Below are 115,343 nucleotides of genomic sequence, written 5' to 3'. Positions count from 1 at the left end.
GAACGGTTTCGTCGCAGAGCCGGGCTTCAAATCCATGGCGCCGGGAAGCGGGCAAAGCAGAACCGCGCCGGTCTCCGTCTGCCAATAGGTATCGACGATCGGGCAGCGCCCGCCTCCGACGACCTCGTGATACCAGAGCCAGGCCTCCGGATTGATCGGCTCGCCCACGGAGCCCAAGACCTTCAGCGACGACAGGTCGTGCTTGCGCACCGGCCCTTCTCCGTCGCGCGTGAGCGAGCGGATCGCGGTCGGCGCGGTGTAGAAGATGCTGACCTTGTAGGTCTCGATGATCTGCCACCAGCGGGAGACGTCCGGCCAGGTGGGAACGCCCTCGAACAGCACGATGGTGGCGCCGTTCGCGAGCGGGCCGTAGATCAGGTAGGTGTGCGCCGTCACCCAGCCCACATCCGCGGTGCAGAAATGGATGTCGCCGGGATGGTAGTCGAACATCGCCCGGAAGCTTGCGGCGGCATGGACGAGATAGCCGCCCGTCGTGTGCAGCATGCCCTTCGGCTTGCCGGTCGAGCCGGACGTGTAGAGCACGAAGAGCGGATCCTCGGCGCTGACCTCGACGGGAGCGCACTCGTCCGAGACTTCGGCGAGGGCCTCGTCATACCAGCGGTCGCGGCCCGCCGTCATGGGAACGTCCCGGCCCGTGCGGCGCAGGACGAGCACGTGCTCGACGAAGGGCAGGCTCTGCAGGACCGCATCCGCGTTCTGCTTGAGGGGCACATGCCTGCCCGCCCGCAGGCCTTCATCGGCGGTGATCAGGACCCGTGAGCGGCAATCCTCGATCCGCCCGGCCAGCGCCTCCGCCGAGAAGCCGCTGAACACGACCGAGTGGACCGCACCGATCCGGGCACAGGCCAGCATGGCGGCGATGGCTTCCGGCACGACCGGCAGGTAGACGCTGACGAAATCGCCTTTCCTGACCCCGAGCGATTTCAGCACATTGGCGAGGCGGGCGACCTCCCTCTGGAGAGCGCGCCATGTGATACGCCGTGCCTCGCCTACCGAATCGCCCTCCCAGAGAATTGCGACTTCGTCGCCGCGGTCCCGGGCATGGCGGTCGAGGCAGTTGAAGGACGCATTCAGCGTTCCGTCGGCGAACCATTCGATGGTCACGTCCTCGGGCGAGTAATGCGTGTGCTTCACCCTCGTGAACGGCTTCACCCAATCCAGGATCTTGGCCTGCTCACGCCAGAACCCTTCAGGATCCTCCAGGGAGCGGTCGTAGAGGTCCCGGTAGGCCTGGAGATCCACATGCGCTGTCGACTTGAAAGCCGCGGGAACGGGAAAGACGTGCTGGGTCATGGTGCTCTGATCTTCCCGGGCAGAACGCTCTATGGCCTGCCGTTCGATGAAAGTGCCTTCTCAATCGCCCAGCGATGGCCTTTATGTCAACCATATTGTTCTTAATAAAGAACAATCCCGGCAAACGAAAAGGGCGGCCCGGAGACCGCCCTTCAACCTTCTTGCGAAGATCCGCTTATTCGATCGACAGGGCGACGAATCGCACCTCGCCCTGGGCATTCGCCACGAGAAGCAGCGCCGACTTGCGGCCCTGGGACTTCAGGTCGTCGATCTTCTTGGTCACGTCCGCCGGATTCGTGACCGGCTCCTGATTGACCTCGACGATCACCTCACCGGCCTGGATCCGCTTGTCGGACGCCGAGGAATTCGGATCGACACGGGTGATGACCACGCCCTTCAAATCGTCCTTCAGGCTGAAGCGGCGGCGCAGCTCGTCCGTCATGCCGGACATGTTGAGGCCGAGCGCCTGACGGGTCGCCGTGGGGGGTTCGGTCGAGGGCTGCTGCAGGCTCGCCTGCTTCTCCGTGTCCTCGAGGCGGCCAAGGGTGACCTGCTTGGTCATCTCCTGGCCCTTGCGGACGATCGCCACATCGACGGCCTTCCCGACCGAGGTCGAGGCCACGATGCGCGGGAGATCGCGGGAATCCTTGACCTCCTTGCCGTCGAAGCGGACGATCACGTCACCGACCTCGAGGCCGGCAGGCTTGGCGGGGCCCTTGTCGTCGATGCCGGCGATCAGGGCACCGCGCGCCGTGCCGAGATTCAAGGCCTCGGCGGTGGCATCGTCCACGTTCTGGATACGCACGCCGAGCCAGCCGCGGCGGGTCTCGCCGAACTGGCGCAGCTGGTCGATGATCGGAACGGCGGTGGAGGCCGGAACCGCGAAGCCGATGCCGACCGAGCCGCCGGTCGGCGAGAGAATGGCCGTGTTGATGCCGATGACCTCGCCATTCATGTTGAAGAGCGGACCGCCGGAATTGCCCTTGTTGATGGAGGCGTCGGTCTGAATGTAGTTGTCGTAGGGGCCTGAATCGATGTTGCGGCCGCGGGCCGACACGATGCCCGCCGTCACGGAACCGCCGAGACCGAACGGGTTGCCGATCGCCATCACCCAGTCTCCGGCGCGGATCGAATCCGAATCGCCGAATTTCACCGCTTTGAGCGGCTTGTCGGACTTCACCTTCAGTACTGCCAGATCGACCTTGGAATCCTTGCCGACGATCTCGGCCTTCAGGCGCGAGCCGTCCGGGAAGATCACGCTGATGTCATTGGCATCGCCGATCACATGATTGTTAGTGACCACGATCCCCGAGGAATCGATGACGAATCCCGAGCCGAGCGAATTCGAGCTGCGCGGACGCGAAGGGCTGTTCTCCCCGTTGCCGCCTTGGCCGCCTTGGCCGCCTTGGCCGCGACGGTTGAAGAACTCCTCGAAGAGATCCTCGAAGGGTGTGCCGGGCGGAAGCTGCGGCAGGGTCCGGTTACGGGCCTCGACCGTCGTCGAAGCCGAGATGTTGACCACGGCGGGCGTCACCTCGGCCGCCAGATCGGCGAAGGATTCGGGTGTCGAGCGGGCGTAGGCCGGCAGGGGCATAGCGGCCGTCGCGACAACCGTGAAGACGGCGAAGCAGGACGCGGCCAGCCGGCGCATGGGACGCTGGGGCAGCCCCGTCTTGGAAGGCGCCAGCGCATTCGTGGCTCTGTTCATCGAAAACCCTCTCTCGGAGAATAGGCATATAAATTGGTGTCCGGCCCCGCCATTCAAGCGGGCATTGCGGCGGAAGCTTGGCCGCTCCCCCGTGCGTCGTGCGGAACCGAACGATGCGCGGTCTAAGATAGTGGCATCGCGTGGATCCCAAAAGTGGCCTTCACTCTTGGGATCGATGCTTCAGCCGAACTGGCGCACCAGCCAGATGACCCCGATGCCGATGAGCGCGGAGATGATCCCGACGATCCGCATCTGATCGCTCGGGCTATGGGCCGCCTCATACATCGCCCTGCGCATCCCGTCGGGGAAGGCCGCAAACAAAATGCCCTCGACCGCAAGAGCGAGGCCGAGGGCTGCAATCAAGTCCAACATCAGGGCTTATTGAGCTGGAGCCGGCTGAGCCGGCGCAGGAGCGGGCTGCGGGGAACCTCCGCGGCTCCGTCGACCCGTAGGATCGTTGAAGTAGCGGAAGAAGTCGGAATCCGGGCTCAACACGAGGCGGGTATCCCCTCCCTTGAGGCCGGTTTCGTAAGCCTGCATGGAGCGGAAGAAGGAGAAGAACTCCGGATCCCGCCCGAAAGCCTCGGCGAGAATGCGGTTCCGGTCGGCATCACCTTGGCCGCGCAGTTCCTCGGCCCGCTGATTGGCCTCGGCCCGAATGATCGTGGCCTCGCGCTCGGCCTTGGCACGGATGGTCTGCGCCTGCTGCTGGCCGTTGGCGCGAAGATCCGCCGCCTCGCGCTCACGCTCGGTGCGCATGCGTTGGTAGACGGCCTGGCTGTTGGCCGCAGGCAGATCGACTCGGGTGAGCCGCACGTCGATCATCTCGATGCCCAGGCTTGCGGCCTGCCGGTTCACATCGGTCTGAATGCGGTTCATCAGATCCGCGCGCTCGGTGCGGACGATGGCATCCCGGGAGGCGCTCGCCAGGGTGTTGCGCATGGCCGAGTTGGTAAAGCTCTGCAGGCGCTGGTTGGCGAGAGCGATGTTGCCGACGGCCTGATAGAACCGCAGCGGATCGATGATGCGATAGCGGGTGAAGGCATCGACCTCCAGGTTCTGCCGGTCCGCCGACAGGATCGTCTGAACCGGCAGGTCGAGATCGAGCACGCGCTTCTCGAAATAGGTCACGGCGTCGACGAGGGGCAGCTTGAACTTGAGGCCCGGCTCCGAGATGGCGGATTGCACCGCGCCGAAGCGCAGCACCAGCGCATACTGGGTTTGCTGCACGATGAAGACCGAGCTGTAGAGAACGATGGCCGCCAGCACCAGAAAGATCAGGCCGCCCGTGCGAAGAGTCGTACCGTTCATCGCGTGGCTCCCTGCGGGTTGGCGGCATTGCCCTGCGGCTGCGGGCGCAGGCTTGGCTGGTTGAGAGGCAGGAAGGGCACGACGCCCTGTCCGTTCTGGTCGACGATGATCTTGTCGACGCCGCCGTAGACGCGCTCCATGGTCTCGAGGAAGATACGCTCGCGGCTGACGTCCGGCGCCTTGCGGTACTCCTCATAGACTTGACTGAAACGGGCCGCCTGACCGGTCGCATCGGCCACCGACTGCTCCCGGTAAGCCTCGGCCTGCTGCACCGTGCGTGCAGCCTCGCCTCGGGCTTCGGGCACCACGCGGCTGGCGAAGGCTCCGGCCTCGTTCTGGACGCGGACCGCATCCTGCTGGGCGGCGTTCACGTCGAAGAAGGCCTGCCGAACCTCGGAGGGAGGCTGGACGGCCTGGAGCTGGACCACGTTGATCAGGACGCCGGCGCCATAGGCATCGAGAGCCTCCTGCATGATCTGGCGCACCTCCTGGGCGACGCTCGCCTGCTCGGTGGTCAGGATGGCCTGGATGTTGCGACGGCCGATAACCTCGCGCATGGCGCTCTCGGCCACGGACTTGATGGTTCCGTCGGGGTTCTGCAGATTGAACACGTAATCCTGCGGACGGGCGGGATTGATCTGCCAGACCGCATCGAAATCGATATCGACGATGTTCTCGTCGGCGGTCAGCATCAGGCTTTCCTCGATCACGTCGCGGGCACGCCCCTGCCCTGTCGGCGTGGAGCGATAGCCGACCTCGACCCGCTGCTGAGCGGTGACGTTGGGCTTCAGCACCCGTCCGATCGGATATGGCAGGTTGTAGCGCAGGCCTTCGGCGGTGGTTCCGGTGTACTTGCCGAAGATCATGTTGATGCCGACCTCGTTGGGCCGGACCGTATAGAAGCCGGTCAGAAGCCAGACGGCGATCACGCCCAGGACGAGGATGATCAGGCCCCTGCCGCCCATGGAGCCGCCGGGGATGAAGTCTTTCAGGCGATCCTGGCTGCGGCGCAGAATGTCTTCGAGGTCGGGGGGAGAGCCGTTCCCTTGCGGGCCGCCGGAGCCCCATGGGCTCTTGCCGCCTCCCGATCCGCCGCGCTGTCCCCAGGGACCACCGCCGCCGCTTTGGTTACTCCAAGGCATAGGACGCCTTTCCTCACATGCAATAAAGATCGGCCGGCGGCCGATGCGAACTCGAGACGGTTGTGGGTGTTGCCTCTGCCGCCTGTCAAGCCTGCGAATTGGGGATTGCGAAGGCCTTCGTCAACCGGAGAGACGCTCAGCGACGCCTTTCGAGATCAATAAAGGTAAACGAATGCTCGTCGTCGCCCCCCTTCGGATGATCTTCCCGCCTCGTCTCGCGGAACTGTGACCGATCGAAGTCCGGAAAGACGGCATCGCCCTCGGGTTCGGCCTGAACCTTCGTCAGGAATATGCTCTGCACCTGCGGCAGGGCCAGGGCATAGATCTCTGCCCCTCCCGCAACGGCGACGGAATCGGCTTCCATTTTGGTCGCCAGCTCGGCCCCCTTGGCGACCGCTTCCTCCCAGGTATGGACCACATGCACGCCCTCAGCTGCAAACCCGGCATCGCGGGTCAGAACAATAGTCTCACGCCCTGGCAGGGGCTTGCCGATGGATTGGAAGGTCTTGCGCCCCATGATCATAGGCTTGCCCATGGTGAGCCTGCGGAAACGCCCGAGATCGGTCTTCAGCCGCCAAAGCAACTGATTGTCCCGGCCGATGACGCCGTTCTCGGCCACCGCGACGACGAGGATGAGGGGAAGGGTCATAGGGCCGGCCGTGCTTCGATGTTTGCCTGGATCCACGCCGCAAACTCCTCTTCGCTCATGGCGCCGGCTGCAAGATCGATCATCGTTCGGTACGCTTCGAGCTGAGACGCCACAAGATTGAGGCCGTTCAGCTTCAAGAAGCCGACACAGGCGATGAACGCCGCGCGCTTGTTGCCATCGATGAAGGGATGATTTTTGCTCAGGCCGAAGGCATAGGCCGCCGCCAATTGCGCGATGCCCGCCTCACCCCGATACGACCACGCGTTGACCGGCCGTGCCCGCGCCGAATCCAGCATCCCCTCGTCGCGAAGTCCGTCCGCTCCGCCGAAGAGACGAAGGGATTCGGCATGCTTGAGCAGCAAGGCCTGACGGCTGATCCATCGTGGCTCGGTCATTTGGAGAGGGCATCGAGCGTTTCGCGATACTCGACGATGACCTCGTCCATCGCCTTCAACTGTTCCTGCACCTCTGGATCGAGCGGTGTCAGAATGATTCCTGTCGCGGTCTCAACCACATGCAGATGGTCACCCTTTCCGACCTTCAGGCGGTCGAGGACGGATCTGGGAAGCACGACGCCGAGCGACGAGCCAACCTGGGTAACCTTGACTTCAACCGTCATGACGAGACCTCGAAATGAAAGCGATTATAACAAGTATAATAATCGCATGTTATGAAATCCAGTCCGCATTTCGCGGTCCCAGTTTCCCCTGGAGCGCGGTGGCGAAAGCGACGTGACGCGCGGGCCTCACTCGCCCTCCTCCCCCGAGACCCGCCTTGGCGAGCCCCATTCCTCTAGAACCCCGTTCATATCGTCGAGCACGAAGAAGCGGGCGCTCTCGGCGTCGTAGCCGTCGTCGAGAAGCTCGTCGTAATCGGTCAGCCGGTGCCGGATATAGGCCGTCAGCGACAGCCAGGCCGCCACCTCGGGAGTAGCCGTGTAGAGGCCGCGGCTGCCGAGGGCATGGTCCGTGACGGCGTCGAATTCATGGCGTGGGATACGCGGCGCGAGGATGCGCACGGCGCTTTCGATGGCCTCGCGCCGCGTCATGGAGATCAGACCGCGACAGGAGCCTTGATGGCGGGATGCGGATCGTAGTTCTCGATGGCGATGTCGTCGAAGGTGAAATCGAAGAGCGAGCGTACGGCCGGGTTGAGGCGCAGCTTCGGCAGCGGCCGCGGATCGCGCGAGAGCTGGAGGCGCGCCTGCTCGAGATGGTTCAGATAGAGATGCGCATCGCCGAAGGAGTGGACGAAATCGCCCGGCTGCAGGCCGGTCGCCTGGGCCATCATGTGGGTGAGGAGCGCATAGGACGCGATGTTGAAGGGAACGCCGAGAAAAACGTCCGCCGAGCGCTGGTAGAGCTGGCAGGACAGCCGCCCTTCCGCAACATAGAACTGAAACAGGCAATGACAGGGCGCGAGCGCCATCTTGTCGAGTTCGGCCGGGTTCCAGGCCGAGACGATGAGGCGGCGGCTGTCGGGGTTGCGGCGGATCTCCTCGAGCACCCAGCGGATCTGGTCGACGCTGCCGCCGTCGGGCTTCGCCCAGGAGCGCCATTGCTTGCCGTAGACCGGGCCGAGATCGCCGTTCTCGTCGGCCCATTCGTCCCAGATCGAAACACCGTTCTCCTTCAGGTAACGGATATTGGTGTCGCCCTTCAGGAACCACAGCAGTTCATGAATGATGGAGCGCAGGTGCAGCTTCTTCGTGGTGACGAGCGGAAAGCCCTCGCTGAGATCGAAACGCATCTGATGGCCGAAGACGGAAATCGTCCCGGTTCCGGTCCGGTCGTCCTTGCGGACGCCTTCATCCATGATGCGGCGGATCAGATCGAGATAGGCTTGCATAGGGTGCTCCTCGGCCAATCATAAGGCACCGCGCGAGGGGTGCCGAGTCGCTTTTGAGCGAAGAGTGGGGACAACCGACCTTTCAAAATCCGTCCGCGCCACCTATATTGAGCCTGTCGGTCGCGAGACCGACTATGGCGATAAACGGCTATCGGAATAAACCTATCGGACCCGGGGGCGGTACCCGGCGCCTCCACCAAAGCCCAGGCCACGTTTGGGTTTTGGCGGGGGCGAAATAGGATCGACGAGGGCGTAAAGGATAGGCTTTTGCTCGGCATGGTTCCGCCGTTATCGGGCCGAATCTATAGTTGCCAACGACAACTATGCTCCGGTTGCAGTGGCTGCGTAAGCGGTCCCTAACACCGAATCAAAGCCCTTGCGGTTAGCACCGTAAGGCGGGGTCCGGAGGCACCTGGCAACAGAAGCCTCCACTTTTGTTTCTGCAAGGGCTCGCTTATGGCCGGTGGTAAAGACCTGATCCGCTACGATCTTCTGGTGCAGGACGCCCTGAAGGGTGTCGTGCGCAAGGTGTTGATCGATGCCAAGGAAGGGCTTCCGGGCGAGCACCACTTCTACATCTCCTTCCAGACGGATTTTCCCGGCGTTCGCCTCTCGAACCGCCTGCGCGAAAAGTATCCTCAGGAGATGACCATCGTTCTCCAGCACCAGTTCTGGGATCTCAACGTCACCGAGCACACCTTCGAGGTCGGGCTGTCCTTCTCAGGCATCCCGGAGCGGCTGCTGATCCCCTTCGATGCGCTCACCGGTTTCTTCGATCCCTCGGTGCAGTTCGGCCTGAAGTTCGACAGCCAGGACGAGGATGAAGACGAGGATGCCGAAGAGGCTCCCGCCGCACCGCATCCCATTCGCGGCAGCGCTTCCGAGCCGGTGGAGCTGAAGCAGCCCCGCAAACCCGCACCCGCAGCTGACAAGAAGCCGGCCGCGGAGAAGGCTCCTGCTGCGAAGGCAGAGGCCGACGATGCCGGCGAAGGCGATGAGAAGACCGACGCGGCGGACTCCGCCGCCGGCAGCGCCGAGGTCGTCAGCCTCGACGCCTTTCGCAAGAAGAATTAAGCCCTTTCCATTCTCTCAATTCACGCCGCTGCCGGCGCCTCCTTGCGAGCGCGCTGTGTCAGGCGCATGGGCAGTCCGCCCCGTGGCCTCAAGGTGATGCGCTGCACGGGCACGACCTCGTGCCCCTCCACGAGATCGAGCCGCACGGAGCGCGCGATGGTCGCCAGGACGATCACGGCTTCCTGCAGCGAGAAGCTCGCGCCGATGCAGACCCGGGGGCCGGCTCCGAACGGCAGATAGGCGAAGCGGTCGATCCCGCCGCGGTTGTCCGGCAGGAAACGTTCGGGCCGGAAGGCGTCCGGCTCGTCCCAGAGCTTCTTGTGGCGATGGAGGACATAAGGCGCAATCACGACCATCGAGCCCGCCGGAATCTCCAGATCTCCGATCCGGTCGTCGGCGATGGCGGTCCGGCTCATGTAAGGCGCCGGCGGATAGAGCCGCACGGCCTCGTCGATGACGGCACGCGTGTAGACGAGCCGTTCCAGATGCTGCGGCTCGATCGGCCCCTCCCCGAGCACCTCGTCTACTTCCTGCTCCACCCGCTCACGGGCCCGCTCGTCCTGGGAGAGCAGGTAGAGCGACCAGGAGAGCGCGTTCGCCGTCGTCTCGTGCCCGGCACCGATGAAGGTGACGATGTTCGTCCGCACCTCGATGTCGGTCAGGCCCTTGCCGGTTTCCGGATCCGCCGCCTCGAGCAGCAGGGTCAGAAGATCGCGCGGCGCGGGCTCTCCGCTGGCGAGGAGCGCCTTTCGGGCCTCGATCAGCTCGTTGACCGTCTCCTCGAAGAAGCGGATCGAGGGACGCGCCCGCAGGCGCCCGATCCGCGGCACCCAGTCCGGGAAGCCGAAGATGTCGAGAGGATCGACTCGTCCCAGGCTGTTGAAGTAGCGGGTGATGGCGCGGCCGAGCGCATCCGGTTCCTTCGGTACGCCGTGGGTGAAGATCGTCCGCTCCAGCACGTCGAGGGTGACCCGGGTCATTTCGAGCGAGGCATCGACCACGCGGCCGCCCGGACGCCGCTGCCAGCGCCTGACGACACGATCGGCGGCCTCGACCATGGCCGGAAAGAAGCTGCCCACATGGCGCGGCGTGAAGATCGGCGCGATGGTGCGGCGCTGGAGCCGCCATTCGTCGCCCTCGGCCGTCACCAGTCCCCTGCCCAGGCCCGGCGCCAGGATCCGGATCTGCAGGTCGTCCTTCCGATAATTGGCGGCATTGTCCACGAGGATGTGGCGGATGATGGCCGGGTCGTTGACCACGGTCATCCGCCCGAGCGCCCCCTCGCCGGTCAGGACGAGATCCTCGAAATGCGCCTCCATCCAGGTGTTCAGGGGGTTCTCGCGCACGGCGCGCAGGAAAGCCACCATCCCGAGAGGCTCGGTGCGGGGCTTGGGATGGGGCGGGCGGAACAGCGGCGCTTCCAGGGTGTCGCTCATGCGATTTTCCAAGGCCTCCGATGCGCGTTCGCAGTTGCGAGCGCCACCATTTGAGATAAGAACACGCAACTCCATCGAAAGAGGTCAGGATGTCGCCCTCAACCCGCATCGAAACCGATACCTTCGGCCCCATCGAGGTCGCCGCCGACAAGCTCTGGGGTGCGCAGACGCAGCGCTCACTCCAGAATTTCCGTATCGGGACGGACCGGATGCCGCTTCCGCTGGTCCATGCTCTGGCCATCGTGAAGCAGGCCTCCGCCCTTGTGAACAAGGATCTCGGCAAGCTGGAGCCGCGCCTGGCCGATGCCATCGCCGCGGCCGCAGCCGACGTGGTGCAGGGCAAGTACGACGACGAATTCCCGCTCGTGGTCTACCAGACCGGCTCGGGCACCCAGTCCAACATGAACATGAACGAGGTGCTCTCGAACCTCGCCATCGAGCGCCTCGGCGGCGAGCGCGGCAGCAAGAAGCCGGTTCACCCGAACGACCACGTGAACATGGGCCAGTCGTCGAACGACTCGTTCCCCACCGCCATGCACATCGCGGTCGCCCGCGAGATCCATGACCGGCTCGTTCCCGCCCTCAAGCACCTGCTCAAGGCGCTGAACGACAAGGCGGAGGCCTACAAGGATATCGTGAAGATCGGCCGCACCCATCTGCAGGACGCGACCCCGGTCACCCTCGGCCAGGAATTCTCCGGCTACGCGGCGCAGATCCAGCTCGGCATCGCCCGCATCGAGGCGACGCTGCCCGGCATCTATGCCCTCGCCCAGGGCGGCACCGCCGTCGGCACGGGCCTCAATGCCCACCCAGAATTCGCGGATCGCTTCGCCGCGAAGGTGGTCGAGCTGACCGCCCTGCCCTTCACCTCGGCGCCGAACAAGTTCGAGGCCCTCGCTTCCAACGACGCTCTCGTCTTCACCCACGGCGCGCTGGCGAGCCTCGCCGCCGGTCTGTTCAAGATCGCCAACGACATCCGCCTGATGGGCTCCGGCCCGCGCTCCGGCATCGGCGAGATCTCGTTGCCCGAAAACGAGCCCGGCTCGTCGATCATGCCGGGCAAGGTCAACCCGACCCAGGCCGAGGCCATGACGATGCTGTGCTGCCAGGTGGCCGGCAACCAGACCACGGTGACCTTCGCCGGCAGCCAGGGCCATTTCGAGCTCAACGTGTTCAAGCCGGTGATCGTGAACGCGGTGCTGCAGTCGATCCGCCTGATCGCGGATGGCGCGATCAGCTTCACCGACAATTGCGTCGTCGGCATCGAGCCGAACAGGGAGCGCCTCAGCGAGCTGATGCAGCGCTCGCTGATGCTCGTGACGGCGCTCGCTCCGTCCATCGGCTACGACAAGGCGGCAGCCATTGCGAAGTCGGCGCACAAGAACGGCACGACCCTGAAGGAAGAGGCTCTCAAGGCTGGCGTCGAGGAGGATCACTTCCACGCCGTCGTGCGCCCCGAGACCATGCTGTCGCCGGGCGAGTGAGAGAAAACCGCGCCATGGCCGAGATCGTCAATCTGCGCCAGGCGCGCAAACAGAAGGCGCGGGCCGAGAAAGAGGCCCGCGCCGCCGAGAACCGCGTCAGCTTCGGCCGCACCAAGGCGGAGAAGAAGCTGACAAAAGCCGAGCAGGACCTGGCGAAAAGCCGGCTCGACTCGCATCAGCGCGACGACAACGAGAAGCCGTGAATGGGCTTCACCATCGTCAAGCGCTCCGTCTCCATCGCCGGCCACCGGACGAGCATATCGCTCGAGGAGCCCTTCTGGCAGAGCCTGCGCGAAATCGCCGAGCGGGATAAGCTCTCCATCCAGGCCCTGATCGGGCGCATCGATGCGGAACGGGGCGAGCAGAACCTCTCCTCCGCCATCCGGGTCTTCGTACTCGACGATTTGCGCCGCCGCTTGAGCACCGATCCCGCAATGTGATTTGCTCGTCAGCGTTTGGGGATATGCGCAATGGCAACAGCTCTTCTGGTGATCGACCTGCAACGCGGGATGTTCGCAGCCACCACCCCTTACGACGGCGAGGCCGTGCTGAACCGTGTCGCCGGACTGCTCGACAAGGCGCGAGCGAGCGGGATTCCCGTGTTCCATGTCCGGCATGACGGCGGATCGGGCGACGATCTGGAGCGCGGTACGCCCGGATGGGAGATCCACCCCGTCGCGGCGCCGAAGGACGGCGAGCCGATCGTCGACAAGGATCGCTGCAGCGCCTTCGACTCCACCGATCTGCATGATCGTCTCCGGACGCTCGGGATCGAAAGGCTCGTGATCGCCGGCATGCAGACCGAGTACTGCATCGACACGAACTGCCGCGCCGCGCACGGCCTCGGCTATCGCGTCGCGCTGGTCAACGACGGGCATACGACATTCGACAATCCCGCGCTGTCAGCAAAGCAGATCGTCGCCCATCACAATCTCACGCTCCGGAACGGTGGCTTCGTAGAACTGGTCGAGGCTGAGATGGTCGCCTTCTAAAGTGAGATCCAAGCCTCTCGCCTCACTGTAAGGGCATTATCCCTCCCCCTTGTGGGGAGGGATCAAGGGTGGGGGTGTCGGCGACAGCCTATGAAGGTGTGGCGCAGCTTCACCTCTCCTTGAGGGAGAGGTCGACGCGCGTCAGCGCGGCGGGTGAGGGGTTACGCCCTCTCCGGATGAACCTGTCCCCCCTCACCCTCGCTGCGCTCGACCTCTCCCCACTGGGGAGAGGTGAATGCGGTGGTAGCCTCAGTGCTGAACTCAATCAGCATGGCGCTCACACCCCCACCTCCAACTCCTCCCCACAAGGGGGAGGAGAGACCGGCACCTTACTGGTTTCACCGCCTCTACCGCGTCGGCGTCCCATAGACCGAAGGCGGCGGGGCGATCTGGAACGGTGGGGGCAAGGGCGGCGCGGAGGTCTGCGACGGCGTGGGTTCCGGCGCCGGCTCAGGCTGGTTCTGCTGCTCCGATTGCAGCCGCTCGGCATCGCGGCGGGCCCGCTCGGCTTCCGCCCGCGCCCTGGCTTGGCGCATCGCCTCTTCCTCGGCGGCCTTGACCCGCTGCCGTTCCGCCTCGCGCTGCGCATCGATCTGGCGCTGGCGCTCGGCGGCGGCCCGTTCGAAGGCCTCGATCTTCTCGAGCTCCCGCTTGAGCACGATGGCGGCAAGCCCATTGCGGAAGGGACCGGCATCGATCTGGCGCACGGGCGCGGTCAATGAGCCCTGCCAGTTCAGGCCGACCGATGGCGGCGCGCCGACCCATTCCGGCGGCGACGTCTTGGCGGTCAGCGCCCCGCGGGCGTCGAGCTGCAGGGTCTTCAGATCGAAGGTGACGGCCCCCTGCCAGGTGGCAGCGCCGCTTTCGGCCACGAAGGGCGAGAGGCGCAGAATGCCGCCGACGAGCGCCGCCGAGGTCTTGATCGGTGCAGCATTGAACGGCGCGCGACCGAGCTCCATGCCGAGGATCGCTTCCGACTTGCCCTCTACCAGCGGCTCGTTCTCCGCCAGTGCCCGCTTGAGGGCGCGCTCGAAGACGGCGGGATCGGCGGCCGGGATGCGCAGGTTCGTGACCTGCCAGTCGCCGGCACCGCCGAGATTGGCCACCAGTTCCGAAGGGCTCGATCCCACGGCACCGAACTTGAGCGGGCCTGAGAGAACGGCCTCAAACGGGGTCGAGCCGGCGAGTGTCCACAGGGGCACGCGCTCCAAGGACCCTTCGCCGACGATGGTCGCGACAGCGCCCTGACGGGTGATCGTGGTCCCGCCCGTGATCCGGCCGGAGCCCAGGGTCGCATCGAAATTGCGCAGTGAGATCCCGTCCGATTTCGCCTCGACCACGAAGGACGCGCGGCTGGCCTGCAAGCCGCGGCCAAGCTCTACGGACCCGACCCGGAAGGTGACCTGCCCGCCGGTGATGAGGCGCCCGCTCTGGCCGAAGCGGGCCGTCGACCAGATCGCCGTCGCGCCGGCATCGCCCGGCATGTTGAGCGAGAGTGCCGCAACGAGCCACGGCAGCGAGACGCGCTCGAGGGAGACCTCGCCGCCGATCTCCGAGCGCGAGGCCGCGACGAGGCGCGCCTGCACGTTGTTGTTCGCCACCTTGCCGTTGATGTCGAGGAGGGTCGCGCCGCGTTCGCGCCCCAGGGTCACGCGCCCATTGGCGGGAACGGGCGAAGCGACGCCTGCGCCGTCTCCCAGCAATTGCAGAAAGGGCGCGATATCCGCGGTCGAGATCTCGGCCTCGCCGCTATCCACCACGTCGTCGCCCTCGCTCAGGGAGAAGGGCCGCCTTGTCGCGATCCTCACGCCTGCAACGTCGCCAGCGATGGTGAGATTGAACTGGCCAGATCCGACCCGGGTGCCGCGAAGATCGATCTGGGATGGGCGGTTCAGGCCGGCGAGATTCGCCCGATTGACCCAGCGCCCGGTACTGTCGGTCGAAAGGCCGATGGTCAGGCTCTCGGTCCGCCCATCCACCGACTCGACCCGTCCCTCGAACGGCCCGCCAGAGACACGACCCTTTGCCGTCGTGCGCAGTCGCAGTTCCGTCGAGCCCGGCACCGGCGCCACCCGCTCGGAGGTGACGTCGAGATCGAGCGCCCCCTCGCGCACGAAATGCGGCACGAGCTTCGAAATCCCCCCGACCCACACGCTGCCGAGAAGGTCGACCAGCGGATCGGCGCGCTGCGCCGTGACCTTGCCCGTGATCTGTCCCGATCCGTCCGGCGCGATGCGGCCGCGGACGCGGGCATTGGCTCCCGCGAGATCGACGATGTCGAGGGTCTCGACCAGCAGCGCCGGGCCGTCGGACAGGATGCGGGCGGAAATCCGCCCCGTCGGCGGGCTCTTGCCCGCGCTGACGCCGCGCGCATCCAGGATGAAGCCGACATCGACCTTCTCGGTCGCCTGGAAGACACTGGACAATTGCGGCAGGTCGTCGAGATTCAGGCTCTGGATCGCGACCTGCGCCTCGACCTTGCCGCGCTCATCGGCTTCCGGCGCCGTGTAGCGGACATTGCCGGTCAGGGTCGACTCGCCGGTCTTCAGCCGCAGGCGGTTGAAGGATAGGACGGGGTTCGAAAAGGCGATTTCCGAGGAGGCCTCGACGGGACGCCCGTCGAGCACCCTCAGGAGAGGCGAGTTGATGCCGATGCGGGCGAGATAGCGGGCAAGCCGGTCGGATGCATTGGAGGCGAGAGCGACCTTGCCGTTGATTCCGCCCCGTGTGGTCAGGCCGAGCTGACCCTCCAGCGCCACACGGGTTTCACCCGGCGCTGTGAACTCGATCCGATCGAGCCGCGCGCGTCCGGTGTCGAGGGACAGCCGCAGATTGGCATTCGACAGGTCCTCTTGGGCCAGCCCGATGCTGTCGATCTTGAGATCGAGATCGATGGGGATATGGACCACCGGCAGCGACCATTGCTGCAGCCGGCTTTTGAAATCTTGTCCGTTGCCCGAGAGGATGAAGCTGTCCGCATCGAGCCGGCGCCCTTCGAGCTTCAGGGAAATGCGCGGCTCATTGAGTCCGATCCGGCCCTCGCCGGTCATGCGCAGGCTCGCGCCGCCCTCCCCGGCTTCGAGGCTGACGGGATTGAGCTCGACGGCGCCGGGCACCGTCTTGAACTCGGTCTCGACGGCGATGGGAATCGGGATGCCGGCGGCCGCAATCTGCGCGGGAGGGCCGAACAGGACCTTGGCCTTGCCCGACACGTTCGGAGTCGCCGCATCGCCCATCCCCTCGTTCAGGCCGAGGCGGGCATCGAGATCGAAGCGGGGATAGATGTCGCCGCCGCCGGAGAGCTTGACCTGGATGGTCTTGTCCTCGGCCAACTCGCCCGTGACCAGCCGGAACGGCACGCCGGAAGTCGTGCCCTCCACACGCCACGGCCCGATCAGCCTTTGCCCCTCAATGGAGACGTTTTCGGCAAAAGCCTGATTCGTCCGGCCAGTGCTCGCGCTCTGGGTCGTCACGAGAAGCTGGGCGACGCTGAGATTCTCGATCGCCCAGCGACGGGCGCGGCCGCTGCCCGACACCAGATCCGGCGGCAGGCGCCATTCGCCGTCACCCGCGACCGGGATCCGGATATCGGCCCGCCCCACCCGCGTTTCCGTGAAGCGCACATCCCCCTGCAGCAGCGGCATCAAGGCCACTTCGGCGCGGACGTAATCGGCGTTGAGAACCGGAGAATCCGGCGTCTTGCCGCCGAGACGCAATCGCCCGAGGGTGATCCTGGGCGCGGGCAGCAGGCGGATGCCGATAGAGCCCTCGGTCTTGGCCTCGGTGCCGGATGCGCGCGCAATCAGGTGATCGATCGTGTCGCGATGCGCCTCCCAGGTGATGAAGGGAGGAGCTGCCACGGCAACCGCCAGGATCAGGATCACGATGGATGCGATGATCGTCAGGATATCGCGCAAGAGGCTGCCTTTTCTCCGTTACGGTGAGACGTCCTTATCTCATGACGACCAGGACCGGGAGCTTTGTTCCATGTGTTCCACTGTCAAAGCGCAACGATCTTGCCGGGATTCATGATGTTGTCGGGATCGATGGCCTGTTTCAAGACGCGCATCATGCCGAGAGCCACCGCCCCGTGCTCGATCTCCAGATATTTCATCTTCTTCTGGCCGACCCCATGCTCGCCGGTGCAGGTGCCCTCCATGGCCACCGCCCTCCGCACCAGGCGGTCCACGAAGGCTTCGCAGGCTTCGATTTCCGCCGGATCATCCGTGTTCACGAGGGGCTGGACATGGAAATTGCCGTCGCCCACATGGCCGACGATCGGCGCGACGAGGCCGGTTTCCAGGATGTCCTGCTTGGTGGCGTCGACGCATTCAGCCAGGCGGGAAATCGGCACGCAGACGTCGGTCGCCACCGATTGCGCTCCCGGCCGCAGGCCCTTGGCGGCCCAATAGGCATCGTGCCGGGCCTGCCAGAGGCGCGAGCGCTCCTCGGGCTTCGTCGCCCATTCGAACGGCCCACCTTCGAACTCAGCAGCGATCTCGCCGAACCGCTCCGACTGCTCCTGCACGCCGGCTTCGGAGCCGTGGAACTCCAGGAGCAGCAGGGGGCTCTCCGGCAGGGAAAGCTTGGAATGGAGATTGACCGCCTTCACCTGCACCTCGTCGAGCAGCTCGATGCGCGCCACCGGGATGCCGGACTGGATGGTCATGATCACCGCATCACAGGCCGCCTTGACCGACGGGAACGGGCAGATGCCGGCCGAAATCGCTTCCGGGATGCCATGAAGCTTCAGGGTAATCTCGGTGATGATCCCCAGCGTTCCCTCCGAGCCGATCAGCAGGCGGGTGAGATCATAGCCGGCGGAGCTCTTCTTGGCGCGGCTCGCGGTCTTCACGATCTCGCCATCCGGCAGCACGGCCTTGAGCGCCAGCACGACATCCTTCATGGTGCCGTAGCGGACGGCATTGGTGCCGGAGGCGCGGGTGGCGGCCATGCCGCCGATGGAGGCATCGGCGCCCGGATCGATGGGGAAGAACAGCCCCTTGTCGCGTAGATGCTCGTTGAGCTCCTTGCGGGTCACGCCCGCCTCGACCACGCAGTCCAGGTCCTCGTCATGGACGGCGATGATGCGCTTCATCAGGCTGAGATCGATGGAAACGCCGCCATAGGGGGCATTGATATGTCCTTCCAGCGATGTGCCGGTGCCATAGGGGATGACCGGAACCCCATGCGCGGCGCAGAGTTTCACGATCTCCGACACCTCCTCCGTCGTCCGCGGATAGACCACGGCGTCCGGCGGCTGGTTCTTCACCCAGGTCAGAGTATGCCCATGCTGCTCGCGCACGGCAGCCGAGGTCGCGACGCGATCGCCGAAACGCTGCGACAGCTCGGCCAAGAGGGAAGCCACACTGGCTTCGGTGGCTTTCTGACGGGCTGGAACTTGGGTGGCATTCATGGAGGCTTCAGATCCGGTTGCGATGCTCGTTGCCCTTCATAGCTACCAAAACCGTTGCAAAGGCAACACTCGGGTTGAGAAAGATGCCGCACCCCTCATGCATAGGTCCAATGAACGTGCTAACATTCTTTTCCTATTGTGATCGGAACGATCTTCCGGAGGGCATCGAGGGACGCGATTGACTATGGAGAAGCGGACACCCGTCTTTTACTTCGCGCCCTTCGTGTCGTCCACGATGCGGGTCGAGCCCGCTTGGATCGACTATAACGGCCATATGAACATGGCCTATTACCATGTGCTCTTCGACAGGGCGGTGGAGGAAGGCTTCAGCCTCGTCGGCCTGGGCCACGATTATCTGGAAAAGCGCAAAGCCTCGTTCTTCGCGGCCGAGGTCCACACCGTCTACAAGCGCGAGCTCAAGATGAACGACCGGGTGCGCGTGACGCTCCAGCTCGTCGATTTCGACGAGAAGCGCATCCACTACTACATGGAAATCCGCCATGCCACCGAGGGCTGGGTCGCCGCGACCATGGAGGGACTGTCCCTCCATGTGGACATGGAGACCCGGAAGGTGTGCCCGTTCCCGGACGACGTCGCCGCCAATCTCGCCGTGATGAAGACGACCCACTCCCGTCTGTCCAAGCCGTCGGCGCTGGGGCGCTCCGTCGGCATTCCCTCCAAGACCGAGACGGGGTTTCTCGCTTCGAGCACGCGGCACTGAGATTTGCTTCGAAGCAGGCGCTGCTCAGGCGAGTTGCAGCCTCGCGGGCTCCAGTCGCTGGCGGATCCATTCGGTCACCGGCCGCTCGTACCAGCGGAACACCAGCAGCGATGCGAGAACGGCCCCGGTCACGGCGAGCACGATGTAAGCCCACGGTCCGATCGCGGAAGCCAAACCGCTTTCGACAAGGACCTCGCGCCCGGCCCGAATGACGAAAGGATGAGTGAGGTAAAGGGCATAGGAGGCATCGCCCAGAGCACTGCCCGTTCGCGTGAGCCATGTCGTCGCCCTGACGCGATCCGGACCAAGCGCGGCGGCAGCAACGAAGAGCGCAGCCGGAATGCCGAAGGCGATCATTCGCGGCCAATCGGCCGCCGCTCCGCCGACGAGCAGAACGAGGCCACCCGTGACGAGAGCGGCGCGCACGGGGCGCGACAGGACGAGTCCTTCCGCCTTGAGAAGTGCCAGTCCCATGCCGAGGGCAAATTCCAGAACGATCGGATCGGTCCAGAAGGCGAGCGGCTGCGGAAGGGCAACGAGACCGCCCACGACCACCGTCGCTGCCAGGGCGGCCGCCAGCCCGATCACGGCTCTGCGCATCGGCCAGAAGAGGACAAGGGCGAAGAGCAGGTAGAAATACATCTCGTAGTTCAGCGTCCATCCGAGGGAGTAGAGCGGCTGGACGAGGCCGTCGGGGCGCGCCAGCGGGATGAACAGATACGAGGCGAGGACGAAGCCGGGCTCCAGGATGCTCCGGTTGAGGACTTCAGGCGAGATCAGCGCGACAGCGAGATAGAGCGTCGTCGCGGTCCAATAGAGCGGAGCGACGCGGGCGACGCGGCGCGCGAGGAAGACCTTACCAGCGCCGGGAGCTTCGAAAAGGTTTCGCGACGCATGAACGATGATGAAGCCGGAGATGACGAAGAACACGTCGACCCCGGCGGCCCATGGAACAGCTTGAAAGGGCTCGAACTGCCAGCCGAGCTGGGCCGCCATGAGGCCGGCATCGTATTGGGCGTGCAGGATCGCGATCGACAGGGCCGCACAGGCTCGCAACACCTGGATATATGGGAGCTTTGTCATTCCCCGCGCTCGACCTCAACACCCTTGAGCTTCTGCATAGCCGGGGGGAGCGGCCGCAGCAAGGCATGCAAAGCGGCGAGAAGGTCACAGGAGAGATGAGGTCAGGGCCCCTCGCCTCCGGTCTAGGCGCCTAGAAGCAGCTGACCGATCCCGCCGGGCATGTGCCTCGTCGCGAAGGCAGCGGGACCGGAGGCGGGTTGGCGAACATGCGATCCCGCTCGATATTCTGCCGGATCCGGTTGCTCTGGCTCCGGACATCCTGCTCGACGCCGAGAATTCGCTGATCCTGCTGGATCCGCCGGTTGATATCGTCCGTGGTCCGCTCCGCAGGGCTGGTGCGGGGCAGCCGTGTCTGTGCCTCGGCCGATACGGCCATGGGAAGTGCGAGGCTTGAGACGATGGCAGCAACCACCATGATGCGCATGGGACATTCCTCTTCGGGCCTGCCATAACCATATGGCGAGGGAGCCTTTTACGGACAATGGCGCTCAAGCCGGGAAGTTCAGCCTGCGGCAGGATCGACAGGCATTCCGGGCTCGACGCCGTTCGCCTTTTGATCCATGGTCCCGCCAATGAATCAGTCCGATCCTAGACACGATCCGCAGGACAACCTTGCCCATGAGCCGGCGTCCGGATCCCTGAGCGCCCGCGCCCGAGCGGCGGTTGCGCCGCAATCGCCCTACCTGAACGGCCTGAACCCGGAGCAGCGCGCCGCCGTGGAGGCCACCGAAGGGCCGGTTCTCGTGCTCGCCGGCGCCGGGACCGGCAAGACCCGCGTGCTCACGACCCGGATCGCTCACCTGATCGCCACCGGCAAGGCCTATCCGTCGCAGATCCTCGCCGTCACCTTCACCAACAAGGCAGCCCGGGAGATGCGCGAGCGCATCACCTCCGTCATCGGCCCCGTCGCCGAAGGCATGCAGTGGCTCGGCACCTTCCACTCCATCGGCACAAAGATCCTCCGCCGCCATGCGGAGCTGGTGGGCCTGCGCTCCGATTTCACGATCCTCGGCACCGACGACCAGCTGCGCCTGATGAAGCAGGTGATCGAGGTCGAGGGCATCGACGAGAAACGCTGGCCCGCGCGCCAGCTCGCCGCCCATATCGACGGCTGGAAGAACCGTGGCCTCGGCCCCGATCAGGTGCCCGCCGGCGAGGCCGGAGCCTTCGCCAACGGCAAGGGCGGCCGGCTCTATCGCGCCTATCAGGAGCGGCTGAAGGTTCTCAACGCCGCCGATTTCGGCGATCTCCTGCTCGAATGCCTGCGCCTGTGGCGCGAACACCCCGACATTTTGGAGCAGTACCAGAACCGCTTCCGATACATGCTGGTGGACGAGTACCAGGACACCAACGTCGCCCAGTACCTCTGGCTGAGGCTTCTGGCTCAGGCGCGTAAGAACCTGTGCTGCGTCGGCGACGACGACCAGTCGATCTATGGCTGGCGCGGCGCCGAGGTCGACAACATCCTCCGCTTTGAGCACGATTTTCCCGGCGCGACGGTGATCCGGCTCGAGCGCAACTACCGCTCCACCGGCCATATCCTCTCGGCGGCCTCCGGCCTCATCGCCAAGAACCAGGGCCGCCTCGGCAAGACGCTTCGGACGGAAGACGAGCCGGGCGAAAAAGTCACGATCACCGGCGCCTGGGATTCCGAGGAGGAGGCCCGCCTCATCGGCGAGGAGATCGAGGCGCTGCACGCCAAGAAGCATTCGCTCTCCGAGATCGCGATCCTGGTGCGCATCTCCGCCCAGATGCGCGAAATCGAAGACCGGCTCGTGACGCTCGGCGTGCCCTATCGCGTCATCGGCGGCCCGCGCTTCTACGAGCGCGCTGAAATCCGCGATGCGCTGGCCTATCTGCGCGTCGTCAATCAGCCTGCCGACGATCTCGCCTTCGAGCGCATCGTGAACGTGCCTAAGCGCGGCCTTGGCGATGCCACGATCCAGGTGCTGCACAACCACGCCCGCGCCGCCCGCGTGCCGCTGATGGAAGCCGCGCGCTTCATCGTCGAGACCGACGAGCTGAAGCCGAAGCCGCGCGCCACCTTGCGCGATCTTCTGATCTCCTTCGGACGCTGGGCGAAACTCTCCGAGACCCTATCGCAATCCGATGTCGCCCAGACGGTGCTGGAGGAATCCGGCTACACCGATATGTGGCAAAAGGACAAATCGGCGGATGCGGCGGGGCGGCTCGAAAACCTCAAGGAGCTCGTGCGCTCTATGGAGGAATTCCCGGATCTGCAGAGCTTCCTCGAGCATGTCTCCCTCGTGATGGAGGCCAATGAGAGCGACACTGCCGAGCGGGTCAGTCTCATGACGCTCCATGCGGCGAAGGGCCTGGAATTCGACACCGTCTTCCTGCCCGGCTGGGAGGAAGGCCTCTTTCCCAACCAGCGCGCCCTCGACGAGAGCGGCCGCGCGGGCCTTGAGGAGGAGCGGCGCCTCGCCCATGTGGGCCTGACCCGCGCCCGGCGCCGGGCGAAGATCTACTTCGCCTCCAACCGGCGCATCCACGGCCTGTGGAACTCGACCGTTCCGAGCCGCTTCGTCGACGATCTGCCGGAACCGAATGTGGAGATCGTCGAGGCGCCCGCCAATTTCTCCTATGGCGGTTCGCGCTTCGACCGGATGCAGCCCTTTGCCGGCTCGTCCTACCAGACCCCCGGCTGGCAGCGCGCCCAGGCACACCGTGCCTCGACCGAGGATGGCGGCTATTCCGGGCGCCGGTCCGGCGAACGACGCGGGCCGATGATGATCGAGGGCGAATTGGTGGCAAAGTCCACCGGCAGCTCCGGCTTCACGGTCGGCGGGCGCGTGCTCCACACCAAGTTCGGCCCTGGCACCGTCGAGGCCATCGACGGCAACAAGCTGACGGTCGAGTTCGACAAGGCCGGGCGCAAGATGGTGCTGGACAGCTTCGTCGAGGCGCTGGGCTAGCCTATCGGATTTCTCCCTCTAGCCACACGCCCGAGACTGTGGAACCATCCCGCCCCCGTCAAAGCGATCAGAGGTGGTGATGTTTCCCCTGTCTCACATGCTCAAATCCTTCATTCGTGCCGGCACCCTGAAGGTGATCGACGCTGAGGGCAACGTGCATGTCTTCGGCGGTGAGAAGCCGGGGCCCAGCGTCACCATGCGGCTGACGGATCGCTCGCTCTATCACAAGCTCTTCCTGAACCCGGAACTTCATGCCGGCGAGGCCTATATGGACGGGCGCATGAGCTTCGAGGACGGCTCGTCCCTGCGCGACTTCCTGAACCTGTTCTCGATGAACCGCTCGACGCTGGCCAATTATCCGCTTCAGAATGTGCTGAAACGTCTCTCGCGCACGGTGAAACGGTTCCAGCAGGCGAACCCGGTCGGCAAGGCGCAACAGAACGTGGCGCATCACTACGACCTCGGGAACGACTTCTACAAGCTCTTCCTCGACAAGGGCATGCAGTATTCCTGCGCCTATTTCATCAACGACGACGACACGCTGGAGGAGGCGCAGCAGAACAAGCTTCGCCTGATCGCATCGAAGCTGCGGCTGAAGCCCGGCCTGAAGATCCTCGACATCGGCAGCGGCTGGGGCGACCTCGCGCTGTATCTCGCGGCGATGGAAGACGTGGACGTCACCGGCGTCACGCTCTCGAAGGAGCAGTACGAACTCTCCAACGAGAAGGCGCGGCGCGCAGGACTGTCGGATCGCGTGCGCTTCGAGCTCCTCGATTATCGCAAGGTGGACAGAAAGTTCGACCGGATCGTGTCTGTCGGCATGTTCGAGCATGTGGGCGTGCAGCATTACGGTGAGTTCTTCAAAAAGATCAACGCGCTGCTCGACGACGACGGGCTGATGGTGCTGCATTCCATCGGCAAGATGAGCCCACCCGGCACCGCGAGCCCGTGGCTGCGCAAGTACATCTTCCCCGGCGCCTATTCCCCTGCCCTGTCGGAGGTCTTCCCTGTCGTCGAGCAGAACCAGCTGTGGGTGACCGATCTCGAGTTCCTGCGCCTGCATTATGCCAAGACGCTCAATCACTGGCACCGGCGCTTCGAGGCCAACCGCGAGAAGATCGCGGCCATGTACGACGAGCGCTTCTGCCGGATGTTCGAGTTCTATCTGATCAGTGCGGAGACCATGTTCACCACCGGAAGTCAGCTGGTGTTTCACATGCAATTGGCGCGCAAGCGCGACGCGGTCCCCATCGTGCGCGACTACGTCACGGATGTGCAGCGCGAATACAAGGCGAAAGAGGCCGAGCGCCTCAAGGTGCTGGAGCCTGCGCGGGAGATGATGCCAACATGACGGCCGGCACCTCTCGCTCCTGAAACCTGCGCGTCAGGTGATCGTCTCGTAGTCCTTGTTCTTCAGGCCGTCATGGGAATGCCGGGTCGGCAGCCTGCCGGCCGGTTGCTTCTTGAAATGCGAAGACGCTGCTGAGCCGACCGATCCTTTCGCGATGGTGACGCCGCCATCGACCGCATAGAGCGCGCCGGTGACGTAGCTCGCCTCATCGGAAGCGAGGAAGCAGAAGACATTCGCGACCTCTTCCGGCGTGCCGCGACGACCCATGGGCGTCGCGTCGATCATCGTGGATTCCATTTCCCTGTTCATCGGGCCGCTCGACTTGTGCGTCCAGGCCGTATCGATCGGGCCCGGGCAGACGCAATTGGCGCGCACCCCATGGGCCGCCTGCTCGACGGCCACGCCGCGCATGAAGGAATGGATGAAGGCCTTGGTGCCGCCATACATCGTGTTCTTGGCGATGCCGATCATGCCGGCCTCGGAGCCGGTGGAGATGATGTTGCCGTAAGTCTTCTGCAGGTGAGGCAGGGCGAACTTGGTCATCAGGAAGACCGAGCGCACATTCGCGCGCAGGGTCTCGTCGAACTTGTCGATCGGATAATCCTGCGTTTCGGCAGCGGCCAGGAATACGCCGGCATTGTTGACGAGCACGTCGATGCGCCCATAGGCGCTCACGCAGGCCTCGATCGCGGCCTCGGCATGGCGCTCTTCCGCGATATCGCCAAGGTAGGTTTCCGCAAAGCCTCCCGCTCCGTTGATCATCCGGGCGACATCCTCCACTGGATCGTCCGGCAGTCCGACGAGGAGAAGGCGCGCGCCTTCCTGAGCGAATTTGAGGGCGATGGCTTCGCCAATGCCTGTGCCGGCACCGGTCACGACGGCAACCTTGTCGAAAAGACGTCCTGACATGAGGATCTCCTTGAGGGAAAGCGCAGCCGTCGGGCGCACGCCACGGCGGAGCGTTGGATGAGGGCAAAACGGGTCGCTTTCCCGGCGGTTCCCTCGATGCCCGATCCCGATCGGACCGTCGAAAGGCACATCGGGTGGTTTCACTTTAGGGTGCGATGCTCTAAAGCGGGGTCATGCTCGAAGGTCTGCACCCAAACCGCCCCACCCACGTCTTCCGCATCACCACGGACGGGCGCTCCGCGCGCGCCATGACCGACATGATCGGCGAGATCTTCGATCCGGCCGAGACGGCCGTCGCATCCTTCGAAACCGAGGATGGCGGCCCCTGGCTGCTGGAGGCCTATTTCGCCAGCCAGCCGGACGAGACGGCGATCCGCAACCTGCTGCGGCCCATCGTCGGCGAGGAGGCGGACAAGGGGGTCTTCTTGCCCCTCGATCAGAAGGATTGGGTGAAGGCGTCGCTGGAAGGCCTCAAGCCCGTGAGGGCGGGCCGCATCTTCGTGCATGGCTCGCACGACCGGGATCAGCGCCGCCCGAGCGACATCGCCATCGAAATCGAGGCCGGCCTCGCCTTCGGCACCGGCCATCACGGCACGACCCTGAGCTGCCTGCTCGCCTTCGTCGACGAGTTGAAGATGCGCACGCCCCGCCACGTGCTCGATGTCGGCACCGGTACGGGCATCCTGGCCTTTGCGGCGGCGAAGATTCTGAAGCGCCCCGTCGTTGCGGGCGATATCGATCCGGAAGCAGTCAGGGTGGCGCGCGAGAATGCGCGGCTCAATGGCATCGCGCCTTGGATGAGGCTTTACGTCGGACCTGGCACCCGGCACGCGGACGCCGACCGTCCGGGCCATTTCGATCTGGTCTTTGCCAATATTCTCGCCAAGCCCCTGCGGGTGCTGGCGCCGTCGCTGGCGCGGGTGGCGAGCCGGGATGGGACGCTCATTCTATCGGGCCTTCTCGCCCGCGACGTCCCCGGTGTGCTCTCGGCCTATGCCCATCAGGGCTTCTACCTGCAGCGCCGCTACGACCTCGAGGGCTGGGCGGCGCTGGTTTTGACGCGGGGCAGCGTTCGTCCGCTCCCCCGCATCTAAAACTTCTTACTCGGACAGAATGCCCGGATAGCGCTTGGCGAGTTCGCGACGGAGCTGGAGAGTTTCGATCCAGACTTCGCGGACGGCCTTCATGGCGGTGACGATGATCATGACGTTATCTTTCTCTGAGAATGGATTTGGTTAAACCGCGTCTATTTTGGGAACCGTAGTTCTTCCTCCTTGGGGTCGAGCTGATCCTTGACCCAGAGGCGATCGGCCAGGGCGCATGGATCCGTGTTGATGCGGGTTTCGAAAGCGGCGACGCGTCGGGTGAGATCTTCAGGGCTGCTGTGGCAGTGGTGATAGGTGACGTCCTCGCGCAGCCAGCGCCAGAGCGCCTCCACGGGCATCAGGTCAGGGCTGTAGCTGGGTAAGGGCACAAGCGCGATGTTCAGATCGGAGGCCTCCGCCCGGACCGCCTGGGCGCGATGGTAGGGCGCTCCATCCCACAGCAGAATGATCTTGCGGTCGGACACCTCGGCCCGCAGCCGACGCAGCACCTCGATCGTGTGCTCTCCGTTGGCGCGGGCATAGGGCCACAGCCGGACCTCGCCCTCGTTGTAGAGATAGAGACCATAGAACGACACCTTGGCCGAGAGCCCGGGCGAGCAGGAGGCCACCCACAGCCGCTGGCCGCGGGCGCACCAGCCATAACCAAGATCGGTGTCTTGGTGAAGGTGAGCCTCATCAAGATAGACTAGGAGGTGGCGGTCGCGTTGGGCGCCGGCCAGCAGGTCCGGGAGGCGATCGATGAAAGCCCGTCGTTGCTCCGGATCCGCGCGGCCGAGCAGCTTTTTGGCCTTCTTCCACGACAGCGCGAGGCGGTGCAGGGCCGCCCGGATGGTCTCGCGACAGACGCTGAGACCAAAGCGCTCGCGCACGAACGCCACCAGGCGCTTGAGGGTGAAGCGAGGCGGCGGATCGGCGCCGTCTACGGGCGGCGCGGCCGCCGCACCCTGGGCCGCGCGCACGACCTCGCCGAGACTGGCGGCGGTTCGGGCACAAAGGGGGGACGGCCGCCGGTGCGGCCATAGGCCAGGGCCGCGGGGCCCTGTGTGTGGTAGGCATGCAGCCAACCCATTACGGTCTGCGGGTGGCGCCCGGTGCGTGCCGCCACCTGGGTGGCGCAGCTTCCTTGAGCCATGTCGTAGAGGGCGAGCGCGCGCTCGCGGGTGCGCGCATGAGGTGCGTTTAGCGCCAGCCGCCGCAGGTCATCCGGTGTTTGACCCCAGCGTGCACAATCAACCCGTAGCATGACGCCACCCATATCTGAGGAAAGTGCCTCAGATGGGAACGCCCGCCGCTAATCCAAGCCCAAAACCATGGTTCTCAAACTGGATGCAGTTTAGATCTTGAAGGGCAAGGGTTCGGATTGCTCGAGGAACAGCGTCGAGTGGTCCTGCCGGCGGTCGAGGTCGGCCATCAGCGCCTCGTGGCGACGCAGTTCACGGGCGGCGCTCTTGGCGCGGCTCTCGATCAGTGCGGTCATGAAGCGCGAGAACTTCGAAGGGGCTTTTGCGGTGCCGAGAAGGGCGGAAGAAAAAACAGCTGCGATCATGGGCTCATCTCCAACAGTTTGGCGCTGAGACCCTTCAGCGTTCCTCTGTTATCGTTGAGGGGAAGATAGGCTCGGTCCGACTTTAGTTGAAGTCACAGGATCACATGCACGTCATGCGTCCTTCGCAGAGCAGCGTCACAAAAGATTAACCATTAGGCACCAGGCGCATATTTCATGAGCCGGCTGCATCAAGCAGAAGCGATGCCTGCCCGGTTCCTTCGCACTCCCAAAAGCGGTTTATACTTTGAGGGTCGATGCTTCTTTTTATGCGGACGCGTCGGTCGGGGCGGGCCCAGAGCGCCACGTCAGTGAAAACCGGGTCCACTTTTCCGCACGATGCGCTAGCGTGTCCGCCTCTTCAGTCCCGATTCCGGTGATGCTTTCCATGGCCCAGTTCCAGTTTTTCGACGACACCACCTCTCCCGCTCAAGGCCCCGAGCACATCGCCAAGCTTCGCGCCGATATGGCCCGCCGCGGCTTCGATGGCCTCGTGGTGCCGCGCGCCGACGAGCATCAGGGAGAATATGTGCCGAAGAGCGCCGAGCGCCTGGCCTGGCTCACCGGCTTCACCGGCTCGGCCGGCACCGCCGTCGTGCTGCAAGGCGAGGCCGCCCTCGTGGTCGATGGGCGCTACACGGTGCAAGCGGCCGAGCAGGTGGACACCTCCGTCATCACGCCGGTCCAGCTCGCCGATTCCACGCCCGAGGACTGGATCGCGGAACACCTGCCGCCCGGCGGTGTGCTCGCCTACGATCCGTGGCTTCATACCGGCGACGGCCTGAAGAAGCTGGAGGAGGCCGTGAAGCGTGCCGGCGGAAAGCTTGCGCCCGTCGATATCAATCTCGTCGATGTGATCTGGATCGACCGCCCGGCCCCGCCGCAGGCTCCCGTACGGCCGCATCCGCTCGCCTATGCCGGCGAGGCGGCGCCTGCAAAGCTCGAGCGCATCCGCAAGAAGATGGCGGAGGCGAAGCTCGACGCGCTCGTCATCTCCGATCCGCACAACCTCGCCTGGGCCTTCAACCTGCGCGGCGGCGATGTGGGGCACACCCCCCTGCCGCTCGGCTATGCGATCCTGCCCAGGGAGGGCCCGGCGAGCCTGTTCTTCGATCCGGCGAAGGTGACGAACGAGGCGGGCGATGCCGTGGGCGAACTTGCGGAATTCGCGCCGATCAGCACCTTTCAGGGCGCGCTCGACGAGCTCGGCCAGACCGGCGGTAAGATCCGCATCGATTCGGCCACCGGCGCCGTCGCCCTGATCCGGCGCATCGAGGCGGCCGGCGGCAAGGTCGATGTCGGCGCCGATCCGATCGCCCTCATGAAGGCGGTCAAGAACGAGGCCGAGATCGCGGGATCGCACGCGGCCCATCTGCGCGACGGCGTGGCGGTCGCCCGCTTCCTCGCATGGCTCGACCGCGAGGCGCCCTCCGGCAAGCTGACGGAGATCGATGCAGTCGAGGCGCTGGAGGCCTTCCGCGTCGAGACGGGCGCCTTGAGGAACGTCTCGTTTCCAAGCATCTCGGGCGCCGGCCCCAATGCCGCCCTGCCCCATTACCGCGTGACGAGCTCGAGCAATCGCCCCATCGAGCTGAACCAGATCTTCCTCATCGATTCCGGCGCGCAATACGAGGACGGCACCACGGACATCACCCGCACGATCGTCGTGGGCGAGCCGAATGCGGAGATGAAGGATCGCTTCACGCGGGTGCTGAAAGGTCATATCGCCATCGCGCAGACCGTGTTCCCGAAAGGCACGACGGGCGCGCAGATCGATGCCTTTGCCCGCAGGCCTCTCTGGGAGGCCGGCCTCGATTTCGATCACGGCACCGGCCACGGCATCGGCAGCTATCTCTCCGTGCACGAAGGCCCGCAGCGCATCGCCAAGACCGGCCACACGCCGCTGGAAGTCGGCATGATGCTGTCCAACGAGCCGGGTTTCTACAAGCCCGGCGCCTACGGCATCCGGATCGAGAACCTGATCCTCGTCGAGAAGCGCACGATTCCGGGCGGCGACCGCGAGATGATGGGCTTCGAGACGCTGACCTTCACGCCCATCGACCTGCGCCTCGTGGAGCCTGCGATCATGACGGCGGATGAGATCGCCTGGCTCAACGCCTATCACGCCAGCGTCCGCGACAAGATCGGTCCGAAGCTCGATGCCGAGACGCGGGCGTGGCTGGAAAACGCGACGCAGCCGATCAGTTAGAAACCCATCGCTGTCATTCCGGGGTGGCTCGTCAGAGCCGGGTCCGGAATCCATAACCGCTAACAGCGCAGAAAGAGCGCAACGTCGCTCGCACTTTTCTGAGACGCCGTGTTTATGGATTCCGGGCTCCGCTGACGCGGCCCCGGAATGACAGTGGATAGCGTCCGTTTAGATGAGGTTCCGCAGCACCACGACCGAAATCACTCCAACCGCTATCGTGCCGAGCAGCGGAAGCCGGAAGGCTGCGACGGCCGTGATTCCTGCTGCGATGGCTTCCGCCCAGCCGGTGGTGAGCGCAGTCGGCGCGATCACGGCCACAAGCACCGCAGGCGGAATGGCATCGAAGGCGGCCTTGGCGCGGCCCGTGAGCACGAGGCGGTCGGCCACGAAGAGGCCTGCGATGCGCGTGAAATAGGTCACGACCGCCATGGCGAGGATGGCGAGCAGCGTCGTCGTATCGAGGCTCATGAGCGCGCCTCCCGAGGAGCGGCGATGTAAGCGGCGGCGATGCCGGCGAGAGCGCCCGACGCCACATGCCAGGGCGCGCCGATGAAGTGATGGACCAGGGCCGCGACGCCGGCGCTGACAGCGACCGTGACCAGCGTCACGCGGCTGCGGCCGAAGCCGGCGACGAGGCCGATGAACAGGGCCGTGAAGGCGAAATCCGCGCCGATCCGCTCGGGATCGCCGAGGAACGAGCCGAGGAAGGCACCCAGCCCCGAGAACAACGTCCAGTTCGCCCACAGCACGATGCCCATGACGGCCCAATAGGCGCCTGTCACCGGGCGATCCATCGCGCGGCGCTCGGACAAGGCCCAGGCCTCGTCGGTGAGGAAGAAGAAGGCGAGGAACTTCTGGATCCGCGACATCCTGACCTTCGGCGACAGCGAAGCCCCCATGAGCACGTGGCGCGCATTGATCAAGAGCGTCGCGAAGGCCAGCGTCAGGATCGGCGCCGGATGGATCCAGGTCTCGATGGCGGCGAACTGCGCCCCACCGGCGAACACGAGGGCCGACATCACCGTGACCTCGAATGGCGTCAGCCCCTTCGCAGCAGCCACGGCGCCGAAGAGAAGGCTGATCGGGACAGCCGCCACGACGATGGGTGCGATGTCGCGAAGGCCGGCCCGGACTTCGCGGCGATAGTCGATGGTGAAGGGACTTGCTCGATCCATGGCCCTGCTCTCTTCCCGGCCTTATGCAGGAGGAACAGCGGGCCGTCTTGGATGAAAGTGCTGTTCTGAGGATGGAGCATCGGATCGATCCCAAAAGTGCAATCCACTTTTGGGATCGATGCTCTAGGCCGCCCGATAGGCGCCGGGCGTCACGCCCATGCGGGCCTTGAAGACCCGGTTGAGGTGGCTCTGGTCGAAGAAGCCGCAGGCGGCGGCGACATCGCCGGGCGCCTCGCCCTGCCCCAGGAGCCGGGTCGCGGCGCGGAAGCGCCGGTCGAGGAGATAGGCATGCGGGGTCAGGCCGGTTTCCTTGGCGAACGCGCGGATGAAGTGGCTGCGCGACAGGCCGGCGAGATTCGCAAGATCGGCAAGGTCCGCCTCCTCGTCGAGATGGGCGTCGAGATGATCGCGCACCCGCAGGATGCTCTTCGAGCCGTAGCGGATGGTCGGCAAGGCATCGAGATCGGCCCAGCGGGCGATCAGGCGGCTTAAAAAGTCGATCAGCCGGGTGTCCTGCTCCATCTCGGAAGTCCAGCTTTCGTCCTGGCAGAGACAGGCGTGGAGCCTGACCTGGGCCTGGAACAGCGCGGGATCCCTGATCACGGAATGCGGGAACCAGGGGGCACGGGAGAGCGGGCGCCCGGCCACATCCTCCGCGATTTCCTGCATCAGCTCGGCGGACGGATAGAAGGTGCGGTATTCGAACCCGCCGCCATAGGGCTCGCCATCGTGGATCTCGTCAGGGCAGACGACGGCCACCGAGCCCGCCGGCGCGTAATGCTGCTCGCCGCGATGGAAGAAGGTCTCGCAGCCGGCCAGCACCGCCGCGATGGCATAGGTGTCGTGGCTGTGTCGGGCATAGGCGTGACGGCGGAAGGTCGCGCGCAGGCAGTCGAGGCCGCGAAAGCGCGGCACCCGCCAGAAATGCGTCACGTCGCCCGCTCCGACCTGATCAGGATCGAGCGAGACCTCGGGGGCGATCACCGTCATGGGTGCACCATGCCACATCGAGGCTTGTGTGTCTTGGACAGGAATCTCACCCCCGCCCGACGAGGGCGAACCAGCCGTCCTCGTCCATGACCTGAAGCCCGAGCTCGGCCGCCTTGGCGAGCTTGGAGCCGGCTCCGGGGCCGGCCACCACGATATCGGTCTTCTTGGACACGGAGCCCGCCACCTTGGCCCCCAGCCGCTCGGCCATGGCCTTGGCCTCTTCCCGGGTCATCTGCTCGAGGGAGCCGGTGAACACCACGGTTTTGCCGGCAACCGGCGAGCTCGCGGTAGCCGGCGCCTCCATCGGCTCGGTGGCGACTTCCGCAAGCAGTGCGTCGAGCATCTCCTCGTTGTGGCCTTCCTTGAAGAACTCGACGATGGCATCGGCCACCACAGGCCCGATGCCGCCGATGGCGGTCAGCTCCGCATGCGCCTCCGACGCGGGATCGGCCGCGGCCTTCGCGGTCTCACGCAAGTGCTCGAAGGTGCCGAAATGGCGCGCCAGCAGACGCGCCGAGGTCTCGCCCACATGCGGGATGCCCAACGCGAAGATGAAACGGTTCAACGCAATCGAGCGGCGCGCCTGAATCGCGGCGAACAGGTTCTTCGCGCTCGTCTCGCCCCAGCCCTCGCGGTTCTCGAGCCGCTTGAGGCTCTTCGCATTGCGCACTTCCAGCGTGAAGATGTCCTGCGGACGCTGGATCAGGCCTTCCTCATAGAACTCGTCGATGCGCTGCATGCCCAAGCCTTCGATGTCGAAGGCGTTGCGCGACACGAAGTGCTTCAGGCGCTCGCGAGCCTGCGCCGGGCAGATGAGGCCGCCGGTGCAGCGGCGCACCGCATCCTCCTTGCCCGTGCGCGGATTGACCTCGCGCACCGCATGGCTGCCACAGGCCGGGCAGGTGGCCGGAAATTCATACGGCTTCGCATCACGCGGGCGCTTCTCCAGCACCACGTCGAGCACCTTCGGGATCACGTCGCCGGCGCGGTTGATGACGACCGTGTCGCCGATGCGGATGTCGACGCCGCCCCGGATCTTCTCGCCGTTGCCGCCGATGCCCTTGATGTAATCCTCGTTGTGCAGCGTCGCGTTCGACACGACGACGCCGCCGACGGTAACGGGCTTCAGCCGCGCGATGGGATTGAGCGAGCCGGTGCGTCCCACATTGATCTCGATGCCTTCGAGCACCGTCACGGCCTTCTGCGCCGGGAACTTGTGCGCCAGCGCCCAGCGCGGCGAGCGCGAAACGAAGCCGAGGCGCTGCTGCAGGCTTAAGGAATCGACCTTGTAGACGACGCCGTCGATGTCGTAGCCGAGATTGGCGCGGTCGGTCTCGATGGCGTGGTAATGCTCGAGCAGTTCGGCAACGCTCGTGCAGAGGCGGGTCAACGGATTGACCTTGAGGCCGAAGCTCTTGAAGCATTCCATCATGCCGTGTTGCGTCGTCGCCGGCATCTTGCTGACCTCGCCCCAGGCATAGGCGAAGAAGCGCAACGGACGCGATGCGGTGATCGATGCATCGAGCTGGCGCAGGCTGCCGGCCGCGGCGTTGCGCGGATTGGCGAAGAGCGCCTTTCCGGCCGCCTCCTGGCGCGCATTGATGGCGGCAAAATCCTCGTGCGAGAGATAGACCTCGCCGCGCACCTCGAAGATGTCGGGAACACCCGAACCCTTGAGCCGATGCGGGATGTCGGCAACCGTGCGGGCATTGTTGGTCACGTCCTCGCCGACCGCGCCGTCGCCGCGGGTGGCGGCGGAGACGAGCTTTCCGTTCTCGTAGCGCAGGCTGAGCGACAGGCCGTCGATCTTCGGCTCGGCGGTGAAGGCGAGCGGCTCCTCGGCCTTCCATTGCAGGAAGCGGCGGATGCGTTCGACGAATTCTTCCACCTCCTCGTCCGCGAAGGCATTGCCGAGCGAGAGCATCGGCACCTTGTGACGGATCTTGCCGAATTTCTCCGACACCTTGGAGCCGACCTTTTCGGTCAGGCTCTCGGGCGATTTCAGCTCGGGAAACTGGTCCTCCAGCGCCTCGTAGCGTTGGCGCAGGGCATCGTATTCGGCATCCGAGACGCTGGGCGCATCCTCTTCGTAATAGCGCCTGTCATGGTCCTTGATCTCGGCGCCGATCGCCTCGTGCTCGAGTCGCGCCTCATCGGGCGTCAGGTGATCGACAGGAGTTTCGCTGGAGGATTTGCGTGGGGGCATGATCGAATCGTCTTTGAGGTCGCTTGAACCATAGCGCTCCGCCGGAGAGTCTCCAGGGGCGAGACGCGACGGTGCACGCAATTCACCGTCATCCCGGACGCCGTTGGCGATCCGGGATCGCGTGCAGGATAGCGCGCTATTCCCCTCCCCCCTTGTGGGGGAGGGCCAGGGAGGGGGGTGTGAGCGATAGCCTATCAAGGTATGGCGCCAGCACCCCCCTCTCCAGCTCTCCCCCACAAGGGGGGAGAGGGCTTCCTGCGCTCTTCTCGTCGAGCGCTCGCAAGCCCAATTCCTCGCCGTCATCCCCGGACTTGATCCGGGGATCCCCGTCTTGGCAGCGCGGCGGGTCGCAAGACGTCATGGCCGGACCCAGTCCGGCCATGACGTCGCGGGTATGGCCCTGACGCGGAGAGGTATTGTTCAGGCGATGTCAAACAGCCAGCACCTGTGGGCCCGGAGCTTTGGGCTCCGAGCCTGTGGTGAGATCGAGGGTGGCGCGATCGGCAGCCCGGCTCGAGGATGCATGCGTTTGATGGAAGAGCCGGGAGGCCGCTTCGCGCACGGCTTTTTTAGGCGGACAGGCGGTGCCGGCTCAGTGACTGCGCCAGGCGGGAACCGCAACGTCAGCGGCGGCCTCGACCCAATCCCTATTCAGCAGCACACAGCCTGGGCCTCCCGTCGACAGGGGTGCGAGACCTGTCACGGGACCGTGCCTGCTCCCACACTGCGACGCCTCGCGAGCGCGCCCCTCGTGCAGGAGCAGATCTTAGGCAAGTGTATAGCCGAGGTTGCCATCCCTGTCAAGAACAAAGTGTGAACATAACGTTGCCCGCGCTCTTCCGCTCACCCCCTCTCGTCCCCTCGACGTCATGGCCGGCCTTGTGCCCGCCATCCCGATACGGACAAGCGCCGCGCCTCAAACAATCGAGATCCCCGGGACAAGCCCGGGGATGACGTGAGTGGGTGTGTTATGAAGGACAGTGTCATTCCCGGCCGGAGCGCAGCGGAGGGGAAGGGAATCCACTCGCGAGCGCAACACCATGGGTCCCCTTCCCTCGCTTCGCTCGCCGGGGACGACACGCGGGTCTCCTCTTTCCGAGGCGGGACGGGGGCATGGGTGAAGGCGTGTTGTTTCGGGATGAGCCGCTCCCCCGCCTCCGCCGTCGAAGGCGTCAAGCGCAGCACCCCATCCGGCACCTGGCCTCCCCTCACCCCTCCCTCCACCGACCGGGAGAGCGAGAGGCAGTCTCCCTGCCCGGCGTTCCCGATCGACTGCCGCATTGGAGAGCGCATGCTCAGACGGCGGTGTTCGTCCGGGAAAGCCCCGTCAGCGCGCCGCGCAGGTTGTCGGGGTCGAGGCCGGAAAGCCCGGCCTCGATGGCAGCGTGGAGCTGGCGCCAGATCGGCACGGCGGAGGCCAGCACCTGCAGGCCCCTGTCGGTCAGGTGGAGGCGGCGGTTGCGGCGATCAGTGGGGTCCTTCTCGATCAGGACCAAGCCGTTTCGCTCCAGGGGCTTCAGGGCTGCGGTGAGCGTGGTCCGGTCCATCGCCAGAAGCCGGGCCACCGGTGCGATGGATGGAGGATCGGGCCAGTTCAGGGCGTTCAGCAGCGAGAACTGGCCGGAGGTCAGGCCGACCGGGCGCAAGGCGTCGTCGAACAGCCGGGAGAGCGTGCGGGCGGCGCGCTGGGCGTGCAGGCAAAGGCAGGTATCGCGCACCTGCAGGGTCGTCTCGAAGGGAACGTGGCGGCCGTTTGACATGCTCGAATTATGTTGATATCAACTTATTTGTCAAGGAAGACAGGCGCGAAAGCGCCGCAAAGTCGAGCTTTACTGCCGAAAAATCCCAGGGAGATACGCGATGAAGTATGTCGATGGTTTCGTCATTGCCGTGCCGGCGGACAAGCAGGAGGTGTACCGCAAGCACGCTGCAGAGGCGGCTCCCCTGTTCAAGGAATTCGGCGCCACCCGCATGGTCGAGTGCTGGGGCGACGACGTGCCGGACGGCAAGATCACCGATTTCCGCCGGGCCGTGCAGGCCAAGGACGATGAAGTCGTGGTGTTCAGCTGGATCGAGTATCCGTCCAAGGAAGTCCGCGACGCCGCAAACGAAAAGATCATGACGGATCCGCGCATGAAGGCCATGGGCGAGCAGATGCCCTTCGACGGCAAGCGCATGATCTTCGGCGGCTTCCTGCCGATCCTCGACGTCTAAAGCATCGGACCCGAAGGGTCGCGTCAGCGAAAAACCGACTCTACTTTTCCGCACGATGCACTAGCCTCTCACGAACCAAGCTCCGCGAAAGCCAGCTCCACCTTTCAGCTTAGGAGATGCCCCATGGCCAACCGGCACGGCGATTTCATCTGGTATGAGCTCCTGACCACCGACGCCGACGCGGCGGCCCGCTTCTACGAGGCCGTCATCGGCTGGAACGCCCGGGCTTTCGAAGGCTCCGACATCGGCTACAGGCTTTTCTCGATCGGCGGCACGGACGTGGCCGGCTTCATGCCGATCCCGGCGGATGCCAAGGGCATGCGGCCGGGATGGCTTGGCTATGTCGGCGTCGACGACGTCGACAAGATCGCAGCCGAGATCGTCCAGGTCGGCGGCACACAGCACATGCCGCCGACCGATATCCCCGGCGTCGGCCGCTTCGCGATGGTCGCGGATCCGCAGGGCGTCCGGTTCTACGTGATGCGCGGCGCGTCGGAGGGCACGAGCGCCTCCTTCTCGCCGAAGCAGACCGGGCATTGCCAGTGGAACGAGCTTTCCACCACCGATCAGGAAGCGGCGCTCGCCTTCTACAAGGCCCGCTTCGGCTGGGATAAGGGCGACGCCATGCCCATGGGCGAGATGGGCGACTATCAGTTCATCACCCATCACGGCGAGACGATCGGCGCCGTGATGCGGCGCACGTCCGACGGGCCGCCGCCGGCGTGGACTTTCTATTTCGGCATCGGCGACATCGATGTCGCCGCGACGGCCATCTCCGGCAATGGCGGCACGATCCATTACGGACCTGCCGAAGTGCCGGGCGACTTCTTCATCATCGTCGCCAGCGATCCGCAGGGAGCCCTGTTCGGCCTCGTCGGTCCGCGGAAGAAGTGAAGACTTCCAGGAGCAACCCATGGCTGACAACCTCACCCCCGCCGCAGAGCTCGCGCGGCGTTCTCCAGTGCGCTTTCCGAACGAGAGCGCGGAATATCGCGCGGCGCGCACGGCGCTGCTCGCGGAGGAGATCGAGCTGCGCCGCCACCTGGAGCGCGTCGCCGCCCAGCGCCGCACCCTGCCGCCCGGCGGCGAGGTGACGGGCGACTACCGCTTCGAAGGAGAGCGCGGTCCCGTGAGCTTCGCCGATCTCTTCGGCGACAAGCAGAACCTCGCAATCTACAGCTACATGTTCGGTCCGCAGCGCGAACGCCCCTGCCCCATGTGCACCAACCTGCTCGGCGCCATCGAAGGCAACGGCGCCGACATCCAGCAGCGCATGGCGTTCGCCGTCGTCGCGCGCTCGCCCATCGAGCGGCTGAAGGCCTGGAAACGGGAGCGCGGCTGGACGAACCTGCAGCTCTACACCGATCTCAACGGCAACTATTCCCGCGATTATCACGGGGTGCTGGAGGACGGCTCGGAGATCCCGAGCTTCAACGTCTTCACGCGCCACGACGGGACCATCCGCCATTTCTGGAGCGGCGAGATGACCGGCGATTCCGCCGATCCCGGCCAGGTTCCCCGCGGCGCCCCGGACTTCGCACCTCTCTGGAACGTGCTCGACACCACCCCGGACGGGCGCGGCACGGATTGGTATCCGAAGCTGAATTACGGGACGTGAGGGGCCAACCATTGATGTCCTTCCCGGCCTGCGGCCGCCGGGGATGACACCCTCCCGCGTCATAGCCGGCCTACCAGGTCCCAGGAACCTCCAGCCTCATCCTGAAAGTCTGGCTCATCAATCTCTCGCCTCATCCTGAGGAGCAGCCATAGGCTGCATCTCGAAGGAGGGTCCAGAGAGCACTGGAGATGCCCTCGTCCTTCGAGACGGCCTGACGGCCTCCTCAGGATGAGGGCTAGAGCATCGGACGGTTAAACGGACGCATATCCGGCAGCCTTAAGGTAGTTCCAGCACTCTTGTGGTTCGAACAGGTTGCAGATCTCACCGAGCGCTCGCCAGAGCGCGTCGAACGTTCGGGCCTCGGCCTTGCGCAAGTGCGCTTTGATCTTGGCAAAGGCCTGTTCAATTGGATTAAGATCAGGCGAATAAGCAGGTAAAAACAGGAACCAGGCTCCGCGTTGCTTCAGACACTGAGCGGCCTTCTCGCTCTTGTGGACAGCCAGGTTGTCGAGGATCACCACATCGCCTTTGCGCAGCGTCGGCGCGAGCTGCGTCTCAATGTAAGCCTCGAACGCCAACCGGGTGATCGGGCCATCGATGATCCACGGCGCGCACAACTCGTTGCACCGTAGCCCAGCCAGAAAGGTATGGGTTTTCCAGTGTCCAAAGGGAGCTTTCATGCGTAGGCGCTGGCCCCTGCGGCTCCGCCCGCGCAGGCGCGTCATCTTGGTGTTGACATACGTCTCGTCCAGGAACACCAGCCGGTGCGTCTCCTGGCGCATGCGCGGCTGGCGCTGGGCATGCCAGACCCGGCGCTCATCCCGCACATCGGCGCGTGCGCACTCCGCCGCCATCAGGCATTTTTTTATATGAGAAGCCGTGCCGGCACAGGAAGCGCGAGAGCATCGCGGGAGCCGCAACGATCCCATGCTCAGTCAGCAGCCTTGCGGCCAGCTCGGGCATGGTGATGGCCGGCTCGGCCTCGACCGTCTGGATCAAGAAGCTCTCATAGGGCACCAGCTTGCTGCGTCCGGGCGGACGGCCTTGCCGGGCCGGTGCCGGCGAGCCGAACCGCCGCTTCCGCTGCACCAGCTTGATGGCGAAACTCTCGCTGACGTCAAAGTGCTGGGCTGCCGCCCGGCAGGAATGACCTGCATCGACAAAGTCGGCGACGCGCACCCGCAGATCCAGGGAATAGCAATGACCCATAATCCACCTCCCAGTCCAGGCAGTGAATCACAGCTCGGCCTCGCACAGAAGCCAGGAGTCTCATTTCCGGTCCGAGGCTCTAGATGTTTGATCCCAGGGTTTGATGGTGCATTCTTATCGCCGGAATGGAGGGATGCGCTTCTCTATTCGGCCCCTCCAAGTCAAGCGCTTTTAAGGCATCGGCCATCCCACCTCCAGGCAGTCGTCTCTCGCAGGGCCTTGCTTCTCTCCGGGATCGGCACATTTGCCCTCCCACCATGGGATTCGTAGGATGAGGTGGCTCAATCTATGGGGCGTTCTGGCCGCGGCAGCGCGGCCGATACAAGCGCATCCACGAGCTCGCCTGATCCATCGTCCTGCGAAGGACGTCTTTCTTCCGCCTTCTGGCGGAATTCGAGTTATCTCATTGCCCGTTCCGGTATGGCATCTTAGACAGCTGCGGGTATGCTTTCCCTCGTCCAGCGGAATACGGTGCCATCGCTCCAGATGCGGTGCATGATCACGCCCAGACGCCGGGCCAGCGCAACAATGGCTTTTCGCCCACCACGCCGTTTGGCGATATTCATCGCCCATGCTTTCAACCACGACCACTTCACGTGAACATTCGTCAGCATGACTTGAGCGGCTTCGTACAACAGCGTTCGCATCATGCCATCCCCGCAGAGGGAGACGCGGCCGATCCGGTTGCTCTCACCCGACTGATGAAGCACCGGCGTTAACCCCAGGGAGGCACCCACGGCTTTGGAGTTCCGGAAGCGAGCCGGAACGTCGATAGTACTGGCATAGGCTAAAGCGACAACGGGACCGACCCCTGGAATGGTCATCAGGCGTCGACAAACACCGTCGTCGCGGACAATCGATAGCAGCTTTCGATGAAGACGCTCGAACTCCTCTCGAAGCTTTCGCCGGCTGGCCAGCAGCGGCTCTATGATCTCTGCCAGGTCAGGCAGACAGTCAAGGAGTTCGCGAATGCGGATGTCGAATTTGGCTGCGCCAACGATGCCGACTTTGAGGCCGAAGTTGCGCAGCAGGCCGCGAATATCATTCTCAAATGCAATCGCCTTCTCCTGCAGCAACTTGCGGGCGGTCAGGAGGGCGCGCCGCTTTTGGCTGGTCAGGGTTTTTACATGAACCGGTCGGAACAGATTCACCCGCATCATCTGCGCAATGCCACGTGCGTCGTTGCGGTCACTCTTGTTCACCTGTGCCTTGAGGAATGCCTTCGTATGGCGGGTCTCGATGCAGACGATAGGCAGACCGGCTTCTGCAAGCCCACTGAACAGCCATTGCGACAAAGGGCCAGCCTCAAGGCCGATCCGCTCGAGCCGCCAAGCAGGATCGTGGAGGACTTGCGCGAGATCGTCTGGGTGGCTCGGCACCTTTGTCTCGCGACAGATCCTACCCGTTTCATCCACAACGCACACCGACGTCTCTTTCACCGAGACGTCCAGTCCAGCATAGTGCTTCATGCTAGGCTTCCTTTCCTGATGCTTGTGCTTGATCCAACAGACCAGGTTTCATCATCGTCCCGCGGCGCGCGCCTTTCTAGCCCAAGCCATGGGATGGCAGGCCGAATACTCCATCTATGGGCCAGGTTCTCCATGGGAGCGCCACAACGCTCGATCCAGTCCGTCGAGCAATACAAAATAGTCAAGCGAGCCTGAGGGCCCTGGCCGAGCGCCATGGCATCAACCCGAAGACGGTCGCCAAATGGAAGAAGCGGGATACCACCGCAGATCGCCCGACGGGGCCGAGAGCACCGCATTCCACGGTGCTCTCGGTTTCGGAAGAGGCGATCGTCGTCGCCTTCCGCAAGCACACCCTGCTGCCGTTGGACGATTGCCTTTACGCCCTTCAGCCCACCATCCCGCACCTGACGCGCTCATCCCTGCATCGCTGTCTGCAGCGGCATGGTATCAGCCGCTTGCCAGAGGTGACCGGTGACAAGCCCGCCAAGAAGAAGTTCAAGAGCTACCCGATCGGCTACTTCCACATCGACATCGCCGAGGTGCATACGGAAGAGGGCCGGCTTTATCTGTTCGTGGCCATTGATCGCACGTCTAAATTCGCCTTTGCCCAACTGCATGAGAAAGCCACAAGGCGCGTGGCGGGTGACTTCCTGCGGGCGCTGATCGCGGCCGTGCCTTACAAGATCCACACGGTTCTCACCGACAACGGCACTCACTTCACCACACCCGGCAACACCAGTTCGGCTGCCCCTCTGATCAAAGAGGCGATGGCCCACGGCGAGATCTTCCGGGCCCATTCGTTCGAGCTCGCCTGTGCGCAGAACGACATCGAGCACCGCCTGACCAAACCACGCCATCCCTGGACGAACGGACAGGTTGAGCGCATGAACCGGACCCTCAAGGACGCGACCGTCAGGCGCTACTACTACGACACCCACGACCAGCTGCAGGGGCACCTGGGCGACTTCCTCGCCGCCTACAACTTCGCCCGAAGGCTCAAGACCCTGCGCGGCCTCACCCCCTACGAGTACATCTGCAAGATCTGGACAAGCGAGCCTCAACGCTTCAGGCTCGACCCGCTCCACCAAATGCCGGGACTAAACATCTAGGGGGCGGAAACCCTTTATGAGCCAGACTCTGAGGCCGGAGTCTGTAAGCAGATTCTGAAAAAGCAGCCGTCAATGCGCCGCCGCTTCCAGCAGCCGTGCGGCAGCCGCGCGCGCTTCCTCGGTGATCGTCGCGCCGGCGAGCATGCGGGCGATCTCCTCGCGGCGCGGCGTGGCTTCGAGCGGGATGACGCGGGTGGCGACCCGGTCTTCCTTCCCGCGCACGCCTTCCTTCGCGATGAGGAAGTGGCTTCCGGCCTTGGCGGCGACCTGCGGCGCGTGGGTGACGGCCATGACCTGGACCTTGCGCGCCAGGCGCGCCAGGCGCTGCCCGATGGCATCCGCCACCGCGCCGCCGACGCCGGTGTCGATTTCGTCGAAGACGAGGGTCGGCGCCGAGCCCTTGTCCGCCAGCACCACCTTCAGGGCCAGCATGAAGCGCGAGAGCTCGCCGCCCGACGCCACCTTCATCAGCGGCCCCGGCCGAGTGCCGGGGTTGGTCTGGGCCCAGAACTCGACGCGCTCGAAGCCGCTGGGATCGCGGCTGTCCTCGTCGGTGGAAATCTCGGTGATGAAGCGCGCCCGCTCGAGCTTGAGCGGCGGCAGCTCGGCCTGCACCGCGGCATCGAGCGCCTGCGCGGCCTTCCTGCGGCCGGCCGACAGGGTCTTGGCGGCCTTCACGTAAGCCTTGTCGGCGTCCTTGAGCGCGCTCTCCAGGCCGACGAGCTTCTCCTCGCCGGCATCGATGGCGGCCACATCCTCCTCGAAGCGCTGGCGCAGGGCGGCGAGGTCGTCGGCGGGCACGTCGTATTTGCGGGCGGCGGCACGAAGCGCGAAGAGGCGCTCCTCGGTCTGCTCCAGCTCGCGCGGATCGTATTCGGTGGCGCGGATCGCCTCTTCGAGCACGGCGCGGGCCTCGTCGATGGCGACGAGGGCGGCGTCGAGAGCCTTCACGCTGGGATCGACCAGAGCCGGCGCCTGGGCGCCGCGGCGCTCCAGCTTGCGCAACGCGGCCGAAAGCTCGGTCACGGGAGAGGTGTTGCCGGCGACCACCTCGTAGGCCTCGTTGAGGTCCTGCGCCACCTTCTCCGACTGCATCATGACGACCCGCCGCTCGGCGAGAGCCTGCTCCTCCCCGGCCAGCGGGTTGAGCTTCGTCAGCTCCTCGACCGCATGGCGCAGGAAATCGGCCTCCTTGCGGGCCTTCTCAATGCGGTTGCGATGCTCCTGCAAGGCGGTACGCGCCTCGCGGACCTTCCGCGCGGCCTCGGTGACGGCCTGGACCTCGGCGGAAAGGCCGCCGAAGGCGTCGAGGATGGTCCGGTGCGAGACGGGATCGACCAGGGCGCGGTCGTCGTGCTGGCCATGGATCTCGACCAGGGTCGTGCCGATGGCCTTGAGCACCTGGACGCTCACCGGCTGGTCGTTGACGAAGGCGCGGGTGCGCCCGTCCGCCACCTGAACACGGCGGAGGATCAGGTCTCCGTCGACGTCGATATCGGCCTCCGCCGCGATCCGGCGGGCCGGATGGTCGAGGGGACAGTCGAACACGGCGGTGACCTGGCCCTGGTTCTCGCCATGACGCACGAGGCTGCCGTCGCCGCGCCCGCCGAGGGTCAGGGCAAAGGCATCGAGCAGGATCGACTTGCCAGCGCCCGTTTCACCCGTGAGGACGCTTAAGCCCTCATGGAAATGAAGCTCAAGCCTGTCGATGAGGACGATATCGCGGATCGCCAGCTGGATGAGCATGGATGGTGAGGCTTAGCCCGTGCGCTGACTGACCTGGGGAACGCCGCGGAAGGCCTTGCTGATCCAGGACTGGGAATCCTCGCGCGGCTCGACGCCGCCCTTGGTCAGCAGGGCATGGGCATCCTTATACCAGGGAGAGTCGGGGAAGTTGTGGCCGAGAACCGCGGCGGCGGTCTGCGCCTCGCCGACGATGCCCATGGCCATATAGGCCTCGGTGAGACGCTGGAGCGCCTCTTCCACGTGGCGGGTCGTCTGGTAGCGCGAAACCACCGTGCGGAAGCGGTTGATGGCGCCGGCATAATTGCGCTTCTGCAGGTAGAAGCGGCCGACTTCCAGCTCCTTGCCGGCGAGCTGGTCGCTGGCGACCTGGAGCTTCTTGCGGGCATCCGCGGTGTATTCGGAGTTCGGATAGCGCTGGACCAGCTCCTGCAGCGCCAGGATGGCGCGCTCGGACTTCTCCTGATCGCGGGTGATGTCCGGGATCTGGTCGTAATAGGACGACGCCATCAGGTAATAGGCATAGGCCGCGTCGGTGGTGTTGGGATAGCTCTGCAGGTAGCGCTTGGACGCGGTGACGGATTCCTCATAGAAGCCGCCCTCGTAATTGGCGTAGGCCTCCATGATCAGCCCTTTGCGGGACCATTCGGAATAGGGATATTGCTTGTCGAGGGCGCTGAACTTCTTCACCGCGCCGCTGAAGTCGCCCTTCTGCACCCGGGCGAGACCGTCGTTGTAGATCTCCTCCGCAGGGGCGTTCGCCACGATCTCGGGCTTGTAGGTTTCGCTCTTGTCGAACGGGTTCAGCGACGAAAGGGACTCGCAGCCGGCGAGCCCCAGGGCGCAGACGCCGAGGATCAGAGCGCGCCCGGCGGCGCCTTTCATACCCGAATAAGCCTTCGCGAACGACATGCCTCGCGGTCCTCCAAAAACCGTGCCCGATGTTTCAACGATGCACTACGGGGTTCTTTAGCCCAAGCATAGGGGCAGAGCCAAGCCCATACGAGAGCGCATCGTGCGGAAAAGTGGATCCGGTCTTCCGCGCCGGACGATGCGCCAGTCGAGCCTGAAGGGCACCGGAACGATTCCAAAGGTGGACACCCTTTGGATCCGATGCCCTGGTTTTACCCGATAGGAATTAAAAAAGCCTGCATGCCGTCATGCGGCCAATGGGCGCTCGCCCCTCTCCGGCCGGGAGCCGGAGCGACCGGAAGCGGCCTCAGTGCATTTCCGGCGCGAGAACCGAAGCCGCCACGCTGCCGAGATCGGCATAGCTGGGCTCGCGGCGCGGCACGGCATCGACGATGGCGTAGTTGGAGCGGCTCGAGAACAGGGCCTCGAGAACCGAGAAGTTCATGCGATGACCGCCGCAATAGGAGCGGTAGGTGCTGAGCAGCGGCAGGCCGGCGAGCGAGAGGTCGCCGACCGCATCGAGAAGCTTGTGGCGGACGAACTCGTCCCCATAGCGCAAGCCCTCGGGGTTCATGATGCCATCGTCGCCGATGGCGACGGTGTTCTCCAGGGAGGCGCCCAGCGCGAAGCCGGCGCTCCAGAGCTTCTCCACGTCGCGCATGAACCCGAAGGTGCGGGCGCGGGAGATCTCGCGGCGGAAGACCGACGGGGACAGGTCGACGGCCTTGCGCTGACGGCCGATCACCGGGGTCGGGAAATCGATCTCCACGTCGAGGCGGAAGCCGCGCTCGTTGGGAAGAAGCTCGGCGAAGGCCTTGCCCTGCGTGACGCGGACGGGATTGAGAACCTTCAGGTAGCGGCGGGTCACGCCCTGCATGGCGATGCCGACCTGGTCGATGGCATCGATGAAGGGAGCCGAGCTGCCGTCGAGGATCGGAACCTCGGGCCCGTCGATCTCGACGAGCACGTTGTCGATGCCGAGGCCTGTAAGGGCCGCCATGAGATGTTCGATGGTGGCGACCGCGCCCGTATCGCGGTCGCCGATGACCGTGCACAGCTCCGTGGCGGTGACCGCCAGGTGCCGTGCGTCGATCAGCCGGTCCAGGCCGCCCGGGAGACCCGTGCGGAGAAAAGCAATGCCATGGTTCGCTTCTGCCGGATGAAGGATCATCTTCACTTCATCCCCGGAATGAACTCCGGTTCCTACGAGGGTCACGGCGGCGCGAAGCGTGGTTTGCTGGCTTTGCTTCATTATTCCTGAACCTCAACTACCCTTGTCGCCTCTAGAGCCTGTTTGCGCCGGGAAAGCCGCATTTGCTGCTTTGTGCTTCCGTCCGGCAGGCTTCTCTTAGCGCTGCCCCTTTTGATGTGTAGGCACCATAGTCCCGCTGTCAGGCTAGGCCAAATCACGCTTTCTTACCGTGTGTTACAATTTGAATAACGCGCAAGGCCTTGAAATTAATAGATTTTTAACAAACGAAGACCCCCAGCCGTTGCGAGCTGGGGGTCATTTGTAACAATCGTGACGGGACGTGGCGCCCGGTCAGTTGGCCTGGCGGCGCAGGAAGGCCGGAATCTCGAGCTGATCGTCTTCCGACGATGCCCGGGGCGCCGGAGCCATCTGGCCCTGGGGCGGACGCTGGGCCTGAGGCGGAGCCGGCCGGCGGGCGTACTCGGCGTGAACCGAGGACATCTGCTGACGGGGGGCCTCCTGGCGGGGCTCGGCGGGAGCCTGCTGCGGCTCCTCGCGGCGGCCGAAGCCGATGGTCGCGAGGCGCTGGATCAGCGAGGGCTTGTGCTCCTGGGCCGGTTCCTCGCCGCGGCTGGCGCGGATCTGGTTCTGAGCCGGCACCGGCAGCTCGTCGATTCGCGGCATCCGGGCGGGACGCATGGCGCGCTCCGCCTGCGGCGGGATGAAGGAGCCCTGCTCCATCGGCTCGTCATAGGCCTGCGCCTGGGAAGCGGGAGCATCGTAGGCCACCGCGTGGCGCGGCTGCGCCGGGGTCAGGACCACATCGTCGCGAACCACCGGCTGGGGAGCGTGCTCCACCGGCTGGGCCGCGGCGACGGGCGCCGCGACGGGAGCCTGAGCGTGGATGGGCGTGCCCTGGCTCAGGATCGGAGCCGCCTTCACCGGTTCGGCTGGGGCGGCCGCGCGAAAGGTCGGCGTGGCCTGGGGCGGCGTGGCGCGGGCCCGGGCCTCGGCGCGCAGGCGCTCGGCCACTTCGGAGATCCGCTGCTCGGTCGCCGTGAGATCGCCGCCGTTCTCCAGGAGAGCGTGATCGATACCGGTCGCCACGACGGAGACGCGGATGATGCCTTCCAGGCTCTCGTCGAAGGTCGCGCCGAGGATGATGTTGGCATCCTGGTCCACTTCCTCGCGGATGCGGGTCGCAGCTTCGTCGAGCTCGTAGAGGGTCAGGTCGTTGCCGCCGGTGATCGAGATCAGCAGGCCGCGTGCGCCCTTCATCGACACGTCGTCGAGGAGCGGGTTGGCGATGGCCGCTTCCGCGGCGCGGATCGCGCGCTTCTCGCCGGAGGCTTCGCCCGTGCCCATCATCGCCTTGCCCATGCCGCGCATGACGGAGCGCACGTCGGCGAAGTCGAGGTTGATGAGGCCTTCCTTCACCATCAGGTCGGTGATGCAGGCGACGCCCGAGTAGAGCACCTGATCGGCCATGGCGAAGGCGTCCGCGAAGGTCGTCTTCTCGGTGGCGACGCGGAACAGGTTCTGGTTCGGGATCACGATGAGCGTGTCGACCGCCTGCTGCAGCTCGTTGATGCCGGCCTCCGCCAAACGCATGCGGCGCACGCCTTCGAACTGGAACGGCTTCGTGACGACGCCCACAGTCAGTATACCGAGCTCGCGGGCCGCCCGGGCCACGACGGGAGCGGCACCCGTGCCGGTGCCGCCGCCCATGCCGGCGGTGATGAACACCATGTGCGAACCTGCGAGCTGATCGCGGATTTCGTCGATCACCTCTTCGGCGGCGGCGCGCCCGACTTCCGGCTGTGAGCCGGCGCCGAGGCCTTCCGTCACCTGAATGCCCATCTGGACTACGCGCTGCGCCTTGGAAGAGGCCAGTGCCTGAGCGTCTGTGTTCGACACCACGAACTCGACGCCCTCCAGACCGGATTCAATCATGTTGTTCACGGCATTGCCGCCGGCACCGCCGACGCCGAACACCGTGATATGCGGCCTGAGTTCCCGGATGTCCGGAGCTTGCTGATTGATAGCCATGACCTGTGCCTCTTCTGGCCTTATACCGATGAGCGTTTGGCGGACGCTGACCTTTGTTGACTTGAACTCTTCACGATGGCCCGCCGCGCCAACGCGTTACGCATTTAGAAACTATCGCGAATCCACCGGCCCACCCGCGAGAAGTAGCCGTCGGTTCCCGTACTCTGAAACAAGCCGCTGGATTGCGGCTCGAAATACTCGATATGCGCCACCTGCGGATAAACCAGGAGGCCGACCACCGCCGAGAAGGCAGGGCCCTTCGCCGCTTCGGGCAGACCCTTGATGCCGAGCGGACGCCCGACACGAACCTGGCCCTGCAAGATGCGGCGCGCCGTTTCCGGCAGCCCGACGAGCTGGCTTGCGCCGCCCGTCAGCACGACCCGCCGTCCGGCCTGGGCCGCAAAGCCCGCGCCTTTCAGCCGATCGCGCACGAGTTCGAGAACCTCCTCGACCCGCGGCTTGATGATGCGAACGAGGTGCGATTTCGGCAGATGGTTCGGAACGTCCCGTTCGTCCTCATCGACCTGCGGCACCGCGATCATGTCCCGATCGTCCGCGCTCGAAGAGATCGCGGAGCCGTAGAAAGTCTTGAGCCGCTCGGCGGCGGAGACGCGGGTCGTGAGACCGCGCGCGATGTCCATCGTCACGTGATGGCCGCCGACGGCGATGGCATCGGAATGCACCAGATGCCCGTTGGAGAAAATGCCGACGCTGGTGGTGCCGCCGCCCATGTCGACCACGGCGCAGCCCATGTCCGCCTCGTCGTCGACGAGGGCTGAGAGACCCGCCGCGTAAGGCGTGGCGATGACCGCCTCGACGCCGAGATGGCAGCGCTCGACGGCGAGCATCAGGTTGCGCGCAGCCGCGGCCTCGGAGGTGACCACATGCAGATCCGCGCCGAGCCGCTCGCCGATCATGCCGGCAGGGTCGACGATGTGGTTCTGCGCATCGAGCGAGAAGCCGGTGGGCAGAGCGTGCAGGACGGTGCGGCCGCGCCGCAGGTCGTAGCTCGATGCGGCATCGAGCACGCGATGCACGTCGCCCGAGCTGACCGCGCCGCGCACGGGGACATGCGCCTCGAAATGCTCGGAGGCGAGACGGCCGCCGGTGAGGTTTACGATTACCGACTGGATCTCGACCTTCGCCATCCGCTCGGCCGCATGCACCGCCTGACGGATCGCGGACTCCGCCGCTTCCAGATCGACGACCACGCCGCCCTTGAGGCCGACGGAACGCTGATGGCCGATGCCGAGGATGCGCGCCACATGGGTGCGGCTGCGCAGCGACTCGACCTCGTCGGCCGGCCGCAGTTCCGCCACGACGCAGACGACCTTGCTCGTGCCCACATCGAGGACCGAGAGAATGGCGCTCTTGCGCGCGGAGAGCGGCTTCAAGCGGGGCGTCAAACCGTGACCCGAGAGACTCATGTATCGACCCCCTTGCCGCGCATTGGTTTTTTCTTGAGTGCCTCGGCGCGGGCCAGGGCTGCCTCTTCCGTCAAGCGGACGACGACGCGATCGGCCATGCGCAGATCGATCGCCAGCACGTCCTTTTCCAGAATCTTCTGCTCGTTCTCGAGCTTCACGAGCCGGGCCAGCGCATCGGCGGCCTTCAGCTCCGGCAGGCGCACGTCCATGCCGTTGTCCATCTTGAGCGTCCAGCGCCGTCCGGCGACGAGCGTGCCGGCGCGAACGCGATGCTTGAGCGGGCCTGCAGCCTCGATCAACGCAAGGTAATCCTTGTTGCGCGTGTTGGCGCCCTCGCCCACCACGAAGGGCAGGTCGAGATAGCGCTCGTCCTGCATCAGGTCGATCACCGTGCCGTCGGCGGCAATGACGAACAGCTCGCCGTTGTTCTGCCAGATGGCATGCGCCTCGCGCTCGGTGAGCGTGATGACGAGCTCGTTCGGATAGAGCTTGCGCACGGTCGCCGACTTGACCATCGGAACGCGCTCGAGGCGCTCGCGCAGGCCGTTCACGTCGAGGAAGGCGAGCGAGAGCTTGGAATTGATGCCGGCGGCCGCAAGAACCTCGTTCTCGCCCATCTGCGAGATGCCGGAGATCGTCACCTGCTCGAGACCGAGGCCGACGGCGCGGGCCAGCGCATGATGCGGCTCGCCGTAATCGCGGATGAAGCCGTCGATATGGCCGCCCTGCCACAGGCCGAACCCGATGACGACGGAAAAGAAGCCGACGGCGAGGCCGCTGCCGAGAAAACGCGGCAGGCGCTGCTCGATCGGAACGCCGGCCGAGCGCCGGCGCACGCCGCGGGAGGCACCGAACAGCTTCTTGATTCGCGGGGGATTTTTGAACTGGGACGAAGCGCCGCCTCGGTTGCCGGAGGCGGCGCGCGCAACGGCGATTCCGGCCGGGTAGGCCGTCATCGGTTGCAGGTAGCGTCCTCCACCATCCATTGCACAAGCTCGCCAAACGAATAGCCCGCGTGGGCTGCCAGTTCTGGCACCAAGCTCGTCTCGGTCATGCCGGGTTGCGTGTTGACCTCGAGTACCACGAGTTCCCCGGTTCCTCCCGGAGTATCGTCGTATCGCAAGTCGGCGCGGCTGATTCCCCGACAGCCGAGCGCTTGATGCGCCGTTAACGCCAACTCTTGGACCTTTTGGTAAATATTCGGTTTAATTTCTGCCGGGAGGACGTGAATGGAGCCCCCCTTCACATATTTTGCGTCGTAGTCGTAGAAGACCCCGGTGGCGGGCTGGATGTCGATGACCCCGAGCGCCCTGTCGCCCATGACCGCGCAGGTCAGCTCGCGGCCCGCAACATAAGATTCCACAAGGACTTGCTCGCCGTAGGCCCAATCCTCCCGGGTCAGTTCCTGGGGCGGATGGGAACGGTCCTCGCGCACGATGATGACGCCCACCGAGGAGCCCTCGTTGACCGGCTTGATCACATAAGGAGCCGGCAGGACGTGGCTTTTCGCCGCCTCCGAACGGTTAACGACCATGCCGCGCGGAACGGGCACGCCGGCCGCCGCCATGACGATTTTGGCCTTGTCCTTCTGCATGGCGAGCGCCGAGGCGAGGACGCCGGAATGGGTATAGGGGATTCTTAAGACTTCCAGCAGACCCTGGATCGTTCCGTCCTCGCCCACGCGCCCGTGGAGCGCGTTGAACACCACATCCGGCGAAACGGCCTGCAGGACGGTGGCGATATCGGGCTGCACGTCGATGGGGGTGACCTTATAGCCCTGCCCCTCCAGCGCCTTGCAGCATGCCCGGCCCGAAGCCAGGCTCACCTCGCGCTCCGCCGACCAGCCGCCATAAAGGATGGCAACATGCTTCGCCATGGGTCTCTCCCGTCATGCGCCCGGCGACACCGGGATGATTAAGTGATTCGGATCAGGCCTCAGCGCATCGTGCGGAAAAGTGGCACCGGTTTTCCGCGTCCAACGATGCGTTGCTTAACGATTTGAGCATCGGATCTATCCCAAAAGTGGGTCCACTTTTGGGTCCGATGCTCTGGCGGTCCCAACCCGCTTGATTTCCCATTCGAGCTCGACGCCGGACGTCTCGCGGACGCGGCGGCGCACCTCTTCGCCCAGGCCCTCGATATCGGCGGCGGAGGCGGAGCCGTGATTGATCAGGAAGTTGCAATGCATCTCGGACACCTGCGCATCGCCGATGCGAAGCCCCCGGCAGCCAGCCTCATCGACCAGCTGCCAGGCCTTCCTGCCCGGCGGGTTCTTGAAGGTGGAGCCGCCAGTGCGGGTGTTGACGGGCTGCGTCGAGGAGCGCGCCTCGGTGATGGCGTTCATCTCGGCGAGAATCTCGGCCGGATCGCCGGGACGGCCTTCGAACAGGGCCTCGGTGAAGATCACGTCGTCCGGCACGCCCGCATGGCGATAGGTGAAGCCCATCTGCGCATTGGTGAAGCTCACCGCCTCGCCGGTGCGGGTGAGGGCCCTGGCCTCGACGAGCACGTCCTTCGTCTCGCCGCCATAGGCGCCGCCATTCATGCGCAGGGCGCCGCCGATGGCGCCGGGAATGCCGCGCAGGAACGAGAGACCCGCGATGCCGGCCTCGGCCGCCGCGCGCGCCACCTTGACGTCGGGCGCGCCGGCGCCGGAGCGCACGCGATGGTCCGGCTCGACCGACACGTCGGCGAAGCCCTTGCCTAACCGAATGACAACGCCTTCCCATCCACCGTCGCGGATGAGCAGGTTGGAGCCCAAGCCCACGACGAGCACGGGCACCTGCCGATCGAGGCGCTGCAGAAAATACGCGAGATCGTCCGCGTCCGCCGGCGTGAACAGCACCTGCGCCGGTCCACCCGTGCGGAACCAGGAGAGCGGCGCCGTCGGCGCATTCGCCTCCAGCTTGCCGCGCAGTTCGGGCATGCCGGTCTTCAGGTCGGGAACGATATCAGGAAACATGATGCGCCCCTTCACTCACAACCTGCGGAGCGAAGCTACCGACTCCCTGTGCCCTCATCCTGAGGAGCCGCGAAGCGGCGTCTCGAAGGAGGATCCAGCGCTCTCTTGATCCTCCTTCGAGACGGATTGCTGACGCAATCCTCCTCAGGATGAGGACTGAGGTTGGAACAGAAGGGCTTGTACTGAGGCTCGTCACTTTCAAGCCGCCTTCTCGCCCAGATGCTCGAGCTCGCCCGGCAGCGCATAGGCCCATTGAGTGATGTTGCCGGCCCCTAAGCAGATCACGTAGTCGCCGGGCTTCGCGATGCCCTTGATGAGGCCGGCGAGATCCTCCGACTTTTCGAGCGCCATCACGTTGCGGTGTCCGCGCGCCTTCAGGCCGGAGACGAGGCCGTCACGGTCGGCGCCCGGGATCGGCTGCTCGCCCGCCGCATAGACCGGCGCGACGATGACCGCATCCGCATCGTTGAAGCAGGTGCAGAACTGATCGAACAGGGACGAGAGGCGAGAATAGCGGTGCGGCTGCACCACGGCGATGACCTGCCCGTCCGTCGAGGCGCGCGCCGCTTTCAGCACCGCCGCGATCTCGATGGGATGGTGGCCGTAATCGTCGAACACCGTGACGCCGTTCCACTCGCCCGTGCGGGTGAAGCGGCGCTTCACACCACCGAAGCCGGCAAGCGCCTTGCGAATCGCATCGGGCGAGACGCCGAGCTCATGCGCAACCGCAATCGCAGCGGTGGCATTGAGCGCGTTGTGCGCGCCCGGCATCGGCAGCACGAGGTCTTCCAGCTCGAGGCGGAAGCCGGGGCGGCGATCGCGGATCATGACGCGGAACTTGGTCTGTCCGCCGCGCGGATCGACATCCATGATGCGCACATCCGCCTGCGGGTTCTCGCCGTAGGTGATGATGCGCCTGTCCTCGATGCGGCCGACGAGATCCTGCACGGTCGGGTGGTCGATGCACATCACCGCGAAGCCGTAGAACGGGATCGAGTTGATGAAGGAATGGAAGGCATCCTTGATCGCATCGAAGGTGCCGAAATGGTCGAGATGCTCGGCGTCGATATTGGTGACGATGGCGACATCCGCGGGCAGCTTCAGGAAGGTGCCGTCGGATTCGTCCGCCTCCACCACCATCCACTGGCCGTCGCCCATGCGGGCATTGGTGCCGTAGGCATTGATGATGCCGCCGTTGATGACCGTCGGATCGAGGCCGCCCGCGTCGAGCAGCGTCGCGACGAGCGATGTCGTGGTGGTCTTGCCGTGGGTGCCCGCCACCGCGACGCAGGACTTGAAGCGCATCAGCTCGGCGAGCATCTCGGCGCGGCGCACGACCGGCAGCCGCTTCTCGCGGGCGACGATCAGCTCCGGGTTGTCGCGCTTGATGGCGGTGGACACCACCACGATCTCGGCGTTCTCCACGTTCTCCGCCTTGTGGCCGATGAAGGTCTTGATGCCCTTATCGTTGAGGCGCTTGACGTTGTAGTTGTCGGCGGCGTCGGAGCCCTGCACCGTGTAGCCCAGATTGTGCATGACCTCGGCGATGCCCGACATGCCGATGCCGCCGATGCCGATGAAATGAATGGGACCAAGCTTCGGCGGCAGTTTCATGGGTTTTTTCCGTTATTGTTCGAAGAAATGAGGGCGAGGACGACCTGAGCCAGCCGCTCCGCCGCATCCGTGATGCTGGCGCTATGTGCGGCGGCCGCGGCTCTCGTCAAGCGGTCAGGCTCTTGAAAAAAGAGCTGAATCTCGTTTGCCAGCCGCTCAGGGGTGAAGTCCGATTGCGGACAAACGATGGCAGCGCCAAGGTCTCCAAGGGTTTTGGCGTTGGCGGCCTGGTCCTGATCGAGGGAGCCCGGCAGGGGCACGAGGATCGAGGGGCGGCCGATCACGGCGAGTTCCGCCACGGTCGAGGCGCCCGAACGGGAAACGACCAGATGGGCCTGCGCCAGCCTTTGCGGCAGATCCTTGAAGAAGGGCTCGGCCTCGAATTCCACACCCATTTTCCGGTAATGCTCGCGGACCCGCTCCAGATCCTCGCCCCGCGCCTGCTGGGTGACGACAAGGCGGGCGCGCAGGTCCGGCGGCAGCCGTTCGACGGCGGGCGGCACCACGTCGCTCATCACCCGGGCGCCCTGACTTCCGCCGACCACGAGGAGACGAAGCTTTCCATTGGTTTCCAGGCTCGCATAGGGCTGTTTCGCGGCGTCCAGCACAGCCGGGCGGATCGGGTTTCCGGTGTGGACGAGCTTGCCCGGCACGTTCGCCGGAACGCCCTTGATGTCGGCAAATCCCGTCGCGATCACGGTCGCGCGGCGGGCGAGCAGGCGGTTGGCGCGTCCCATCACGCCGTTCGCCTCATGGATCACGCTCGGCACCTTGAGGAACGATGCGGCCAACACCGGCGGCACGGTGGGATAGCCGCCAAAGCCCACGACGACGGCCGGCTTCAGCCTGCGGATGTGGGAAGCCGCCTTGAGCGTCCCCTGCCCGAGCATGAGCAAGGCCCTGGCCATCTGCGGCAGCGAGCGGCCGGAGGGCGTGGCGGACGGAATCTCGACGATCTCGTCGGCTGGGAAAGAGCCCGCATAGGCATTGGCGCGCTTGTCGGTGGCGAGCGCCACCCTCGCGCCGGATGCCTTGAGCGCATTGGCGAGCGCCTCGGCCGGAAACAGATGACCGCCGGTGCCGCCGGCGGTCAGGAGGATCAGCGGAGCGTTCATCCCCGCGCCCCGTCCTGATTGAAGTGATCCATCATCTCGGCGCGCGGACGGCGGCGCGTCAGTGCGATCAGGAAGCCCATGCCGAGGGCGAGCGAAAGCAGCGACGAGCCGCCATAGGAAATGAAGGGCAGCGTCATGCCCTTGGCCGGCATGAGATGCACGTTCACCATCATGTTTATGCAGGCCTGCAGGCCGAACATGAAGATCAGGCCCGTGGCAGCAAGGCGGCAGAACGTGTCCTCGTTGCGGCGCGCGAGGCTGAGGCCGCGCAGCACGATAAAGGCGAAGACGATGAGCAGCAGGATGCAGACGACGATGCCGAACTCCTCGGCCGTGACGGCGAAGATGAAGTCGGTATGTGCGTCGGGCAGGATGCGCTTGACCGAGCCTTCGCCCGGACCGCGCCCGAGCCAGCCGCCGCGGGAGAATGATTCCATGGCCGTATCGACCTGGAAGGTGTCGCCGGATTCCTTGTCGAGGAAGCGCTCGATGCGGGCGCGCACGTGCGGCAGGAACTCATAGGCCGCGACAATGCCCACAAGCCCGGCGCCGCCGAGACCCATCACCCAGAACCAATGCAGGCCGGCGACGAAGAACAGGCCGCACCACACGATGGTGACAAGCATGGTCTGGCCGAAATCGGGCTGGAGGATGAGCGGAATGATGGTGGCCGGCAACAGCAGGAAGGCCAGCAGCGTGCCCGGCACGTCCCTGCGCCGCGCGCCTTCCGAGAACGCCCAGGCGGAGAGCACCACGAAGGCGGGCTTCACGAATTCGGACGGCTGCAGGCCAAGCGGACCGATCATGATCCAGCGATGCGCGCCCTTGATCTCGGGACCGTATTGAAACGCCAGCAGGATCAGGACCATTCCCATCGCATAGACCCCGAGGGCCAGGCGGCGCAGATGGCGCAGCGACAGGAACGAGACCGTGATCATGATGCACAAAGCCGGGACGAGGAACATCACCTGCCGGTTCACGAAATGGAAGGTCGACAGGCCGAGCCGCTCCGCGACCGGCGGCCCGCCGGCCATGAGGAAGACGAGACCGGCGAGCATGAGGATGGCGAGGCCTGCGAGCAGAAGGCGGTCGACCGTCCACCACCAATCGCCGAAAGCCGAGCGTTCCGCGCGAGACACCATCTTCAAGCCCCCTTGGCTTCGATGCCGGGCAAGGCCCGGACCAGATCGCGGAAATGGTTTCCGCGCACTTCGTAATTTGGAAATTGATCGTATGACGCGCAGGCGGGCGAGAGCAGGACGACGGCGGCGCTGCCCAGCGCCTGCGCATCCGCCGCCGCCTGTGCCACCGCCTTGTCGAGGGTGCCGCTATGGACATGCGGCACGGCATCGCCGAGCGTCTTTGCAAATTCGTCGGCCGCTGCGCCGATGAGATAGGCCTTGCGGATCTTCGGGAAATATCGTGTGAGCGGCTCGATGCCGCCCTCCTTCGCCTTGCCGCCGGCGATCCACAGAATGTCGTCGAAGGATTTCAGCGCCTTCTCGGTGGAATCCGCATTGGTGGCCTTCGAGTCGTTGATGAACAGGGTCGATCCGATGCGGCCGACCTCCTCCATACGATGCGGGAGGCCGGGGAAAGTGTGGAGGCCGGATCGGATCGCCTCAGGCGAAACGTTCAGGGCCAGAGCGACGGCAATGGCCGCAGCGGCATTCTGCGCATTGTGCGCGCCGCGCAGCGAACCGATGCCCGAGAGGGTGGCCACCGGCGCCGTACCGGCCTCCGTCACGCCGACGAGCGTTTCGCCATCCGCAAACACGCCCTTGACGCTGAGCGGCTCGACCGAAATGCGGGCGACGTTCACGCCGTTTGCTTCGCAGGCCTCGGCGATCGCACGGCTCATCGGGTCGTCGACGCCGATCACGGCGAGGCCCGCCTTGGATACCAGCCGCTCCTTGATCGCCGCATAGAGCTCCATCGTCCCATGCCGGTCGATGTGATCAGGTGAGAGGTTGAGATGGACGCCGATGGTAGGCGCGAGCGAGGGGGCGAGGTCGATCTGGAACGAGGAGCACTCGATCACGTGGATGCGATTGTCGGCGGGCGGCTCGAGCGACAGGATCGCGGTGCCGATATTGCCGCCCATCTGCACATCCCGGCCGGACTCGCGCAGGATATGCGCGATGAGCGCCGTCGTCGTCGACTTGCCGTTGGTGCCGGTGATGGCAACGAGCGGCGCGTTCGGCGCGATCCTGGCCCGCTCGCGGCAGAACAGCTCGATATCGCCGATGATCTCGACGCCCGCCTCTTTTGCCAGCTTCGCCGACCAATGCGGCTCGGGATGGGTCAGCGGCACGCCCGGTGAGAGAATGAAGGACGAGACTTTTGACCAGTCGGCGTTGCGCAGGTCGGCGGTCTCGATGCCCTTCGCGTTGGCCTCTTCCATCTTCGCCGGGTTGTCGTCGGAGGCGATCACGTGCGCCCCGCCTGCCTTCAGGGCAAGCGCCGTCGCCAGCCCCGATCCGCCGAGGCCGAAGAGGGCGACCGTTCTGCCGGCGAAGGTGGTGACGGGAACCATGCGCCTTACCGCAGCTTGAGGGTGGCGAGGCCGGTGAGCGCCAGCACGACGGCGATGATCCAGAAGCGGATCACCACCTGCGGCTCGGTCCAGCCCAGCTGCTCGAAATGGTGGTGGATCGGCGCCATCTTGAAGACGCGCTTGCCCGTGAGCTTGAACGACGTGACCTGGATGATCACCGACATGATCTCGAGCACGAACAGGCCGCCGACGATGGCGAGAACGAACTCGTGCTTGGCCGCCACCGCGATGGCGCCGAGCATGCCGCCGAGAGCCAGTGACCCCGTGTCGCCCATGAAGATCTGGGCCGGCGGCGCATTGAACCAGAGGAAGCCCAACCCCGCCCCGATGAGCGCGCCGCAGAGCACCGCGAGCTCGCCGGTGCCGGGGATGAAATGGATCTGCAGGTAGTTGGAGAACACCGCGTTGCCGGAGAGATAGGCGATGAAGCCGAAGGTGCCGCCGGCGATCATCACCGGCACGATGGCGAGACCGTCGAGACCGTCGGTGATGTTCACTGCATTGCCGGCGCCGACGATCACGAAGCCGGCGAAGACGATGTAGAACCATCCGAGATTGAAGATAAGGTCCTTGGAGAAGGGCAGCGCCAGCTTGTTGGCGAGGCCCGGCGTCGCCATGTACGAGATCGCAATGCACGCAATGGCTGCGATCAGCGCCTCGATGGCGAGGCGCGAGCGACCGGAGAAGCCCTTGTGCGACTGCTTCGTCACCTTCAGGTAATCGTCGTAGAAGCCGATGGCGCCGAAGCCCACGGTGACGAACAGAACGATCCACACATAGTGATTTTCGAGATTCGCCCAGAGCAGGGTCGAGATCAGCACGCCGGCGAGGATCATCAGGCCGCCCATGGTGGGCGTGCCGCGCTTCGTCAGCAGATGCGATTGCGGGCCGTCCTCGCGGATAGGCTGTCCCTTGCCCTGGCGCAGGCGCAGGAGCGAGATCATCCACGGGCCGAACAGGAAGACGATCAGCAAGCCGGTCGCCGTCGCGCCGCCGGTGCGGAACGTGATGTAGCGGAAGATGTTGAGGGGGCTGAAATAGGGGCTGAGCTCAGCCAACCAGGTTAACATCGATCATCCTTTCAGCGCGTGGGCCGCCGGGCTCGCGCCGTAATGGTCTTTCAAAGCCTTGACGATCAGGGCCATCTTCATGCTGAGCGAGCCCTTGACGGTGACGGCGTCGCCGGGACGGATCGCGGCGCGAATCGCGTCGATCAGTTCGGCGGATGTCTGCGCATGGGCTGCGACCTTCGCCTTCGGCAATGCATCGACGAGGTTCTGCATCAGAGGACCGGCCGCAAACACCAGATCGATTTTGTTCGACTCGATCGCTTCCGCCAGCTCCGCGTGCAGGCGCGGCCCCGTCTCGCCCAGTTCCTTCATGTCGCCCAGAACGACGATGCGCCGAGCGCCGCGGCGCAGCTCGACTGCGCCGAGATTGGCGAGCGCCGCGCGCATGGAGGCCGGGTTGGCGTTGTAGCTCTCGTCGATCAGCAGAGCCTCGCTGTCTCCAATGGAGAGCATGGTGCGCTCGCCGCGGCCGACCGGCGGCTTCAGCTCGGCGAAGGAGAGCGCGACCAGCGCGAGATCCGCACCGAGCGCGTTGGAGGCTGCGAGCACGCTCAAGGAATTGAGCGCGATGTGACGGCCGGCCGTGCCGATCCGGTAGGTCAGGGGCTGGCCGAAGATCGTGGCGTCGACGATGGAATGATCGGGCTTCACGATGATGCGATGCGCGCGGATATCCGCCGCCTCATGCTCGCCAAAGGTGATCACGCGGCCTGCTGAAGAGGCGTAGGCATGCGCGCGCATGCGCTCGAAATAGGCGCTGTCGCGGCCGATGACCGCCGTGCCGCCGGGCTCGAGGCCGGAGAAGATCTCGCCCTTGGCATCGGCGATGCCCCAGAGCGAGGGGAAGAACTCGATATGGACCGGCTCGATGGTGGTGATCACGGCCACATGCGGACGGACCATGCCGGTCAGGGGCAGGATCTCATGGGCGTGATTCATGCCGATCTCGAATACGCCGAACTCGGTCTCGCGCTTCATGCGGGCAAGGGTGAGCGGCACGCCCCAATGGTTGTTGTAGGACGCCACGGAAGCATGCGTCGCGCCCTGGCGCGACAACGCGAGGCGGATCGCCTCCTTCGTGCCGGTCTTGCCGACGGAGCCGGTGATCGCAACGATCTTCGCATCCGTGCGCTTGCGCGCCGCGCGGCCCATTCCGCGCATGGCGTCGAGCACGTCCGGCACGACGATCAGCCTGTCCGAACCGGCGAAGCTGGGAGCCTTTTCCTCGGACACGATAGCGGCGGAAGCGCCCTTCTCCAGCGCGGCCTGCACGAAATCGTGGCCGTCATGCACATCGCCCTTGATGACGAAGTAGAGATCGCCGGGCTCGAGCGTGCGCGTGTCGATGGAGGCGCCCGTCGCCTGCGCGAAGCCGGCGCCGATCCGCGCTCCGGTGGCGGCTGCGATCTCGTCTCTTGTCCAAAGGGGCGAATTCATCCCTGCCTCTCCGCAATGGCCGCCCGGACCTCGTCGTGGTCCGAGAACGGCAGGGTCCGGTCGCCGATGATTTGGCCCGTTTCATGGCCTTTGCCGGCCACGACCAGAATATCGCCCGCGCGAAGCTCCTTGACGGCGGTGCGGATGGCCTCGGCGCGGTCGCCGATCTCGCGGGCGCCGGGAGCGCCTTCGAGCACCTCGGCGCGGATGGCGGCGGGATTCTCGGAGCGAGGATTATCGTCCGTGACGATGACCACATCGGCCTTGTCGTGGGCAATGCGTCCCATGAGCGGGCGCTTGCCGCGATCCCGGTCGCCGCCGCAGCCGACGATGCAGAGCAGCTTTCCCTTCACGAAGGGACGCAGGGCATCGAGCACATGGGCGAGCGCATCGGGCTTGTGGGCATAATCGACGATGCAGATGGCGCCGTCCACCTCGCCCACCTGCTCCAGACGCCCCGACACGCCCTTGAGAATCTTGAAGCCCTCGAGCACGGCGGCCGCCCTGCCCTCGCCTTCGACCGCGAGCACGAGGCCTGCGGCGACGAGAGCGTTCTCGACCTGGAAAGCGCCGAGAAGCGGCAAAGTGGTGCGGATGGTTTTCCCAAACGCCTCCACGGTCAGCGCCTGCGAAAAACCTTCCGCGCGCGCGTCGACGAGGCGCAAGGTCTCGCCCATGCTGCCGGTGGTGAGAAGCTTCAGGCCGCGATGGCGCACGCCCTGCAGGAACACATCCGCATAAGGCCCATCCGCATTGACGATGGCAGGCGCATCGCCCGGGAGCAGCGTGTCGAAGAGCCGGAGCTTTGCCGCCGCGTAGGCTTCGGTCGTGGCATGATAGTCGAGATGATCGCGGCCGAGATTGGTGAAGCCCGCAGCATCGAGGTGCACGCCGTCGAGGCGGCGCTGGTCGATCCCATGCGAGGACGCCTCCATCGCAAGGCGCGTCACGCCATCGTTCGCCAGGCGGTCGAAGCCCTCGTGCAGGGAGATCGGATCGGGCGTCGTCAGCGAGCCGTAGGCTGCGCCGTCCGACGTGATGATGCCGAGCGTGCCGACGCTCGCCGACTTGTAGCCCAGATGCGCGAAGAGCTGGCGCGTGAAATCGGCGACCGAGCTCTTGCCGCTCGTTCCGGTGACGGCGACGATTTTGTCCGGTTGCTTCGGATAGAAGCGCGACGCTGCGAGAGCGAGAGTCCGGCGCACGTCGTTCACCTGCACATAGGCGACATGACCGGGCAGGTCCGCGGGTCGTGCCGCCTCGCCGACGACGGCGAGGGCGCCTGCGGCAACCGCCTGCGGCACGAAGCTCATACCGTCCACCTTCGTGCCCGGCACGGCGAAGAACAGGGTGCCGTGCTCGACCTTGCGGCTGTCGGATGCGATCTTCGAAACGGAAAGCGAGGCCTCCTCCCGGCCCCGCGCTTCGACGACCAGATCGCCGAGATGCTTGGCGGCCTCGCTCATCGATTGCTGCCCCAGGCGCCGAGGCGCGACATCAGCGGGAAAGGCTGCGCCGGCGGCTCGAAGCGCGGCGGCACGCCGAGCAGCGGCGCCACGCGCTCGATCACGTTGCCGGTCACGGGACCTGCGTTCCAGCCTGCGGTCGAGAAGCCGTAGGTGCCTTCCACCGCCTGCGGCTCATCCATGATGGTAAGGAACACGTATTTCGGCTTGTCGGCCGGCACCACCGCCGTGAAGGTGGTGAAGTTCTTGTTCTTGGCGTAACGGCCGTTGATCACCTTCTCGGCGGTGCCGGTCTTGCCGCCGACGAAGAAGCCCGCGACGGAGGCGGAGCCCGCAGAGCCTTCCGGCGTCGATGCGTTGAGGCGCATCACATATCGCATCGCCTCGCTCGTCTCGGGCTTGAGCACCTGCAGCGCGTTCTGCCGCGCCTCCGCTTCATCACGCTTGAGGACGGTCGGCTTGATCATCACGCCGCCGTTCACCAGCGCGCCGACCGCCATCAATGCCTGCAGCGGCGCGACGGCGAGGCCGTGGCCGAAGGCGATGGTCATGGTGTTGAGCTCGCCCCAACGCGGCGGAACGATTGGCAGGGCGTTCTCCGGCAGCTCCGTCTCGAGGCGCGTGAGCTGGCCCATCTTGCGCAGGAAGGCCTTGTGCCCCTCGACACCGATGCCGAGCGCCATGCGGGCCGTGCCGATGTTGGAGGAATGCACGAACACTTCCGGCGTCGAGAGGACGCGTCGCGTGGGATGATAATCGCCGATTGTGAAGCGGCCATAGCGCAGGCCCGAGCGCGCATCGAAGGTCGAGTTGATGTTGTACTTGCCGGAATCGAGGGCCATGGCGACCGTCAATGCCTTGAAGGTCGAGCCCATCTCGAACACGCCGACATTGATGCGGTTGATCCGGTCCTTTTCGAGCGCATCGACCGGGTTGTTGGGGTCGTAATCCGGCAGCGACACGAGGGCGATGATCTCGCCCGTATTCACGTCCAGGATCGCACCGGCGGTGGCCTTGGCCTTGAACTTCGCCATGCCCTTCTGCAACTCGTCGCGCAGAGCATGCTGCACGCGCAGATCGAGGGAGAGCTGGATGGGCTTGAGATCGGCGGCGGAGATGTTGAAGCCTGCACCGTTGAGATCCTGCAGGCCCATGCTGTCGATGTATTTCTCGATGCCGGCGATGCCCACATTGTCCACATTGGCGAAGCCGAGCACGTGTGCGGCGGCCTCCGCGTTCGGATAGACGCGCTTGTTCTCGGGCAGGAAGCCGACGCCCGGGATACCGAGGCGGTGCACCTCGGCCTGCTGGCGCGGCGTGATCTCGCGCTTGACCCAGACGAAGCCCTTCTTCGTGCCGAGCTTGTTGCGCAGGTCCGTGGCATCGAGATCCGGCAGCACGGCGGTCAAGAGTTCGACCGCCTCGTCCTTGTCGATGATGTTGCGCGGCTCGGCGAAGACGGAGACCATCTTCACGTCGGTGGCAAGAACCTCGCCGTTGCGGTCGACGATGTCGGGACGGGCTGCGGAAATCTCGGACGAAGCGGCACGGCGCACCTCGCTCGTGTTCTCGCTCGTCACGGCGAGATAGACGAGCCGTCCGCCGATCAGGCTGAACAGGCCGACGAAGCAGGCGGCCGCAAGACCGACCCGCGACGTGCTCTTGTCGTGGCGCAGGCGAAACAGCTCACGGGCGTGACCGAGCACGCCGCGTTTCGGGGGAGGGCTTTTACCCTGCCATTCGGTTTGTTGCTCTTGCGACACGAGGCTCACCGTCTCGGAGTTTGGGTCGTCGGGGTGCGGGCGTTCGAACTTCTGTCCTTCGGCGTCGCCGTCGGCTCGAGAAGGCCGAGCGCTTCGAGCTTGCGTCCGATCTCGTCCTCACGCGAGGGCCGGTTCGGCAGGTCGGCCAGGCGCGCGAGCTGCTGGATCTTCAGGGGCTGGAGATCGAGGTGCTTGTCCACCGCCTCCTGGAGGCGATCGGGACGGTCGAGATATTGCCACTCGGCCTGCAGCACCGCGATGGCCTCGCGCTCGCGCTGCACCTGCGATTTCAGCTTCGCCACCTGCTCGACGTAATAGAGCGTCTCATACTTGATCGAATAGGCATAGCCTGCCGATGCGATGAGGACGGAGATGGCAATGATATGGAGCAGTCGGATCACCGGCGCCCTCCCCGTTTCTCAGCTGTCTGCGGCAGCTCGGCCAGCATGGCGATGGCGCTCAAAGGTTCCTGCGGCGGCGTGTCCGTGCGGGCGCCGGCCCGGAGCTTGGCCGAGCGCGCCCGCGGATTCTGCGCCATTTCCTGCTCGCTCGGTCCCACCGGCCCCCGTGTGATGGCATCGAACGTCGGTTCGGGCGCGGCTGCGGTCGGCAGATGGCGCGAGCCTGCCGGCGCGCGGCCGGTGCGGGCGGCGAAGAACTGTTTCACGATGCGGTCTTCGAGGGAATGGAACGTCACGACGACGAGGCGCCCGCCGGGCTTCAGGATGCGCTCCGCCGCATGCAGCGCGCGCACGAGTTCGCCGAGCTCGTCGTTGACGGCGATGCGCAGCCCCTGGAACACGCGCGTTGCCGGATGAATGCCGCTGGGCTCCTGGCGAATGAGCGATGCGACGAGATCGGCAAGCTGACGCGTGGTCTCGAAGGGCTGGCGCCGCCGCATCTCGATGATGGCGCGGGCGACGGCGCGGGCACGCCGCTCCTCGCCGTAGTGATAGAAGATGTCGGCAAGCTCGGCCTCGGAGGATTCGTTGACGAGATCGGCCGCGCTCGGGCCGCTTCTCTCCATGCGCATGTCGAGCGGCCCCTCGTTACGGAACGAGAAGCCGCGCTCGGCCTGGTCGATCTGCATCGACGACACGCCGATGTCGAGCACGACGCCGTCGAGCGCATCGAAACCCTGCGCCTGCGCGATCTCGTCGAGGTCGCCGAAGCGTCCCGGAACCAGCATCAGGCGTTTCTTGAACTTGGCGGCCAATGAGGCTCCACCCGCGATCGCATCGGGATCGCGGTCGATGGCAACGACCTTGTTCTGAGGATGGGCATCGAGGATGGCGCGCGTATAGCCGCCTGCGCCGAACGTGCCGTCGATGAAGGCGGCGCCGCGCTTCGCATCGAGAGCCGTACAGACCTCCACCAGGAGAACGGGAACGTGACGGGACAGTCCGCCAGCGGCTCCGGCTCCTGGGCCGTCGCCGCGTCCCGTCATCGCTCCCGTTCTCCCGGTGAGGTATTCTGCACTGTACGCAACTCCACCATTCGGCTTCCCAACGTCTTCTTCAGGTCTCGGACCTTCGTGCGCGCCTCCTCCAGATGCGCACGGAAGCGTTCGGGCTCCCAAATCTGGAACTTGTGACCGAGTCCGACGAACGTCACCGTATCGCCAATCCCGGCATGCACTTTTACCGTATCCGTCAGGATGACACGCCCTTCCGGATCGACCTTCAGAATCTCGCTTGTCCCGAACAACGCCGTCGACAGCTGATCCCGCTCGTCCGAATAAGGCGACAGCGTCGACAAAAACGCATCGATCTCGTTCAGAAGCACATTGCCGCCTGCGTCCAAGGCCGGCGCGTCGAGCGCCGGATGTACGTAGAGCCCCTCGAATCCATCCTTGGCCAAGACGGCCCGGAAGGATGCGGGGATCGACACACGACCCTTCGAATCCAACTTGTTCGTAAAATTGGACACGAAGCGGTTCATTGGCCGCAGCTCTCGCGCTCCCGATTGTCAGCCCCCCGGCGGATCTTGAGGATCCGCCACCCGCAGCCGGTGATAACGCTACGTTCCGAAACAGCACGTCAGCAATTCTTGAGTGCTTGACGCCCCCTTCGGAAGACACCGTCGACGGGATGAATTGGGATAACATGGGATAATATGGGCGTCAACGGAACGGGGATGGAGTGCACGCCTCGTGGCATGTGTTCCCCATGAGACGCATTTACGGTTAATGAATCGTAAGCGGGGCAACGGTTTGCCCCGCTTTCTTGCAATTTCTAACCTGTGGAAAGATGGCGTCAGCCGGCCTGTAAGCCGGGTTCTGTAGGGCCCAAAGTCTAAGAAAACCTTGAACGCGGCGACCATTCCTCTGGGACGATCATTGCTGACCGCCTCTAGCAACCAACCCGGACGACGGGCCTGGAAACGGGCCTGGCGCGAACGCCTGTCGTCCCTATTCGGTTTTGCTCCTGGTGGGGTTTACCATGCCGTCCGCATTGCTGCGTCCGCGGTGCGCTCTTACCGCACCCTTTCACCCTGACCCTGGAGGTCCGAAGACCTTTGCAGGGCGGTCTGCTTTCTGTGGCACTTTCCCTAGGGTTTCCCCCGCCGGACGTTATCCGGCACCTTGCTTCCATGGAGCCCGGACTTTCCTCTCCGAGACGAGCTCGAAGCGGCCGCCCGGCCGACTGACGGTGGGGATGTGGTGCCAAATGCCCCTCGCCGTCAAGGGCGCTGGCGCATCCGCACGATGCGCCAGAGACAGGGGTGAGCATGGGATGGAGCCCGAAACCGGGATCCGCTTTTGGGTCCGATGCTCTAATCGGCTGCGGCCGTTATCACCTTCACCTTGGCGCAATAGGCGCGGGAGGCGCTCGTCATGGTCTGCGTCCGGTGACCGAACTGATAGCGCAGGATCGTGCCGCAGGTGTCGCCGCCGGCGAGCTTGTAGGCTTTCGCGAGATATTTCAGGCCGTAGCGCAGGTTCGTCTCCGCATCGAGCAGGCCCGCCGCCGGGCCCGCATAACCCAGCGACTGGGCCGTGCGCACATTGATCTGGGTGAGACCCATATGCGTGCCGTTGCGCGCCCCGGGATTGTAGCGGCTTTCGAGCCTGACGACGGCATCCGCCAACTCGTAGGGCAGCCCGTTCTCCGAGGCATAGCGGACGATCAACACCTTGAGCGCACCGGCCCGCATGGCATCGGACGGACGGAGCTTTGCCCTGGCATCGATCGACGGCAGCGAGGCGGTCTCGTTCGCATCGTCCTCAGCTGCCTGGGCTGCGCCCGCCTCATGAGCTTTGCCGGTTGCGGCGGCCGTCCGCCTCGCCTTCCTGGCCTCCGCCCCCTTCGCTGCCTTCGCCGCCGGCTTGATCTCAGGCTCGGGGGCCTCTTCTTCAGCCGGAGAAGCAGCCTCGGCTGCCGCAGCGTTCAAGAATTCTTGGGCCTGATCCGGCGAGACGACGCCGTTAGCATCTCCACCCTCGGCCCGGACCTGCGAAGCAAAAACAAGTATTTCAACGCCAATGATCGCAACGGCCAAGGTTCTGAGGAGATGTTGCCAAGTCAAATCGAAACTCCAGCCTGCGATTATCGAAAGGGCCGGCTGGGTGGAGTCGAAATGAGGCAAAGATGTGGCACCTCTCGTCGGAATTCCATTCAGAATGTGTTCAAGCTTGACTGTGCTATCCTTACGTTTCTAGGCTTTATGGCAATGATTCTAGCCTCTTGAGGGGATTGAAAAAAATTTGCCGGCCCGCCCGCTGGGAGGAACTCTTTCTCCGCCCAGGAGTTGGCGACAGCGTAAGGTCAAGCTAAACAGGACCGGGCAGCCCCGCCCGATCATCAACAGGGAAGCCTCCATGAAGAAGATCATGACAGCCATTGCCGCCGGTGCTCTCACCCTCTCGATGGCAGCCTGCAACACCCCCGGTGAGCGCGCAGTCGGCGGCGCCGCGATCGGCGGCATTGCCGGTGCGGCAATCGGCGGCGCAGCGACCGGAACCGCAGGCGGCGCCCTTGCTGGCGCAGCCATTGGCGGCGCGGGCGGCGCCATCGTCGGCGCTTCGACGGCCCCGCGCGGCCCAGCCTGCCCCTACGGCACTTATCAGGACGTCTACGGCAACGTTTACTGCCGCTGATCCGCGCTACGCGTGAATTTAAGGGGCCGAGACATTCTCGGCCCCTTTCCTTTTGCCCGCACTTGAGCGTACGACTACTCTCAAGATGATTCAGTCGATCTGGGGTAAGTTGGGCGGTGCCGGCATCGGGCTGGCGCTCGGAGGGCCGATTGGCGCGCTCCTCGGCGGAGTTGCCGGCCACGTTCTCATTGACCGCGAGGGCTCCCTGTTCGGGAAGCCGCCGCGCGACATTCTCTTCACCATGGGCCTCGTGGCGCTGGCCGCCAAGATGGCGAAGGCCGACGGCGTCGTCGTCGACGTAGAGATCCGGGCCTTCGAGCAGATCGTCGACGTGCCCGAGAGTGAGCACGACCGGGTGGACCGCCTGTTCAGGCTCGCCATGCAGACCTCCGACGGCTTCGAGTCTTACGCCCGCCAGATCGGCGACGCGTTCAAGGACGAGCCCGCACTGCTCGAAGACGTGCTCGACGGCCTGTTCCACATCGCCAAGGCGGACGAGGCCGTCCACGAGGCCGAATATGCCTATCTCAAGGATGTGGCCGCGATCTTCGCCTTCTCGGACACGGATTTCGAGCGCATCGCCGCCCGCCACGTGCAGCGCAAGGACGATCCCTATCTGATCCTCAAGGCGGACCGGAGCATGAGCGACGACGAGCTGAAGCGGCACTACCGCCGGCTCGTCGCCGAGAACCACCCGGACCGGGAGATCGCCCGCGGCCTGCCGCCGGAAGCCGTGAAGATCGCAACCGAACGCGTAGCCGCCATCAACGCCGCCTGGGAACGCATCGCCGCCGAGCGGAGCATCAGGTGACGGCATGAGTGCGCTGACCCCGGAAAGCCCGATCGCCGCGAAGGTGTTTCCGTCGCCCAATCACGGGGAGCGCAAGGACGGCCGGCGTCCCACCATGCTCGTCCTGCATTACACGGGCATGCCGGACGAAGGCGAGGCCTTGCAATGGCTGTGCAACCCGGTCTCGCAGGTCTCGGCTCATTACTTCGTCTTCGGCGACGGGCGCGTGCTCCAGATGGTGCCGGAGGCGCGCCGCGCCTGGCATGCAGGCCGGTCCTCCTGGGACGGGGAGACCGACATCGACTCCTGCTCCATCGGGATCGAGATCGCCAATCCCGGCCATCCGGGCGGCCTGCCGCCCTTTCCCGATGCGCAGATCGAGAGCGTCGCAGCGCTTGTCAAGGACATCGTCACCCGCTGGCACATCCCGGCAACGCGGGTGCTCGGCCATTCCGATGTCGCTCCCGGCAGGAAGGTCGATCCGGGCGAGCTCTTTCCCTGGCAGCGTCTGCACGAGGCAGGTGTGGGCCATTGGGTCGCCCCGCCGCAACGAGCGACGGGCGCTTCTTCTCCCGCGGCGACCAGGGCATGCCGATCGAGGCGCTTCAGGCGATGCTGGTCATGTACGGCTACGGCCTGAAGATCAACGGCGTCTTCGACGAGGACACGGAAAAGGTCGTCGCGGCCTTCCAGCGCCATTTCCGGCCCGAGCGCGTCGACGGCGTTGCGGATGCCTCGACCATCACGACCCTGCGCAACCTGATCGCCACCCGGCCGGTGGCCGGCGCATGACAAAGAGTTAACTCGCAACAGTATAGGAAATCGGCCACAATCCCCCCTCATGACATTCCTGGTCTTGCAGAGGGTTCTTCGTTGCGGCGCGCTTGGTTGTGGTTGATCGGCCTTGTCCTCGTGGCCGGAGGCGCAGGGGTCTTGCTGTGGACGCCGACGGGCGGCAACGCGTCCGATCAGGCCTACCGCCTCGCAGCGGTGGATCGCGGCCCGATCACGGCCAGCGTCCGGGCCACGGGAACGCTCAACCCCGTCACCACGGTGCTCGTCGGCTCGCAGCTTTCCGGCCAGGTGGTCGAGATCCTCGCCGACTACAATACGCCGGTGAAAGAGGGCCAGGTGGTGGCACGGCTTTACGCGGAGCAGATCAAGTCGCGCCGGGATGCGGCTCTTGCCGATCTCGCCCAGGCGAAGGCGGACCTCGATACCAAGCGCGCGCAGATCGACAAGGCGCGCTCGTCGCTCCAGCGCGGCGGGGCGCAGGCAACCGATCTTCAGGCGCAGCGCGACCGCAGCCAGGCGCAGCTGGTCGACGCGCAGCGCAACCTGGAACGCCAGACCGAACTGAATACCCGTGCGGTCGGAACGCAGACGGCGCTTGAGCAGGCCGGCACGCAGGTCGATATCCAGAAAGCGAACCTCGCCTCGGCCAATGCACAGATCGCGTCGAACAAGGCCGAGACCGAAGGCCTCAAGGCGGACCTCGCCCTCGCCGAGGCCGGCGTCAAATCGGCCGAGGCGATCATCCTGCAGCGCCAGGCAAAGCTCAGGGACATCGAGATCGATCTCGCCCGCACCGACATCAAATCTCCCGTCGAAGGCGTCGTGGTGAAGCGCGACATCGAGCTCGGCCAGACCGTTGCCGCCTCGCTCTCCGCACCGACCCTCTTCACCATCGCGCAGGACCTGCGTGAGATCGACATCTACGCCAATATCGACGAGGCCGATGTGGGGCACCTGAAGGAGGGCCAGAAGGTCGGCTTCACGGTGAATGCCTATCCGAACCGCAGCTTCGAGGGCAGCGTGCGCATGGTGCGCCTGTCCGCGCAGACGGTGCAGAACGTGGTGACCTACACCGCCGTGATCGGCGTGAGAAACCTGGATCAGGCGCTCCTCCCCGGCATGACAGCGAACCTTCAGATCGTCACCGACGAGCGCGAGGACGTGCTGCGCATCCCCAACGCGGCGCTTCGCTTCCGACCTGCCGTCGCCATGGCGTCGAGCGAGACGCAGAGCGAAGCTTCGCCCAGGCGGCGCCCGCGCAGCCAGGATGCGCAGGCCGGCCGGAACGAGGGCACGAGCGGACGCATCTACCGGGTCGGGCCGGACGGCAATCCGCAGGCCGTGCCTGTGCGGCTCGGCGTGACGGACGGCACCTACACGGAAATCCTCCGCGGCGATGTGCAGGAAGGCGCGGCCATCATCGTCGGCGCTCCGCGCGCCGATGGCGGCGAGGATGCGGGCACTGCCTCCGGCACGCGCCGCCCGCGCCCGCCGCGGATGTTCTGAGGATCGTGCCGTGGCGCTCATCGAAACGCGCGATCTGAAACGGGTCTACGATCTCGATGCCGGCCGCGTCGTCGCGCTCGACGGTGTCTCGCTCGATATCGAGCAGGGCGATTTCGTCGCCGTGATGGGTCCGTCGGGCTCCGGCAAGTCGACCTTCATGAATCTTGTCGGCTGTCTCGACCGTCCCTCCGGCGGGCAGTATCGCCTTGCGGGCACCGAGGTCGAGAGCCTCGATGCGGACGGCCTGGCGCACTTACGCAACCGCGAGATCGGCTTCGTCTTCCAGCAGTTCAACCTGCTGCCCCGCATCGATGCGCTGGGCAATGTGGAACTGCCGATGATCTATGCAGGCTGCGACCGCAAGACCCGCCGCGAGCGCGCCCTGCAGGCGCTTGGACGGGTCGGCCTCGCCGATCGGGCGCATCACCGGCCCATGCAATTGTCCGGCGGACAGCAGCAGCGCGTCGCCATCGCGCGGGCGCTCGTGAACAGCCCGAGCTTGCTGCTCGCCGACGAGCCGACCGGCGCTCTCGACAGCCGCACGGCGAAGGAGATCCTGGCCCTCTTCCAGGAGCTCAATCGCGAAGGCGCCACCATCGTGCTCGTGACGCACGATGCCGATGTGGGGCGCTACGCACGCCGCCTCGTCCGCTTCCGCGACGGCCGCGTGATCGAGGATCACCGCCAGACTCCTATCGATGCGCGAGATCTTGCGACGGAGGCCGCCGAATGAGGCTGATCGAGGCGATCCGCTCTGCGCTCTCCGCCATCATGGCCAATGCCCTGCGCAGCCTGCTCACCATGCTCGGCATCGTGATCGGCGTCGCCGCCGTCATCGCCATGGTGGCCATCGGCTCGGGCGCGCGCAATCTCGTCGATCGGCAGATCCGCTCGCTTGGCGCAAACCTCGCCATCGTGACTCCCGGCAACGTGACGCAGGGCGGCGCGCGGCTCGGTGCAGGCGCAGCATCCTCCCTCACGGACGAGGACGCGCATGCCATCCGGCGCGAGATCGACGGTGTGGTCGCGGCGGCTCCCTTCGTCCAGGGCGGCACGCAGGTGGTGGCCGGCGGCAGCAACTGGGCGACGCGCATCTACGGCATCGATCTCGACTGGTTTTCCGCCCGCGAATGGGATGTCGCCACCGGCCGCACCTTCGACCCGGAAGAGGTGCGCCGCGGCGACATCGTCATCCTTCTCGGCCAGACGGTCGCGCGGAATCTCTTCGGCGCGGACGATCCCGTCGGCCAGAATGTGCGCGTGCGCAACGTGCCCTTCCGCGTCATCGGCGTGATGGCGCCGAAAGGGCAATCGGCCTTCGGGCAGGACCAGGACGATGTGATCTTCGTGCCGCTCGATGCGGGGCGCCGCCGCGTGATCGGCCGCAACTACGCCAAGGACGGCTCCGTCGGCTCGATCTTCGTGAAATTCGCCAATGAGAGCGACATCGAGCCCGGCATCGAGAGCATGACGGAGCTGCTGCGCCAGCGCCACCGCGTCATCGGCGATCAGGAAGACGATTTCTCGATCCGCAACCTGACCGAGATCGCGAACACGGCGTCCGCTTCCGCCAACACCCTGTCCATGCTGCTCGCGGCCGTGGCCGCGGTCTCGCTGCTGGTCGGCGGCATCGGCATCATGAACATCATGCTGGTCTCGGTCACCGAGCGCACGCGCGAGATCGGCCTGCGGCTTGCCGTCGGCGCGCGCCCGCGCGACATCCGCAGCCAGTTCCTCATCGAGGCGACGACACTCTCCACCCTCGGCGGTGCGCTCGGGATCGGCCTCGGCATGGGCGCCGCCTATCTCGTGGCGCAGCTCGCCGGCTGGCCCTCTCTCGTCTCGACGAACGCTATCCTCATGGCAGTGGGTTTCTCAGCGCTGGTCGGCATCTTCTTCGGCTTCTATCCCGCGCAGCGCGCGGCGAAGCTCGACCCCATCGAGGCGTTGAGAAGGGAATAGCGGACGTCATCCCGGACGGAGCGCAGCGAAGATCCGGGATCGCGTGACGAGTAGTGCGCCGTCATCCCGGGGCGCCGGAGGCGAACCCGGGATCCATAACCACAACGTTGATCGAGCAAGGCGCTGTCAGCGGGTATGGATTCCCGCCTGCGCGGGAATGACAGTGTTGAGGTTCAGGCACTTTGTCCTGCATCCGATCCCGGATCGGCTTCGCCGTCCGGGATGACACCCACGATGCAGCCCTACTCCGCCGCCATCACCCGATAGCTTGCCGGATCGTAGTTGAGGATGGGGCCGAGCCAGCGCTCGACCTCCGCCACGCTCATGTCCTTGCGCGCGGCGTAATCCTCCACCTGATCGCGCTCGACCTTGGCGACGCCGAAGTAATAGGCGTCCGGATGCGAGAGATAGAGCCCCGACACGGACGAGCCAGGCCACATGGCGTAGGACTCGGTGAGCGTCACGCCGATGCGGCGCTCGGCCTCCAGCAGGCTGAACAGCGTCGCCTTCTCCGTATGATCGGGCTGCGCGGGATAGCCGGGCGCCGGGCGGATGCCCTGGTAGTCCTCGCCGATCAGCCCCTCGTTGCTGAGGTTCTCGCCTGCGGCATAGCCCCAGAACTCCTTGCGCACGCGCTCGTGCATGCGCTCGGCGAAAGCCTCCGCCAGACGGTCCGCCAGCGCCTTGACCATGATCGAGCGGTAATCGTCGTTGGCGCGCTCGAACCTCTCCGCGATCCGCACCTCTTCGATGCCCGACGTCACCACGAAGGCGCCGATCCAATCGGGCTTTCCGCTCTCGACCGGAGCGACGAAATCGGACAGGCAGACATTGGGCTTGCCGTCGCGCTTCGAGAGCTGCTGACGCAGGCCGTGGAAGGCGGCAAGCCGCTCGTTACGGCTCTCGCCCGTAAAGAGGTGGATGTCGTCGCCGACCGTGTTTGCGGGCCAGAAGCCGATCACCGCTTTCGGGTTGAACCAGCGCTCGTCGACTAGCTGCTTGAGCATGGCCTGCGCGTCGTCCCAGAGCTGGCGCGCGGCCTCGCCCTGCTTCTCGTCCTCGAGGATCGCGGGGAACCGGCCTTTAAGCTCCCAGGTCTGGAAGAACGGCGTCCAGTCGATATAGGGCACGAGCTCGCCCACATCGTAGCTGCGGAACACGCGTGCGCCGGTGAAGGTCGGCTTCGGCGGCTGATAGGACGACCAGTCGATGGTGAGCTTGTTGGCGCGCGCCTTCTCGAGGGAAAAGCGCTGCTTGTCGGCCTCCCAACGCGCATGGGCATCGGCCACCTTCCGGTATTCGGCCCGGAGCGTCTCGACGTAATTGCCCTTCATCTCCGGCGAGAGCAGCGAGGACACGACGCCGACGGCGCGGCTCGCATCGGTGACATAGACTGCCTGGCCCTTGTGGTAGTTCGGATGAATCTTCACGGCCGTGTGCACACGGCTCGTGGTGGCGCCGCCGATGAGAAGCGGAATGTCGAAGCCCTCGCGCTCCATCTCACTCGCCACGTTCACCATCTCGTCGAGCGAGGGTGTGATGAGGCCGGAAAGCCCGATCACGTCGACCTTCTCCCTGCGTGCGGTCTCCAGGATCTTCTGGGCCGACACCATGACGCCGAGATCGAGCACCTCGTAATTGTTGCAGGCGAGCACGACGCCGACGATGTTCTTGCCGATATCGTGCACGTCGCCCTTCACGGTCGCCATCAGGACCTTGCCGGCGGCCGAGCGCTCGGTGATGCCGGAAGCTTCCTTCTCGGCTTCCATGAACGGCATCAGGTAGGCCACGGCTTGCTTCATCACGCGGGCGGATTTCACCACCTGCGGCAAAAACATCTTTCCCGCGCCGAAGAGATCGCCGACCACGTTCATGCCGGCCATCAGCGGGCCTTCGATCACATGCAGCGGACGCTCGACCGATTGGCGCGCCTCTTCCGTATCCTGCTCGATGAACTCGGTGATGCCGTTGACGAGGGCATGCTCGATCCGCTTTCCGACCGGCCAGGACCGCCATTCGAGATCGGCAGCCTTCACGGCTCCCGTGCCGTCGCCCTTGAAGCGGGGTGCCGCCTCCAGCAGGCGCTCGGTCGCGTCGGAGCGGCGGTTGAGCACCACGTCCTCGCACAGCTCGCGCAGCTCCGGATCGATCTCGTCATAGACCGCGAGCTGGCCGGCATTCACGATGCCCATGTCCATGCCGAGCTTGATGGCGTGGAAGAGGAACACCGAGTGCATGGCCTCGCGCACGGGCTCATTGCCGCGGAACGAGAACGACAGGTTCGACACGCCGCCCGAGATATGGGCATGCGGCAGCGTCTCGCGGATGATGCGCGCCGCCTCGAGGAAGGCGACGCCGTATCCGTTGTGCTCCTCGATGCCGGTGGCGACCGCGAACACGTTCGGATCGAAGATGATGTCTTCGGGCGGAAAGCCGATCTGCTCGGTGAGAATCTTGTAGGCGCGGGAGCAGATGTCGACCTTGCGCTCCAGGCTATCGGCCTGGCCCTGCTCGTCGAAGGCCATGACGACCACGGCGGCGCCGTAGGAGCGGCAGATCTTCGCATGCGCGATGAACGATTCCTCGCCCTCCTTCCTGGAGATCGAGTTCACGATGGCTTTGCCCTGGATGCACTTGAGGCCGGCCTCGATCACGTGGAACTTGGACGAATCCACCATCACAGGCACGCGGGCGATATCGGGCTCGGCGGCGACGAGGTTGAGGAACTCCACCATGGCCTTCTCGGAATCGAGCAGGCCCTCGTCCATGTTGATGTCGATGATCTGCGCACCGTTCGCCACCTGATCGCGCGCCACGTCGAGAGCAGCGGCGTAATCGTTGTTGGTGATGAGCTTGCGGAACTTGGCGGACCCCGTGACGTTCGTGCGCTCGCCCACATTCACGAAGGGAATGTCGGAGGTGAGAATGAAGGGCTCGAGACCCGACAGGCGCATGAGCGGCGCAATCTTCGGCACCGAACGCGGAGCCTTTCCGGCCACCGCTTCCGCGATGGCGCGGATATGTTCCGGCGTGGTGCCGCAGCAGCCGCCGACCACGTTCACGAAGCCGGCATCGGCGAACTCAGCCAGCATCGACGCCGTCGCCTCGGGGCGCTCGTCGTACATGCCGAATTCGTTGGGCAGGCCCGCATTCGGATAGGCGCAGACGAGGGTATCGGCAACCTTGCCGATCTCCTGGATATGCGCGCGCATCTCACGCGCACCGAGCGCGCAGTTGAGGCCGATGGAGAACGGATCCGCATGGCGCATCGAATGCCAGAAGGCGGTCGGCGTCTGGCCGGACAGGGTACGGCCGGAGAGATCCGTGATCGTGCCCGAGATCATGATCGGCAGCGTCACGCCCTTCTCGGCGAACACCTGATGCGTCGCGACGATGGCCGCCTTGGCATTGAGCGTATCGAAGATCGTCTCGATGAGGATGATCTCGGACCCGCCGTCGATCAGCCCCCTCACCTGCTCGGCGTAAGCGTCGCGCACCTGGTCGAAGCTCACGGCGCGGTAGCCGGGATTGTTCACGTCCGGCGAGATCGACAGCGTGCGGTTTGTCGGGCCGACGGCGCCGGCCACGAAGCGGCGGCGGCCGTCTTCCTTCTCGGCGAGGAGCGCCGCCTCGCGAGCAAGACGCGATCCCTCGAAGTTCAAGTCGTAGACGATCTCCTCCATGCCGTAATCGGCCTGGGCGATGGAGGTGCCGGAGAAGGTGTTGGTCTCGACGATGTCGGCGCCTGCGCGGAAGTAGTCGAGGTGCACTTTGCGCACCGCGTCCGGCTGGGTGAGGATGAGCAGGTCGTTGTTGCCTTTGACGTCCTGCTTCCAGTCCTTGAAGCGTGCCCCGCGAAAATCCTCTTCCGAGAAGCGCGAGCGCTGCAGCTCGGTACCCATGGCACCGTCGAGCACGAGAATCCGCTTGGAGGCGGCTTCGCGGAGCGCCTTGATCACGTCAGCGCCATTGGCGGGGCGAGGAGTATGAGCAGTCATTCGATCTGTTCTCTTTTCATCGCGGTCAGGTTGCCTCGACCGCCGATGCACTTTTGAAACAAACACAAGAATGCCCGGCTCGAAAACCGGACATCGGAACATTCACGCGGCGGCTTTCACGCTCTGATCGCGCAAGCCGAGAAGATGGCAGATGGCATAGACCAGATCAGCGCGGTTCATCGTGTAGAAGTGAAACTCGTTCACGCCGCGGTCGACGAGATCGATCACCTGCTCGGCGGCGACGGCGGCGGCCACGAGCTTGCGGGTCTCGACGTCGTTCTCCAAGCCCTCGAAGCGCGCAGCCAGCCAGTCGGGCCCGCTCGCGCCTGTCTTCGACGCGAAATTCGCCGTCTGCTTGAAATTCTGAACGGGAACGATGCCGGGCACGACGGGGATGTCGATACCGCGTGCGCGGACGCGGTCGAGATAGCGGAAGTAGTGGTCGTTGTCGAAGAAGAACTGCGTGATGGCGCGGTCCGCGCCGCAATCGACCTTGGCCTGCAGCACGTCGATATCGGCCTCGAGCGATGCGGCCTCCGGGTGCTTCTCCGGATAGGCGGAGACGGAAACCTCGAAATCGCCGATGGCCTTGATGCCGGCCACAAGATCGCAGGTCTGCCGGTATCCGCCCGGATGCGGCTCATAAGCCGTGCCGATGCCGCCTGCCGGGTCGCCGCGCAATGCCACGATATGGCGCACGCCCGCGTCCCAATAGGAGCGCACGACGTCGCCCACCTCCTCGTTGGTCGCGGCAACGCAGGTGAGATGCGCCGCCGGCTTCAGCTGCGTTTCCTGAACGAGGCGCGAGACCGTCGCGTGGGTGCGCTCGCGGGTGGAGCCGCCGGCGCCGTAGGTCACGGAGACGAATTGCGGGTTGAGCGGGGCGAGACGTTGGATCGACGCCCAGAGCGTCGTTTCCATCTCCGGCGTCTTCGGCGGGAAGAACTCGAAGGAGACCTTGATCGGACAGGAGACCTGACGGCTTGGGCGAAGGGTGAGCGGTGACATCAGGCGACCTCTCTGTCGGGTTCGTTCATGGGCCAATCCGTCACCACACGGCGATCCTGGCCAAGCCAAAGGGATACGGTCAGTTGCTCGTCGCCCTTCCGGGGCGGAGCGATCTCGCGGTTGAGGGTGCAGTCGAGTCCCGCCTCGTCGAGCCACCCTGCGACCTGGGTGGGCGCGAAGCCGAGGCGGCGATGGGCCTGGGCCTCGCGCAGGAACTCGAGGTTATGCGGCGCGAAATCGACCACGAGAATGCGTCCGCCCGGTGCCACGAGGCGCGCGGCTTCGCGGATCGCGCGGGCCGGATCGTCCAGGTAGTGCAGCACCTGGTGGATGACGACGAGGTCGAAAGTGTTGCGCGGGAACGGCGGCGCATAGATGTCGCCCTGCCGCAATTCGATGCCCCTCAGGCCGGCCTTTTCGAGATTGGCACGTGCCACCGAGAGCATGGCATGACTGGCATCGAGTCCCACTGTGCGACTGGCACGCGGTGCCAGCAATTGCAGCATGCGCCCGGTGCCGGTGCCGAGATCGACGAGATCGCGGATCCGCGCCGGTCCCAGGGCATCGATCACGGCAGCCTCGACCACCGCCTCGGGGGCATGCAGGGAGCGGATGCGGTCCCATTCGGGGGCAAGGCGCGAGAAGAAGGCTTGCGCGGTCTGCGAGCGCTGGGCGCGCACGGCTTCGAGCCGGGTCCGGTCCTCCAGCAGCTGCGGATCGGAGCGGTCGAGGCTCTCGAGGGTCGGGCGGATGATGCGCAAGGCCACGCCCCGGTCGGTGAGCCGGAAGAAGGCCCAGGCCCCTTCCCGGTGGCGCTCCACGAGGCCGGCTTCGACCAGGAGCTTCAAATGGCGGGAGATGCGCGGCTGGGACTGCCCCAGGATGTCCGTGAGGTCGGAGACGGAGAGCTCACCCTCGGTCAGCAGGGCGAGGATCCGCAGGCGCGTCTCCTCGGCGGCTGCCCGCAGGACATCCAAGGTCAGATCCAGCGATGGAGACGGGGTGTCAGGCACGGCCAAATCTCGCTCTTACATATAAAGATATATTTATATGTATTTTGGAAAAGGAGCAAGCGGAGCCTTACGCTTTATCCCGGCGAACCTTGGCGCGGCCCGCGGCGATCACCAGCACGAAAACGGCGGCGGCGACGAACCATGCAGAAAGCGCGATGGGCTCGCGGTTGAGAACCGAGGCGATCAGCAGGGTGACGAAGGTCTGCAGGAGTTGAACCTGGCTGACATGGGCGATGCCGCCGATGGCGAGCCCCGCATTCCAGGCGAAGAAGCCGAGATACTGGCTCATGAGAGTGACATAGGCAAAACCGATCCAGCTCCAGGCGGGAATCCGCGTCGGATCCTCGGGCATGCTCCAAAGCGCGACCGGAACCGTCACCGGCAGGGCGACGACCAGCACCCAGGAGATCACCTCCCAGCCGGCGAGGCCGCTGCGGACGAGCTTGCCCGAAACCACATAACCCAGAGCCGATGCCAGGGCGGCCGCGAGAAGGAAGATGTCGCCCTGCCCAAGCGATCCGCCGCCTTCATGCAGGGTGAAGCCGATCACGAGCCCGGCACCGGCAAGGGCCGCCAGCCAGAAGGCGGGGCTCGGGCGCTCGCCCGCGATCAGGGTGCTGATGGCGGAGGTGGCGAGCGGCAGGATCCCGAGCACCACGCCGCCATGAGAGGCCGGAACGCTCTGCATGGCGAGCGCCGTGAAACCCGGAAAGCCCCCGACCAGACATGAAGCGGCGAGCGCCATGGCTCCCGCCTGCCGCAACGACGGCCAGGGTTTGCGCAGGATGAGCAGCGTTGCCAGCGCCAGAAGCCCCGCAAGCGCCGCCCGACCTGCCGTCACGAAGAGCGGGCTCAGATGCTCGACCGCGATATGGGTGAAGGGCAGCGTACCGGCGAAAATGCACACGCCGACGAAGCCCAGCAACAGACCCAGGTTCTCGCGCGCCATGGAGGAGCAGCTTACCGGAACGGCGGTTCGTCGAAGCTGCGCAGCTTGCGCGAATGCAGGGAGGAGCGCTGTCCTTTCAGGATATCGAGCGCCGCGAGGCCGATCATCAGGTGTTCGCTCACCGCCCGCTCATAGAAGGCATTGGCCGCGCCCGGCAGCTTGATCTCCCCGTGCAGCGGCTTGTCCGATACGCAGAGCAAGGTGCCGTAGGGCACGCGCAGACGATAGCCCTGGGCCGCGATGGTGCCGCTTTCCATATCGACCGCGATGGCGCGGGACAGGTTGATCTGGCGCCGCTCCTGGCTCCAGCGCAGCTCCCAGTTCCGGTCGTCGTAGGTCACGACTGTGCCGGTGCGCAGGCGCCGCTTCAGTTCTTCACCGCGTTCGCCCGTGACTTGGACCGCCGCGTCCTGCAGGGCGACCTGGATTTCGGCCAAGGCCGGGATCGGGATTTCCGGCGGCACAGCGCTGTCGAGAATATGGTCGCGCCGGAGATAGCCGTGGGCGAGCACATAATCGCCGATGGATTGGGATTGGCGCAGGCCCCCGCAATGCCCGACCATGAGCCAGCAATGGGGTCGCAGCACCGCCAGATGGTCGGTGATGTTCTTCGCATTCGACGGGCCGACGCCGATATTGACGAGCGTTACACCATGCCCGTCCTTGCGCATCAGGTGATAGGCCGGCATCTGGAACCGGTGCCAGGGCGAAGAGCCGATCAGATCTTCGACGACGGCCTCGTCCAGGCCGCGCTCGATGGTGATCCCGCCGGGCAGGACGAGCCTCGTGTAAGGCCCTTCCTCGTTCGCCAGCTCCTTCACCGCCCAGCGGATGAACTGATCCACATAGCGGTGGTAGTTGGTGAGCAGGATCCAGGGCTGGGCGCAGCGCCAGTCGCTGCCGGTATAATGCACGAGGCGGCGCAGGGAATAATCGACCCGCGCCGCGTCGAAGAGCGCCAGGGGCCGCGCCTCGTTCTCTTGGAACACCCAGGTACCGTCGGCGATCTCGTCGCCGACCTTGGCGAGAAGCGGCGTCGGGAAATGCTGGGCGAGTTCCGATGCGGAATGGGCGCCCCGGCCGAGCTCGTCGCCCCGTTCGAACACGTAAGGATACGGGATCTCCTGATCGCTGACGCCGACCGCCATGGTCGCCCCGTAATCGCGCACCAGGTGATTCAACTGCTCGAGCAGATAGGTTCGGTAGAAGGCCGGCTGGGTGATGGTCGTCGCATAGGTCCCTGGCCCCTGGAACTTGGCGTAGGCCCGCTGCTTCACCGGCGGGAGGGAGGTCGAGCGATAATCGAGACGCAATTCAGGATAGCGGAAGCGGGATCGTTCGAGGGGCGTAGGAGCGGTGCCGGTGGCGAAGAAATGCTCGAGCGCCTGGCGCTGCGCCTCGATGGCGCTGTTATGGAGCGCGATAAGCCGCTCGACGGCTTCCTCGGGTGTGGCGACGGATTGGAAGGTGGAGATCTGATCGGCTGGCACGTGGACTCTCTTCTTTTGTCTCGTGCCTCAAGGGTCATACACTGTTTCGACGAAGAACCCAACCGGGTTGAACGAATTCAGTTATTGAGAGCAAGGCAAGAAAAAAGGCGGAAGGTGCCGGCACCGTTTCCGCCTTTCCTGTGATGGTAAGATCAGAGCGATCTGACGGCTTAACGCGAAAACTTCTTGTACTTGATCCGGTGCGGGATCGTGGAATCCGTGCCGAGGCGGCGCTTCTTGTCCTCCTCGTAATCGGCGAAGTTGCCCTCGAACCATTCCACGTGGCTGTCGCCCTCGAAGGCGAGGATGTGCGTGGCGATGCGGTCGAGGAACCAGCGATCGTGCGAGATGATCACGGCGCAGCCGGCATAATCCTCCAGCGCTTCTTCGAGTGCGCGAAGCGTATCCACGTCGAGGTCGTTGGTCGGCTCGTCGAGGAGCAGGACGTTGGAGCCCGACTTCAGGATCTTGGCGAGGTGAACGCGGTTGCGCTCGCCGCCGGAGAGCACGCCGACCTTCTTCTGCTGGTCGGAGCCCTTGAAGTTGAAGGCGCCGCAATAGGCGCGGGCATTGATCTCACGCTTGCCGAGATAGAGCACCTCGTTGCCTCCCGAGATCTCCTCGTAGAGGGTCTTGTTGGCATCGAGCGAGTCGCGGCTCTGGTCGACATAGCCGAGCTTCACCGTGTCGCCGATCTGGATCGAACCTTCGTCGGGCTGTTCCTGGCCGGTGATCATGCGGAAGAGCGTGGTCTTGCCGGCGCCGTTCGGGCCGATGATGCCGACGATGCCGCCCGGTGGAAGCTTGAAGGACAGGCCGTCGATCAGAAGCTTGTCGCCGAAGGCCTTCTTGAGATCGTCGAACTCGATGACGTTGTTGCCCAGGCGCTCGGCGATGGGAATGACGATCTGGGCCGTCGTCGGACCTTTCTCGTTGGCCTTGGCCACAAGGTCCTCGTAGCGCTGGATACGGGCCTTCGACTTGGCCTGGCGGGCCTTGGGCGAAGCCGACACCCACTCGCGCTCGCGCTCGATGGTGCGCTTGTGCGCCTCGTCCTCGCGGCCCTCCTGCTCCATGCGCTTCTGCTTCTGCTCGAGCCAGGACGAGTAATTGCCCTCGTAGGGAATGCCGCGGCCGCGGTCGAGCTCGAGAATCCAGCCCGTCACGTTGTCGAGGAAGTAGCGGTCGTGGGTGACGATCAGGATCGCGCCCGGATAATTGCGCAGGTGGCCTTCGAGCCAGGCGGTCGTCTCGGCGTCGAGATGGTTGGTCGGCTCGTCGAGGAGCAGAAGCTCGGGCTGCTCCAGGAGCAGCTTGCACAGGGCGACGCGGCGGCGCTCGCCGCCCGAGAGCTTGTCCACGGACCAGTCGTCCGGCGGGCAGCGCAGGGCATCCATGGCCTGATCGACCTGGGAATCGAGATCCCACAGGCCCTTGGCCTCGATCTCGTCCTGGAGCCGGGTCATCTCGTCGGCCGTCTCTTCGGAATAGTTCATGGCGAGGTCGTTGTAGCGGTCGAGGATCGCCTTCTTGGCGGCCACGCCCTCCATGACGTTCTCGCGGACGTTCTTCGACGGGTCGAGCTGTGGCTCCTGCGGCAGGTAGCCGACCCGCGCCCCCTCGGCGACCCAACCCTCGCCGTTCCAGTCCGTATCGGTGCCGGCCATGATGCGCAGAAGCGTCGACTTGCCGGAGCCGTTGACGCCGAGCACGCCGATCTTGGCATCCGGATAGAAGGACAGGTGAATATTATCCAGGACCTTCTTGCCGCCCGAATAGGTCTTGGTGAGGCCACGCATGTGGTAGATGAACTGACGGGACACGGGAAAAGCCCTGTTTGATCGATGTGAATGGAGTTGGCCGTCAGTTAGCAGGGGCGGCCTGCCGGGGCAAGGCGGGGATGCTGCAACGCCCTTCGCCGTCATCCCGGACGGCAAAGCCGATCCGGGATCGCTCGCAGGACGAGGCGCCATTCTCGTCGTGCAATCCCGGGTTCCGCTACGCGGCCCCGGGATGACCTAGACTGCATCAAAGCCCGAACGGATAGGTCTCCGGCATGCCCTTGCCATGGGCGTGGGTCAATGGCTTCACCGCCCTTGTCTCGTCGAACCAGACGAAGGCATCGAACTGCTCGGCCAGGATGGCTTCGAAATAATGGCTGTAGAGCTCCGTCTCCGGCCGGTAGATCACGCCGATGGCGCGCTCCAGGCGGGGCCGCGAGAGAACGTCCGTCAGCTCGGCCTGGCCGTTTTCGCGCCAATCGGTCAGGAAGCAGCCGAGGCCCGCATCCCGAAAAATCCGCTCATGACTGTCGGGCCGGGCGGGTCGCACATCCTTGACTCGCATCGGCTCGTCCCAATCGTCGGCGGCCGCCACCGTGCCGCGATCCGTTCCGAATCCTATGAGAACCGCCTCGCTGCGATAGGACTTGCGGCAGAGCTCGCCGATATTGAACTCGCCCTGCCAGCCCATCGCGGTCGCAGCGGCGTTGCCGATATGCGAGTTGTGCGCCCAGACGACGGCCTTGGCGTTGTCGCGCCGAGCCAAAAGGCTCTGCAGCGTCACGAACATGTGCCGGTCGCGGAGGTTCCAGGACTCCGTCGCGCCCTCGTACATGATCCGGTAATAATGCTCGGCCGCATGAACGATCTTGGCATTCTGAACCGCATCGAAGAATTCCTCGCCGCCATCGGCTTGAAGATAGTCCATGCGTTTGTCGAGGAGGGTCTGGAGCTGGTGCAGCAAGGCCTCGTCGCAGGGCTTTTTCTGCCCGGTGAGAACCGCGCGCCCGTAGCGCGCCGGATCGGACTGCCAGGGCGTGAGGCAGCCATAGCGCCCCCTCGCCTCCTTCGCAGCCTCGGGATCGACCTTGGCGAGATAATCGAGCACGGAACGGATCGACGCGTTCAAGCTGTAGACATCGAGACCGCGGAACTCGGCGCGCTCGTCCTCGGCGATGTCGCGGTTATGCTCGCGCATCCAGTTGACGAAGTCCGCCACCTCCTCATTGCGCCACATCCAGGTCGGAAAGCGCTCGAAGGCCACGTCGTCGCCTTCCGGCACGGGGCGATGGCGCACGTAAGCGTCGATGCGCGCCGCATCGGGCCAGTCGGCCTCGACCGCGACGATGGTGAAACCGTGCTGCGCGATCAGGCGTCTCGTGATGGCGGCGCGGGCGCGGTAGAATTCCGAGGTGCCATGGGTCGCTTCGCCCAAGAGCACCACCTTGGCATCGGCGAAGCGATCGAACATCGCGCCGAACGCTTCATCCTCGCCGATCGGCGGCAAAGGCTCTCCGTGCTCGCGCACGAGATCGACAGCCTCGCGGATCGAGGCCTCGTTCTCGTTCTGCCTCCATGACAGCCGGGCCATGAATCATCTCCCGAAATCCGGGCGAACGCCCATCGTTGCGCGAAAAACGACAGGGTAACGGCGTTGTTCCCGCCTGAATCCATGGCCGCGAAAGCGCAACGGCCGAGGACATGCCCCGGCCGTCATGTCGTTTCCAAACTGGAACTGCTTACCAATAGAAGTAGAAGTGCTCGGCTTTGAGATCCGCCAGCCGGACATTGACCAGCGTCAGCTGGTCATCGCCGCCAAGATACTCGCCCTTGCCGAGCTTTATGACGACGTTGTTCAGCACCTGCTTCATATGCGGCTTGAGCGTCTCGAAATCGAGAATGCCGGAATGATTGATGTTGTGGCGGATCAGCAGCATCTCGTTCTGCTTCGGCTGGAAGTCGTAGACGATATCCTGGCCCGTGTCGGAGTTGAACACGTACCGGTCTTCGCCCAGGCCGCCCCAGAGCTTGTCGTTACCGGCGCCGGGGTCGAGCACGTCGTAGTCGGCGCCGCCCCAAAGCTGGTCCGCACCGAACCAGCCGATCAACACGTCCTTGCCGTCGCCGCCATAGAGCTTGTCGTCGCCGTTCTCGCCCTCGAGCGTGTCGTTGTCGGCACCGCCCTGGATGATGTCGTTGCCCTCGCCTCCGACGATCTGGTCGTCGCCGGCTTCGCCGTAGAGCTTGTCGTCGCCGTCGCCGCCGTCGAGGAGGTCGTAGCCGTTGTCCCCGTGTAGAGTGTCGACGCCGTCATCCCCATAAAGCATGTCGTCGCCCTCTTCGCCTCTCACCTGGTCGTTTCCGGCGCCGCCGTAGAGGATGTCGAGGCCGTCGCCGCCGTAGAGCCGGTCGGTGCCGTCGCCGCCTTCCGCATAATCGTCGCCGGCATTGCCGTAGAGCGCGTCATTGCCGATGCCGCCATAGACCGTGTCGTCGCCCTCGCCGCCCCGCAGCGTGTCGTTGCCGCCCAGGCCATCGATCCGGTCGTCGCCCTTGTTGGCATCGATCAGATCGGACTTCGTCAAGCCGCCGGTGATCTCGTCGTTGCCGGTCGTCGGCTTCGTCGAGGCGCCGGATTGCCCAGCGCCGTTGAACGAGATCCAAGTCGCTTCCAGCGTTGCGGTGGTCATGATCGTCAGGCTGTTGCCACCGCCGAAGGCGATGACATAGCCGCCGGCGATCTGGCTGATCTGAAGATCGGCGAAGCGCGTGACGCCGACGTTGTTCAGGACGACCCGATCGCCCTGAATCGGGTCGAACCCGAAGATGGTGTCCGCTCCCTCTCCGCCGGCATAGATATAGATATCCGCGCCGCCATTGCCCTGCAGCGTATCATTGCCGGCGCCCCCCGAGAGGGTGTCGTTGTTGAAGCCGCCCCGGAGGGCATCGCTGCCGGCCGTGCCCGCAAGAAGCTGGCCTTTCACCGCTACGGGATTCTTGAAATACTGCTCGACGATAGCATCGGCCAGCTTGCCATGTGTGTAGTAGCCGTCGTCCGGGCTCGGATCGGACACCATTTGCCCGGCATCATAATTCCAGAGCCAGTAGCCGCCGACCCAGCCTTCGTCGAGGCGGTCGGTGATGATCTTATAGAAGGCCTTGAACATGTTGGCCTGCTCGACCACGTCGACGCGGCCGCTGCGCCAGGTCCAGGGATCGTAGTTGCTGCCGTCGAGGCTGCGGAAACCGGTCTCCGTGAAGATCAGCTTCTTGCCGTGCTCCTGCGCCACGCGGCGCAGGGCATCGATGGCGGAGATGTTCTCGCCGAAAGCCTGCTCGATGGGATCGCGCACATGAAAGAACGGCGAGGGCTTGGTCCAGCCGTCGATCAGCTGCTGCAGGGTGGGATTGGGATTGTCGGTGAACGAGATATACGGATTGGCGCCTATGTAATCGAGCTTGTCCCAGAAGCTCACATGGAGCGCCTCGGTCCAGGTCGCCGCATAAGTCAGCTGACCGCTATAGACCTCGCGCACCGCCTCGATGATGTCGACCCAATACTCGCGATATTGCGGCCCGGTCATGCTCTCGCATTCGTTGCCGATGGCGAACGCCGTGACGCCGTTCTTCTGCGCGAGCTTGGCGTAATGCACCACTGCTTCCTTATAGGAAGCAAACCAGGAGTCGGCCCATTGCTTGGCCTGAGCCGGAGTCGAGCCCGCAGGCGGGCCGATCAGGGCGTTCCAGTCACCGTTCTGCACGTTGACGTGCAGCTTGAAGATCACCTCGAGCCCGCGAGCCTGTGCGTATTTGAGCGCCTCCTCGATCGACCCGTCGCTTTCGGTGCGGGGAGCGCCGTCGGTGTTATGCCCACCGGGATCGCCGTTGTCGCGATAAACCCGCGTCGCGTTCAGGCTGTCCATATAGACGGTCGGCACGATGACGAGCTGCGAGGCGCCATCGCCCTGGATCAGGTCGATATTCGTCTTGGTCCACGGCATCCGGAAGTTGCCGTCCCACCAGGAGGGAAGGCTTTCGGCCTGGAAATCGAATAATTTAGGCATGAGAACGCCCCTGCGATGATGGCCTTTCGACGCCTAGGCATCATTGAATGACTCTATCGATATAACGTTCTTGAACGCATCCGCAAGGGTGAAAGGAGGGATAGAGGTTAAGGATTCCTTGCGTTTCAGCAGTCCGACGGCCTTCCGATCCACCCTGGAAAGCCGGCTTGATCGCGGGCGGGACGGCTTCACGCTAACCCGACGTCATCTCTTCCCGGTACGCGCTATGCCACCTGCGCCATGATCGATGCAAAGGCCTCCTCGGCGGCGATGACGGTCGCCATCTGGACGGTATGGGCGAAGCGGTAGGCGTCGCCGTAGATCGTCTCGTCCGGGAATTCCGTGATCAGCGTGAGCGGCGTCGGATGGCGCTCGTCTGGCGTCAGCAGGCAGGGAACGTCGTTGATGATCTCATAGGGCGTGCCGCCGGAATGGATCGAGCAGATCTCGATCTGGCGGCGATTGAACTCCGCGAGGCCCGGCACGGCCGAGAGGCCTTTCGTCACGGCTTCGATCAGGGTCCGCGCCGTCTCGGCCCAGGAGGGATGATGGCGGATGATGAGAAAGAAGCCCTTCGGGATCGTCCAGAGCTCGAAGCCGCGCGGCAGGTAGCCCGTGAAAGGCCGCGTCCATTCATGCGCCGGATAGCCGTGCAGGTTGAGATGCAGCTGCGCGCCCGACCTCGCCAGAGCCTGGTTGCGCGCACCGATCTCATAGAGAGGTTCGTTGCGGCCGTATTCCAGATCGCTGCCGAGGGAGGTGTAGCGCGCGGCATGATGCATATGACGCGGATTGCCCTCGCAGAGCCGCCCGTGCAGGGCATAGCCGTCCGGGTTCTCGACGGGAATATAGGCGATGTTGGCCTCCGGATTGGCCAGCAGCCGGCGCACGGCTCGCAAGGTGCCGAGGGGAGCCGAGGTCTCGTTGGCATGCTGGCCGCCGGTGACGAGAACCGCTGGGCGCGATCCCGGCCGGTAGATGCCGCGCACGGGGCGTCCTTCGCGGGAGATGCCCTCGAAGGTTTCGCCGGGAAGAGCGGCGAGCTCGCGCTGGATCTGCGCAAGACCGGGCGCGGCATCGGCCGTCTCGATGTCCTGTTCCGGCCGTAGCGGATCCGTCGGCACGCCGAACGGGCGCAGGGCCACGCGCACATGCGCATCGCCCTCGCCGACGCGGATATCGGGCACGATCTGGCCCGGCTGCACGCTGCGATCTTCGGGCGGACGGCCGGACCGGCGCTTGAAGAATTCGAGCAGCGAGAAATAGAAATCCTCGTGCAGCGCCTCGCGCGTGCTCATGACCTCGTCGCCGTAATCGAGCGCGCGCTCGATCCCGGGGATCGTCACGTCGATGGTGAGCGTTTCCGCATAGGGTTCGCTCTCGGGCCAGCCATGCGCGGCGACCGCATTCATGACCTCGTGAAAGACCTGCTCGTTCTCCGTCTCGAGCGGCCCGTCGAGATCGGAGCCGACATCGGTGCGGCCCGTCACCTTTAGCCATCCGGTCGGCGTGAGATCGACCTGATCGAGATGGTTGGTGCGCAGACGGTTCGGCGCGAAGACCTCGTGCTCCGCCACCCGGCCATTGCCGTATTCGAGCGTGACGCGATAAGTCATGTCCGCCGCGCCAGGCTCGAAATGCATCTCGACGCCGTCGAGCAGCGCGGCAAGCGGATAGGTCTCCGAGAGGAAGCGCAGGCGATCGGCCTCTTCATGCACCGGGTAGCGCACGCTCACGCGCGCCAGCCCGACGGTATCGAACTCTTCCAGAAACGCATGAACGAGCGGCTTGTAGGCGCTGCGAAGCCGCGCATGGATGCCTGACGCGGCGAAGACCTGCTCGGCTCTGCGACGCGCAGTCTCGTCTTCGAACAGCCAGGCCTCAAGCGTGATGCCGCGATGGTCGCCGCCCGCCCAGTCGCGCACGAGGGTGTCGAGAGTGCGCGGGATGCGCGCGTCGAGCAAGATCGTCATCGTGAAGTCTGTCCTGTCGGATCGAGAAGGTCGCGCAGCCAGTCGCCGAGAAGGTTCAGGCCGAGCACGGTGAACATGATCGCAAGCCCCGGGAAAACGCTGACCCACCACGCAGTCTGGAGATAGGTGCGCCCGTCGGCGAGCATGCCGCCCCAGCTCGGGATGAGCGGATCGACGCCGAGCCCGAGGAAGGTGAGGCTGCTTTCGAGAAGGATGTTGTTGGCCACCTGCAGCGTCATCAGGATGACGATGGGACCGAGAACGTTGGGCAGGATATGGGTGAAGATGATGCGCCCGTTGCCGACGCCGATGGCGCGGGCGGACAGAATGAATTCCCGGTCGCGCAGGGACAGCACGGAGCCGCGTACGAGGCGTGCGTATTGCACCCATTGCGCGACGATCATGAAGAAGATCACCTTGTCGATGCCGGTGCCGAGAATGGCGAGGAACATGATGGCGACGAGGATGAAGGGAAGCGCGAGCTGGATGTCGGCAAAGCGCATCAGCAGGATTTCGGCGATGCCGCGGTAATAGCCGGCGATCAGCCCAACGAGCGTTCCGACAGTCACCGCTCCCAGCACCGAGAAAATACCGACAGTGAGCGAAATCTTGCCGCCGACAATCACCCGCGCCAGCACGTCGCGGCCGAGCGGATCCGTGCCGAGGGGATGGGCGAGATCCTGGAATGGTGGCGTGAGGCGGGCCATGAGGTCCATGCTCTCGCCGCCATCGGGAAAGAGGAAGCCGGAGAAAAGCACGGCCAATCCCATGCCGCCGGTGAGCAGAACACCGAGGACAAGCTCGAGGGACCTGAAGTGCCGGCGCGCCGACGCGAGAGCCTGAGCGGCAGCCATGGGCTCACTCCGTCCGGATGCGCGGGTCGATCAGCCCATAGGCGATATCGACCAGGAGGTTGATGAGAACGATGAAAAGCGCCAGCACCGTGATCGTGCCCTGGAGCACCGGATAATCGCGGTTCGAGATGGCGTCGAAGGCGAGCGTGCCCATGCCGGGCCAGTTGAACACCCGCTCGATGATGACGATGCCGCCGATCAGGCCGCCGAACTGCAGGCCGATATAGGTGACGAGCGGAATCGCCGAGTTGCGCAGGGCATGTTTATAGAGCACGACGCGGTCGCGCAGGCCCTTCGAGCGCGCGACCATGATGTATTGCTGCGAGAGCGTCTCCAGCATGGAGGTGCGCACGAGGCGCACATTCGTGGCGGTGAGGATGATCGCCATGGTGAGCGCCGGCATGACGAAGCTCTCGGGCCCCTCCATGCCGCTCGGCGGCAGCACGCCGAGCACGATGGAGAACAAGAGCACCATCATGATGGCGAGCCAGAAATTCGGGAAGGACAGGCCGACGAGTGACAGGATGCGGATCGCCTGATCCGGCCAGCGGCCGCGGTTAACGGCTGCGTAAATGCCGAGAGGAACGGAGAGGATGATCGATGTGATGAGCGAAGCGAAGGCTAGCAGCAGCGTTGCCGGCAGCGCGTTGGCGATGAGCAGGGAGACAGGGGTCCCGCCCATGAAGCTCTTGCCGAAATCGCCGGTGACGATACCTTTGAGAAAACTCAGATACTGAACGTAGAAGGGCCTTTCGAGACCGAGCGACTGCCGGATGTTCTGCAGGTCCTGCTCGGTGACGCTCCCGGCACCGCCCACCAGCATCACGGCGGGATCGCCGGACAGCCTGATCGCAAAGGCCACGATCAGGGTCACGGCAAGGATCACGAAAACGGCCTGCAGCAATCTCTTGAGAATAAATCCCGCCACGGGGGTTCCTTCTTGCTCTTGGAAAAGGCGCCACTGGCGTGGCGCCTTCTCGATTGCGGATGTAATTGGGGTTATTCAACCGTCACATCGTTGAAGCGGAAACGCCGGTCCGCCGGCGGCACGAAGTTCTTCAGCCGCTTGCTGACGCCCAAAACGGTATTCTCGTTATAGAGCGGGATCTCGAGCGCCTGATCCGCCACATAGCGCGCGACTTCCTGAAGAACCTTCTCGCGTTCCTTCACGTCATAGATCGTGCGCTGCTTCTCGAGCAGGGCGTTGAGCTTGGGGTCGTTGTCATACGGGTTCCACTTCTCGCCCGAATGGTACATCAGGTAGGCCGTGTTGTCGTAGTCGAAGGTCCATCCACCCCAGGAATTATGCCAGGCCTCGCCGGTCTTGCCGTTCGGGATGATGTCGTTGAGGAGAACCGGAGGCTCGTGCGGCTGAATCGACGGCTTGAGGCCGAGTGCCTGGAAATAGCCGGCCGCGGCCTGCGCCACCTCACGGAAGGTCGCATCGTTGCCGCGGAAATCGATGCGGACCGGAGCGCCGGCCGGAATCTTCGCCTCTTGAAGCATCTGCTTCGCCTTGGCGAGGTCGAAAGGCAGCGGCTTCAGGTTCTTATCGTAGCCGAAGGACAGGTCGGACTGGAAGCTCGCAATCGGCTTGCCGTGGCCGAGCAGCACCGCCTTGATGATTGCGTCACGGTCGACGCCCATGATGAGCGCCTTGCGGACATTCACATCCTTGGTGATGCCTTCCTTGGTGTTGAGGCGCAGCGCAACGACAGTCGGGCCGGTGATGCTGACGAGAGTGAGGTTCGGGCTCTTCTCGACGGTCGGCGCAAGGCCGAAGGGGATGAGGGTCGCGATATCGATGCGGCCCGCCTGGAGCTCGGCCACCTGGGTGTTGGCCTCAGGAATGAAGCGGGTCACGACCTTGTCGACCTTCGGCGCGCCGGCCCAGTGATCAGCATATGCTTCAAGCACGAGGTTCACCTTCGGCGTGTACTCGACGAACTTGAACGGCCCGGTGCCGACCGGATTCATGTTGAAGTGGGCGTCGCCCTTCTCCTGGATGTATTTTGGCGGCACGATCATGCCGCCATAGCCGGCAAGCTTCGTCAGCAGCACGGGATCCGCCTGCTTCATGACGAAGTCGACCGTGTAATCGTCAACGATCTCCACCTTGGAGATCGAGGTGTAGTTCGATTGCTGCGGCCCCTTCTTGCCTTCGTCGCCGAGCAGGCGGTCGAATGTGAACTTCACGGCTGCCGCGTTGAAGGGTTCGCCGTTATGGAACTTCACGTTCTGGCGCAGCTTGAAGCGGATGCGGCTGTTGTCGTCGAGGAAATCCCAGGAGGTGGCCAAAGCCGGCTGGAGCTTCATGTCCGGACCGCGCGAGATCAGGCCGTCGTAGATGTTGTTGGCGGCAGATGCCCACGGCACCAGGAAGCTATCGATGGGGTCCCAGCTTCCGGGATCGATGGTCGTTGCGACCGTGATCGTCCCGGCCGCTTGAGCCCCGGACGCCATCAATGGTGTCAATGCGACAGCGGCCGTAAGGCCGAGCGCTTTGATGGTGGTAGAGAACTTCATCTTATCGTCTCCCTCTGGAAAAGTCGTTTCTTATGCCGCTCCGCGGATCTGATCCGCTTCGATCGCCACCCAATGTCCGGGCTCGACCTCGCGCATGCGGTGGATGGCGGGCTCCTGGCCGACCGGGCGCACCGGACTCGGGATCTCGCCTTCGATCCGCATCTTCGCCCGCTCGCGCTGCGGGTCGGCGATGGGCACCGCCGCGAGCAGCTTGCGGGTGTAGGAATGCTGCGGGTTCTCGAAGATCGCCTGACGGGACCCGAGCTCGACGATCTGGCCGAGATACATCACGGCGACCCGGTGGCTGATCTTCTCCACCACCGCCATGTCATGGGTGATGAAGAGATAGGACAGGCGCCGCTTTTCCTGCAGCTCCATGAGCAGGTTGACGATCTGCGCCTGGATCGACACGTCGAGCGCCGACACGGATTCATCCGCGATCACGAGCTTCGGGTTGCTTGCGAGCGCCCGCGCGATGCAGATGCGCTGGCGCTGGCCGCCGGAGAATTCGTGCGGGTAGCGCTTGGCATGCTGCGGCAGCAGGCCGACCTGCTCCAGCAATTCTTGCACGCGCCGTTCGCGCGCCTTTGCATCCTTGATCAGGCCGTGGACGACGATCGGCTCGGCGATGCTGTAGCCCACCGTATGGCGCGGATCGAGCGAGGCGAAGGGATCCTGGAAGATGTACTGGATTTCTTGGCGCAGGCGCCGCCGGTCGCCGTGGCTCATGGCGCCCATGTCGCGCCCGTCGAAGCGCACCGTGCCGCCGGTCGGCTCGACGAGCTGCTGCAGCGTGCGCCCGATGGTGGACTTACCGCTGCCGGATTCGCCCACCAGCGCCAGCGTCTCGCCGGGATAGATGTCGAAGCTGACCTCCTCCACCGCGTGGACGCGGTGCGTCACCCGGCCGAAGAAGGTCTTGCCCACGTCGAAGCGGGTGGTGAGCTTGTCCACCTGGAGGATGGGCTTGGTGTAATCGGCGGTGTTCTGCTCGTGCGTGCCGCCGACGGGCTTTGCCACGCCGCCGTCCATGACCATCACGGGCGTGCGCTTCGGCAGCGGCTGGCCCGTGAGGCTGCCCAGGCGCGGCACGGCGGAGAGCAGCGCGCGGGTGTAAGGATGCTGCGGCGCTGCGAAGATGTCCCGCACCGGCGCCTGCTCCACCTTCTCGCCCTTCCACATCACCACCACGTCGTCGGCCATCTCGGCCACCACGCCCATGTCATGCGTGATGAAGATGACGGCGGTGCCCATCTCGGCTTGCAGGTCGCGGATGATGTTGAGGATCTGCGCCTGGATCGTCACGTCGAGGGCCGTGGTCGGCTCGTCGGCGATCAGGAGCTTGGGATTGCAGGCGAGCGCCATGGCGATCATCACGCGCTGACGCATGCCGCCGGAGAGCTGGTGCGGATAGCGGTCGAGGAGCTTGTCCGCATCCGGCAAACGCACCTTCTGCAGCAGCTCCTTCGCCCTTAGGCGTGCCTCGCGGCCGTTGAGGCCCTGGTGCAGGATCAGCGTTTCCGCAATCTGGTTGCCGATGGTGAAGACCGGGTTGAGCGAGGTCATCGGCTCCTGGAAGATCATCGCGATGTCGTTACCGCGGATCTCCCTGAGCCTGTTGTCGGAAGCCTTGACGAGGTCGATGGCCTCGCCGCCGTCCGGGCGAAACAGCACCTGCCCGTTGGTGATGCGTCCGCCCGTGTAATCGGTCAGGCGCATGATCGCGAGGGAGGTGACGGATTTGCCGGATCCGGATTCTCCGACGACTGCCAGGGTCTTGCCCGGCTGCACATCGAAGCTGACCTCCTTGACGGCTTTGAAGGCTCCATTCCCCGTGCCGAACTCCACCGAAAGGGAGCGGACCGACAGGAGGGCTTGAGATTGACGATTGGCTGTGTCCGACATCCATTCACGCTCTTGAGGATGTACCGGTCCGACGAAATCTCGGATCGGTACCTCTTTGATACCTGTTATCCATCACAGCCACGATGCCGCTACGTCAAGCACCGATTGCATAAGATCAGGCAGTCGCGGGGATCATAGATCCGGCGCGACGAAAAGTGCGAGTCTTTTTGTTACCCAGTTACCCATTCGCCGCCGCGCATGAGCGGCTCGCACCTGCCGTCCTGTGTGATACCATCCACATCCACCCGGTCGGAGCCGATCATCCAGTCGATATGGATCAGGCTCTTGTTCGATCCGCGGGAGGCAAGCTCGTCCTCGCTCATGGAGCCGCCTCCGTGGATGCACTTGCTGTAGGCCTGGCCGAGCGCGATGTGGCTGGAGGCGTTCTCGTCGAACAGGGTGTTGAAGAAGAGAAGGCCGCTCTGCGAAATGGGCGAGGAATACGGCACCAGGGCTACCTCGCCGAGGCGGCGCGCGCCCTCGTCGGTATCGAGCACCTTGTTGAGCACGGCCTCGCCGGTGCGCGCCTTGCTCTCGACGATGCGCCCGCCTTCGAACCTGACCTGGATGTCCTGGATCAGCGTGCCGTTATAGGAGAGCGGCTTGGTGCTGGTGACGGTGCCGTCGACCCGGTCCTTGTGCGGCGTGGTGAAGACTTCCTCGGTCGGAATGTTGGCGTTGCAGACGATGCCGTTCTTCGCCGCGGTCGAGCCGCCGTTCCATTCGTGATCATCCGCGAGGCCGACGCGCAGATCCGTGCCGGGACCGCGGAAGTGGAGCGCCGCATAGTTCTTGCCGTTCAGCAGGCGCGTGCGCGCCTGGAGCGCCGCATTGTGCGTCTCCCAGGCGGCGATCGGGTCAGGCGTATCGACGCGCGAGGCCGAGAAGATCGCCTGCCACAGCTTGGCGACGGCCACTGCCTCCGGATCGTCAGGAAACACGGTCTTGGCCCAGGATGGCGTGGCGGCGGAGACGATGGTCCAGTTGATGTCGAAGCCCGCGATCATGTTGAGAGCCGGCATATAGGCCTTGGAGCGCGCCCGGTTGGCGCGGGAGACCTTGTCCGGATCCTCCTTGGCGAGGAGCGAGGGATCCTCGCCGACGATGGCGAGCCGGGCGGCGCCCTTCTTGTAGGCCTCCGCCATGCCCTCGTAGAGCCAGGCCGGCGCCGTATCGAAGCCCTCGTCGCGCCCATGGCGGTAGCGCATGAGCGTGCTTTCCTCATCCGAGAAGATTGTGGTCACGAGGGAAGCGCCGGCTGTGTAGGCATGCTCCGTGATGCGCCGGACCAGGGCGACGGCGTCGAGCGGCGCGGTCACGACCAGTTCCTGGCCGGGCTTCAGCCCAAGCCCGACGCGAACGGCGACTTCCGCCAGGCGGTCGAGAAGCTGGGCATGGGATGCGGCATCCGCCAGGTTCCGGACTTGTTCGTTCATGATCCTCGTCTCTCGCAGGTCGAATAATGGCGGGAGAGGCTACACGGCTCTGCCGTCGGTGCAACCTCGAAGGCTGAAATGTCACATATTCTCAGGCTTTGCGCCGCCGAGGACGTCCGGATCGAAGGCGATGCTCTTGATGATGGCGTGGACCTGAAGGCCCGGCCTCAGGCCGAGCTCCGCCACCGACTTCCGGGTCACGCGGGCAACGAGAGCGTCGCCGCCGCAATCGAGCTCGACATCCACGCTCGCCCCCTCGGATTCCTCGATCGAGGAAATAATTCCCGACAGCACATTGAGCGCGCTCATGCCCTTGGGCTCGTGCAGGGACAGGATGATGTCACGGGCGCGTAGGCGCACGCGCATCCTCGTGCCGACGGCATGATCGAGAAGCGGGACGGTCAGGGTGCCTGCCCTGGCCTGAAGCACGGTAAGGCCGAAGCCGTTCTCATGCCGCAGGACCTGCGCCTCGATCAGCGCTCCGGCCTCGGTGAGACCGGTCTGCCTGAACAGGTTCGTATGCCGCAGAATCTCCGAGGCCGAACCGGATGCCGCCACCCTCCCCTCGGACAGAACGACGACCGATGTCGCAAGACGCGCAATCTCGGGCACGGAGTGGCTGACGAAAACGATCGGCACGCCGCCCTCGTCGCGCAGCCGCTCGATATAGGGAAAGATCTCGGCTTTGCGCGCATCGTCGAGCGATGCCAGCGGCTCGTCCATCAGCAGGAGCTGCGGATCGGCGAGAAGCGCGCGCCCGATGGCGACGCGCTGCTTTTCGCCGCCCGACAACGTCGCCGGTCGCCGTTCGAGAAGGTGTCCGATGCCGAGAAGCTCCACGACATTCTCGAAACCCGTCTTCCGCTCCCCCCTCGGGGTGAACCAGCGGCCGAAGAGCAGGTTCTGGCGCACGTCGAGATGCGGGAAGAGGCGTCCTTCCTGGAACACGTAGCCGATGCGCCGCCGGTGCTTGGGAACGAAGACGCCTTTCTTCGTGTCGACGAGCACCCGCCCCTGCACGACGATGCGGCCGTGATCCGGCCGCACGAGACCGCCTATGGCGTTCACGATCGTCGTCTTGCCGGATCCCGACGGACCGAAAAGTGCTGTGAGCTTTCCGTCCGACCGGAAGCGCGCTTGGAGGTCGAAGGCTCCCTGCGTATGCCGGATGTCGACGTCGAGAACCATTACGCGCGAACCCGGCGGCGCATCCGGCGCGCCAGCCATTCGGACAGCCAGAGCGCAACGACGGAGATGACGATGGACACGAGCGTCAGACGCATGGCGCCGCTCTCGCCGCCCGGCACCTGCGTATAGGTATAAATGGCGGAGGGAATGGTCTGTGTCTCGCCGGGAATGTTGGAAACGAAGGTGATCGTCGCACCGAACTCGCCCATCGCCTTGGCGAAGGACAGCACCATGCCGGCGATGATGCCCGGTACGATGAGAGGCAGAGTTACCACGGCGAACACCCAAACCGGATGAGCGCCGAGCGTTCCCGCCGCATCCTCCAGCTTGCGGTCGACGGCTGCGATGGACAGGCGGATCGCGCGCACCAGGAGCGGGAAGCCCATGATGGCGCAGGCGAGCGCCGCGCCCGTCCAGCGGAAGGAGAACACGATGCCGAACTGCTCTGACAGGAAGGCGCCGATGGGGCCGCGCCGCCCGAAACCGATCAGCAGGAACCAGCCGACGACGACCGGCGGCAGGACCAAGGGGAGATGGACGAGAACGTCAAGGAACTGCCGCCCCCAGAAGCGCCCTCGCTCCAGCAGCAGCGCAATGGCGATGCCGGGAATGAGGCTCGCCGTCATCGCGACGAAGGCGACTTTCAGGCTGAGGCGAACGGCCGTCCACTCTTCCGGAGAAAGCCAATCGATCACGAGCCGGAGGTCGCCTTGCCGACGAACGTGAAGCCCTGCTTCTCGAAGAAAGGCTTCGTCTTGTCCGAGCGCAGGAAGGCCAGGAACGCCGCCGCGTCAGGATTGCTCGAATCCTTGGTGAGCGCGACCGGATAGACGATCGGCGGATGGCTCTCTTCCGGGAAGGTCGCGACGATGCTCACATTCGGATCGGATACGGCATCGGTCTTGTAGACGATCCCAAGCGGCGCCTCGCCACGGGAGACGAGGAGGAGCGCCGCGCGCACGTTATCCGCCTGCGCGATCTTATCCTTGACCCCGGCCCAGGCGCCGAGATGCTCGAGCGCCGCCTTGCCGTATTTTCCGGCCGGCACCGCATCCACATGGCCCATCGCCAGGCGGTTGCCGCCAAGGATCGCGGCGAGATCGATTCCGGGCTGGAGTGTCACCTGCTGGGTGGAGCCTTTCGGCGCGACGAGGACGAGGGAATTGCCGAGCAGGCTGATGCGGCTCTCGGGCTTGATCAGCCCCTTCGAGGCCAGGTAATCCATCCAGTCGAGATCGGCGGAGACAAAGAGATCCGCCGGGGCACCAGCCTCGATCTGCTTGGCGAGCGCATTGCTGGCGGCATAGGAGACCGTGACCCTCTTGCCGGTCTCGCGCATCCAGGCCGCGCCGGCATCGTCGAGCGCATTCTTCAGGCTGGCGGCTGCGAAAACCAGCACATCCCTGGACTGGGCCGAAGCTCCGCCGACCAGCGCGAACCCCGAGAGCAGCAGGCCGAGAAGAGCCATCTTCGCAAACCGGCCGCCTGAGGATCGAGTCGAACGCATATCCTGTCTCCCGAAGAGGTGAACCTGCCTCGCGCAGGCATCCTAACGAAGCTGTTGGGCTCTTCAAGCGGGGCGCTGTCTCGGCGACGCCCGTTTCGTCGTCCTGCGGACCAGCCTGTAGCCGAGCAGCACCGCGACGATGGCCGCATAGACCAGGGGCTCGGGCGGCCAGGATTTCACGACGAGGATGAAATGCAGCACCGCGCCGATGGCGGCCACATAGACGAGACGATGCAGCTTCGCCCAGGCCTGCCCACCCATGCGCCGGATCGCGGCGTTGTTGGAGGTCACGGCCAGGGGCACGAGGATGACGAAGGTCGCCATTCCGATGGTGATGTAGGGCCGCTTGACGATGTCGGCGACGATGGCCGCGATGTCGAGGCCCTGGTCGAGAACGAGATAGGTGGTGAGATGCAGGGCCGCGTAGTAGAAGGCGAGCAGGCCGAGCGCCCGGCGATAGCGCAGCAGATTGATGTTTAAGAGCTGCCGCAGCGGCGTGACCGTCAGCGTCGCGATGAGGAAGCGCAGGGCCCAGAGCCCGAGGGCCTGTTCCAGATAGCGCATGGGATCGGCGCCGAGCCGGTCGGCGATGCCGGCATAGAACAGCAGGACAGCCGGGATGAAGCCGACGATATAGACGGCGATCTTCGGCACCTGAGGCAGCACAAAGCCTTTCTTGGCTTCTTGAACGGAGGCTCGTCCCGCCATCAGTAGAGCTTCCGCAGGTCCATGCCCGTATAGAGGCTCGCCACCTGTTCGGCATAGCCGTTGAACATCAGGGTCGGGCGCCGCTTCACGAACAATCCGCCCTCTCCGATGCGCCGCTCCGTCGCCTGGCTCCAGCGCGGATGGTCGACGCTCGGGTTCACGTTGGCATAGAAGCCGTATTCGTTCGACGCCTGCTTGTTCCAGGAGGTTTCCGGCTGCTTGTCGACGAAGCTGATGCGGGTGATCGACTTGATGCCCTTGAAGCCGTATTTCCACGGCACCACCAGCCGGATCGGCGCGCCGTTCTGGTTCGGCAGGGTCTCGCCATAGAGACCGACCGCCAGGATGGTCAGCGGGTTCATGGCCTCATCCAAGCGCAAGCCCTCCACATAGGGCCATTCGAGCACCGGGAAGAAGGAATCCACGCCCGGCATTTCATCGGGACGATAGGCCGTCTCGAAAGCGACATACTTCGCGCTGCCCAGGGGCTCGACGCGCTTGACGAGATCCGCCAGGGGGAACCCGACCCAGGGGATGACCATCGACCAGCCCTCGACGCAGCGCATGCGATAGACGCGCTCTTCGAGAGCCGAGGATTTGATGAGATCCTCGACCGCGAACTCGCCCGGCTTCCCGACCATCCCGTCGACCTTCACCGTCCACGGGGAGGTCTTGAGGGACTTGGCCTTTGCGGCCGGATCGTCCTTGCCGGTGCCGAATTCGTAGTAATTGTTGTAGCTGGTGACGTCTTCCCGGCTCGTCTTCTTCTCGTCCGTGGAGAACGGGCTCTTGGCCGCATTCAGGGTCGCGGCGCCCACGCCCTCCGGCAGCGCAGCCGCTGCCAGCGCCAAGCCGGCGGCGCCCGCCATCCATTGGCGGCGGTTGAGATACACCTCCCGGGGCGTAATCTCCGAAGGCAGAATATCGGCAGGGCGGCGGATCAGCACGGCATCACCTCGTTTGGAACCCATTGTGAATGGGTACACCTGAGAACGCCAGAGGTGCTCTCACGTTTCCGTTACAAGCTTACCTAGGCGGCGGCTCAGGATATGGCCTGAACAAACTTCTTCGTGATCTCACGTGGATTCGTTACTGCGGTACCCACGACAACCGCATGGGCACCGCGGCGGAAAGCCTCCGCCACCCGTTCCGGTGTGTCGAAGCGACCTTCCGCAACGATGGGCACCGGAACCTCGGCCACAAGCGCTGAGAGGAGTTCCAAATCGGGACCGCCCGTCTTGTGGGACGCCGTCTCCTCCGTGTAGCCGGCAAGCGTCGTCGCGACATAGGTCGCACCGGCGGCCTGGGCCGCCCGCCCCTCCTCCAACGTGGCGATGTCGGCAAAGACTTCCCGGCCGAGCTCGGCCTTGATGCGGCCGATCAGGCGATCCACCGGCTCGCCGTTGCGTGGACGCGGCGTGGCATCGATGCCGACGATGTCGGCGCCCGCCCTGGCGACCTGCGCGGCCTGCTCGAAGCCGGGCGTGATGTAGACCGGGAAGCGATCGTCCCACACCTTCGCGATCCCGATGATCGGGAGCTTTGTCACCGCCCGGATCGCCGCCACATCGGCCTCGCCGTTGGCGCGGATGCCCCTGGCGCCACCGGCCTCAGCGGCCTGCGCCATGGCGGACATGTAGACCGGGCCGTGCAGCGGATTGTCCGCCCGAGCCTGGCAGGAGATGACGAGGGCGCCCTTAGGGATCAGCATCCGACGATCCTCATTTCACAGCGCCGGCGGTCATGCCCTGGATGAACTGGCGCGACAGGGCAATGTAGAGCAGCGTGATGGGAGCTGCCGCGATGGTGAGGCCGGCGAACAGCATGCCCCAATCGGTGGTGTATTCGCCCATGAAGGTGGTCAGGCCCTGTGGCAGGGTCTTTCGCGCATCGGTCTGGATGAAGACGAGCGGGAAGAAGAAGTCGTTCCAGATCGGCACCGCGTTCTGGATCGCGGCGATCGCCATCGGCGGGCGCGCCAGCGGCAGCATGACCGACCACATGATCCGCGGCTCAGAGGCCCCGTCGATGCGCGCCGCATCCTCGAGCTCCGCCGGCAGCGTGCGCAGGAAGCCCGCCATGATGAAAACGGCCGACGGCAGGCCGATCGCCGTATAGGTGACGATGAGGCTCCAGCGGCTGTCGAGAAGGCCGAGATCGCGCAGCAGGATGAAGAGCGGGATGACCGCGAGCTTCAGGGGCAGCATCAGTCCGGCGAGGAAGAACAGCAGAATGAAGGTGTTGGTGCGCGACTCGTAGCGCGCCACCGCGTAGCCCGCCATGGTGCCGAGCACGAGGATCAGCACGACCGAGGTGCCCGTCACCAGGATCGAGTTCATGAAATAGGTCGGCATCGCGGTTTCGCCGAGCACCTTGGCGAAGTTCCCGACCTGCGTGAAATCGGGCAGCGCGAAGGGATGCTCGAAGATCTCGCCCGTGGTCTTGAAGGCGGAGAGCACCATCACCAAGACCGGATAGAGCATGATGAAGGAATTCGCGATCAGGATGACCTGGGCGAGGAGCGCGAAGGATATCGGCTGGCGCGTGGCAGGCGTATCGGAGGCGATGGCGGTCAAAACTGGATCTCCCGACGGCGCAGCCACAGGGTCAGCATGGACGCGAAGACGACGATGAAGAGGAAGAGCAGCGTGGCCAGCGCCGAGCCCATGCCGAAGTTCTGGATGCTGGCGCTCTGGTTGCCGAAGGCGGTGCGGTAGAAGACGAGGCCGAGCACGTCGGTAGTACCGAAGGGCGAGCCGTCGAGGCCGACCATCACGTAAGGAATCTCGAACCAGTTGAACGCACCGATGAAAAGCAGCGTGAAGAGGATGGTGGTGCTCGGCGCCACCAGCGGCCAGACCACGTTCTTCAGGAGTTGCCATTCGTTGGTGCCGTCGAGCCGCGCCGCCTCGATGATCTCAGGCGGAATGCGCTGCATGCCGGCGAGATAGACGAGGGTCGGAAAGCCGACGAAGTGCCAGGCATTGGCAAGGATGAGCGCGCCGAGCGCGGTCGAGGAATCGCCGAGCCAGGGCTTGGCCAGGGAATCGAGGCCGAGCGAATAGAGCGCCTGATTGACGATGCCGAAATTCGGATTGAGGAAGAGCTTCCAGAGGAAGCCCACGATGATCGTCGACAGCACGACGGGCACGAACACCGCCACCCGATGGAAGCGGAAGCCGAAGGGCTCCTTGTAGAGCAGCCAAGCGAAAAGAAACCCGCCGCCGTTCTGGATGATCATCAGCGCCACGAGGGCATAGACGTTGTGCAGGAAGGCGTTCCAGACCACTGGCGCCATGGTGACGCCGAACAGCACTTCCTTGAAATTCTTCAGGCCGACGAACTCGCCGCGCGCCAGGCCCTGCCAATCGTAGAAGGCATAGGCGAAGGCCGAGAGGATCGGATAGACCACGAACAGCGACATGAAGGCGATGGGCGGGACGACGAGAAACGCCACCCATAATTGATGCTTCAGCGTGCGGGGCTGTTGGCGCGAGGCTTGCATGGATTCAGCAGCTTTCGGAAAAGGCGGCGGACGCGAGAATCCGCCGCCTCCTTGTCAAAGTCTTACTTCTGGAACGGCTTGTAGTAGGTCGCGATGCCCTTGTTGATCTCGGCTGCGGCCTGCTCGGGGGTCTGCTGGCCGGCGAGCATCTTCTGCACGTTCGACTGCAGCAGCACAGAACCGCTCGGCTCCTGGTAGCGGAAGCGCACGAGCATCAGGTAGGACATGGAGTTCTCGGCGAGCTTCGCCACGTCCTGCGTGATCGCGTCCTCGATCTTGATGTCCTTGATCGGCGACAGGTTCTTGAGCGTGTTGGTGAAGGAGGTGCCGTATTCGGGCGTCGCCAGGAAGCGCACGAACTTGAGCGCCGCATCCTTCTTCTCCGTCTTCGCGTTCACCGCATAGCCGCCGTCGTAATAGGTGGCGATCAGCGCCTGGTCGCCGGCCTTCAGGACGGGAGCCGGGAACACGCCGAGGTCGAGGGTCGGGTTCTGGTTCTTGAAGTTCGCCACCTCATAGGAACCGCCCGCGAACATCGCCGCGCGGCCGGCTACGAAGAGCTGCTGCGAGGACGGATAATCCACGCCGGTGAAGTTCGGCGAGAAATACTGGCCGATGTCCTTCAGCTTGGCGAGAGCGCCGACGAAGCGCGGATCGGTGAAGTTCGCCTTGCCGGAGACGATGTCCGTCTCGAATTCCTTGCCGAGCATGGACGAGAGCAGGCCGCCGACGATGGTCTCGTTCTGCCACGCGGTCGCCGTGCCGTTGGCGAAGGGCGTGATGTTCTTGGCCTTCAGCGCCTGGGTCAGCGCCATCATCTCGTCCCAGGTCTTCGGCGGGTTGACGCCGTTATCCTTGAAGATCTTCTTGTTGTAGACGACGAGCTGCGCCTGCATGGCGAAGGGAACGGCATAGACCTTGCTGTCCGAGCGCAGGGTCTCGGCCGCAAGCGCTGCTTCCGGGAAGTTCGCCAGCTCCGGCACGTTCTGCTTGTCGAGGGCGAGCAGGTAGCCCGGGGTCGCGATGGTCTCCAGGTTGCCGTAGGCGCGGACCTGGATCACGTCCGGGCCGCGGCCGGCGGCGAGCGCCGTGGAGAGGATCGTCTGGTAGTTCTCGGGCGCATAGGTCTCGAACTTCACCGTGATGCCCGGCTCCTTGGCCTGGAACTTCTTGATGACGTCCTGGTAGAAGGCCTTGTCCTCCTGGCGCCAGCTCCAGAAGGTCAGCTCGGTCTGCGCCATGGCGGCAGTGCCGGAGAGCAGGAAGCTGCCGGCGGCAGCGCCCATTAGAATGCGTCGGGTCAGTTTCATTGTCAGTTCCCTCATTGTTGAAATCCTTGTCCTCCCACCGCCAAGTCCCGCCTTTCGTGCGGGGCTTGGCGGAATCTCTTCAGGCCTGTGGCCCGGCTGCGATCACGAGAAACGTCGCGTCGTCGTGGGTTTTAACACGAGGATAAGCGCCTGCCATAAGATCGCTTCGCTCCCTTTCCCGCAATTCCTGCATGAGTTCCGCTCCCCTGCCCGCAGCGAGCGCAGCATGGAGCGCGACGTCCGAATAGGCGCCGAACACGTCGACGAGCCGCATGAAGCCGTCCGTCGCAAGCACGATGGCGGCCCCCGGATCCACGCTCGCCTCGAACGTCAGCTCATGGCCGGCCCAAGGCCGGCGCGGGTTCACCACCCAATAGCCGTCCGGCCGGTTGAGCCTGGTGCGGTTCTCGCGGATCTGGCGCCGCACGGCCTCGGGCATGGTGCCCGGCTCGTGCTCCCGGGCGCCAAGGGCTGCCAGGGTCCTTTTCTCGAAGGGCTTCGCCCGCTCGTCGCTCCACCGGACGACCCCGCTCTCCGACGGCACGAGGGCGACCACGTCGCCGAGGAAGCGGCCCCGAACGCCTATTCCCCCGTTTTCGCCGGGTCCGGCCTCGATCAGGCCGAGGCAGGCGGATGGGGCATGGTGATCGACGATCTCGGTCACATGGGCGGTCGCCGCCTCGAAAGCTGTCCTCAGTTCTTCCTCGAGGCGGTTCAGGAGCGCGCCTGCGCCTGTCCCGCCGGACAGCTCGGCCAGCCTTTCGCCGATCGCGTGCGCCAGCCACGAGGCGTCGCTACCCGCCGGGGTGAGCGGCTCATCCGAGAGGCCTGTGGCTCCGTCGACGATCCAGGCAAAACGGCCGCGCAGGCCGGTCCCGTCCTCGTTGACACGGGAACCTGCCAGGGAGAGCCGGTCGAGGGACCGGAGGAGAGGAATGGGACCAGTCTCGTTCACAGGCTAACTGGTCTCATATTGGTCGCCTCATGTCCATACTGGTCTTAACGGCTTTTCACACCCTTGGAGAGCCTGAAGGGCTTGCTCCGGCTCGATTTGATCCAATTTCAGACCTGAGCGTTAGTGCTCTGACGAACTTGTAGTGGTGAAGGGAAGGCCATGGTCACCCTAGAAATAGACGGCAAGGCCGTTGCCGTGACGAATGCAGATGAAGAACAGGCCCGCGAACTCTTTCTCAGCGAGAGCTTTAAAGATGACCTGAAGTCGTTTAAGAGCGAGAGCCGCTCCCTTTGGGACGGTTCAGCTACCTTGGCGACACGGCCCGCATCGGAAGACGAGATCGATGCCTTCTATGAAGCCCTGGACGAAGAGGACGAGGTCGACGAAGACGATGACGACGACCTCGACATCGATGTCGTGTTCCTGGTGTCCATCGACGAGATAGACGACGCCGCTGCCTCAGGCTGATGATCATTCCCGGAGCCCATGGGGGCTCCCCAGATACGGTTCAGCCATACTCTCATGCCATTTCCGAAGTCCAATCCCAGCCTCGAACGTGCCCTCGCCGATCGCGGCTACAACGACCCGACCCCCGTCCAGGCGGCGGTTCTCCAGCCGGAGGCGCTTGACCACGATCTCCTCGTCTCCGCACAGACCGGCTCAGGCAAGACGGTGGCCTACGGCCTCGCCATGGCCTCCACCCTGCTCGGCGACGCCGAACGCTTCGATGCCCCCCGCGAGCCCCTGGCGCTCATCATCGCCCCGACCCGCGAACTTGCCCTCCAGGTCAACCGGGAGCTGATCTGGCTCTATGGCCCGGCGGGTGCCCGGGTCGTCTCCTGCGTCGGCGGCATGGATGTGCGCCGGGAGCAGCGGGCGCTGGCCGATGGCTGCCACATCGTGGTCGGGACGCCGGGCCGCCTGCGCGACCATCTGGAGCGCGGGCGCCTCGACACCTCGAAGATGCGCGTCGTCGTGCTCGACGAGGCCGACGAGATGCTCGATCTCGGTTTCCGCGAGGACCTGGAATTCATTCTCGACGCCACGCCGGAGGATCGCCGCACCCTCCTGTTCTCCGCGACCCTGCCGAAGAACATCGTCGCCCTGGCGCGGCGCTATCAGCGCGACGCACACCGCATCGACACGCTGGTCGAGAACGAGCCGCATGGCGACATCGAGTACCGTGCGCTCAGGATCGCCCCCCACGAAGTCGAGCATGGGGTCGTTAACGTGCTGCGCTTCTACGAGAGCCGCGGCGCCATGGTGTTCTGCCACACCCGTGAGGCGGTACGGCACCTGCATGCCAGCCTGATGGAGCGCGGCTTCTCGGTGGTGGCGCTCTCGGGCGAGCTGACCCAGAACGAGCGCAGCAATGCCCTACAATCGCTGCGCGACGGCCGCGCCCGGGTCTGCGTGGCCACCGATGTCGCCGCCCGCGGCATCGACCTGCCCGATCTCGGCCTCGTCATCCATTTCGACCTGCCGAACGATCACGAGACGCTCCTGCACCGCAGCGGCCGCACGGGCCGCGCCGGGCGAAAAGGCGTCTGCGTGATGCTCGTGCCCTATACCCGCCGCCGCAAGGCCGAGAGGCTCGTGGACATGGCCGGCGTCGACGTGACCTGGGCAGGCCCTCCCTCCGCCGACGAAATCCGTCTGCGCGATCGCGATCGCCTGATGCAGGACCCGATCTTCACCGAGGAGACGACGGAGGAGGATCTCGCCATGGCACGGGCGCTTCTGGCCGAACGCTCTGCGGAGGAGATCGCCAATGCCCTCGTGCGCTTCAACCGGTCGCGGCTGCCCGCTCCCGAGGAGATCATGGACACCGGCTTGGACCGCGAGCCGCGTCAGCGCAAGGACAAGCGCGAGCGGCAGGACGATCGCACCCGAGGCTTCAAGGACAGGGGCCGGGATTCATCCGAGGGCGGGTTCGAGCGTTCCTCGGAAGACATGGTGTGGTTCCGCATGAGCGTCGGCCGGCGCAACAATGCCGATCCCCGCTGGCTCCTGCCGATCATCTGCCGCCTCGGCCACGTGACGAAGAAGGAGATCGGATCGATCAAGATCTTCGACCGCGAGACGAAGTTCGAGATCGTCAAATCCCACGCTTCGAAATTCGCCTCCGCCGCGCGCAAGACCAACGACGAGGACATCCGCATCGAGCCGGCGGAAGCCGGCCCTGGCAAACCGCGCGATGCCAAGCCGTGGAGCGGGCCGAAGGGCAAAGGCGGCCCCAAGCGCGATGCTCATCCCCCGGCACAGAAGGGCGAGAGGGACGGCAAGCCGTTCAAGGACCGCAAGGGGCCGAAGGACAAGAAGCGAGCTCCGAACAAACATCCGTGATGCGAGCGAAAGGCCGGGACATCTCCCGGCCTTTTTTACGTCATGAACTGACAGGGCCGGTTCCGCATTTACCAACTCTTGAAGACAGCTCTTACCGCGTCGACCCGATTGGGAACGGCCAAGCTCCCGCAAGGACCGGAGAGCGGAGGCGATCTTTGCATCATTGCGCCGCAACAAAAATATTGTGCATTGCAACATAGACCCCATGTAAGACGTTCTTCGAAAGAACCCTTACCCGAGAGGACCAGTCGACCATGCAGCGCTTAGGCAAAATGATTCAGCAAATGGGACGTTACCGGCGCCAGTGGGAAACCGTGATGGAAGCGTCCGGTGCCGCCACATCCCCATTGCTCATGCCGGACGTTCCAAGCCGACTCACGGAGACCGCCGGCTTCGGCTCCAATCCGGGCAATCTGCGCATGCTGACCTATGTGCCGGACAGCGTCTCCTCCTCCCCGGCCCTCGTGGTGGTTCTCCATGGCTGCACGCAGACGGCCGCCGGCTACGATCACGGCTCGGGCTGGTCCGCGCTGGCCGATCGCTACGGTTTCGTCCTGCTCTATGCCGAGCAGCAGGAGGCCAACAATCCCAAGCGCTGCTTCAATTGGTTTCAGCCCGGCGACATCGAACGCGACCACGGCGAGACGCATTCGATCCGTCAGATGGTCGAGCATGCCGTTCGACGGCATGGCGTCGACAGCAGCCGCATCTTCGTCACCGGCCTTTCCGCCGGCGGAGCGATGACATCGACCATGCTGGCGACCTATCCGGAGGTGTTCGCCGGCGGTGCCATCGTCGCAGGCCTGCCCTATCACTGCGCCACCAGCGTTCCGGAAGCCTTCGAATGCATGTTCCAGGGACAAACGCGGTCGGCTCGCGAATGGGGCGATCTGGTGCGCAATGCGTCGCCGCATCGCGGCCCGTGGCCGAAAGTGTCCGTGTGGCACGGCAGCGCCGATGCCACGGTCAAGCCCATGAATGCGGGCGAGATCATCAAGCAATGGACGAATGTTCATGCGGTCTCGTCCGATCCGACCTCCAGCGACACGGTCGACGGATATCCGCACCGTGCATGGACGGATGCATCGGGCGAAACCGTCGTCGAGGAATATGTGATCACCGGCATGGCGCACGGCACGCCGCTGGCTGTCGGCAACGACGAGAACAGCTATGGCGCGGCAGGACCGTTTCTGCTCGACGTCGGGATCTCGTCGAGCTATCGCATCGCGCAGTTCTGGGGTCTGACGGAATTCTCCGTCGACGACGCGCAAAAGCCAGCCGACGAAAAGCCCGTTTCAAGGAAGGCGTATGAAGGCTATCCGATCGTCGTCTCCGCACCCGAGGCGCAGAAGCCTGAGGTGCAGGAACCCAAGGTGCAAGAACCTGAGGTGCTGGAACCCGAGATACTGGAGCCTGAGTGGCAGGAGCTGGCGGCGTCGTCCACGCAGAACGCCAAAGACGGCCGCAGCAAATCCGCGTCATCGCATCTCGACATCGGCGCGGTCATCACCAAGGCACTCAGAGCCGCAGGATTGATGAAGTGAGCGTCTCGGTGCAAGGCGTCATTTCCTTTCCTGGCTGAGCAGATCCTCCTGCCTGCGCCGTTCGCCCGTCACGCAGTTCATCCTGGGCATCGTCGTCTGGGCCGGAGCGATCAAAGGACGTGCACCGCCGATGCTTGCGATCTCGCGCATGATCTTCGTGCGGATGACCATGGCGAATTGCTCGGGGTCGTGCAGCGGCAGGACGAAGGCTCCGACGCCGCCGATGACGCATTCCCGGTAATAGAGGTCGAGATCTTCCAGCTCGATGCTGCCGGATGTGCGCCTGAACATGATCGGAAGGCCGTTGACGATGACACCATCGTCAACGGCCTCATCCCGCGCATAGGTCACGTGACGGCCATCGTTGTTGGGGCCGTCGCCGGAAATGTCGATCACGCGGCGGGCCGGAGCGCCGTCCAACTGCTCGAACAGCTTCCTGCCCTGATCGATCGCGCCCGAGATCGACGTCATTCCGGCTTGCCGGATCGGCTGATAGGCGAGCCGATTGGCAAAGGAAATCGCGCCTTCCGCGCTGTCGATGATCGTCCACGGCACGAGGACCCGCTGATCCTTCACACCGGACCATTCCATATAGGTAACCGCGATCCGGCCATAGGCGCCGTTCTCGATGGCATCGTGGACGAGGGCCGACCGGAAGGCTTCGATGAAGCCTTCGCGCTGCAGGCCCTGCTCCTCACCCTCCATGGAAGACGATACGTCGACGGCAATGACAAGAGCGACATCGAGCTGCGTTTCGGCGCCTGTGGGGCCACCTGCCAGGGCGTCGCCGGCGAGAAGAAGGAACGCGAGAGCACTCAGGAGCCTGTTCGCCATGACCACCTCCGCCCCCGGCCCGTGATCCTGCGATCCGCTGCCAAGATCGCTTTTGTCAACGCTCCAATCCGGGTTTCGATGCGCCGTTCCTGCCGATAAAAGCGGCGGCTCCTGCCTTCGAAATGAAGGATTCGACAGGCATTCAGGCACATTCCGGGCTCTCTGCCCCGGACGGGAGGGAGTGGCCGTCGGAGGCAAAAAAAGACGTAACAAAATCCACTCTCTATACGCAGAGCAGACAGGGGAAGGCCATTCGGGTACAGATTTCTTACGCTACGCAAGGGGCACAACATGAAACCGGATATGGACCTGATCGGCGCTCTCACCAGCTTCTCCGTCGGCACGCTCGACGGCCATGACGCGATGATGGTGATCGAAATCGCAACGACGCCTGAGGAATACGAGCAGGGGATCCGCCACCAGATGCCCGTCGCGATGACGCCCGAGCATGCGCTCGAGCTTGGAGAGGCGCTCATCCTGGCGGCACGGGCTGCGCAGATGGGCGATGCACCGAGCTACGCATTCAACTGATCGCTGCGTCCGGTCCCGCGTCGGGACCGGCCCCTGGCTTCTACCGGCACGTCCGGTAGGATCCCATGTCGAAATGAAAATGATCGCGGTGAGCCTCGTTGTAATCGGGGCTGAGCACCACATCGAAGAAATCGCAGGCGCCATCTCTCAAGGCGCGTAGAAATTCGGAACGGCGCGCGTTGCTGCCGGACCAATCGTCTTTCAACGTGATTTGCTGCCCGTCGGCAAGAACGAAGCCCGCAAGGTCGATGGCATTGGCCGTCGCGTGCTCGCTGCGCCGGCCTTCTGTACTGTGATTGATGTTGCGGCACGCATACGTGCCGAGATGCGTGACCCGCACCACGTCCTGACCGAAATGCTGCCGGGCCGCCGGTCGCAAGACATTCGTTTCGAACAGGGCCAAGGCCACCGTGAGCGGGCACGTCGCCGTAAATCGTCCGCTGAGAACGACGGATGTCCTCGAAACCTCGACCGCATTGGATAAGCCGCAGCCCTGCTCCGCAGGCCGATCCGGCACCGACCTGTGCGCGATGGGCGAATCCGCCAGCACGGCAAGGCACTGCGGATCGTCCCGCTCGAGGCGGGCGAGCTTGAGGCGCGTCAGCCAATTGGCACAGTCGGCGACGCGCAGCGGCGTGAAAGGATTGAGGCGGTTCGGGACTGCGACGACCTCACCCCAGATCAGGCCGGCAACGATCGCAAATCCCAGCAGCACAGCAAGAGCGAGCCGCCCCAGAATAACCGGGACGATTCTGGAACGGCGCGGTGGCTGGGGACGATCGGCGTGCACGATACCGTTCTAGAGCACCATGCGGAAAAGTGGACTCGGTTTTTCGCTGACGCGGCCCTGCAGGTCGCCCCGAATACTGCACCGGCATAAACGACGAAGCATTGGACGCATCCCGACAGTGGATTCCACTTCGGACCCGATGCTCCGGGCTCTCCAGATCCGGAACCGGATAAACGCTCCGCCATGGCTTGAAAAGAAAATGAGCAAGACGGGCAGACCCGTCTTGCTCACGAAAAGGCAAAGGCTATGCGCGAGGACGCAACGCCGTCTTCAGCCGCAGGCGCTTAGATCGATTCCTTGAGATCCTTGGCCGCGCGGAAGGCGATCTTCTTCGAAGCCTTGATCTTCACCGGCTCGCCGGTCTGCGGGTTGCGGCCCATGCGTGCAGCGCGCTTGCGCACCTGCAGGATGCCGAGGCCGGACAGGCGAATCTTGTCGCCCTTCTTCAGGCTCTTGGCGATCATCTCGATCACCTGGCCCATTATCTCATTGGCCTGGCGCTTGGGAACCTCGTGCAGCTCCGAGAGGCGTTCCGCGATATGGCGCAGGGTCAGAATCGGAGAAGCCGTTGCGGCAGAAGCCTTTGCAGTCTTCTTCACTGCCGTTTTCGCCGAAGCCTTCTTTGCAGCCTTGGCAGGCGCCTTCGCGGTCTTTGCCTTTGCTGCAGCCTTCGGCGCCGCAGCCTTCTTGGCCGGAGCCTTCTTGGCCGGAGCCTTCTTGGAAACCTTGGTTGCAGTCTTGGCCATCAGGAACTCCTTCTCGTATACGGTGGATGCGTAAGACAGCAAATCCTCATTAGCGCTTTCATCCGAGATTTAAAGTGGCAATGTCGGTTTTACGCACAATAGTCGAGGGATACTTGTCGATTTCTCGTCAATTCAGGCTTGAATGCTGGCCGGGAAGCCATTCGGCCCCGTCCCGGATGACGGACAAGGCTTGGATGCGAGACAGAATCATCTGCCGAATGCACGGAGGCCGAATATTTCGGGAATGCTTGATTCTTGGCGACCATCGGGGCTGGACATCCCTGTGCAACCGGATGTCACTTTAACGGTCGCAAAACCGCATGGTTGCGGTTATGGGATCGAGAAGAACATGTCACAAGTCTTTCCCTCTAGGGATCGGAAACACGCCACGGTGAAAGCATGACAAAGGTCGCCTGCATCGGAGAATGCATGATCGAGCTGCGGGAGGAGGCCGACGGCAGGCTGTCCCGAGGCTATGGCGGCGATACGCTCAATACGGCCATCTACCTCTCCCGTCTCGGCATGCCGGTCGACTACGTGACCGCGCTCGGCGACGACAGCTGGAGCGACGAGCTGATCGCAGCCTGGGATGCGGAGGGAGTCGGCACGGGCCGGGTTCTGCGCCTGCAGGGGCGCCTGCCGGGTCTCTACATCATTCAGACGGATGCGAAAGGCGAGCGCCGGTTTTCCTATTGGCGCGACACGGCAGCCGCGCGCCTTCTGTTCCAGGCGCCGGAAGGAGAGAACACCGTCGCGGCGCTCCCGGCCTATGATATGATCTACCTCTCGGGCATCTCCCTTTCGCTCTACGGAGACAACGGGCGAGAGCGCCTGTTCGCGGTTCTTGGCGAAGCGCGCGCCAACGGCAGGCGCGTGGCCTTCGACACCAATTTCCGCCCGCGCGGATGGCCCGACCGGGACATCGCGCGTGCAGCCTTCCGCCAGGCCTTCGCTTGCGCCGACATCGTTCTCGCCTCGACCGAGGACCTCGACCTGCTGTTCGGCGACGATGGTGTGAACGAGGTCCTGGCCTTCTCGGACCGGGCCGAAATCGTCCTGAAGCATCCGGACCTGACCTGCCGCGTCCTGACGAAGGGCGAGGACGTTCTCGTGCCGGGCAAGCCAGCCAAGGACGTTGTCGACACGACCGCGGCGGGCGACAGTTTCGCGGCGGCTTATCTCGATGCACGCCTGTCGGGCCAAGATCCCCGATCGGCGGCGCAGGCCGGCCATCGCCTCGCCGGTCAGGTCGTGCGCCATCGCGGCGCGATCATTCCGCGCGAGGCTATGCCATAATGCGCTTGCCAGCACGCCCATGAAGGAGCTCCTCACATGACCCAGAACCCGACGGATCTCTCCGGCTCCCGCAACAAGAAGCTGGCCGACCTGCTGCGCCACGGTCCCATCGTTCCGGTTATCACCCTGGAGCGCGTCGAGGATGCGGTTCCGCTTGCACGTGCCCTCGTGGCCGGCGGCCTGCGTCTTCTGGAGATCACCCTGCGCACCCCGGCAGCCGCGGATTCCGCAGCCGCCATCATCCAGGACGTGCCGGAGGCTGTCGTCGGCATCGGCACCGTTCTCACGCCCAACGACCTGGAGCGCGCCCGGAAGCTCGGTGCGCGTTATGCCCTGAGCCCCGGTGCCACGCCGGATCTCCTCGAAGCGGCGTCCGAAAGCGAGATGCCTTTCATCCCGGGCATCGCCACTGCATCCGAGCTCATGGCGGCCCTCGCTCACGGCTTCCAGACGGTCAAGTTCTTCCCGGCCGTCGCAGCCGGCGGCATTCCGGCCCTGAAGGCTCTTGCCGGTCCCTTCCCGCAGGCGCGCTTCTGCCCGACGGGCGGGATCGACGAGAAGAACGCGCGCGATTGGCTCGCCTTGTCGAATGTGGTCGCCGTCGGCGGATCCTGGGTCTGCCCGACCTCCGACATTCGCGCCCAGGCCTGGGACGAAATCACGTCGAAAGCCCAGCGCGCGGTGGTATCCGTCAAGGATTGACAGGCAGCTCGCCCGATGGTGACGGGACGCTGACATTTCGCAGGATTGTCAGCCTCCTCTCCTGTAGCAATACTCGCTCGCTCAAGGAGGAACGACGGTGGCCTCTACGATCTACGACACCAACCTCGACAAGAACCCGGCGAACTACCAGCCGCTGACGCCGCTGGCGTTCCTGGAGCGCGCCGCCGCCGTCCACCCTGAACGCATCGCCGTCGTTCACGGCGCGCTGCAACGGAACTACCGCGATTTCTACGCCCGCAGCCGGCGCCTTGCATCGGCCCTGGCCCGACGCGGTATCGGCCGCGGCGATACGGTGTCGGTCATGCTGCCCAATACTCCCGCCATGCTCGAATGCCATTACGGTGTCCCGATGACGGGTGCCGTGCTCAACACGCTCAACACTCGCCTCGATGCCAAGATCATCGCCTTCTCGCTCGCGCACGGCGAGGCCAAAGTGCTGATCACGGACCGGGAATTCTCGGCCACCGTCAAGGCGGCCCTTGCATCGAGCGCGAGCAAGCCGCTCGTGATCGATTACGACGATCCTGAATTCACGGGCGCCGGTGAGCGCCTGAGCTCCATGGAATACGAGGAGTTCCTTGCCGAAGGAGACCCGGACTTCGCATGGAGCCCGCCGCGGGACGAATGGGATGCGATCACCCTGAACTATACCTCCGGCACCACCGGCGATCCGAAGGGTGTCGTCTATCATCATCGCGGCGCTTATCTTCTTTCCCTCGGCAACATCCTCACCGCCGGAATGGGGCAGCACCCTGTGTACCTGTGGACGCTGCCCATGTTCCACTGCAACGGCTGGTGCTTCCCCTGGTCGCTCTCCATCGTTGCCGGCACCCATGTCTGCCTGCGCGCCGTGCGGGCCAAGCCCATGTACGACGCCTTCGCCGACAACGGCGTCACGCATCTGTGCGGCGCGCCGATCGTCATGTCGACGCTGCTCAATGCGCCCGCCGGGGAGAAGCGGCCCCTGCCGCATATGGTCAAATTCATGACGGCCGCCGCGCCGCCGCCGGAGGCGGTGCTGGCGGCGATGAAAGCCGCAGGTTTCGACGTGACGCATCTCTACGGGTTGACGGAGGTCTACGGCCCTGCAGTTGTCAACGAATGGCATGAGGAATGGGAAGCGCTCGATCCATCCGACTATGCGGCGAAGAAGGCCCGGCAGGGCGTGCGCTATCCGGTTCTGGAAGAGCTCGACGTCCTCGACCCCCTAACCCTGCAGCCGGTGCCCTCCGATGGGAAGACCCTCGGCGAGGTCATGTTCCGCGGCAATGTGGTGATGAAGGGCTATCTCAAGAACCCGGCCGGAACCGCCAAGGCCTTCGAGGGGGGCTGGTTCCATTCCGGCGATCTCGGCGTGAAATATCCCGACGGCTACGTGCAGCTAAAGGACCGCTCGAAGGACATCATCATCTCAGGCGGCGAGAACATCTCCTCCATCGAGGTGGAGGATGCGCTCTACAAGCACCCGGCCATTCAGGCTGCGGCCGTGGTGGCGGTTCCGGACGAGAAATGGGGCGAGACCCCCTGCGCATTCGTGGAGCTGAAGCCCGATCAATCCGTGTCGCCGGAGGATATCGTCGCCTGGTGCCGAGAGCACCTCGCTTCCTATAAATGCCCGCGCACGGTGATCTTCACGGAGCTGCCGAAGACCTCCACCGGCAAGATCCAGAAGTTCCAGCTGC

At 64.8% G+C, this 115,343-nt stretch carries 98 protein-coding genes, 2 other RNA genes and 2 pseudogenes (2 of these 102 cut by a window edge); 28 read left to right on the top strand and 74 right to left on the bottom strand.

Annotation, left to right across the window (positions count from 1 at the left end; genetic code table 11):
• From acs to BB934_RS19505, 10 genes are all read right to left on the bottom strand, one after another.
• Positions 1-1,314: the 5' portion of an acetate--CoA ligase gene (gene acs, locus BB934_RS19550; protein ID WP_099511123.1), read on the bottom strand. 630 nt of this gene lie to the left of the window's left edge; only the first 1,314 of its 1,944 coding nucleotides appear in the window; the start codon lies at positions 1,312-1,314; its stop codon lies off the left edge, out of view.
• A 175-nt stretch (positions 1,315-1,489) separates the two neighbouring features.
• Positions 1,490-3,022, bottom strand: coding sequence for a DegQ family serine endoprotease (locus BB934_RS19545; RefSeq protein WP_099511122.1), 1,533 nt, complete (start codon positions 3,020-3,022; stop codon positions 1,490-1,492).
• Between the two features lie 180 nt (positions 3,023-3,202).
• Positions 3,203-3,394 (bottom strand): DUF2065 domain-containing protein, encoded by a 192-nt coding sequence (locus BB934_RS19540; RefSeq protein ID WP_099511121.1) that lies wholly within the window; start codon positions 3,392-3,394, stop codon positions 3,203-3,205.
• A gap of 6 nt (positions 3,395-3,400) precedes the next feature.
• Positions 3,401-4,333, bottom strand: coding sequence for a protease modulator HflC (gene hflC / locus BB934_RS19535; RefSeq protein ID WP_099511120.1), 933 nt, complete (start codon positions 4,331-4,333; stop codon positions 3,401-3,403).
• Entirely contained in the window at positions 4,330-5,475 is a 1,146-nt protein-coding gene (gene hflK / locus BB934_RS19530) for an FtsH protease activity modulator HflK (RefSeq protein ID WP_099511119.1), read from the bottom strand. The genes hflC and hflK overlap by 4 nt, the downstream gene beginning before the upstream one ends.
• A gap of 136 nt (positions 5,476-5,611) precedes the next feature.
• Entirely contained in the window at positions 5,612-6,124 is a 513-nt protein-coding gene (locus tag BB934_RS19525; protein ID WP_099511118.1) for a dihydrofolate reductase, read from the bottom strand.
• The gene (locus BB934_RS19520; protein ID WP_335645574.1) at positions 6,121-6,486 is read right to left on the bottom strand and encodes a type II toxin-antitoxin system death-on-curing family toxin; all 366 of its coding nucleotides are present in this window, start codon (positions 6,484-6,486) and stop codon (positions 6,121-6,123) included. The genes BB934_RS19525 and BB934_RS19520 overlap by 4 nt, the downstream gene beginning before the upstream one ends.
• A gap of 29 nt (positions 6,487-6,515) precedes the next feature.
• The gene (locus BB934_RS19515; RefSeq protein ID WP_099511116.1) at positions 6,516-6,743 is read right to left on the bottom strand and encodes an AbrB/MazE/SpoVT family DNA-binding domain-containing protein; all 228 of its coding nucleotides are present in this window, start codon (positions 6,741-6,743) and stop codon (positions 6,516-6,518) included.
• A 126-nt stretch (positions 6,744-6,869) separates the two neighbouring features.
• Entirely contained in the window at positions 6,870-7,172 is a 303-nt protein-coding gene (locus BB934_RS19510; RefSeq protein WP_099511115.1) for a DUF2293 domain-containing protein, read from the bottom strand.
• A 5-nt stretch (positions 7,173-7,177) separates the two neighbouring features.
• Positions 7,178-7,972, bottom strand: a complete 795-nt coding sequence (locus tag BB934_RS19505) for a thymidylate synthase (RefSeq protein ID WP_099511114.1) — start codon at positions 7,970-7,972, stop codon at positions 7,178-7,180.
• Positions 7,973-8,048: 76 nt separating this feature from the next.
• Here BB934_RS19505 and ssrA point away from each other — a divergent pair.
• Together ssrA and BB934_RS19495 are read left to right on the top strand one after the other, a co-directional pair.
• Positions 8,049-8,405: a transfer-messenger RNA gene (gene ssrA / locus BB934_RS19500) on the top strand.
• A 23-nt stretch (positions 8,406-8,428) separates the two neighbouring features.
• Positions 8,429-9,046, top strand: coding sequence for an SspB family protein (locus BB934_RS19495; protein WP_099511113.1), 618 nt, complete (start codon positions 8,429-8,431; stop codon positions 9,044-9,046).
• A gap of 20 nt (positions 9,047-9,066) precedes the next feature.
• Here BB934_RS19495 and BB934_RS19490 read toward each other — a convergent pair whose 3' ends face one another.
• The gene (locus BB934_RS19490) at positions 9,067-10,482 is read right to left on the bottom strand and encodes a cytochrome P450 (RefSeq protein WP_099511112.1); all 1,416 of its coding nucleotides are present in this window, start codon (positions 10,480-10,482) and stop codon (positions 9,067-9,069) included.
• Between the two features lie 89 nt (positions 10,483-10,571).
• On the opposite strand from BB934_RS19490, the gene fumC reads away from it, so the two are divergent.
• From fumC to BB934_RS19470, 4 genes are read left to right on the top strand one after another with little or no spacing between them, the layout of a single operon-like run.
• Positions 10,572-11,966, top strand: a complete 1,395-nt coding sequence (gene fumC, locus BB934_RS19485) for a class II fumarate hydratase (protein ID WP_099511111.1) — start codon at positions 10,572-10,574, stop codon at positions 11,964-11,966.
• A 14-nt stretch (positions 11,967-11,980) separates the two neighbouring features.
• Positions 11,981-12,169 (top strand): DUF4169 family protein, encoded by a 189-nt coding sequence (locus BB934_RS19480; RefSeq protein ID WP_099511110.1) that lies wholly within the window; start codon positions 11,981-11,983, stop codon positions 12,167-12,169.
• Positions 12,170-12,406 (top strand): ribbon-helix-helix domain-containing protein, encoded by a 237-nt coding sequence (locus BB934_RS19475; RefSeq protein ID WP_099511109.1) that lies wholly within the window; start codon positions 12,170-12,172, stop codon positions 12,404-12,406. It begins immediately after the preceding gene.
• 30 nt (positions 12,407-12,436) lie between these two features.
• The gene (locus BB934_RS19470) at positions 12,437-12,958 is read left to right on the top strand and encodes a cysteine hydrolase family protein (protein ID WP_099511108.1); all 522 of its coding nucleotides are present in this window, start codon (positions 12,437-12,439) and stop codon (positions 12,956-12,958) included.
• A gap of 347 nt (positions 12,959-13,305) precedes the next feature.
• Here BB934_RS19470 and BB934_RS19465 read toward each other — a convergent pair whose 3' ends face one another.
• Together BB934_RS19465 and BB934_RS19460 are read right to left on the bottom strand one after the other, a co-directional pair.
• Positions 13,306-16,875 carry an AsmA family protein gene (locus BB934_RS19465; RefSeq protein WP_099511107.1) on the bottom strand — a complete coding sequence of 1,190 codons (3,570 nt, stop codon included), beginning with the start codon at positions 16,873-16,875 and terminating at the stop codon, positions 13,306-13,308.
• A gap of 83 nt (positions 16,876-16,958) precedes the next feature.
• Positions 16,959-18,374 (bottom strand): FAD-binding oxidoreductase, encoded by a 1,416-nt coding sequence (locus BB934_RS19460; RefSeq protein WP_099511106.1) that lies wholly within the window; start codon positions 18,372-18,374, stop codon positions 16,959-16,961.
• A 184-nt stretch (positions 18,375-18,558) separates the two neighbouring features.
• Here BB934_RS19460 and BB934_RS19455 point away from each other — a divergent pair, with 184 nt between their 5' ends.
• Positions 18,559-19,095, top strand: a complete 537-nt coding sequence (locus BB934_RS19455; RefSeq protein ID WP_099511105.1) for a thioesterase family protein — start codon at positions 18,559-18,561, stop codon at positions 19,093-19,095.
• Positions 19,096-19,119: 24 nt separating this feature from the next.
• Here the strand turns inward: BB934_RS19455 and BB934_RS19450 are convergent, their stop codons facing one another.
• Together BB934_RS19450 and BB934_RS19445 are read right to left on the bottom strand one after the other, a co-directional pair.
• Positions 19,120-20,178 carry an acyltransferase family protein gene (locus BB934_RS19450; protein ID WP_237050017.1) on the bottom strand — a complete coding sequence of 353 codons (1,059 nt, stop codon included), beginning with the start codon at positions 20,176-20,178 and terminating at the stop codon, positions 19,120-19,122.
• A 130-nt stretch (positions 20,179-20,308) separates the two neighbouring features.
• Positions 20,309-20,602 carry a hypothetical protein gene (locus BB934_RS19445; RefSeq protein ID WP_099511104.1) on the bottom strand — a complete coding sequence of 98 codons (294 nt, stop codon included), beginning with the start codon at positions 20,600-20,602 and terminating at the stop codon, positions 20,309-20,311.
• Positions 20,603-20,750: 148 nt separating this feature from the next.
• Here BB934_RS19445 and BB934_RS19440 point away from each other — a divergent pair, with 148 nt between their 5' ends.
• Positions 20,751-23,114 carry an ATP-dependent helicase gene (locus BB934_RS19440; RefSeq protein ID WP_173909473.1) on the top strand — a complete coding sequence of 788 codons (2,364 nt, stop codon included), beginning with the start codon at positions 20,751-20,753 and terminating at the stop codon, positions 23,112-23,114.
• Between the two features lie 79 nt (positions 23,115-23,193).
• Positions 23,194-24,465 carry an SAM-dependent methyltransferase gene (locus tag BB934_RS19435; protein ID WP_099511103.1) on the top strand — a complete coding sequence of 424 codons (1,272 nt, stop codon included), beginning with the start codon at positions 23,194-23,196 and terminating at the stop codon, positions 24,463-24,465.
• Between the two features lie 33 nt (positions 24,466-24,498).
• On the opposite strand, the gene BB934_RS19430 is transcribed toward BB934_RS19435, so the two are convergent.
• Positions 24,499-25,374, bottom strand: coding sequence for an SDR family NAD(P)-dependent oxidoreductase (locus BB934_RS19430; RefSeq protein WP_099511102.1), 876 nt, complete (start codon positions 25,372-25,374; stop codon positions 24,499-24,501).
• A gap of 173 nt (positions 25,375-25,547) precedes the next feature.
• Here BB934_RS19430 and BB934_RS19425 point away from each other — a divergent pair, with 173 nt between their 5' ends.
• Positions 25,548-26,468 carry a 50S ribosomal protein L11 methyltransferase gene (locus BB934_RS19425; RefSeq protein WP_099511101.1) on the top strand — a complete coding sequence of 307 codons (921 nt, stop codon included), beginning with the start codon at positions 25,548-25,550 and terminating at the stop codon, positions 26,466-26,468.
• A gap of 152 nt (positions 26,469-26,620) precedes the next feature.
• Here BB934_RS19425 and BB934_RS19420 read toward each other — a convergent pair whose 3' ends face one another.
• The 3 genes from BB934_RS19420 to BB934_RS19410 all read right to left on the bottom strand — a co-directional run bounded on the left by BB934_RS19420 (position 26,621) and on the right by BB934_RS19410 (position 28,026).
• Positions 26,621-27,439, bottom strand: a complete 819-nt coding sequence (locus BB934_RS19420; RefSeq protein WP_157934170.1) for an IS630 family transposase — start codon at positions 27,437-27,439, stop codon at positions 26,621-26,623.
• Positions 27,400-27,612, bottom strand: coding sequence for a helix-turn-helix domain-containing protein (locus tag BB934_RS50945; protein ID WP_418294754.1), 213 nt, complete (start codon positions 27,610-27,612; stop codon positions 27,400-27,402). The genes BB934_RS19420 and BB934_RS50945 overlap by 40 nt, the downstream gene beginning before the upstream one ends.
• Positions 27,613-27,813: 201 nt before the next feature.
• The gene (locus BB934_RS19410; protein ID WP_099511100.1) at positions 27,814-28,026 is read right to left on the bottom strand and encodes a hypothetical protein; all 213 of its coding nucleotides are present in this window, start codon (positions 28,024-28,026) and stop codon (positions 27,814-27,816) included.
• 385 nt (positions 28,027-28,411) lie between these two features.
• Here BB934_RS19410 and BB934_RS19405 point away from each other — a divergent pair, with 385 nt between their 5' ends.
• Positions 28,412-30,232, top strand: a complete 1,821-nt coding sequence (locus BB934_RS19405) for an aminopeptidase P family protein (RefSeq protein WP_173909472.1) — start codon at positions 28,412-28,414, stop codon at positions 30,230-30,232.
• Between the two features lie 168 nt (positions 30,233-30,400).
• Here BB934_RS19405 and BB934_RS19400 read toward each other — a convergent pair whose 3' ends face one another.
• The 5 genes from BB934_RS19400 to BB934_RS19375 all read right to left on the bottom strand — a co-directional run bounded on the left by BB934_RS19400 (position 30,401) and on the right by BB934_RS19375 (position 36,363).
• Positions 30,401-30,700, bottom strand: a complete 300-nt coding sequence (locus BB934_RS19400) for an AzlD family protein (RefSeq protein WP_099511099.1) — start codon at positions 30,698-30,700, stop codon at positions 30,401-30,403.
• Entirely contained in the window at positions 30,697-31,407 is a 711-nt protein-coding gene (locus tag BB934_RS19395; protein ID WP_099511098.1) for an AzlC family ABC transporter permease, read from the bottom strand. Before BB934_RS19395 ends, BB934_RS19400 begins: the two co-directional genes overlap by 4 nt.
• Positions 31,408-31,530: 123 nt before the next feature.
• Complete coding sequence (locus BB934_RS19390; RefSeq protein WP_162299176.1) at positions 31,531-32,397, bottom strand: AraC family transcriptional regulator; 867 nt, start codon at positions 32,395-32,397, stop codon at positions 31,531-31,533.
• 46 nt (positions 32,398-32,443) lie between these two features.
• Positions 32,444-34,603 (bottom strand): NAD-dependent DNA ligase LigA, encoded by a 2,160-nt coding sequence (gene ligA, locus BB934_RS19385; protein WP_099513042.1) that lies wholly within the window; start codon positions 34,601-34,603, stop codon positions 32,444-32,446.
• A 1,295-nt stretch (positions 34,604-35,898) separates the two neighbouring features.
• Positions 35,899-36,363 carry a MarR family winged helix-turn-helix transcriptional regulator gene (locus tag BB934_RS19375; RefSeq protein WP_099511095.1) on the bottom strand — a complete coding sequence of 155 codons (465 nt, stop codon included), beginning with the start codon at positions 36,361-36,363 and terminating at the stop codon, positions 35,899-35,901.
• 100 nt (positions 36,364-36,463) lie between these two features.
• Here BB934_RS19375 and BB934_RS19370 point away from each other — a divergent pair, with 100 nt between their 5' ends.
• The 3 genes from BB934_RS19370 (at position 36,464) to BB934_RS19360 (ending at position 38,435) form a co-directional block, all read left to right on the top strand.
• A complete protein-coding gene (locus tag BB934_RS19370; RefSeq protein ID WP_099511094.1) occupies positions 36,464-36,817 on the top strand; it encodes a DUF1428 domain-containing protein in 354 nt (117 codons plus the stop codon).
• Between the two features lie 123 nt (positions 36,818-36,940).
• Positions 36,941-37,711, top strand: a complete 771-nt coding sequence (locus tag BB934_RS19365; RefSeq protein WP_099511093.1) for a VOC family protein — start codon at positions 36,941-36,943, stop codon at positions 37,709-37,711.
• A 19-nt stretch (positions 37,712-37,730) separates the two neighbouring features.
• Positions 37,731-38,435 (top strand): DUF899 family protein, encoded by a 705-nt coding sequence (locus BB934_RS19360; RefSeq protein WP_099511092.1) that lies wholly within the window; start codon positions 37,731-37,733, stop codon positions 38,433-38,435.
• 251 nt (positions 38,436-38,686) lie between these two features.
• Here the strand turns inward: BB934_RS19360 and BB934_RS19355 are convergent.
• Positions 38,687-39,644: pseudogene (locus BB934_RS19355) on the bottom strand (IS630 family transposase).
• Positions 39,645-40,072: 428 nt separating this feature from the next.
• A complete protein-coding gene (locus tag BB934_RS19350) occupies positions 40,073-41,113 on the bottom strand; it encodes an IS110 family RNA-guided transposase (protein WP_099508092.1) in 1,041 nt (346 codons plus the stop codon).
• 116 nt (positions 41,114-41,229) lie between these two features.
• On the opposite strand from BB934_RS19350, the gene BB934_RS19345 reads away from it, so the two are divergent.
• The gene (locus tag BB934_RS19345; protein ID WP_099511091.1) at positions 41,230-42,222 is read left to right on the top strand and encodes an IS481 family transposase; all 993 of its coding nucleotides are present in this window, start codon (positions 41,230-41,232) and stop codon (positions 42,220-42,222) included.
• Between the two features lie 69 nt (positions 42,223-42,291).
• On the opposite strand, the gene recN is transcribed toward BB934_RS19345, so the two are convergent.
• The 21 genes from recN to BB934_RS19240 form a co-directional block, all read right to left on the bottom strand.
• A complete protein-coding gene (gene recN, locus BB934_RS19340) occupies positions 42,292-43,968 on the bottom strand; it encodes a DNA repair protein RecN (RefSeq protein ID WP_099511090.1) in 1,677 nt (558 codons plus the stop codon).
• Positions 43,969-43,980: 12 nt separating this feature from the next.
• On the bottom strand, positions 43,981-44,877 hold the full coding sequence (locus BB934_RS19335; protein WP_173909471.1) for an outer membrane protein assembly factor BamD: 897 nt from the start codon (positions 44,875-44,877) through the stop codon (positions 43,981-43,983).
• A 307-nt stretch (positions 44,878-45,184) separates the two neighbouring features.
• Complete coding sequence (lpxC, locus tag BB934_RS19330) at positions 45,185-46,129, bottom strand: UDP-3-O-acyl-N-acetylglucosamine deacetylase (RefSeq protein WP_099511089.1); 945 nt, start codon at positions 46,127-46,129, stop codon at positions 45,185-45,187.
• A 291-nt stretch (positions 46,130-46,420) separates the two neighbouring features.
• Complete coding sequence (gene ftsZ, locus BB934_RS19325; protein ID WP_099511088.1) at positions 46,421-48,118, bottom strand: cell division protein FtsZ; 1,698 nt, start codon at positions 48,116-48,118, stop codon at positions 46,421-46,423.
• Between the two features lie 104 nt (positions 48,119-48,222).
• Positions 48,223-49,545, bottom strand: a complete 1,323-nt coding sequence (gene ftsA, locus BB934_RS19320) for a cell division protein FtsA (RefSeq protein ID WP_099511087.1) — start codon at positions 49,543-49,545, stop codon at positions 48,223-48,225.
• Positions 49,542-50,531 carry a cell division protein FtsQ/DivIB gene (locus BB934_RS19315; RefSeq protein WP_099511086.1) on the bottom strand — a complete coding sequence of 330 codons (990 nt, stop codon included), beginning with the start codon at positions 50,529-50,531 and terminating at the stop codon, positions 49,542-49,544. The genes ftsA and BB934_RS19315 overlap by 4 nt, the downstream gene beginning before the upstream one ends.
• Positions 50,498-51,421: a D-alanine--D-alanine ligase gene (locus BB934_RS19310; RefSeq protein ID WP_099511085.1), complete on the bottom strand. Its 924-nt coding sequence runs from the start codon at positions 51,419-51,421 to the stop codon at positions 50,498-50,500. The genes BB934_RS19315 and BB934_RS19310 overlap by 34 nt, the downstream gene beginning before the upstream one ends.
• A 135-nt stretch (positions 51,422-51,556) precedes the next feature.
• A complete protein-coding gene (gene murB / locus BB934_RS19305; protein WP_099511084.1) occupies positions 51,557-52,507 on the bottom strand; it encodes a UDP-N-acetylmuramate dehydrogenase in 951 nt (316 codons plus the stop codon).
• 198 nt (positions 52,508-52,705) lie between these two features.
• On the bottom strand, positions 52,706-54,121 hold the full coding sequence (gene murC / locus BB934_RS19300) for a UDP-N-acetylmuramate--L-alanine ligase (RefSeq protein WP_099511083.1): 1,416 nt from the start codon (positions 54,119-54,121) through the stop codon (positions 52,706-52,708).
• Complete coding sequence (gene murG / locus BB934_RS19295; protein ID WP_099511082.1) at positions 54,118-55,236, bottom strand: undecaprenyldiphospho-muramoylpentapeptide beta-N-acetylglucosaminyltransferase; 1,119 nt, start codon at positions 55,234-55,236, stop codon at positions 54,118-54,120. Before murG ends, murC begins: the two co-directional genes overlap by 4 nt.
• Positions 55,233-56,378 (bottom strand): FtsW/RodA/SpoVE family cell cycle protein, encoded by a 1,146-nt coding sequence (locus tag BB934_RS19290; protein ID WP_099511081.1) that lies wholly within the window; start codon positions 56,376-56,378, stop codon positions 55,233-55,235. Before BB934_RS19290 ends, murG begins: the two co-directional genes overlap by 4 nt.
• 2 nt (positions 56,379-56,380) lie before the next feature.
• Positions 56,381-57,772, bottom strand: a complete 1,392-nt coding sequence (murD, locus tag BB934_RS19285) for a UDP-N-acetylmuramoyl-L-alanine--D-glutamate ligase (protein WP_099511080.1) — start codon at positions 57,770-57,772, stop codon at positions 56,381-56,383.
• 5 nt (positions 57,773-57,777) lie between these two features.
• A complete protein-coding gene (mraY, locus tag BB934_RS19280; protein ID WP_099511079.1) occupies positions 57,778-58,863 on the bottom strand; it encodes a phospho-N-acetylmuramoyl-pentapeptide-transferase in 1,086 nt (361 codons plus the stop codon).
• 3 nt (positions 58,864-58,866) lie between these two features.
• Positions 58,867-60,300 (bottom strand): UDP-N-acetylmuramoylalanyl-D-glutamyl-2,6-diaminopimelate--D-alanyl-D-alanine ligase, encoded by a 1,434-nt coding sequence (locus BB934_RS19275; protein WP_099511078.1) that lies wholly within the window; start codon positions 60,298-60,300, stop codon positions 58,867-58,869.
• Positions 60,297-61,766, bottom strand: a complete 1,470-nt coding sequence (locus tag BB934_RS19270) for a UDP-N-acetylmuramoyl-L-alanyl-D-glutamate--2,6-diaminopimelate ligase (RefSeq protein WP_099511077.1) — start codon at positions 61,764-61,766, stop codon at positions 60,297-60,299. Before BB934_RS19270 ends, BB934_RS19275 begins: the two co-directional genes overlap by 4 nt.
• A complete protein-coding gene (locus tag BB934_RS19265) occupies positions 61,763-63,538 on the bottom strand; it encodes a peptidoglycan D,D-transpeptidase FtsI family protein (RefSeq protein ID WP_099511076.1) in 1,776 nt (591 codons plus the stop codon). Before BB934_RS19265 ends, BB934_RS19270 begins: the two co-directional genes overlap by 4 nt.
• Positions 63,535-63,930 (bottom strand): cell division protein FtsL, encoded by a 396-nt coding sequence (ftsL, locus tag BB934_RS19260; RefSeq protein WP_099511075.1) that lies wholly within the window; start codon positions 63,928-63,930, stop codon positions 63,535-63,537. Before ftsL ends, BB934_RS19265 begins: the two co-directional genes overlap by 4 nt.
• On the bottom strand, positions 63,927-64,976 hold the full coding sequence (gene rsmH, locus BB934_RS19255) for a 16S rRNA (cytosine(1402)-N(4))-methyltransferase RsmH (protein WP_099511074.1): 1,050 nt from the start codon (positions 64,974-64,976) through the stop codon (positions 63,927-63,929). The genes ftsL and rsmH overlap by 4 nt, the downstream gene beginning before the upstream one ends.
• Positions 64,973-65,470, bottom strand: coding sequence for a division/cell wall cluster transcriptional repressor MraZ (mraZ, locus tag BB934_RS19250; protein ID WP_099511073.1), 498 nt, complete (start codon positions 65,468-65,470; stop codon positions 64,973-64,975). Before mraZ ends, rsmH begins: the two co-directional genes overlap by 4 nt.
• Before the next feature lie 310 nt (positions 65,471-65,780).
• Positions 65,781-66,178, bottom strand: an RNA gene (gene rnpB, locus BB934_RS19245) — RNase P RNA component class A.
• Positions 66,179-66,304: 126 nt separating this feature from the next.
• Positions 66,305-66,922 carry a lytic transglycosylase domain-containing protein gene (locus BB934_RS19240; RefSeq protein WP_157934228.1) on the bottom strand — a complete coding sequence of 206 codons (618 nt, stop codon included), beginning with the start codon at positions 66,920-66,922 and terminating at the stop codon, positions 66,305-66,307.
• Positions 66,923-67,349: 427 nt separating this feature from the next.
• Here BB934_RS19240 and BB934_RS19235 point away from each other — a divergent pair, with 427 nt between their 5' ends.
• The 6 genes and pseudogenes from BB934_RS19235 (at position 67,350) to BB934_RS19210 (ending at position 72,681) form a co-directional block, all read left to right on the top strand.
• Positions 67,350-67,628 carry a hypothetical protein gene (locus BB934_RS19235; protein WP_099511071.1) on the top strand — a complete coding sequence of 93 codons (279 nt, stop codon included), beginning with the start codon at positions 67,350-67,352 and terminating at the stop codon, positions 67,626-67,628.
• An 85-nt stretch (positions 67,629-67,713) separates the two neighbouring features.
• Entirely contained in the window at positions 67,714-68,439 is a 726-nt protein-coding gene (locus BB934_RS19230) for a TerB family tellurite resistance protein (RefSeq protein WP_099511070.1), read from the top strand.
• Between the two features lie 4 nt (positions 68,440-68,443).
• A pseudogene (locus tag BB934_RS19225) lies at positions 68,444-69,210 on the top strand (N-acetylmuramoyl-L-alanine amidase).
• Positions 69,211-69,351: 141 nt separating this feature from the next.
• Positions 69,352-70,719: an efflux RND transporter periplasmic adaptor subunit gene (locus BB934_RS19220; protein ID WP_157934227.1), complete on the top strand. Its 1,368-nt coding sequence runs from the start codon at positions 69,352-69,354 to the stop codon at positions 70,717-70,719.
• Between the two features lie 10 nt (positions 70,720-70,729).
• Positions 70,730-71,452, top strand: coding sequence for an ABC transporter ATP-binding protein (locus BB934_RS19215; protein ID WP_099513038.1), 723 nt, complete (start codon positions 70,730-70,732; stop codon positions 71,450-71,452).
• A complete protein-coding gene (locus BB934_RS19210; protein ID WP_099511068.1) occupies positions 71,449-72,681 on the top strand; it encodes an ABC transporter permease in 1,233 nt (410 codons plus the stop codon). Before BB934_RS19215 ends, BB934_RS19210 begins: the two co-directional genes overlap by 4 nt.
• Positions 72,682-72,923: 242 nt before the next feature.
• Here BB934_RS19210 and metH read toward each other — a convergent pair whose 3' ends face one another.
• The 24 genes from metH to BB934_RS47150 all read right to left on the bottom strand — a co-directional run bounded on the left by metH (position 72,924) and on the right by BB934_RS47150 (position 104,851).
• A complete protein-coding gene (gene metH / locus BB934_RS19205; protein WP_099511067.1) occupies positions 72,924-76,679 on the bottom strand; it encodes a methionine synthase in 3,756 nt (1,251 codons plus the stop codon).
• 102 nt (positions 76,680-76,781) lie between these two features.
• Positions 76,782-77,687, bottom strand: coding sequence for a methylenetetrahydrofolate reductase [NAD(P)H] (gene metF, locus BB934_RS19200; RefSeq protein ID WP_099511066.1), 906 nt, complete (start codon positions 77,685-77,687; stop codon positions 76,782-76,784).
• Positions 77,687-78,700, bottom strand: a complete 1,014-nt coding sequence (locus BB934_RS19195; protein WP_099513036.1) for an ArsR/SmtB family transcription factor — start codon at positions 78,698-78,700, stop codon at positions 77,687-77,689. The genes metF and BB934_RS19195 overlap by 1 nt, the downstream gene beginning before the upstream one ends.
• Before the next feature lie 67 nt (positions 78,701-78,767).
• Positions 78,768-79,649: a DMT family transporter gene (locus tag BB934_RS19190; protein ID WP_099511065.1), complete on the bottom strand. Its 882-nt coding sequence runs from the start codon at positions 79,647-79,649 to the stop codon at positions 78,768-78,770.
• A gap of 11 nt (positions 79,650-79,660) precedes the next feature.
• Positions 79,661-81,139, bottom strand: a complete 1,479-nt coding sequence (locus tag BB934_RS19185; RefSeq protein WP_099511064.1) for an AMP nucleosidase — start codon at positions 81,137-81,139, stop codon at positions 79,661-79,663.
• Between the two features lie 170 nt (positions 81,140-81,309).
• Positions 81,310-82,962, bottom strand: a complete 1,653-nt coding sequence (gene ettA / locus BB934_RS19180; RefSeq protein WP_099511063.1) for an energy-dependent translational throttle protein EttA — start codon at positions 82,960-82,962, stop codon at positions 81,310-81,312.
• Positions 82,963-83,167: 205 nt separating this feature from the next.
• The gene (locus tag BB934_RS19175; RefSeq protein WP_099511062.1) at positions 83,168-84,511 is read right to left on the bottom strand and encodes an erythromycin esterase family protein; all 1,344 of its coding nucleotides are present in this window, start codon (positions 84,509-84,511) and stop codon (positions 83,168-83,170) included.
• 148 nt (positions 84,512-84,659) lie between these two features.
• Positions 84,660-86,984, bottom strand: a complete 2,325-nt coding sequence (locus tag BB934_RS19170; RefSeq protein ID WP_099511061.1) for a glycoside hydrolase family 113 — start codon at positions 86,982-86,984, stop codon at positions 84,660-84,662.
• Positions 86,985-87,208: 224 nt separating this feature from the next.
• Entirely contained in the window at positions 87,209-88,957 is a 1,749-nt protein-coding gene (locus BB934_RS19165) for a M14 family zinc carboxypeptidase (RefSeq protein ID WP_099511060.1), read from the bottom strand.
• A complete protein-coding gene (locus tag BB934_RS19160) occupies positions 88,954-89,811 on the bottom strand; it encodes an ABC transporter permease (protein ID WP_099511059.1) in 858 nt (285 codons plus the stop codon). The genes BB934_RS19165 and BB934_RS19160 overlap by 4 nt, the downstream gene beginning before the upstream one ends.
• Before the next feature lie 4 nt (positions 89,812-89,815).
• Entirely contained in the window at positions 89,816-90,739 is a 924-nt protein-coding gene (locus BB934_RS19155; RefSeq protein ID WP_099511058.1) for an ABC transporter permease, read from the bottom strand.
• Between the two features lie 71 nt (positions 90,740-90,810).
• Complete coding sequence (locus BB934_RS19150; RefSeq protein ID WP_099511057.1) at positions 90,811-92,337, bottom strand: ABC transporter substrate-binding protein; 1,527 nt, start codon at positions 92,335-92,337, stop codon at positions 90,811-90,813.
• Between the two features lie 30 nt (positions 92,338-92,367).
• Positions 92,368-94,242, bottom strand: a complete 1,875-nt coding sequence (locus BB934_RS19145) for an ABC transporter ATP-binding protein (protein ID WP_099511056.1) — start codon at positions 94,240-94,242, stop codon at positions 92,368-92,370.
• A 170-nt stretch (positions 94,243-94,412) separates the two neighbouring features.
• Entirely contained in the window at positions 94,413-95,678 is a 1,266-nt protein-coding gene (locus tag BB934_RS19140; protein ID WP_099511055.1) for an aminopeptidase, read from the bottom strand.
• Positions 95,679-95,759: 81 nt separating this feature from the next.
• Complete coding sequence (gene modC, locus BB934_RS19135; protein WP_099511054.1) at positions 95,760-96,866, bottom strand: molybdenum ABC transporter ATP-binding protein; 1,107 nt, start codon at positions 96,864-96,866, stop codon at positions 95,760-95,762.
• On the bottom strand, positions 96,866-97,561 hold the full coding sequence (gene modB / locus BB934_RS19130; protein ID WP_418294709.1) for a molybdate ABC transporter permease subunit: 696 nt from the start codon (positions 97,559-97,561) through the stop codon (positions 96,866-96,868). Before modB ends, modC begins: the two co-directional genes overlap by 1 nt.
• Entirely contained in the window at positions 97,558-98,373 is an 816-nt protein-coding gene (modA, locus tag BB934_RS19125; protein WP_099511053.1) for a molybdate ABC transporter substrate-binding protein, read from the bottom strand. Before modA ends, modB begins: the two co-directional genes overlap by 4 nt.
• Positions 98,374-98,436: 63 nt before the next feature.
• Positions 98,437-99,081 carry a protein-methionine-sulfoxide reductase heme-binding subunit MsrQ gene (gene msrQ / locus BB934_RS19120; protein ID WP_099511052.1) on the bottom strand — a complete coding sequence of 215 codons (645 nt, stop codon included), beginning with the start codon at positions 99,079-99,081 and terminating at the stop codon, positions 98,437-98,439.
• Positions 99,081-100,028, bottom strand: coding sequence for a protein-methionine-sulfoxide reductase catalytic subunit MsrP (msrP, locus tag BB934_RS19115; RefSeq protein WP_099511051.1), 948 nt, complete (start codon positions 100,026-100,028; stop codon positions 99,081-99,083). The genes msrQ and msrP overlap by 1 nt, the downstream gene beginning before the upstream one ends.
• Positions 100,029-100,123: 95 nt before the next feature.
• On the bottom strand, positions 100,124-100,792 hold the full coding sequence (locus tag BB934_RS19110) for an N-acetylmannosamine-6-phosphate 2-epimerase (protein ID WP_099511050.1): 669 nt from the start codon (positions 100,790-100,792) through the stop codon (positions 100,124-100,126).
• 10 nt (positions 100,793-100,802) lie between these two features.
• Entirely contained in the window at positions 100,803-101,657 is an 855-nt protein-coding gene (locus tag BB934_RS19105; protein WP_099511049.1) for a carbohydrate ABC transporter permease, read from the bottom strand.
• Positions 101,654-102,538 (bottom strand): carbohydrate ABC transporter permease, encoded by an 885-nt coding sequence (locus BB934_RS19100; RefSeq protein ID WP_237050016.1) that lies wholly within the window; start codon positions 102,536-102,538, stop codon positions 101,654-101,656. The genes BB934_RS19105 and BB934_RS19100 overlap by 4 nt, the downstream gene beginning before the upstream one ends.
• A gap of 110 nt (positions 102,539-102,648) precedes the next feature.
• Positions 102,649-103,896: an extracellular solute-binding protein gene (locus BB934_RS19095; RefSeq protein ID WP_099511047.1), complete on the bottom strand. Its 1,248-nt coding sequence runs from the start codon at positions 103,894-103,896 to the stop codon at positions 102,649-102,651.
• A gap of 79 nt (positions 103,897-103,975) precedes the next feature.
• Complete coding sequence (locus BB934_RS47150) at positions 103,976-104,851, bottom strand: hypothetical protein (RefSeq protein WP_157934225.1); 876 nt, start codon at positions 104,849-104,851, stop codon at positions 103,976-103,978.
• 159 nt (positions 104,852-105,010) lie between these two features.
• Between BB934_RS47150 and BB934_RS19080 the strand changes: the two genes are divergently transcribed.
• From BB934_RS19080 to BB934_RS19070, 3 genes are all read left to right on the top strand, one after another.
• Positions 105,011-105,319 carry a hypothetical protein gene (locus tag BB934_RS19080; RefSeq protein ID WP_099511045.1) on the top strand — a complete coding sequence of 103 codons (309 nt, stop codon included), beginning with the start codon at positions 105,011-105,013 and terminating at the stop codon, positions 105,317-105,319.
• A 54-nt stretch (positions 105,320-105,373) separates the two neighbouring features.
• Positions 105,374-107,197, top strand: coding sequence for a DEAD/DEAH box helicase (locus BB934_RS19075; protein ID WP_099511044.1), 1,824 nt, complete (start codon positions 105,374-105,376; stop codon positions 107,195-107,197).
• 284 nt (positions 107,198-107,481) lie between these two features.
• Complete coding sequence (locus BB934_RS19070; RefSeq protein WP_237050015.1) at positions 107,482-108,741, top strand: extracellular catalytic domain type 1 short-chain-length polyhydroxyalkanoate depolymerase; 1,260 nt, start codon at positions 107,482-107,484, stop codon at positions 108,739-108,741.
• An 18-nt stretch (positions 108,742-108,759) separates the two neighbouring features.
• Here BB934_RS19070 and BB934_RS19065 read toward each other — a convergent pair whose 3' ends face one another.
• A complete protein-coding gene (locus BB934_RS19065; RefSeq protein WP_099511042.1) occupies positions 108,760-109,575 on the bottom strand; it encodes a DUF1194 domain-containing protein in 816 nt (271 codons plus the stop codon).
• A 291-nt stretch (positions 109,576-109,866) separates the two neighbouring features.
• Here BB934_RS19065 and BB934_RS19060 point away from each other — a divergent pair, with 291 nt between their 5' ends.
• The gene (locus BB934_RS19060; protein WP_157934224.1) at positions 109,867-110,106 is read left to right on the top strand and encodes a hypothetical protein; all 240 of its coding nucleotides are present in this window, start codon (positions 109,867-109,869) and stop codon (positions 110,104-110,106) included.
• A gap of 40 nt (positions 110,107-110,146) precedes the next feature.
• Here BB934_RS19060 and BB934_RS19055 read toward each other — a convergent pair whose 3' ends face one another.
• Together BB934_RS19055 and BB934_RS19050 are read right to left on the bottom strand one after the other, a co-directional pair.
• On the bottom strand, positions 110,147-110,896 hold the full coding sequence (locus BB934_RS19055; protein ID WP_210422108.1) for an extensin-like domain-containing protein: 750 nt from the start codon (positions 110,894-110,896) through the stop codon (positions 110,147-110,149).
• A 284-nt stretch (positions 110,897-111,180) separates the two neighbouring features.
• Positions 111,181-111,642, bottom strand: coding sequence for an HU family DNA-binding protein (locus tag BB934_RS19050; RefSeq protein ID WP_099513030.1), 462 nt, complete (start codon positions 111,640-111,642; stop codon positions 111,181-111,183).
• A gap of 429 nt (positions 111,643-112,071) precedes the next feature.
• Here BB934_RS19050 and BB934_RS19045 point away from each other — a divergent pair, with 429 nt between their 5' ends.
• The 3 genes from BB934_RS19045 to BB934_RS19035 form a co-directional block, all read left to right on the top strand.
• On the top strand, positions 112,072-112,938 hold the full coding sequence (locus BB934_RS19045) for a sugar kinase (protein WP_269467693.1): 867 nt from the start codon (positions 112,072-112,074) through the stop codon (positions 112,936-112,938).
• Between the two features lie 36 nt (positions 112,939-112,974).
• Positions 112,975-113,640: a bifunctional 4-hydroxy-2-oxoglutarate aldolase/2-dehydro-3-deoxy-phosphogluconate aldolase gene (eda, locus tag BB934_RS19040; protein WP_099511039.1), complete on the top strand. Its 666-nt coding sequence runs from the start codon at positions 112,975-112,977 to the stop codon at positions 113,638-113,640.
• 97 nt (positions 113,641-113,737) lie between these two features.
• Positions 113,738-115,343, top strand: partial view of an acyl-CoA synthetase gene (locus BB934_RS19035; protein WP_099511038.1) — the 5' portion only. It continues 38 nt past the right edge of the window; 1,606 of the gene's 1,644 nt are visible here — the first part of the coding sequence; its start codon is at positions 113,738-113,740; its stop codon lies beyond the right edge, outside the window.

The organism is Microvirga ossetica (assembly GCF_002741015.1).
GTDB lineage: Bacteria > Pseudomonadota > Alphaproteobacteria > Rhizobiales > Beijerinckiaceae > Microvirga > Microvirga ossetica.
The sequence above is the reverse complement of the archived record's forward strand: the minus strand, read 5'-3'. Positions and strand labels throughout refer to the sequence as shown.

Coding starts and splice junctions, on each gene's coding strand:
- BB934_RS19545 (WP_099511122.1), bottom strand. CDS start 3,022: ATGAACAGAGCCACGAATGCGCTGGCGCCTTCCAAGACGGGGCTGCCC.
- BB934_RS19540 (WP_099511121.1), bottom strand. CDS start 3,394: ATGTTGGACTTGATTGCAGCCCTCGGCCTCGCTCTTGCGGTCGAGGGC.
- hflC (WP_099511120.1), bottom strand. CDS start 4,333: ATGAACGGTACGACTCTTCGCACGGGCGGCCTGATCTTTCTGGTGCTG.
- hflK (WP_099511119.1), bottom strand. CDS start 5,475: ATGCCTTGGAGTAACCAAAGCGGCGGCGGTGGTCCCTGGGGACAGCGC.
- BB934_RS19525 (WP_099511118.1), bottom strand. CDS start 6,124: ATGACCCTTCCCCTCATCCTCGTCGTCGCGGTGGCCGAGAACGGCGTC.
- BB934_RS19515 (WP_099511116.1), bottom strand. CDS start 6,743: ATGACGGTTGAAGTCAAGGTTACCCAGGTTGGCTCGTCGCTCGGCGTC.
- BB934_RS19510 (WP_099511115.1), bottom strand. CDS start 7,172: ATGACGCGGCGCGAGGCCATCGAAAGCGCCGTGCGCATCCTCGCGCCG.
- BB934_RS19505 (WP_099511114.1), bottom strand. CDS start 7,972: ATGCAAGCCTATCTCGATCTGATCCGCCGCATCATGGATGAAGGCGTC.
- BB934_RS19495 (WP_099511113.1), top strand. CDS start 8,429: ATGGCCGGTGGTAAAGACCTGATCCGCTACGATCTTCTGGTGCAGGAC.
- BB934_RS19490 (WP_099511112.1), bottom strand. CDS start 10,482: ATGAGCGACACCCTGGAAGCGCCGCTGTTCCGCCCGCCCCATCCCAAG.
- fumC (WP_099511111.1), top strand. CDS start 10,572: ATGTCGCCCTCAACCCGCATCGAAACCGATACCTTCGGCCCCATCGAG.
- BB934_RS19480 (WP_099511110.1), top strand. CDS start 11,981: ATGGCCGAGATCGTCAATCTGCGCCAGGCGCGCAAACAGAAGGCGCGG.
- BB934_RS19475 (WP_099511109.1), top strand. CDS start 12,170: ATGGGCTTCACCATCGTCAAGCGCTCCGTCTCCATCGCCGGCCACCGG.
- BB934_RS19470 (WP_099511108.1), top strand. CDS start 12,437: ATGGCAACAGCTCTTCTGGTGATCGACCTGCAACGCGGGATGTTCGCA.
- BB934_RS19460 (WP_099511106.1), bottom strand. CDS start 18,374: ATGAATGCCACCCAAGTTCCAGCCCGTCAGAAAGCCACCGAAGCCAGT.
- BB934_RS19455 (WP_099511105.1), top strand. CDS start 18,559: ATGGAGAAGCGGACACCCGTCTTTTACTTCGCGCCCTTCGTGTCGTCC.
- BB934_RS19450 (WP_237050017.1), bottom strand. CDS start 20,178: ATGACAAAGCTCCCATATATCCAGGTGTTGCGAGCCTGTGCGGCCCTG.
- BB934_RS19445 (WP_099511104.1), bottom strand. CDS start 20,602: ATGCGCATCATGGTGGTTGCTGCCATCGTCTCAAGCCTCGCACTTCCC.
- BB934_RS19440 (WP_173909473.1), top strand. CDS start 20,751: ATGAATCAGTCCGATCCTAGACACGATCCGCAGGACAACCTTGCCCAT.
- BB934_RS19435 (WP_099511103.1), top strand. CDS start 23,194: ATGTTTCCCCTGTCTCACATGCTCAAATCCTTCATTCGTGCCGGCACC.
- BB934_RS19430 (WP_099511102.1), bottom strand. CDS start 25,374: ATGTCAGGACGTCTTTTCGACAAGGTTGCCGTCGTGACCGGTGCCGGC.
- BB934_RS19425 (WP_099511101.1), top strand. CDS start 25,548: ATGCTCGAAGGTCTGCACCCAAACCGCCCCACCCACGTCTTCCGCATC.
- BB934_RS50945 (WP_418294754.1), bottom strand. CDS start 27,612: ATGGCTCAAGGAAGCTGCGCCACCCAGGTGGCGGCACGCACCGGGCGC.
- BB934_RS19410 (WP_099511100.1), bottom strand. CDS start 28,026: ATGATCGCAGCTGTTTTTTCTTCCGCCCTTCTCGGCACCGCAAAAGCC.
- BB934_RS19405 (WP_173909472.1), top strand. CDS start 28,412: ATGGCCCAGTTCCAGTTTTTCGACGACACCACCTCTCCCGCTCAAGGC.
- BB934_RS19400 (WP_099511099.1), bottom strand. CDS start 30,700: ATGAGCCTCGATACGACGACGCTGCTCGCCATCCTCGCCATGGCGGTC.
- BB934_RS19395 (WP_099511098.1), bottom strand. CDS start 31,407: ATGGATCGAGCAAGTCCCTTCACCATCGACTATCGCCGCGAAGTCCGG.
- BB934_RS19390 (WP_162299176.1), bottom strand. CDS start 32,397: ATGACGGTGATCGCCCCCGAGGTCTCGCTCGATCCTGATCAGGTCGGA.
- ligA (WP_099513042.1), bottom strand. CDS start 34,603: ATGCCCCCACGCAAATCCTCCAGCGAAACTCCTGTCGATCACCTGACG.
- BB934_RS19375 (WP_099511095.1), bottom strand. CDS start 36,363: ATGTCAAACGGCCGCCACGTTCCCTTCGAGACGACCCTGCAGGTGCGC.
- BB934_RS19370 (WP_099511094.1), top strand. CDS start 36,464: ATGAAGTATGTCGATGGTTTCGTCATTGCCGTGCCGGCGGACAAGCAG.
- BB934_RS19365 (WP_099511093.1), top strand. CDS start 36,941: ATGGCCAACCGGCACGGCGATTTCATCTGGTATGAGCTCCTGACCACC.
- BB934_RS19360 (WP_099511092.1), top strand. CDS start 37,731: ATGGCTGACAACCTCACCCCCGCCGCAGAGCTCGCGCGGCGTTCTCCA.
- BB934_RS19350 (WP_099508092.1), bottom strand. CDS start 41,113: ATGAAGCACTATGCTGGACTGGACGTCTCGGTGAAAGAGACGTCGGTG.
- BB934_RS19345 (WP_099511091.1), top strand. CDS start 41,230: ATGGGCCAGGTTCTCCATGGGAGCGCCACAACGCTCGATCCAGTCCGT.
- recN (WP_099511090.1), bottom strand. CDS start 43,968: ATGCTCATCCAGCTGGCGATCCGCGATATCGTCCTCATCGACAGGCTT.
- BB934_RS19335 (WP_173909471.1), bottom strand. CDS start 44,877: ATGTCGTTCGCGAAGGCTTATTCGGGTATGAAAGGCGCCGCCGGGCGC.
- lpxC (WP_099511089.1), bottom strand. CDS start 46,129: ATGAAGCAAAGCCAGCAAACCACGCTTCGCGCCGCCGTGACCCTCGTA.
- ftsZ (WP_099511088.1), bottom strand. CDS start 48,118: ATGGCTATCAATCAGCAAGCTCCGGACATCCGGGAACTCAGGCCGCAT.
- ftsA (WP_099511087.1), bottom strand. CDS start 49,545: ATGAGTCTCTCGGGTCACGGTTTGACGCCCCGCTTGAAGCCGCTCTCC.
- BB934_RS19315 (WP_099511086.1), bottom strand. CDS start 50,531: ATGGATGGTGGAGGACGCTACCTGCAACCGATGACGGCCTACCCGGCC.
- BB934_RS19310 (WP_099511085.1), bottom strand. CDS start 51,421: ATGGCGAAGCATGTTGCCATCCTTTATGGCGGCTGGTCGGCGGAGCGC.
- murB (WP_099511084.1), bottom strand. CDS start 52,507: ATGTTTCCTGATATCGTTCCCGACCTGAAGACCGGCATGCCCGAACTG.
- murC (WP_099511083.1), bottom strand. CDS start 54,121: ATGAAACTGCCGCCGAAGCTTGGTCCCATTCATTTCATCGGCATCGGC.
- murG (WP_099511082.1), bottom strand. CDS start 55,236: ATGAACGCTCCGCTGATCCTCCTGACCGCCGGCGGCACCGGCGGTCAT.
- BB934_RS19290 (WP_099511081.1), bottom strand. CDS start 56,378: ATGGTGTCTCGCGCGGAACGCTCGGCTTTCGGCGATTGGTGGTGGACG.
- murD (WP_099511080.1), bottom strand. CDS start 57,772: ATGGTTCCCGTCACCACCTTCGCCGGCAGAACGGTCGCCCTCTTCGGC.
- mraY (WP_099511079.1), bottom strand. CDS start 58,863: ATGTTAACCTGGTTGGCTGAGCTCAGCCCCTATTTCAGCCCCCTCAAC.
- BB934_RS19275 (WP_099511078.1), bottom strand. CDS start 60,300: ATGAATTCGCCCCTTTGGACAAGAGACGAGATCGCAGCCGCCACCGGA.
- BB934_RS19270 (WP_099511077.1), bottom strand. CDS start 61,766: ATGAGCGAGGCCGCCAAGCATCTCGGCGATCTGGTCGTCGAAGCGCGG.
- rsmH (WP_099511074.1), bottom strand. CDS start 64,976: ATGACGGGACGCGGCGACGGCCCAGGAGCCGGAGCCGCTGGCGGACTG.
- mraZ (WP_099511073.1), bottom strand. CDS start 65,470: ATGAACCGCTTCGTGTCCAATTTTACGAACAAGTTGGATTCGAAGGGT.
- BB934_RS19235 (WP_099511071.1), top strand. CDS start 67,350: ATGAAGAAGATCATGACAGCCATTGCCGCCGGTGCTCTCACCCTCTCG.
- BB934_RS19230 (WP_099511070.1), top strand. CDS start 67,714: ATGATTCAGTCGATCTGGGGTAAGTTGGGCGGTGCCGGCATCGGGCTG.
- BB934_RS19210 (WP_099511068.1), top strand. CDS start 71,449: ATGAGGCTGATCGAGGCGATCCGCTCTGCGCTCTCCGCCATCATGGCC.
- metH (WP_099511067.1), bottom strand. CDS start 76,679: ATGACTGCTCATACTCCTCGCCCCGCCAATGGCGCTGACGTGATCAAG.
- metF (WP_099511066.1), bottom strand. CDS start 77,687: ATGTCACCGCTCACCCTTCGCCCAAGCCGTCAGGTCTCCTGTCCGATC.
- BB934_RS19190 (WP_099511065.1), bottom strand. CDS start 79,649: ATGGCGCGCGAGAACCTGGGTCTGTTGCTGGGCTTCGTCGGCGTGTGC.
- BB934_RS19175 (WP_099511062.1), bottom strand. CDS start 84,511: ATGGCCCGGCTGTCATGGAGGCAGAACGAGAACGAGGCCTCGATCCGC.
- BB934_RS19170 (WP_099511061.1), bottom strand. CDS start 86,984: ATGCCTAAATTATTCGATTTCCAGGCCGAAAGCCTTCCCTCCTGGTGG.
- BB934_RS19165 (WP_099511060.1), bottom strand. CDS start 88,957: ATGACGATCTTGCTCGACGCGCGCATCCCGCGCACTCTCGACACCCTC.
- BB934_RS19160 (WP_099511059.1), bottom strand. CDS start 89,811: ATGGCTGCCGCTCAGGCTCTCGCGTCGGCGCGCCGGCACTTCAGGTCC.
- BB934_RS19150 (WP_099511057.1), bottom strand. CDS start 92,337: ATGAAGTTCTCTACCACCATCAAAGCGCTCGGCCTTACGGCCGCTGTC.
- BB934_RS19145 (WP_099511056.1), bottom strand. CDS start 94,242: ATGTCGGACACAGCCAATCGTCAATCTCAAGCCCTCCTGTCGGTCCGC.
- BB934_RS19140 (WP_099511055.1), bottom strand. CDS start 95,678: ATGAACGAACAAGTCCGGAACCTGGCGGATGCCGCATCCCATGCCCAG.
- modC (WP_099511054.1), bottom strand. CDS start 96,866: ATGGTTCTCGACGTCGACATCCGGCATACGCAGGGAGCCTTCGACCTC.
- modA (WP_099511053.1), bottom strand. CDS start 98,373: ATGCGTTCGACTCGATCCTCAGGCGGCCGGTTTGCGAAGATGGCTCTT.
- msrQ (WP_099511052.1), bottom strand. CDS start 99,081: ATGGCGGGACGAGCCTCCGTTCAAGAAGCCAAGAAAGGCTTTGTGCTG.
- BB934_RS19110 (WP_099511050.1), bottom strand. CDS start 100,792: ATGCTGATCCCTAAGGGCGCCCTCGTCATCTCCTGCCAGGCTCGGGCG.
- BB934_RS19095 (WP_099511047.1), bottom strand. CDS start 103,896: ATGAAACTGACCCGACGCATTCTAATGGGCGCTGCCGCCGGCAGCTTC.
- BB934_RS19080 (WP_099511045.1), top strand. CDS start 105,011: ATGGTCACCCTAGAAATAGACGGCAAGGCCGTTGCCGTGACGAATGCA.
- BB934_RS19075 (WP_099511044.1), top strand. CDS start 105,374: ATGCCATTTCCGAAGTCCAATCCCAGCCTCGAACGTGCCCTCGCCGAT.
- BB934_RS19070 (WP_237050015.1), top strand. CDS start 107,482: ATGGGACGTTACCGGCGCCAGTGGGAAACCGTGATGGAAGCGTCCGGT.
- BB934_RS19065 (WP_099511042.1), bottom strand. CDS start 109,575: ATGGCGAACAGGCTCCTGAGTGCTCTCGCGTTCCTTCTTCTCGCCGGC.
- BB934_RS19060 (WP_157934224.1), top strand. CDS start 109,867: ATGAAACCGGATATGGACCTGATCGGCGCTCTCACCAGCTTCTCCGTC.
- BB934_RS19050 (WP_099513030.1), bottom strand. CDS start 111,642: ATGGCCAAGACTGCAACCAAGGTTTCCAAGAAGGCTCCGGCCAAGAAG.
- BB934_RS19045 (WP_269467693.1), top strand. CDS start 112,072: ATGATCGAGCTGCGGGAGGAGGCCGACGGCAGGCTGTCCCGAGGCTAT.
- eda (WP_099511039.1), top strand. CDS start 112,975: ATGACCCAGAACCCGACGGATCTCTCCGGCTCCCGCAACAAGAAGCTG.